The organism is Staphylococcus cohnii subsp. cohnii (assembly GCF_002902365.1).
Taxonomy (GTDB): Bacteria; Bacillota; Bacilli; order Staphylococcales; family Staphylococcaceae; genus Staphylococcus; species Staphylococcus cohnii.
The window spans coordinates 142,926-258,268 of sequence record NZ_PPQC01000046.1 but is presented as its reverse complement, the minus strand read 5'-3'; the positions used below and the strand labels follow the sequence as shown (position 1 = coordinate 258,268).

At 32.4% G+C, this 115,343-nt stretch carries 103 protein-coding genes, 9 pseudogenes and 2 riboswitches (1 of these 114 only partly in view); of the genes and pseudogenes, 69 read left to right on the top strand and 43 right to left on the bottom strand.

What is annotated here, in order from left to right; translation table 11 throughout:
- Nucleotides 1–459: the 5' portion of a nucleoside hydrolase gene (locus tag CD032_RS08945; RefSeq protein WP_103211396.1), read on the bottom strand. Its footprint begins 480 nt before the window's first position; 459 of the gene's 939 nt are visible here — the first part of the coding sequence; its start codon is at nucleotides 457–459; its stop codon lies off the left edge, out of view.
- 217 nt (nucleotides 460–676) lie between these two features.
- Between CD032_RS08945 and CD032_RS08940 the strand changes: the two genes are divergently transcribed.
- From CD032_RS08940 to argB, 9 genes and pseudogenes are all read left to right on the top strand, one after another.
- Nucleotides 677–2,089: an MFS transporter gene (locus CD032_RS08940; protein WP_103211395.1), complete on the top strand. Its 1,413-nt coding sequence runs from the start codon at nucleotides 677–679 to the stop codon at nucleotides 2,087–2,089.
- Nucleotides 2,090–2,435: 346 nt separating this feature from the next.
- The gene (locus CD032_RS08935) at nucleotides 2,436–3,932 is read left to right on the top strand and encodes a DUF6583 family protein (RefSeq protein WP_103211394.1); all 1,497 of its coding nucleotides are present in this window, start codon (nucleotides 2,436–2,438) and stop codon (nucleotides 3,930–3,932) included.
- 19 nt (nucleotides 3,933–3,951) lie between these two features.
- On the top strand, nucleotides 3,952–5,118 hold the full coding sequence (locus CD032_RS08930; RefSeq protein WP_103211393.1) for an ABC transporter permease: 1,167 nt from the start codon (nucleotides 3,952–3,954) through the stop codon (nucleotides 5,116–5,118).
- The gene (locus CD032_RS08925; RefSeq protein WP_103211392.1) at nucleotides 5,115–6,038 is read left to right on the top strand and encodes an ABC transporter; all 924 of its coding nucleotides are present in this window, start codon (nucleotides 5,115–5,117) and stop codon (nucleotides 6,036–6,038) included. The genes CD032_RS08930 and CD032_RS08925 overlap by 4 nt, the downstream gene beginning before the upstream one ends.
- Nucleotides 6,039–6,048: 10 nt before the next feature.
- Entirely contained in the window at nucleotides 6,049–6,714 is a 666-nt protein-coding gene (locus CD032_RS08920; protein ID WP_019469035.1) for an ABC transporter ATP-binding protein, read from the top strand.
- Between the two features lie 202 nt (nucleotides 6,715–6,916).
- A complete protein-coding gene (locus tag CD032_RS08915) occupies nucleotides 6,917–8,254 on the top strand; it encodes a gluconate:H+ symporter (RefSeq protein WP_103211391.1) in 1,338 nt (445 codons plus the stop codon).
- A gap of 372 nt (nucleotides 8,255–8,626) precedes the next feature.
- Nucleotides 8,627–8,845, top strand: a pseudogene (locus tag CD032_RS08910) (aminotransferase class III-fold pyridoxal phosphate-dependent enzyme); the annotation flags it as partial.
- Nucleotides 8,839–9,657: pseudogene (gene argJ / locus CD032_RS08905) on the top strand (bifunctional glutamate N-acetyltransferase/amino-acid acetyltransferase ArgJ); the annotation flags it as partial. The pseudogenes CD032_RS08910 and argJ, both read left to right, overlap by 7 nt.
- 12 nt (nucleotides 9,658–9,669) lie before the next feature.
- Nucleotides 9,670–10,431, top strand: coding sequence for an acetylglutamate kinase (argB, locus tag CD032_RS08900; RefSeq protein ID WP_103211390.1), 762 nt, complete (start codon nucleotides 9,670–9,672; stop codon nucleotides 10,429–10,431).
- 187 nt (nucleotides 10,432–10,618) lie between these two features.
- On the opposite strand, the gene CD032_RS08895 is transcribed toward argB, so the two are convergent.
- Entirely contained in the window at nucleotides 10,619–11,851 is a 1,233-nt protein-coding gene (locus tag CD032_RS08895) for an ArgE/DapE family deacylase (RefSeq protein ID WP_103211389.1), read from the bottom strand.
- Nucleotides 11,852–12,445: 594 nt separating this feature from the next.
- Between CD032_RS08895 and ssuE the strand changes: the two genes are divergently transcribed.
- On the top strand, nucleotides 12,446–12,985 hold the full coding sequence (gene ssuE / locus CD032_RS08890) for an NADPH-dependent FMN reductase (protein ID WP_019469028.1): 540 nt from the start codon (nucleotides 12,446–12,448) through the stop codon (nucleotides 12,983–12,985).
- A gap of 126 nt (nucleotides 12,986–13,111) precedes the next feature.
- On the opposite strand, the gene CD032_RS08885 is transcribed toward ssuE, so the two are convergent.
- The gene (locus tag CD032_RS08885; RefSeq protein WP_103211388.1) at nucleotides 13,112–13,771 is read right to left on the bottom strand and encodes a toxoflavin lyase-like VOC family protein; all 660 of its coding nucleotides are present in this window, start codon (nucleotides 13,769–13,771) and stop codon (nucleotides 13,112–13,114) included.
- Between the two features lie 492 nt (nucleotides 13,772–14,263).
- Nucleotides 14,264–15,853, bottom strand: coding sequence for an L-lactate permease (locus tag CD032_RS08880; RefSeq protein ID WP_103211387.1), 1,590 nt, complete (start codon nucleotides 15,851–15,853; stop codon nucleotides 14,264–14,266).
- Nucleotides 15,854–16,213: 360 nt separating this feature from the next.
- Between CD032_RS08880 and CD032_RS08875 the strand changes: the two are divergent.
- From CD032_RS08875 to nagB, 4 genes and pseudogenes are all read left to right on the top strand, one after another.
- Nucleotides 16,214–17,469, top strand: a pseudogene (locus CD032_RS08875) (MFS transporter).
- Nucleotides 17,470–18,052: 583 nt separating this feature from the next.
- On the top strand, nucleotides 18,053–19,084 hold the full coding sequence (gene argF, locus CD032_RS08870) for an ornithine carbamoyltransferase (protein ID WP_172459307.1): 1,032 nt from the start codon (nucleotides 18,053–18,055) through the stop codon (nucleotides 19,082–19,084).
- Between the two features lie 172 nt (nucleotides 19,085–19,256).
- Nucleotides 19,257–20,795: pseudogene (locus tag CD032_RS08865) on the top strand (PTS transporter subunit EIIC).
- Between the two features lie 62 nt (nucleotides 20,796–20,857).
- Nucleotides 20,858–21,625 carry a glucosamine-6-phosphate deaminase gene (nagB, locus tag CD032_RS08860; RefSeq protein ID WP_103211385.1) on the top strand — a complete coding sequence of 256 codons (768 nt, stop codon included), beginning with the start codon at nucleotides 20,858–20,860 and terminating at the stop codon, nucleotides 21,623–21,625.
- 172 nt (nucleotides 21,626–21,797) lie between these two features.
- Here the strand turns inward: nagB and CD032_RS13620 are convergent, their stop codons facing one another.
- On the bottom strand, nucleotides 21,798–21,914 hold the full coding sequence (locus CD032_RS13620) for an IS3 family transposase (protein ID WP_080760412.1): 117 nt from the start codon (nucleotides 21,912–21,914) through the stop codon (nucleotides 21,798–21,800).
- A gap of 162 nt (nucleotides 21,915–22,076) precedes the next feature.
- Between CD032_RS13620 and CD032_RS08850 the strand changes: the two genes are divergently transcribed.
- Nucleotides 22,077–22,208 carry a beta-class phenol-soluble modulin gene (locus CD032_RS08850; protein ID WP_019469020.1) on the top strand — a complete coding sequence of 44 codons (132 nt, stop codon included), beginning with the start codon at nucleotides 22,077–22,079 and terminating at the stop codon, nucleotides 22,206–22,208.
- Between the two features lie 119 nt (nucleotides 22,209–22,327).
- On the opposite strand, the gene CD032_RS08845 is transcribed toward CD032_RS08850, so the two are convergent.
- The 6 genes from CD032_RS08845 to CD032_RS08820 form a co-directional block, all read right to left on the bottom strand.
- Nucleotides 22,328–23,542, bottom strand: coding sequence for a NupC/NupG family nucleoside CNT transporter (locus CD032_RS08845; protein WP_103211384.1), 1,215 nt, complete (start codon nucleotides 23,540–23,542; stop codon nucleotides 22,328–22,330).
- Nucleotides 23,543–23,551: 9 nt separating this feature from the next.
- Nucleotides 23,552–24,463 carry a pseudouridine-5'-phosphate glycosidase gene (locus CD032_RS08840; RefSeq protein WP_103211383.1) on the bottom strand — a complete coding sequence of 304 codons (912 nt, stop codon included), beginning with the start codon at nucleotides 24,461–24,463 and terminating at the stop codon, nucleotides 23,552–23,554.
- Nucleotides 24,447–25,556 (bottom strand): carbohydrate kinase, encoded by a 1,110-nt coding sequence (locus CD032_RS08835; protein ID WP_103211382.1) that lies wholly within the window; start codon nucleotides 25,554–25,556, stop codon nucleotides 24,447–24,449. Before CD032_RS08835 ends, CD032_RS08840 begins: the two co-directional genes overlap by 17 nt.
- 526 nt (nucleotides 25,557–26,082) lie before the next feature.
- The gene (locus tag CD032_RS08830) at nucleotides 26,083–26,901 is read right to left on the bottom strand and encodes a PilN family protein (protein WP_103211381.1); all 819 of its coding nucleotides are present in this window, start codon (nucleotides 26,899–26,901) and stop codon (nucleotides 26,083–26,085) included.
- 320 nt (nucleotides 26,902–27,221) lie between these two features.
- Nucleotides 27,222–28,517: a DUF2116 family Zn-ribbon domain-containing protein gene (locus CD032_RS08825; RefSeq protein ID WP_103211380.1), complete on the bottom strand. Its 1,296-nt coding sequence runs from the start codon at nucleotides 28,515–28,517 to the stop codon at nucleotides 27,222–27,224.
- A 14-nt stretch (nucleotides 28,518–28,531) separates the two neighbouring features.
- Nucleotides 28,532–29,356, bottom strand: coding sequence for a zinc ribbon domain-containing protein (locus tag CD032_RS08820; protein ID WP_019469014.1), 825 nt, complete (start codon nucleotides 29,354–29,356; stop codon nucleotides 28,532–28,534).
- A gap of 282 nt (nucleotides 29,357–29,638) precedes the next feature.
- On the opposite strand from CD032_RS08820, the gene CD032_RS08815 reads away from it, so the two are divergent.
- From CD032_RS08815 to ulaA, 5 genes are all read left to right on the top strand, one after another.
- Complete coding sequence (locus CD032_RS08815) at nucleotides 29,639–30,535, top strand: DUF7916 family protein (RefSeq protein WP_019469013.1); 897 nt, start codon at nucleotides 29,639–29,641, stop codon at nucleotides 30,533–30,535.
- Between the two features lie 375 nt (nucleotides 30,536–30,910).
- Nucleotides 30,911–32,851 carry a BglG family transcription antiterminator gene (locus CD032_RS08810; RefSeq protein WP_019469012.1) on the top strand — a complete coding sequence of 647 codons (1,941 nt, stop codon included), beginning with the start codon at nucleotides 30,911–30,913 and terminating at the stop codon, nucleotides 32,849–32,851.
- Between the two features lie 11 nt (nucleotides 32,852–32,862).
- Nucleotides 32,863–33,303, top strand: coding sequence for a PTS sugar transporter subunit IIA (locus CD032_RS08805; RefSeq protein WP_019469011.1), 441 nt, complete (start codon nucleotides 32,863–32,865; stop codon nucleotides 33,301–33,303).
- Nucleotides 33,304–33,308: 5 nt separating this feature from the next.
- Nucleotides 33,309–33,593: a PTS sugar transporter subunit IIB gene (locus tag CD032_RS08800; protein ID WP_019469010.1), complete on the top strand. Its 285-nt coding sequence runs from the start codon at nucleotides 33,309–33,311 to the stop codon at nucleotides 33,591–33,593.
- A gap of 22 nt (nucleotides 33,594–33,615) precedes the next feature.
- Nucleotides 33,616–34,974: a PTS ascorbate transporter subunit IIC gene (gene ulaA / locus CD032_RS08795; RefSeq protein ID WP_019469009.1), complete on the top strand. Its 1,359-nt coding sequence runs from the start codon at nucleotides 33,616–33,618 to the stop codon at nucleotides 34,972–34,974.
- A gap of 54 nt (nucleotides 34,975–35,028) precedes the next feature.
- Here ulaA and CD032_RS08790 read toward each other — a convergent pair whose 3' ends face one another.
- Both CD032_RS08790 and panE read right to left on the bottom strand, forming a co-directional pair.
- Complete coding sequence (locus CD032_RS08790; protein ID WP_019469008.1) at nucleotides 35,029–35,847, bottom strand: acyl-CoA thioesterase; 819 nt, start codon at nucleotides 35,845–35,847, stop codon at nucleotides 35,029–35,031.
- A gap of 40 nt (nucleotides 35,848–35,887) precedes the next feature.
- The gene (gene panE, locus CD032_RS08785) at nucleotides 35,888–36,805 is read right to left on the bottom strand and encodes a 2-dehydropantoate 2-reductase (protein ID WP_019469007.1); all 918 of its coding nucleotides are present in this window, start codon (nucleotides 36,803–36,805) and stop codon (nucleotides 35,888–35,890) included.
- A 353-nt stretch (nucleotides 36,806–37,158) separates the two neighbouring features.
- On the opposite strand from panE, the gene CD032_RS08780 reads away from it, so the two are divergent.
- The 3 genes and pseudogenes from CD032_RS08780 to CD032_RS13160 form a co-directional block, all read left to right on the top strand.
- Nucleotides 37,159–37,740 carry a TetR/AcrR family transcriptional regulator gene (locus tag CD032_RS08780; RefSeq protein WP_019469006.1) on the top strand — a complete coding sequence of 194 codons (582 nt, stop codon included), beginning with the start codon at nucleotides 37,159–37,161 and terminating at the stop codon, nucleotides 37,738–37,740.
- Between the two features lie 13 nt (nucleotides 37,741–37,753).
- Nucleotides 37,754–38,305 (top strand): hypothetical protein, encoded by a 552-nt coding sequence (locus tag CD032_RS08775; RefSeq protein WP_019469005.1) that lies wholly within the window; start codon nucleotides 37,754–37,756, stop codon nucleotides 38,303–38,305.
- 38 nt (nucleotides 38,306–38,343) lie between these two features.
- Nucleotides 38,344–38,743 (top strand): annotated as a pseudogene (locus CD032_RS13160) (P-loop NTPase family protein); the annotation flags it as partial.
- A 499-nt stretch (nucleotides 38,744–39,242) separates the two neighbouring features.
- Here the strand turns inward: CD032_RS13160 and CD032_RS13450 are convergent.
- Nucleotides 39,243–39,368: a hypothetical protein gene (locus CD032_RS13450; RefSeq protein WP_019469004.1), complete on the bottom strand. Its 126-nt coding sequence runs from the start codon at nucleotides 39,366–39,368 to the stop codon at nucleotides 39,243–39,245.
- Complete coding sequence (locus tag CD032_RS08770; RefSeq protein ID WP_019469003.1) at nucleotides 39,365–40,060, bottom strand: aspartate/glutamate racemase family protein; 696 nt, start codon at nucleotides 40,058–40,060, stop codon at nucleotides 39,365–39,367. The genes CD032_RS13450 and CD032_RS08770 overlap by 4 nt, the downstream gene beginning before the upstream one ends.
- 227 nt (nucleotides 40,061–40,287) lie before the next feature.
- Here CD032_RS08770 and folE point away from each other — a divergent pair, with 227 nt between their 5' ends.
- From folE to CD032_RS08700, 15 genes and pseudogenes are all read left to right on the top strand, one after another.
- Nucleotides 40,288–40,920 (top strand): GTP cyclohydrolase I FolE, encoded by a 633-nt coding sequence (gene folE, locus CD032_RS08765; RefSeq protein ID WP_019469002.1) that lies wholly within the window; start codon nucleotides 40,288–40,290, stop codon nucleotides 40,918–40,920.
- A 20-nt stretch (nucleotides 40,921–40,940) separates the two neighbouring features.
- Complete coding sequence (locus tag CD032_RS08760; protein WP_019469001.1) at nucleotides 40,941–41,711, top strand: SDR family oxidoreductase; 771 nt, start codon at nucleotides 40,941–40,943, stop codon at nucleotides 41,709–41,711.
- Nucleotides 41,712–41,726: 15 nt separating this feature from the next.
- On the top strand, nucleotides 41,727–42,896 hold the full coding sequence (locus CD032_RS08755) for an NAD(P)/FAD-dependent oxidoreductase (RefSeq protein WP_019469000.1): 1,170 nt from the start codon (nucleotides 41,727–41,729) through the stop codon (nucleotides 42,894–42,896).
- Nucleotides 42,897–42,913: 17 nt separating this feature from the next.
- The gene (locus CD032_RS08750; RefSeq protein ID WP_019468999.1) at nucleotides 42,914–43,426 is read left to right on the top strand and encodes a free L-methionine (R)-S-oxide reductase MsrC; all 513 of its coding nucleotides are present in this window, start codon (nucleotides 42,914–42,916) and stop codon (nucleotides 43,424–43,426) included.
- Nucleotides 43,427–43,438: 12 nt separating this feature from the next.
- Nucleotides 43,439–43,878: pseudogene (locus CD032_RS08745) on the top strand (carboxymuconolactone decarboxylase family protein).
- Nucleotides 43,879–43,896: 18 nt separating this feature from the next.
- The gene (locus tag CD032_RS08740) at nucleotides 43,897–44,643 is read left to right on the top strand and encodes an SDR family NAD(P)-dependent oxidoreductase (RefSeq protein ID WP_019468996.1); all 747 of its coding nucleotides are present in this window, start codon (nucleotides 43,897–43,899) and stop codon (nucleotides 44,641–44,643) included.
- Between the two features lie 119 nt (nucleotides 44,644–44,762).
- Nucleotides 44,763–45,122 carry a 4-fold beta flower protein gene (locus CD032_RS08735; protein WP_040030280.1) on the top strand — a complete coding sequence of 120 codons (360 nt, stop codon included), beginning with the start codon at nucleotides 44,763–44,765 and terminating at the stop codon, nucleotides 45,120–45,122.
- 451 nt (nucleotides 45,123–45,573) lie between these two features.
- Nucleotides 45,574–46,719 (top strand): annotated as a pseudogene (locus CD032_RS08730) (globin domain-containing protein).
- Between the two features lie 333 nt (nucleotides 46,720–47,052).
- Nucleotides 47,053–47,163, top strand: a riboswitch (SAM riboswitch).
- 93 nt (nucleotides 47,164–47,256) lie between these two features.
- Complete coding sequence (locus CD032_RS08725) at nucleotides 47,257–48,072, top strand: MetQ/NlpA family ABC transporter substrate-binding protein (RefSeq protein ID WP_019468992.1); 816 nt, start codon at nucleotides 47,257–47,259, stop codon at nucleotides 48,070–48,072.
- 53 nt (nucleotides 48,073–48,125) lie between these two features.
- Nucleotides 48,126–49,058 (top strand): lactate/malate family dehydrogenase, encoded by a 933-nt coding sequence (locus tag CD032_RS08720; RefSeq protein WP_019468991.1) that lies wholly within the window; start codon nucleotides 48,126–48,128, stop codon nucleotides 49,056–49,058.
- Nucleotides 49,059–49,295: 237 nt separating this feature from the next.
- Nucleotides 49,296–49,976 carry an HTH domain-containing protein gene (locus CD032_RS13445; RefSeq protein WP_231912211.1) on the top strand — a complete coding sequence of 227 codons (681 nt, stop codon included), beginning with the start codon at nucleotides 49,296–49,298 and terminating at the stop codon, nucleotides 49,974–49,976.
- Entirely contained in the window at nucleotides 49,973–51,157 is a 1,185-nt protein-coding gene (locus CD032_RS13440) for a BglG family transcription antiterminator (RefSeq protein ID WP_230621620.1), read from the top strand. Before CD032_RS13445 ends, CD032_RS13440 begins: the two co-directional genes overlap by 4 nt.
- Nucleotides 51,158–51,234: 77 nt before the next feature.
- Nucleotides 51,235–53,184: a PTS fructose transporter subunit IIABC gene (locus CD032_RS08710; RefSeq protein ID WP_046467638.1), complete on the top strand. Its 1,950-nt coding sequence runs from the start codon at nucleotides 51,235–51,237 to the stop codon at nucleotides 53,182–53,184.
- Nucleotides 53,185–53,200: 16 nt separating this feature from the next.
- Complete coding sequence (gene manA / locus CD032_RS08705) at nucleotides 53,201–54,136, top strand: mannose-6-phosphate isomerase, class I (RefSeq protein WP_019468988.1); 936 nt, start codon at nucleotides 53,201–53,203, stop codon at nucleotides 54,134–54,136.
- Nucleotides 54,137–54,242: 106 nt separating this feature from the next.
- Nucleotides 54,243–55,139: an ROK family protein gene (locus CD032_RS08700; protein WP_019468987.1), complete on the top strand. Its 897-nt coding sequence runs from the start codon at nucleotides 54,243–54,245 to the stop codon at nucleotides 55,137–55,139.
- Between the two features lie 98 nt (nucleotides 55,140–55,237).
- Here the strand turns inward: CD032_RS08700 and CD032_RS08695 are convergent, their stop codons facing one another.
- From CD032_RS08695 to CD032_RS08675, 5 genes and pseudogenes are all read right to left on the bottom strand, one after another.
- A complete protein-coding gene (locus tag CD032_RS08695; protein ID WP_019468986.1) occupies nucleotides 55,238–55,696 on the bottom strand; it encodes a threonine/serine exporter family protein in 459 nt (152 codons plus the stop codon).
- Between the two features lie 11 nt (nucleotides 55,697–55,707).
- The gene (locus tag CD032_RS08690) at nucleotides 55,708–56,460 is read right to left on the bottom strand and encodes a threonine/serine exporter family protein (RefSeq protein WP_019468985.1); all 753 of its coding nucleotides are present in this window, start codon (nucleotides 56,458–56,460) and stop codon (nucleotides 55,708–55,710) included.
- A 468-nt stretch (nucleotides 56,461–56,928) separates the two neighbouring features.
- Nucleotides 56,929–58,209, bottom strand: a pseudogene (locus tag CD032_RS08685) (homocysteine synthase).
- 219 nt (nucleotides 58,210–58,428) lie between these two features.
- Nucleotides 58,429–59,673 (bottom strand): MFS transporter, encoded by a 1,245-nt coding sequence (locus tag CD032_RS08680; RefSeq protein ID WP_019468983.1) that lies wholly within the window; start codon nucleotides 59,671–59,673, stop codon nucleotides 58,429–58,431.
- Nucleotides 59,674–59,772: 99 nt separating this feature from the next.
- Nucleotides 59,773–60,330 (bottom strand): TetR/AcrR family transcriptional regulator, encoded by a 558-nt coding sequence (locus CD032_RS08675; protein WP_019468982.1) that lies wholly within the window; start codon nucleotides 60,328–60,330, stop codon nucleotides 59,773–59,775.
- Nucleotides 60,331–60,492: 162 nt separating this feature from the next.
- On the opposite strand from CD032_RS08675, the gene CD032_RS08670 reads away from it, so the two are divergent.
- Genes CD032_RS08670 through CD032_RS08660 form a run of 3 tightly spaced genes read left to right on the top strand, consistent with a single transcriptional unit; the run spans nucleotide 60,493 to nucleotide 63,002 of the window.
- Nucleotides 60,493–61,197 carry an ABC transporter ATP-binding protein gene (locus tag CD032_RS08670; RefSeq protein WP_019468981.1) on the top strand — a complete coding sequence of 235 codons (705 nt, stop codon included), beginning with the start codon at nucleotides 60,493–60,495 and terminating at the stop codon, nucleotides 61,195–61,197.
- Between the two features lie 2 nt (nucleotides 61,198–61,199).
- Entirely contained in the window at nucleotides 61,200–62,333 is a 1,134-nt protein-coding gene (locus CD032_RS08665) for an ABC transporter permease (RefSeq protein WP_019468980.1), read from the top strand.
- A gap of 18 nt (nucleotides 62,334–62,351) precedes the next feature.
- Nucleotides 62,352–63,002: a TetR/AcrR family transcriptional regulator gene (locus CD032_RS08660; protein ID WP_019468979.1), complete on the top strand. Its 651-nt coding sequence runs from the start codon at nucleotides 62,352–62,354 to the stop codon at nucleotides 63,000–63,002.
- A gap of 53 nt (nucleotides 63,003–63,055) precedes the next feature.
- On the opposite strand, the gene CD032_RS08655 is transcribed toward CD032_RS08660, so the two are convergent.
- A complete protein-coding gene (locus tag CD032_RS08655) occupies nucleotides 63,056–63,526 on the bottom strand; it encodes a thioesterase family protein (RefSeq protein ID WP_019469948.1) in 471 nt (156 codons plus the stop codon).
- A gap of 446 nt (nucleotides 63,527–63,972) precedes the next feature.
- On the opposite strand from CD032_RS08655, the gene CD032_RS08650 reads away from it, so the two are divergent.
- Both CD032_RS08650 and CD032_RS08645 read left to right on the top strand, forming a co-directional pair.
- Nucleotides 63,973–65,064, top strand: coding sequence for a YkvI family membrane protein (locus CD032_RS08650; RefSeq protein WP_019469949.1), 1,092 nt, complete (start codon nucleotides 63,973–63,975; stop codon nucleotides 65,062–65,064).
- A gap of 105 nt (nucleotides 65,065–65,169) precedes the next feature.
- Nucleotides 65,170–65,376, top strand: a complete 207-nt coding sequence (locus CD032_RS08645; RefSeq protein ID WP_019469950.1) for a hypothetical protein — start codon at nucleotides 65,170–65,172, stop codon at nucleotides 65,374–65,376.
- 537 nt (nucleotides 65,377–65,913) lie between these two features.
- Here CD032_RS08645 and CD032_RS08640 read toward each other — a convergent pair.
- The 7 genes from CD032_RS08640 to CD032_RS08610 are packed head-to-tail and all read right to left on the bottom strand — an operon-like array spanning nucleotide 65,914 to nucleotide 70,971.
- A complete protein-coding gene (locus CD032_RS08640) occupies nucleotides 65,914–66,756 on the bottom strand; it encodes an urease accessory protein UreD (protein ID WP_019469951.1) in 843 nt (280 codons plus the stop codon).
- Nucleotides 66,756–67,370 carry an urease accessory protein UreG gene (gene ureG, locus CD032_RS08635; protein ID WP_019469952.1) on the bottom strand — a complete coding sequence of 205 codons (615 nt, stop codon included), beginning with the start codon at nucleotides 67,368–67,370 and terminating at the stop codon, nucleotides 66,756–66,758. Before ureG ends, CD032_RS08640 begins: the two co-directional genes overlap by 1 nt.
- A 13-nt stretch (nucleotides 67,371–67,383) precedes the next feature.
- Nucleotides 67,384–68,073: an urease accessory protein UreF gene (locus CD032_RS08630; protein ID WP_019469953.1), complete on the bottom strand. Its 690-nt coding sequence runs from the start codon at nucleotides 68,071–68,073 to the stop codon at nucleotides 67,384–67,386.
- The gene (gene ureE / locus CD032_RS08625) at nucleotides 68,066–68,518 is read right to left on the bottom strand and encodes an urease accessory protein UreE (RefSeq protein WP_064264554.1); all 453 of its coding nucleotides are present in this window, start codon (nucleotides 68,516–68,518) and stop codon (nucleotides 68,066–68,068) included. The genes CD032_RS08630 and ureE overlap by 8 nt, the downstream gene beginning before the upstream one ends.
- Before the next feature lie 11 nt (nucleotides 68,519–68,529).
- A complete protein-coding gene (ureC, locus tag CD032_RS08620) occupies nucleotides 68,530–70,245 on the bottom strand; it encodes an urease subunit alpha (protein WP_103211379.1) in 1,716 nt (571 codons plus the stop codon).
- Nucleotides 70,242–70,655: an urease subunit beta gene (locus tag CD032_RS08615; RefSeq protein ID WP_019469956.1), complete on the bottom strand. Its 414-nt coding sequence runs from the start codon at nucleotides 70,653–70,655 to the stop codon at nucleotides 70,242–70,244. The genes ureC and CD032_RS08615 overlap by 4 nt, the downstream gene beginning before the upstream one ends.
- 13 nt (nucleotides 70,656–70,668) lie before the next feature.
- Nucleotides 70,669–70,971 (bottom strand): urease subunit gamma, encoded by a 303-nt coding sequence (locus CD032_RS08610; protein ID WP_019469957.1) that lies wholly within the window; start codon nucleotides 70,969–70,971, stop codon nucleotides 70,669–70,671.
- Nucleotides 70,972–71,181: 210 nt separating this feature from the next.
- Here CD032_RS08610 and yut point away from each other — a divergent pair, with 210 nt between their 5' ends.
- From yut to CD032_RS08560, 9 genes and pseudogenes are all read left to right on the top strand, one after another.
- Nucleotides 71,182–72,081 (top strand): urea transporter, encoded by a 900-nt coding sequence (gene yut / locus CD032_RS08605; RefSeq protein ID WP_019469958.1) that lies wholly within the window; start codon nucleotides 71,182–71,184, stop codon nucleotides 72,079–72,081.
- Between the two features lie 121 nt (nucleotides 72,082–72,202).
- Complete coding sequence (gene nikA / locus CD032_RS08600; RefSeq protein ID WP_390325927.1) at nucleotides 72,203–73,672, top strand: nickel ABC transporter substrate-binding protein; 1,470 nt, start codon at nucleotides 72,203–72,205, stop codon at nucleotides 73,670–73,672.
- Nucleotides 73,669–74,649, top strand: a pseudogene (nikB, locus tag CD032_RS08595) (nickel ABC transporter permease). Before nikA ends, nikB begins: the two are co-directional and overlap by 4 nt.
- Nucleotides 74,646–75,467: a nickel transporter permease gene (gene nikC, locus CD032_RS08590; RefSeq protein ID WP_019469962.1), complete on the top strand. Its 822-nt coding sequence runs from the start codon at nucleotides 74,646–74,648 to the stop codon at nucleotides 75,465–75,467. The pseudogene nikB and the gene nikC overlap by 4 nt, the downstream one beginning before the upstream one ends.
- The gene (locus CD032_RS08585; RefSeq protein ID WP_019469963.1) at nucleotides 75,460–76,245 is read left to right on the top strand and encodes an ATP-binding cassette domain-containing protein; all 786 of its coding nucleotides are present in this window, start codon (nucleotides 75,460–75,462) and stop codon (nucleotides 76,243–76,245) included. The genes nikC and CD032_RS08585 overlap by 8 nt, the downstream gene beginning before the upstream one ends.
- Nucleotides 76,238–76,930: an ABC transporter ATP-binding protein gene (locus CD032_RS08580; RefSeq protein ID WP_019469964.1), complete on the top strand. Its 693-nt coding sequence runs from the start codon at nucleotides 76,238–76,240 to the stop codon at nucleotides 76,928–76,930. The genes CD032_RS08585 and CD032_RS08580 overlap by 8 nt, the downstream gene beginning before the upstream one ends.
- Nucleotides 76,931–77,049: 119 nt before the next feature.
- Nucleotides 77,050–77,964: an ABC transporter substrate-binding protein gene (locus CD032_RS08575; protein ID WP_019469965.1), complete on the top strand. Its 915-nt coding sequence runs from the start codon at nucleotides 77,050–77,052 to the stop codon at nucleotides 77,962–77,964.
- Between the two features lie 415 nt (nucleotides 77,965–78,379).
- On the top strand, nucleotides 78,380–78,793 hold the full coding sequence (locus CD032_RS08570; RefSeq protein WP_019469966.1) for a MarR family winged helix-turn-helix transcriptional regulator: 414 nt from the start codon (nucleotides 78,380–78,382) through the stop codon (nucleotides 78,791–78,793).
- 580 nt (nucleotides 78,794–79,373) lie between these two features.
- Nucleotides 79,374–80,195 (top strand): Cof-type HAD-IIB family hydrolase, encoded by an 822-nt coding sequence (locus tag CD032_RS08560; RefSeq protein ID WP_064263738.1) that lies wholly within the window; start codon nucleotides 79,374–79,376, stop codon nucleotides 80,193–80,195.
- 60 nt (nucleotides 80,196–80,255) lie between these two features.
- On the opposite strand, the gene CD032_RS08555 is transcribed toward CD032_RS08560, so the two are convergent.
- Nucleotides 80,256–80,678, bottom strand: coding sequence for a universal stress protein (locus CD032_RS08555; protein ID WP_019469969.1), 423 nt, complete (start codon nucleotides 80,676–80,678; stop codon nucleotides 80,256–80,258).
- Nucleotides 80,679–80,784: 106 nt separating this feature from the next.
- Nucleotides 80,785–81,849 carry a quinone-dependent dihydroorotate dehydrogenase gene (locus tag CD032_RS08550; RefSeq protein WP_019469970.1) on the bottom strand — a complete coding sequence of 355 codons (1,065 nt, stop codon included), beginning with the start codon at nucleotides 81,847–81,849 and terminating at the stop codon, nucleotides 80,785–80,787.
- 205 nt (nucleotides 81,850–82,054) lie between these two features.
- Between CD032_RS08550 and CD032_RS08545 the strand changes: the two genes are divergently transcribed.
- Nucleotides 82,055–82,912 carry a fructosamine kinase family protein gene (locus CD032_RS08545; RefSeq protein ID WP_019469971.1) on the top strand — a complete coding sequence of 286 codons (858 nt, stop codon included), beginning with the start codon at nucleotides 82,055–82,057 and terminating at the stop codon, nucleotides 82,910–82,912.
- 208 nt (nucleotides 82,913–83,120) lie between these two features.
- Here the strand turns inward: CD032_RS08545 and CD032_RS08540 are convergent, their stop codons facing one another.
- Together CD032_RS08540 and CD032_RS08535 are read right to left on the bottom strand one after the other, a co-directional pair.
- Nucleotides 83,121–83,354, bottom strand: a complete 234-nt coding sequence (locus tag CD032_RS08540) for a DUF896 domain-containing protein (protein WP_019469972.1) — start codon at nucleotides 83,352–83,354, stop codon at nucleotides 83,121–83,123.
- Nucleotides 83,338–84,309, bottom strand: coding sequence for an LLM class oxidoreductase (locus CD032_RS08535; RefSeq protein WP_019469973.1), 972 nt, complete (start codon nucleotides 84,307–84,309; stop codon nucleotides 83,338–83,340). The genes CD032_RS08540 and CD032_RS08535 overlap by 17 nt, the downstream gene beginning before the upstream one ends.
- Before the next feature lie 245 nt (nucleotides 84,310–84,554).
- Here CD032_RS08535 and CD032_RS08530 point away from each other — a divergent pair, with 245 nt between their 5' ends.
- A complete protein-coding gene (locus tag CD032_RS08530; protein ID WP_019469974.1) occupies nucleotides 84,555–85,322 on the top strand; it encodes a trypsin-like serine peptidase in 768 nt (255 codons plus the stop codon).
- Between the two features lie 124 nt (nucleotides 85,323–85,446).
- Here the strand turns inward: CD032_RS08530 and CD032_RS08525 are convergent, their stop codons facing one another.
- Nucleotides 85,447–86,016, bottom strand: coding sequence for a TetR/AcrR family transcriptional regulator (locus CD032_RS08525; protein WP_019469975.1), 570 nt, complete (start codon nucleotides 86,014–86,016; stop codon nucleotides 85,447–85,449).
- An 88-nt stretch (nucleotides 86,017–86,104) separates the two neighbouring features.
- Nucleotides 86,105–87,064 carry a DMT family transporter gene (locus CD032_RS08520; RefSeq protein WP_046467640.1) on the bottom strand — a complete coding sequence of 320 codons (960 nt, stop codon included), beginning with the start codon at nucleotides 87,062–87,064 and terminating at the stop codon, nucleotides 86,105–86,107.
- A 310-nt stretch (nucleotides 87,065–87,374) separates the two neighbouring features.
- Between CD032_RS08520 and CD032_RS08515 the strand changes: the two genes are divergently transcribed.
- Together CD032_RS08515 and CD032_RS08510 are read left to right on the top strand one after the other, a co-directional pair.
- Nucleotides 87,375–88,313, top strand: a complete 939-nt coding sequence (locus CD032_RS08515; RefSeq protein ID WP_103211378.1) for a nucleoside hydrolase — start codon at nucleotides 87,375–87,377, stop codon at nucleotides 88,311–88,313.
- 373 nt (nucleotides 88,314–88,686) lie between these two features.
- Nucleotides 88,687–89,262 carry a M23 family metallopeptidase gene (locus CD032_RS08510; protein ID WP_019469978.1) on the top strand — a complete coding sequence of 192 codons (576 nt, stop codon included), beginning with the start codon at nucleotides 88,687–88,689 and terminating at the stop codon, nucleotides 89,260–89,262.
- A 120-nt stretch (nucleotides 89,263–89,382) separates the two neighbouring features.
- On the opposite strand, the gene CD032_RS08505 is transcribed toward CD032_RS08510, so the two are convergent.
- Nucleotides 89,383–90,048 (bottom strand): DNA-3-methyladenine glycosylase family protein, encoded by a 666-nt coding sequence (locus CD032_RS08505; RefSeq protein WP_019469979.1) that lies wholly within the window; start codon nucleotides 90,046–90,048, stop codon nucleotides 89,383–89,385.
- 12 nt (nucleotides 90,049–90,060) lie between these two features.
- Entirely contained in the window at nucleotides 90,061–90,414 is a 354-nt protein-coding gene (locus CD032_RS08500; RefSeq protein WP_019469980.1) for a DUF488 domain-containing protein, read from the bottom strand.
- A gap of 132 nt (nucleotides 90,415–90,546) precedes the next feature.
- On the opposite strand from CD032_RS08500, the gene CD032_RS08495 reads away from it, so the two are divergent.
- The 5 genes from CD032_RS08495 (at nucleotide 90,547) to CD032_RS08475 (ending at nucleotide 96,057) form a co-directional block, all read left to right on the top strand.
- Nucleotides 90,547–90,978, top strand: a complete 432-nt coding sequence (locus tag CD032_RS08495) for a 6-carboxytetrahydropterin synthase (protein WP_019469981.1) — start codon at nucleotides 90,547–90,549, stop codon at nucleotides 90,976–90,978.
- 304 nt (nucleotides 90,979–91,282) lie between these two features.
- A complete protein-coding gene (locus CD032_RS08490; RefSeq protein ID WP_019469982.1) occupies nucleotides 91,283–92,326 on the top strand; it encodes a PTS sugar transporter subunit IIC in 1,044 nt (347 codons plus the stop codon).
- Between the two features lie 512 nt (nucleotides 92,327–92,838).
- Nucleotides 92,839–93,579: an aggregation-promoting factor C-terminal-like domain-containing protein gene (locus CD032_RS08485; RefSeq protein WP_103211377.1), complete on the top strand. Its 741-nt coding sequence runs from the start codon at nucleotides 92,839–92,841 to the stop codon at nucleotides 93,577–93,579.
- 126 nt (nucleotides 93,580–93,705) lie between these two features.
- Nucleotides 93,706–93,818: riboswitch (SAM riboswitch) on the top strand.
- A 62-nt stretch (nucleotides 93,819–93,880) separates the two neighbouring features.
- Nucleotides 93,881–95,044 carry an aminotransferase class I/II-fold pyridoxal phosphate-dependent enzyme gene (locus tag CD032_RS08480; RefSeq protein ID WP_019469984.1) on the top strand — a complete coding sequence of 388 codons (1,164 nt, stop codon included), beginning with the start codon at nucleotides 93,881–93,883 and terminating at the stop codon, nucleotides 95,042–95,044.
- A gap of 14 nt (nucleotides 95,045–95,058) precedes the next feature.
- A complete protein-coding gene (locus CD032_RS08475; protein WP_040030254.1) occupies nucleotides 95,059–96,057 on the top strand; it encodes a D-lactate dehydrogenase in 999 nt (332 codons plus the stop codon).
- A 69-nt stretch (nucleotides 96,058–96,126) separates the two neighbouring features.
- Here CD032_RS08475 and copZ read toward each other — a convergent pair whose 3' ends face one another.
- The 3 genes from copZ to CD032_RS08460 form a co-directional block, all read right to left on the bottom strand.
- Nucleotides 96,127–96,333, bottom strand: coding sequence for a copper chaperone CopZ (copZ, locus tag CD032_RS08470; RefSeq protein WP_019469986.1), 207 nt, complete (start codon nucleotides 96,331–96,333; stop codon nucleotides 96,127–96,129).
- Between the two features lie 53 nt (nucleotides 96,334–96,386).
- A complete protein-coding gene (locus CD032_RS08465) occupies nucleotides 96,387–98,771 on the bottom strand; it encodes a heavy metal translocating P-type ATPase (protein WP_019469987.1) in 2,385 nt (794 codons plus the stop codon).
- 176 nt (nucleotides 98,772–98,947) lie between these two features.
- Nucleotides 98,948–100,399 (bottom strand): SulP family inorganic anion transporter, encoded by a 1,452-nt coding sequence (locus CD032_RS08460; RefSeq protein ID WP_103211376.1) that lies wholly within the window; start codon nucleotides 100,397–100,399, stop codon nucleotides 98,948–98,950.
- Nucleotides 100,400–100,633: 234 nt separating this feature from the next.
- On the opposite strand from CD032_RS08460, the gene CD032_RS08455 reads away from it, so the two are divergent.
- The 3 genes from CD032_RS08455 to CD032_RS08445 all read left to right on the top strand — a co-directional run bounded on the left by CD032_RS08455 (nucleotide 100,634) and on the right by CD032_RS08445 (nucleotide 104,293).
- Nucleotides 100,634–101,395 carry an ABC transporter ATP-binding protein gene (locus CD032_RS08455; RefSeq protein ID WP_019469989.1) on the top strand — a complete coding sequence of 254 codons (762 nt, stop codon included), beginning with the start codon at nucleotides 100,634–100,636 and terminating at the stop codon, nucleotides 101,393–101,395.
- Complete coding sequence (locus CD032_RS08450) at nucleotides 101,385–103,271, top strand: FtsX-like permease family protein (RefSeq protein ID WP_019469990.1); 1,887 nt, start codon at nucleotides 101,385–101,387, stop codon at nucleotides 103,269–103,271. The genes CD032_RS08455 and CD032_RS08450 overlap by 11 nt, the downstream gene beginning before the upstream one ends.
- Before the next feature lie 152 nt (nucleotides 103,272–103,423).
- A complete protein-coding gene (locus CD032_RS08445; RefSeq protein WP_019469991.1) occupies nucleotides 103,424–104,293 on the top strand; it encodes an SDR family oxidoreductase in 870 nt (289 codons plus the stop codon).
- 484 nt (nucleotides 104,294–104,777) lie between these two features.
- Here CD032_RS08445 and cwrA read toward each other — a convergent pair whose 3' ends face one another.
- Together cwrA and CD032_RS08435 are read right to left on the bottom strand one after the other, a co-directional pair.
- On the bottom strand, nucleotides 104,778–104,984 hold the full coding sequence (gene cwrA / locus CD032_RS08440) for a cell wall inhibition responsive protein CwrA (protein ID WP_019469992.1): 207 nt from the start codon (nucleotides 104,982–104,984) through the stop codon (nucleotides 104,778–104,780).
- A gap of 151 nt (nucleotides 104,985–105,135) precedes the next feature.
- On the bottom strand, nucleotides 105,136–106,557 hold the full coding sequence (locus tag CD032_RS08435; RefSeq protein ID WP_103211375.1) for an SLC13 family permease: 1,422 nt from the start codon (nucleotides 106,555–106,557) through the stop codon (nucleotides 105,136–105,138).
- Nucleotides 106,558–106,709: 152 nt separating this feature from the next.
- Here CD032_RS08435 and CD032_RS08430 point away from each other — a divergent pair, with 152 nt between their 5' ends.
- The 3 genes from CD032_RS08430 (at nucleotide 106,710) to CD032_RS08420 (ending at nucleotide 109,961) form a co-directional block, all read left to right on the top strand.
- A complete protein-coding gene (locus CD032_RS08430; protein WP_103211374.1) occupies nucleotides 106,710–107,906 on the top strand; it encodes a DUF819 family protein in 1,197 nt (398 codons plus the stop codon).
- An 83-nt stretch (nucleotides 107,907–107,989) separates the two neighbouring features.
- Nucleotides 107,990–108,553 (top strand): sugar O-acetyltransferase, encoded by a 564-nt coding sequence (locus tag CD032_RS08425; RefSeq protein WP_103211373.1) that lies wholly within the window; start codon nucleotides 107,990–107,992, stop codon nucleotides 108,551–108,553.
- Nucleotides 108,554–108,944: 391 nt separating this feature from the next.
- Entirely contained in the window at nucleotides 108,945–109,961 is a 1,017-nt protein-coding gene (locus CD032_RS08420) for a PTS sugar transporter subunit IIC (RefSeq protein WP_019469996.1), read from the top strand.
- A 191-nt stretch (nucleotides 109,962–110,152) separates the two neighbouring features.
- On the opposite strand, the gene CD032_RS08415 is transcribed toward CD032_RS08420, so the two are convergent.
- Together CD032_RS08415 and CD032_RS08410 are read right to left on the bottom strand one after the other, a co-directional pair.
- Nucleotides 110,153–110,938, bottom strand: a complete 786-nt coding sequence (locus CD032_RS08415) for a putative hydro-lyase (protein WP_019469997.1) — start codon at nucleotides 110,936–110,938, stop codon at nucleotides 110,153–110,155.
- Nucleotides 110,939–111,164: 226 nt separating this feature from the next.
- Nucleotides 111,165–112,856 (bottom strand): BCCT family transporter, encoded by a 1,692-nt coding sequence (locus tag CD032_RS08410; RefSeq protein WP_019469998.1) that lies wholly within the window; start codon nucleotides 112,854–112,856, stop codon nucleotides 111,165–111,167.
- A gap of 172 nt (nucleotides 112,857–113,028) precedes the next feature.
- Between CD032_RS08410 and CD032_RS08405 the strand changes: the two genes are divergently transcribed.
- Together CD032_RS08405 and pruA are read left to right on the top strand one after the other, a co-directional pair.
- Nucleotides 113,029–113,466 carry a DUF4064 domain-containing protein gene (locus tag CD032_RS08405; RefSeq protein ID WP_019469999.1) on the top strand — a complete coding sequence of 146 codons (438 nt, stop codon included), beginning with the start codon at nucleotides 113,029–113,031 and terminating at the stop codon, nucleotides 113,464–113,466.
- Nucleotides 113,467–113,801: 335 nt separating this feature from the next.
- The coding region (pruA, locus tag CD032_RS08400; RefSeq protein WP_019470000.1) for an L-glutamate gamma-semialdehyde dehydrogenase at nucleotides 113,802–115,343 on the top strand (1,542 nt) is incomplete at its 3' end.

Below are 115,343 nucleotides of genomic sequence, written 5' to 3'. Positions count from 1 at the left end.
TCCTCCCATCCATACTAAGCGTTCAATGTTATTTACGAGTTTTGGTTCGATAGTGATAGCTTTAGCTAAATCCGTAAGCGGTCCAGTAAATAATAACGTGACTTTTTCATCGCTTGCGCTTACTTTTTCGATAATATCTTCATATGCTGTGTGTTTTAGCAATTTGGAGTGTTGCGAAGTAGGTTCATTCAGTATAGGTAAAGCATCCATAAAGAATGCATGCATACGCCAATCTTTAGGAAATGGGTTTTTGCCGCGTTCTTTCGATGCTGCTACGTGGATAGGCGTTGATGAAAAACGATTTATAATTTTTTGTGAAGCACTCACAGCTGGTTCTACATAGCTATCAGCGCCAATTGCACTGACACCAATCAAATCAACTTCTTCCATTTGAATTAATAAAAAAAGTGAGACTAAATCATCTACACCACCGTCATGGTTAAAATAAACTTTTTTCATAAAATGTAATCCTCCGAATTTAATGATTTTTAATCATTATACCAAACTCAGTTATTAGAAATAGTTCATTCAACAAAAGTTCATAAATCTTAAGAACGCTATATTAATAGTCATTGAGTAGGAAAATTCTGAAAATAGAGAATGAAAGTGTTTATATATACGCGTAAAGGTTATGTTATATTATATCTATGGAAATAAATAAGGGGTGTTTTTATTTGTGAAGTTTAAAAAAGAAAAAGTGAATCATGTAGATTCTAATCAAGCTAAAAAAGGTGTAGTAGCAACGGGGATAGGTAACGCAATCGAATGGTTTGATTTTGGATTGTATGCACAATTGGCAGTAGTTATCAGTGCGAATTTCTTTGGTAATTTACCACAAGAAATGCAAATTGTGTCAACCTTTGCCGTCTTTGCTTTTGCATTTATTGTAAGACCAATTGGAGGAATATTTTTTAGTCATTTGGGAGATAAATATGGTAGAAAAATCGTTTTATCTACAACCATTTTATTGATGGCTGCCTCTACATTAATGCTAGGTTTGTTACCAACGCAAGAACAAATTGGAATATGGGCACCAATACTCTTATTAGTAGTTCGAATGATTCAATCATTCTCTACTGGTGGTGAATATGCAGGAGCAATGACTTATATTGCTGAAACATCTCCAGATAAAACAAGAGGTAAATTAGGTAGCGGACTTGAAGTTGGAACACTTGCAGGGAATATATTAGCTGCAATACTTGCTGGTACAATGTATAGTTTGTTGAATGACCAACAGATGGCTGAATGGGGATGGAGAATTCCATTTATCATAGCAGCACCATTAGGTATTGTAGGTATTATACTTCGTTCAAGTCTTGACGAAAGTCCGGCTTATGAGTCTACACTAGAAGAACAAAAAGAATTAGAATATTCATATTTAGATATCTTTAAATATTACTGGAAAGATGTTGTCGTTTGTTTTACAGGTGTAGCTTTCTTAAATGTAGCTAATTACATGGTGTTGTCATATATGCCTTCGTTCTTGAATACGACGATTAATTTAGGTGGAACGATGGGCTCAATATTAAGTACGATTACCATGTTACTCATGATACCAGCCGTATTTTTCTTCGGATGGTATAGTGATAAAATTGGAAATAAACGGACGATTATATTTGGTTTAGTAGGCTTCAGTTTATTCTCAGTGTTAGCTTTTTGGTTAATGAGTATACCAATGTTGCCTTTAGTAGTCTTAGGTTTATTTATCATTGCACTATTTATGTCAACATTTGAAGGTGTTATGCCTTCAGTGTTACCAAGTATGTTCCATACTAAAGTTAGATTGCGTACACTATCGCTTGTATATAATATAGGTGCTGCTATTTTTGGTGGTCTAACACCATTTATCCTTTCTACACTAGTAGAAACAACCGGCCAACAAATTGCACCTTCCTACTATTTAATGTTTATAAATATAGTTGGACTTATTATCTTTGTAACAATGTTCAAATCAACATCTAATAAATCTTTAAGAGGATCATATCCTAATGTAGAATCACAGGAAGATTATGAAGATGTGATTCAAAATCCAAAAGATGCATTATGGTGGGAAAAAGAAGTTAAACATGAAAAAAATAGCACAACATAGGGTGACTGAAATCACAGTTTTTCAATTATACATTTTAAAATTTAGAGCTTAAGATTGAGCCTCAAAGATTGCTGATGAAAGTAATCTTTGAGGCTCATTTTATTCTCATATTGTAATTCGTTGGTTATGAATATATTACAAATTAAGAGAAGATGTAAAAATATCAATTATATATGTATTGTGTACACAATTGATTGGATGTATTGATATATTACATTTATTAAAAATGTTTAGTAATTAATTTAAAGCGCAAGTAAAAAACAAAAGAAAAATCAAATAAATAAATTATTATTAAGCCTTTTGTGGTATTATTAAAACAATCAAAGTTAATGGGAGGTTGAAGGGTATGTCTAAAACAGTAAAAATTATTATCTCAGTTGTAATTGGTGTGCTTTTAATTGCCGGTATTGGGGGCACCGCTTATTACTTTATTACCAAAAATACACCTAAAAACACATATTTATTGAGCGAAAAGGAAACAGCTAACCAATTTCAAGAATATGCTAAGGATCGATTTGAAAATGAATTTAAATTTCAAGATAAAATGAAAGATGAATCATACTTAATCGATTTAAAAGCAAATGCTGATGTTCCAAAAAGTTTATTAGAATCATCAGGTATTCCTAAATCTGTCGCGGATGCTTCTGAAATAGGATTGACAGTGGGACACGATCCTAAAAAAGAAAAATCAGTTTTAGCTTTAAATCCAACGATAGCTGACAATGAAATTGGGAAGTTTCAATGGGCAGCAGACAAAGATAATCAATATTATGCATCACCATTGTTTAATGATATTTACAAAGCTAAAAATGACGAACTTGTAGACGTTTATGAAAAAATAACTGGAGATACATCAAGCACAACAGGTAAAGAGAGTGTATTGACAAATGATACATTAAACTTAAACTCATTATTATCAGGGTCTCAAATTTCACAAAAAGATATAGAAAAAATAAGTAGTAAATATACAGATGTTGTCATAGATAAATTAGACAAAGATAATTTTGAAAAAGAAAATGCTACGATTGATGTAGATGGTGATGAAAAAGATGTTAAGAAAGTAACATTGAAACTTAGCAAAGGCGAAACAAAAGCAATCGTGAAATCAGTTTTGGAAAAAGCTAAGAAAGATAAAGATATTAAAAAAATTGCAGAAGATCAATTCAAAACAGAAGATTATGAAGATAAAATTGATGAAGCTATACAAGAAGTGAAAGATCAAGATAAAAATGATTTTCCAAGTATTAAATCTGTGATTTGGGAAGAAGATAATCTGATTTTAAAACGTGAATTAACTGCTAAAGATAAAAATGATTCAGAGGTGAAATTAACAGGAACGAATCAAATTGATGATGACAAATTAGCTATGAATTATAAAATTACTGCAGATGATACTGAGCTATCATTGAAAGGTAAATCAACAAAAGACGATGATAAATATAAAGATAATTATACTATTGGAGCTAATGAAAGTTACAAGAAATCTACGATAAAACTATCAAACAATGAAACTCAAGATGGTGACAAACGTACAGATAAAGGTAAAGTGAGCGTCGATGCAAATTATCGCAAAACTGAATTTGAATATAATAATAATTTAGAAACCGACGTGAAAAATAATACGCAAAAACAAGATTTCGAATTAACTACAGACGTTCAATATCAGCCAGTAACATTTAATATCAAAGGTGAGACAAAACTTAAAGACGATATTAAATTTGAAAAATCAGGTGCTAAAGATTTAAATGAATTGTCCGATAGTGATTTGAAAAAATTACAAAAGGAAATTTCTAAAAAAACAGAAGCTATCGTTAAAGATTTAGCAAAAGATTTTAAAAAATAACTAAAAGGAGAGTGGTAAAATGAAAACATTACAATTGTTTCGCATTTACCACTCTTTTTTATTAAAAAAATGGTATTTACAACTATATTTATTAATTATAGTTGTAGGGTTATTTGCTACTTTAATAGTGATTCAACAATTAAATCAAGATAATGAGAAATTTAGAATTGGTGTTGTTGATAAAGATCAGTCTCCAGAAACGCAAATCATATTGAAATCGCTAGGTGACGGTGCCAATTTGGGGAAGGATATTAGTATAAAAAAGTATAATCAAAAAGTAGCTGAAAAAAAGTTAGAAAATAAAACTTTAGAGGGTTATTATGTTTTTGAAAAAGGCATGACACATGATTTTTATAAAAATGGAAGTTTGCCCATTTCAGTACATACATATGATAAGCAATCGACAAAAAGTCTAGTTATTAATCAGTTAACAGATTCAGTATATCAAAGACTCATGCTATCGATGGGTGGCGGTCTAACTTATACAACATTGTCATCACAAAATGATAAAGACCATACATTGATGCTACTCACAGATTTATTGTTTACGGGACTAAACCGTACTGGTGCATTTAATTATGAACCTATACATATATATGACAGTGTAAGTTATTATGTGATTACAACTTATTTAGCGTCTATTTATATTTTCGCTTTGTCATTATTTACCATTTTGAAAATGAACCAAACGACGGCGTTGTGGTCAAGGCTAAGCATGCATCATTTTTCTTTTGAAAAATTAACGCTGATAAGAAGTATATTCACGCTGTTTTATACAGGATTATGGACATTTTTCGGTGCGCTTTGGTTGATTAAATCCATACCTAATCAATTTGAAAGTTATAATTGGTTAACGATTGTAATTCAACTTAGCTACTATGTCTTAATGATTATTATTTGGTTAACCATTATTGATTTAATTGCTTTTAAATGGATGAACTATGTACTAAAAATTATATTGAGTACATTGATTATTGTATTATCGGGGATGACGATACCAACAATTTATTTTAAACATTCTATTTTGGGTATGGTTGATTACTTACCGTTTAGTTTTGTAACAAATCAAATGCTAGAAATTGTATTGAATAATTATATTTTAGATGTACCAATAACTTTTTATAGTAGTCTATTTATATCTATTTTTATCTTAGTTCTGATAGTGATTGGGAGGTATCGCTCATGATTCAACCCTATTTCTTCATAATTGTAAAAAAACAGTGGAAACAACATTTAGCCTTTATCTGTATCTTATTACTCTCTTTAATTGCTATATGGGGTGTGTATAAAACGTTAAATAAATCATTTCAAATTCCTGTGGCAGTACAAGATTTAGATCAATCAGCTGCTTCAAAAAGCTTAATCAAAGGCATCACAAGTAACGAATACATTACTAAAATCGAAGTGCCAATAGAAGAAACATATTTGGATGAATATATAGAAAAAAAAGAAGCAATTGTAAGTTTACAAATACCGGAAAATTACAGTCAACAGTTACATGACAATCGTTTGAAGGAAAGTATTTTATTATATGGAAGAGATGACTTTATTGGTGATATTACTTTAGAAATCATAAGTATGTCATTATATGAACAACAGATACCTAATATCGTTAAAAGTCATCTAGATGATAATGGTGATCGTACATCCTTGACGAGAGTGAATAAAATGTTGGATGACAAGACGCCTCAATCGCAAATTGCACATTATTTTGTGAAGTCACATTCAGAAACTTCTATATCATTGAGCGTTATTTTTGCGATATTGTTGTGTATCAGTAGTGTGCAAATTATTTTACACCAAAGGTTAAAACAGAACGGTCCGTTGATTAGAATTTTTTTAGTACAATTTAGTCAGTTGAAATTGTATGTTACATACATACTTTTACATACGATTTTATTGTTAATGATATTAATTATAAGCGCATTATTGTTTCATCAGTCGCTATCATGGATATTTTATTTAAAATCACTTTTCATCATTGTAATATTTGAAGCAGGTGTTGCGTATCTATTATTTAAAATTAACACACTGAGTCATAGGTTATTTATGACGTTTATATATGCGCTTGTCATGAGTGTGATTTATGTCTTTATACAAATTTAGGAGTGATGGGATGATAGCATTAAAACATGTGCAGAAGAAATATCATAATAATATAATTTTTCAATCTCTAAATATGAAATTTGAAAATCAACAATTAACTGTGCTATTAGGTGAAAATGGTGCTGGCAAATCAACATTATTAAGAATGCTTTCGGGGTTAGAGCAACCCGATCAAGGTGAAATTACGTACTTTGGAAAAAAGTTATCTAAAAAGCAACTACAAGCAATGATTGGATATGTCCCACAAGATATTGCATTATTTGAGCATATGACTGTCGCAGAAAACATCAATTGTTTTAAAGCTTTATGTAAAAACGCAATATCAGACGCGCTAATTACAAAATATATGGAACAATTAAATATCGATGATTTGGACGTTACGGTTTCTCGTCTATCTGGAGGGACAAAACGTAAAGTAAATGTATTAATTGGTTTATTGAACAACCCACAAGTTCTCATATTAGACGAACCTACGGTAGGCATAGATTTGAAATCAAGGTTTGATATTCATAATTTACTGAATCAAATGAAGCGAAACTGTTTGATTATATTAACAACACATCATTTAGATGAGGTAGAGGCATTGGCAGATTGTATTAAAGTTATAGGTGTCGATCCTTTTTATAAAAAAGTATTATCAGATAAACAATGGCAATTTGAAAGTTATCAAAATTAACTTTAGTTTCAAGATAATTCGAGCCTTCACTCCTGAAAAAGCACTCGCAAGGTGAATTTCAACCATTCGCTTTGTAAGTGCTTTTTAATTTTTATAAAGGTCAAACACCTAAAATAACAACGTTGTTATTTTAGAACAAAAGGTGTATAATATGAGTTTATGAATACGTTTTCATAAAATTGGTTTGACTGGGGGACTTAAATTGTCATTTATGAGTGAGCATTTACCGATAATATCACTTATTATTGGCGTAGCATTATTATTATTCTTAAATATTAAATTAAAGATTAACAGTATTTTTTCTTTGATTTTTGCAGCTATTGCTGTTGGCTTGTTGAACGGTATGAAGCCGATGCTAATATTAGATACAATTAAAGAGGGATTAGGTTCAACGTTAGGTAGCCTCGCGCTTATTATTGGTTTTGGTGCAATTTTAGGTAAGTTAATGGTTGACTCTGGTGCGGCGCAGCGAATAGCTACCACGTTAATTAATAAAATTGGTGCAAAGCATGTACATTGGGCATTGATTATTATTGGCGCTGTCTTCGGTATTTCTGTATTTTATGAAGTAGCCTTTATGATTTTAGCTCCTTTAGTGATTAGTATTGCAATTGAAGCTAAAATACCATTTATGAAATTGGCTATTACTATGGTTGCCGCAACGACACTTTCTCATAGTTTATTTCCACCTCAAGCAGGTCCTACTGCATTGGTAGATGCTTATCAAGCTGATATGGGAATGGTATACATTTTAGGAATGGTCGTCTTTATACCTGGTGTAATGATTGCAGGTATTCTTTTACCCAAAATGATGAAAAATTTAAATTATCCTGTGCCACCATTGTTACAGAAAAATAAAGAATTTAGTGAAAGTGAAATGCCTAGTTTTGGAATGAGTTTATTAATACCATTAATTCCTGCTATTTTAATTTCACTTTCAACAATATTAAGTATGTTTATAACTAAAGACACTTTATGGCATGAAATTGTATCATTTTTTGGGAGTGCAGAAATTAGTCTTATAATCGCAATTCTTACATCAATTGTTGTCTTTGGGTTAAGAAAAGGTAAAAAGATGGATGAATTGATGAAATCTTTTGAAAGTGGATTGAAAGGTGTAGCAACAATTATATTTATTGTTGGCGCTGGTGGTGCATTTAAAGAAATCATTTTAAAAGCAAATGTGGGTGATTATATTGCGGGAATTATGCAAAATACAAATATTTCACCACTAATCATGGCGTGGTTAATTACTGCACTTATTCGTATTGCTACAGGACAAGGCGTGGTGTCAGCAATAACTGCAGCTGGAATTGTAGGGCCTTTAATTCCTACTTTTAATGTTAATCCAGTATTGATGGTTTTAGCAACTGCTGCCGGTAGTAACACGATTACGCATGTGAATGACGCATCATTTTGGTTATTTAAAGAGTATTTTAATATAACGATTAAAGATACATTTAAAACTTGGGGACTTTTATTATTTACATCTTCTATTGTTGGTTTGGTCATTGTATTAATCATGGATTTGTTTATGTAAAGTAACAATAGTATGAGCAGAATAAAAAATGGTGATTTGTTCCGCTTTATACCCCTTGTTAGTTATTTGATGTGGCATGTCACTTAAATATATCCTTACCACAGTTGTTAAAATGACTAAATGTATAATTTGAATATTAGTACGAATATTATCTTAAACATTAAATTATGATATGCAAATTGTATACAATGAATTATATGCATCTATTGAAATTTCATAATTTTGATAGATGCCTTTTTGCTTGTTTTAAAGCCTTTTTTAATATTTTTATAAGAAATTATTTAAATAAACCTTTGACTTATTATATTTAAAAGTGTAATATTCATGAATATTAATACAAATATTAGAATAATAATAAGGTTGGTGTATTGAATGAATGCATTATTCGAATTAACAGATCAATATAGTTCAAATAATTATAGTCCTTTGAAATTAGCATTAGCCAAAGGTAAAGGTGCGCAAGTATGGGATGTAGAAGGTAAGCGTTATATTGATTGTATAGCAGGATTTTCAGTAGTAAATCAAGGACATTGTCATCCGAAAATTATTGAAGCATTTCAAGCACAAAGCGAGCAAATAACTATGGCGTCGATCATGTTTTAGAAGATTCATATAATCAGAGTGCTTATTTTAATCAATCGATTTTAACGACAGATACGATCACGAAACATTTGTCTGTAAAAGTAGACATAGATAATCAAACAGTAACAATTGGTGGCACTGCAAAAGGTTCTGGGATGATACATCCTAATATGGCGACTATGCTAGGTTTCATAACGACAGATGCAAAAGTTGATAGTAAGGCATTGAATCAATGTTTACGTCAAACTACAGATCACTCTTTCAACATGATTACTGTTGATGGTGATACTAGCACGAATGACATGGTCTTATGTATGGCAAATGGTCAAGTTAATCATCATTCGTTAGATGAAAATCATCCTGAGTGGCAAAAATTTGTTTATGCTATCAATTATGTTGCACGTTATTTGGCTCAGTCGATTGCAAAAGATGGTGAAGGCGCTACAAAATTGGTGACAGCTAAGGTTAAAGGTGCAATAGATATTCATGAGGCTAGAAAAATAGCGAAAAGCATTGTTTCATCAAACTTAGTTAAAACAGCAATTCATGGTGAAGATGCAAATTTTGGAAGAATTGTAACAGCGATGGGGTACGCATCAAAATATATAGACCCTAATTCAACCAATGTGAAATTATGTCAAGTTTCTGTGTTTAAACAAGGCATGTCAGTAGCATTTGATGAAGCTTATTTAAAACAACAATTGGAAGCAGATAACATCGTTATAGAGGCTACTGTAGGTGAGGGAGAAGGGGACGCTACCGCTTATGGTTGTGACTTATCATATGAATACGTACGCATAAATGCGTCATATAGAACTTAAGAGGTGTTTGATATGGATTACATTGTAATTAAAATAGGTGGAAGCACTTTGACGGATATGCATGATTCTACAATTGAAGATATTATTGCATTAAAAAATCAAGGTTATAATCCGATAATCGTCCATGGAGGTGGTCCTTTTATAAATCAATCTTTAGAATTACAAAAAGTAGACTCAAAATTTAAAGATGGTTTGAGAGTTACTACTGACGATGTACTTTCTGTTACGACCCAAACATTAATTGGTCAAGTGAATCCTAGTTTAGTCAATAAAATCAATCAATTTGGTGTTCAAAGTATTGGTATGAATGGCATAGATGCCCAATTATTTGATATTAAACCATTAGATCTAAAATATGGTTTTGTTGGTGAACCTATTCATATAGATACTAGTGTTATCGCAACTTTAACTCAATCTTTTCTACCAGTCATCGCATCTATAGGTGCTAATAAAACGACGTCTCAAGTATATAATGTTAACGCCGATACACTGGCATACAAACTTGCGCAAGCTTTACATGCACCAATTTATTTATTAAGCGACATCCCAGGCGTTTTAATCAACGAAAAAGTACAACCGTCACTGAATGCGAAAAACATCGAAACATATATTGAACAAAAATTAATATATGGTGGGATGATACCTAAAGTACAAGATGCTGTAAAAGCAATAGAAATGGGGTGCCAAAAAGTGGTTATTGCTGCAGGGAATGAAACACATATTATTCAAAAACTGCAACATGGCCATAATGTAGGCACTACAATCCGTAAATAATATTTACTATGAGTGGCATATACACAATTTTTTAAAAATAATGATATCGTCCTACTCAGATAAGGACGAAATTTTAAAGGTAAATTTACAAGTCGATCATCTCGTGCCCTATATATAAAAAAGCCCAGACATTTACTATGTTCTGAGCTTTTTTATATAGCTAAAGATGATTTAATTAAATCAAAAACTAAAGATTTTTAGAATAAGTTGTTAAAAGTTCACTGTAAAAATCAATGAATTTTAAGTACATATCTTTTTCCACACATTCATCAATTTGATGTGGTTTAATACCAGGGCCAAATACTAAGAATGGGAAATTTTCATCTTTATTTTTTAATAAGTTTGAAGCATCTGTAACGCCACCGATTGGAGAAGCAATAAAGTCCTCATCAAATAGAGATTTAGCTATAGACTGAGCGGTATTAATTAGGCTGTTATCACCAGTAGTAAGAACTGGATCTAGGTCTAAATATAAGTTGCTTGATAAATTTGCACCTTTATCATTATGACTTTTAATTGTGTTTGAGAATAATGCTTTTACTTGTGCGTTATCATATTCTGGAATTGTACGAATATTAAAATCTGCATCAGCCTCTTCAGGGACAGAGTTAACTTGTACCCCACCTTTAATTAATGTATTACTTATAACTAAACCTTGCAGTGCAGATTCTACATCTTCAAGTGCTGTTGTTGCAGGCAATGAAGGTTTAATTCTATCAATAAATTTTGTAAAATCTAATGCTTTTCCCTGAACTTCTTTGGAAATTCTAGCATAAGCGTCATCGATATCTTGTATAAATGAGATCAATGGTTTTATCGCATTTATGCCCATTACAGGCATAGAGCTGTGCGCTGATTTACCATAGGAAGTTATGCGATAATCCATAGAACCTTTATGTGCGTATACCATGATATCTTGGCAAGGTTCTGCTATAAGTAATGCATCAACGTCATCCATATAACCATGTTCATATAAAGTTTGGGAACCAAGTTGTTCCATTTCTTCGCCACTAGTTGCTAAAAATCTAATACGACCCTGTTGCAGTGCTTGAGATTGTTTAATATCAATCAGTGCAATTGCTAACGCAGCAAGTCCTGACTTCATATCTGCTGCGCCACGCCCATATAAAAATCCATCATCCTCAGTAAGCGAAAATGGATCGTATGTCCATTGAGATTTATTGCCTGCAGAAACCACGTCCATATGACCTGAGATACCAATTACTGGATTCCCTTCACCGATTTCAGCAATAAGATTAGCACGTCGTTCATCAATTTTTTGAATTTTTGATTCAATTCCGTAGTTAGAAAATAATTGCTGTAAATAATTACAAACTTCAACCTCATTATCATTTACTGTTTCAATCGCTACAATATCTGATAAGATTTGTACTTTTTCTTCATTAGAAAATGTACTCATTGTGTATCACTCCTTTGTATGTCTAAATTAAGTATACATCTAGAAAAAAAGGTTTTTAAAGCAAAACGATTTTTTTAAAAAGAATATAACAAAATTATTTATATTGTAAAATCTTTAATAATGAAAACAAAATAAACTATATTTGTACTATTACACATTCTGGCGTGTAATGTTGAAAATTAAATATGTGTTACGAATATAGGCAATACATCAATTGGAAAGTTAAATGCCATAACAGTTTGTGAAGTAAAGTTAGAAGCGGTAATTTATAAAGGGATTTAGGTAATGATCAGCATATAGCTTTGAATAGAACATCACTATTTCCAAGGAAATACCATATTCAATATTATAAATTAAATTTATATATTTAAGTGGCATTAATGAATGCATTTTTGAATATGAAAGAAAAGAATGCAAAATAATTATTGTAATATTTCAAATCATTTCCTATGATTTTACCCGTATTTGATGATACGCTAAAGAAGTGGAATTTGGTTCCAAATTATTTTATTTTTTCATATATCTTTTAAATAGTTAAGAGTGAAAATAACAGTGATATATATGGAAATTTTATATAGAAAGGGGATAATCATATTGGCAAAAGTAGCAATTATTGCTGGAGGCAATAAACTTAAATCAAGACTCACAGGTATTATAGATTATGCGGAATCATATTTGAATGCTGAGGGCATCGAAACAAATGTCATCCATGTACATCAATTAGATGCTGAGGCTTTAATTACTGCAGATTTCTCTAATGAATCAATCAATACTACGCATAAAACGATAGAAGATGCAGATGGTATTATTATAGTATCTCCAGTATTTAAAGCAGCTTACTCAGGTATCGTAAAAACATACTTAGACTTATTACCACGTGGAGCATTTACTGGTAAAACAGTACTACCATTAGCTTTAGGTGGCACATTTGCACATGTATTGGCAATCCAATACAGTCTTGATCCAGTGATTAAAGAACTAGGTGCAGATACAATTCATAAAGGCAGATTTATATTAGATAAGCACATCACACAAAATGAAGATGGTAGCTATGGTTATGATCAAGAAGCGAAAGATGGATTAAATAAAACTTTAAAGAAATTTGTCAGCGACAAGTCACAAGTTAAAGAATAAATGTATTTGGAATACGGATTATATCAAAAGTTACGATAAACGTAGTATTAACTATAATATAACTGTAATAAAAAATGAGCACACAGTATCAAAACTTGTAAATTGATATTGTGTGCTCATTATTTTTTATAGCTCATTTAAGTGCCACTGAGCTTGGTTATCTAAGGTTAATTTAAATTCATTTGTCTGAATGCATATGGGATGGGCTTCAGAAAATTGATCAGAGAATAGCCATTTATTATTTTCTCGTGTCAGTAAAATAAAACTGTCATTATAATGATCGCCGATAAAATTTAAATCATCTGGTACAAATGTTTGATTTTCATATGTATTTAAATGATATTTTGATAATGCTTCAAAGACTTCTCTTGTTTCATTACGAACGAACCCAATCTCACTAATTCTTGAAAATTCAGGGTCATCCGTAATATTAGAAATGCGTGCAATGAGTTCAACGACATTCCCTGATGGATCTTGAAAGTAAAATGAATGCGCAACAAAAGATTCGAAATAAGTCGTATGTTTACCATCTTCCATCAATAGAAATAATATATTTTGATAATGTTGTTTCATATCATAAAAATGGTTGTATGGAATATCAATTGCAAAGTGGTAAAATGGTTGGACATCATCGTTTGTTTGTTGAAAACACAAATGAGTCTCTCCAATTTCAACTGTAAAAGCCTCCTGACTAATCATACGAACAGAACATTCTAAAATTTCTTCATAAAATTGGAATGTCTCTTCAAACTCTGAAGTGAATAACTTAATGTTTTCAATTTTCATAAACAAATCCCATCCAATCCTCATGTTTAACATATAAATATAATAAAAAATTTACTTGTACTTTATCAAAATAATAATCAATATGATAATAATAAGAATTTTATATGAAATAATACGCTTTAAGTAACAATAAAGCCTATTTTCAGAAACCATTTAACGCTATTTACTACAACTGAATTTTTTAAAATATATACACAATACATATTTTATTTACAATTGTTTTTGTATTTGTGTACGATAATAAACAGTTTTTATTATTAACACTTTAAGAGCTGCGAAATACATAAAGTTGAACTAGAAATGGTATTTGATCTATGTATATAATAATATGCGGTCGATAAAATTTCATAAAAAAGAAAAGGCTGAGACACTTCAACTTGTCTCAGCCTTTTTTGTCAGAACGAAATGAAAAAATGGTTTTAAATAAATTAGATTCCAATATTTCACTCCGATTTGTTAGTTCAAGAAGTTTGTATATCAGACTTGCTTATACTAAGTGAATAATAATGAGATAATATAAGCACTAATACCAACTAAAATACAATACAGAAGTGCAGGTCCTAATGTTTTTCTTATGACACTACCTTCTTTACCTGGCATATTAACCACTGCACACACTGCTACTACATTGTGCACACAAATCATATTACCAGCAGCTGCACCAATGATTTGTGCAGCTAATACAATAAATGGATCTCCACCAATAGAGTTGGCGATATTTAATTGAATAGGCGAGAAGGTCAACGTTGAAACAGTTGCACTACCTGTAATAAATGAACCTAAAGTACCTAAGAATGGTGCGACAAATAGCCAAATAGGACCTAAAGTGTTGGCCATATTTTTGGCGATGTATTCTGGCATGCTAATTAAATCATGTGCATTTATACCAGAGTTAATAAAAACATGTACCATAGCGAGTGTAGCAATAAGTGTAATACCAGTAATTTTTATTGTGGATAGAGACGTTAAACTTGCATTACCAAAATCCTTAATAGATTTTCTTTGAACTATAATCGCAAAAATTGCAGATAATAATAAAATTGTTCCAGGTGAATAAAGAAATTGCCATTCAGATGATATTTCAGAGAAATTTAAAATATTATTCCAAGAAAAATCAAGGACATGTGTGGTGAAATATTCAATACTTGGCACCGTTCTCGTTAATAGAAGTAAGATAACAACCATTACATAAGGTGCCCAAGCAGTTAGTAAACTCATAGAATGTTCCGTACTATCTGCTTCGTATGTGTCATCTAAGCCATCTCTCCACACTGTTTTAGGCAATAACCACCCCTTACTTGCAGTTAAGACTGCTACTACAAGTCCTGTTAATGATCCTAATATAGCAACAAATTCTGCACCAAATACATGTGCATATACAAAGGCAGACACGGCATATACAATACCTATTAAAGCTAGCCACGGCAAAATTTCAATAATAGATTTTAGTTTCTTGTTTTTTCCAAAGAAAATCACCATTGTAGCGATTACGATAATAGGTATGAAAATACCACTTAATAAATCTAATACAGTTATTTGTTCAGCTGTAGACTGGAAAAACGATTGATTTGCTTCTTTTAAAGTACTCAACCCAACAATAACTGGTGTACCTACAGCTCCGAAAGACACGGCAATACTGTCGGCAATTAATGCTGTAACAACAGCAATCATAGGTCTAAAACCTAAAGCAACCATTAAAGGTGCCGTAACCATTGCTGGTGTACCAAATCCTGAAGCACCTTCAATAAGTGAACCAAATAAGAAAGCGACAATAATTACTTGGACACGCATATCTGGTGAAATTTTTTTAAATCCTGCATTTATACGGTTTACGGCACCTGTCTGACGTAATGTATTAAGTAAAACGAGCGCTCCGAATAAAATGTAAAGTATCGTTAATGTTTTATGTGTACCTTGAAGTATAGAAGCAATAACGACATTACCTTGCATCCCCCATACAAATATCCCTAAAATTGTAACAACGATAGCGCTAATAATCATTCCTTTTAAAGCAGACATACGTAAGAGTACGAGAAATAAAAAAGGTACGATTACTGCACTGAAAGCAACTAATAACATCATTTTATATAAAACTCCCTCATAAAAATTTAATAATCATCTAGTCATATGATGTTTAAATAACTTTCATTGTAAACGTTTACAAATAAATTTTCAATCATGTATAAAAAATATATTTTTAATCTAAAAAAATTAAGTGTTATGCATATATTTTTTCTTTAACTTTAACAGTCTATATTTATTGATTTTATTCATTTGTGTCGTAAAACGAAAATAAATGAAAATAAATTTGCGTTATTAGAAAAAATATAATAATATAATGATAATATTTGAAAGCGTTTACAAAGTAATAGTCGCAAAAATCGGAAGAAAATATTTAAATCAATTCTAATATCAATGATTGATTTATAAGGGGTGCGTAATATGAGTGATAAATTAACTAAAATGGGCATGCCTCCAACGTTATTTTGGGGATATGTTGGTGTATTAATATTTATGATGGGGGATGGTCTGGAGTTAGCATGGATTATTCCTTATTTACATGATCATGGTCTGTCCGTGCAACAAACAGCGATTTTGACAACATGTTATGGTGTGACGATAGCCATTGGGTCTTGGTTATCAGGTGTCTTGGTAGAAATTATTGGTCCAAGAAAAGTAATGCTATTAGGGACTGGGTTATATATCATAGGTCATGCAATATTCGTTGGTTTGGCAATTCCAACGATGAACTACAATATCATGATTCCTTCTTATGCAATAAGAGGTTTTGGCTATCCATTATTTGCTTATTCTTTTTTGGTTTGGGTTGCTTATCGTTCTCCGCAAAAACGTTTAGGCGCTGCAGTAGGATGGTTTTGGTTTGTGTTTACAGGAGGGCTTAGTGTTCTAGGATCATTTTATTCTTCGTTTGCAATTCAGTTATTTGGACATTTCTTTACATTATGGACTGCGATTATTTGGGTGTTAATAGGAACATTTTTAGCAGTTTTTGTAAATAGAGATCAGTTTATTATTGAAGAAAATGTCACGGCTTTAAAGAACACTTTAGTGAAGTGCTTGCAGGTATAACGATACTAAAAAGAGAACCGCGTGTTGCAGTGGCATGTGTTGTTAGAGTCATTAACCAAGCAGCACAGTATGCTTTTCCATTATTCCTGCCGATTTATTTAGCTTCCAAAGGAATTGCGACTACAACTTGGTTAAATATTTGGGGAACAATTTTTATTGCTAATATTATTTTCAATCTAATTTTCGGTGCGTTGAGTGATAAAATTGGCTGGAAAAATACAATTTCCTATATTGGTGGTGTAGGATGTGCAATATTTACGTTAGGGCTGTATTTTGTCCCTGAACTATTTACAGGTAATGTCTTTATTGTCGGTGCTGTAGGATTTTTATGGGGCATGTGTTTAGCAGGCTTTGTCCCTATTTCTGCGCTTGTTCCTTCATTAGTTCATGATGGGGATAAGGGGCCTGCAATGGCAATTTTAAATTTAGGAGCTGGTCTTTGTGTATTTGCAGGACCAGGATTAGTGGCATTGTTTTATGACAGTATTGGTGTGAAAGGTATGATGTACTTAATATTTGGATTATATGTTGCTAGTGCAATCATGACACGCTTTTTAAAAACACCAGAAGAAAGAGCACGAAAGAAAGCTGAAAATTTTGCATCATAGCGTAAAGTATTTATGTAGAAGCTATGAAAAAGTAAGTACTTGGTTTGGTAAATGATATAACTAATAGTATGAGTTTGAGATTAGTAAATAATAAAAAACAGGCATGCAGTTTCAAAATGATAGATTTTGATATTGTATGCCTATTTTTTATTCATTTTTAAAGGATGATTATGCAATGATTTTGAGATGATGTGGGATAAAGAGAGTTATTTTTCTTGGAAACCACCTGAAACAAAATGAGCAGCAATTTGCTTAATAGTGGCAAATAATAAATCTAACATATATTCACCTCCAATGAGCTAGTGACTACATCATTAATTTACTATATATCCTTAAAATATAGTGTGAGAAAGCACAACTTAGTTAAATGATTGCCATGGTGTTTATTGTCAGAAATCTTGCTTGCTTAACCGTTGTAAATGAGGTCGTGATTGTATATAGATATATTTTTAAAGTAGATTACACTTTGTTGATTTTATAAAAATATTTAAAAATATACAAAAAAAGGTATATTTATACTTGAGAATAACTTTATTTAAGTTTAATATGTATATAAATCTTATAAAAATATTGGAGTGATGAAATTGGGGCGTACACAACAGATTTAAAAAAATTAGCATTGTTAAAAGGTAAGAGTTTTTTGAAAACGAGTGACTTTACTGCAGACGAATTAGTAACATTGATCGACTTTACCGGAGAATTAAAAGAAAAGAAAAAGCATGGCATTCCACACCCTTATCTTAAAGGTAAGAATATTGCTTTATTATTTGAAAAACCATCTACAAGAACACGTTCAGCATTTAGTGTAGCAGCTAATGATTTAGGTGCATTTCCAGATTATTTTGGTCAAGGTGAAATTCACTTAGGTGTCAAAGAATCAATAGCGGATACAGCAAAAGTATTAGGTAGTATGTATGATGGTATTGAATTTAGAGGTTTTTATCAAAAAGATGTAGAAAGTATAGCGCAACATGCTAAAGTTCCAGTATGGAATGGTTTAACGAACGAATGGCATCCTACTCAAATGATTGCAGACTTTTATACTTTAAAAGAACATCTAGGTACATTACAAGGTAAGACATTGACTTATGTTGGTGATGCAAGAAATAATGTGGCGCATGATTTATTAGTTACCGGTGCAATATTAGGTATGAATATTCATATTGCAGCCCCCAAATCGCTACAGCCTGATCAAGATATTCAGCAACTCGCTAAAAATTACGCAACACAATCTCATAGTAATATTTTAATTACGGATAATATTCAACAAGCAGTTTATAAAACAGATGCAATATATACAGATGTTTGGTTTTCAATGGGAGAAGATGAATCAGTTCAAACACAGCGTATTGATAAATTACTTCCATATCAAATTAATGAAGCTATGCTTGTCAATACAATGAATCCGGATGTTATTGTATTACATTGTTTGCCAGCTTTTCATGATGTGCATACAAAAGTAGGACAACAAATCTATAAGACCCATGGATTAACTGAAATGGAGATAACAGATGATGTGTTTAAGGGTGAACATGCTGTTATATTTGAACAAGCGGAAAATAGATTACATTCAATCAAAGCAATTATGGCTGGAACATTAGGAGATATTTTTTAGCACCATATCACAATTGAATAATTATAGAACCTCACAAAGTAAAATGACTTTGTGAGGTTTTTTGTATTTAAAAAAGTTATCTATTTTATGAAAAAGTTTTTCATGACGATAATTTATATTGATTAATATTTTCTTTGATTGTATATTTATGGTAATTAGGAGGTTGATGACTATGAGTAAATTGTTTGAAAAGGCGCAACAATTTGGTAAATCATTTATGTTGCCTATCGCTATATTACCGGCAGCTGGATTATTGTTGGGAATTGGTGGCGCATTAAGTAATCCAAATACAATCAAAACTTATCCCGTGTTAGATATTACTTTATTACAAAATATATTTGTCCTTATGTCATCTGCAGGTAATATTGTATTTCAAAATTCACCAGTAATTTTTGCTATAGGTGTTGCTATAGGATTAGCTAGAAGTGATAAAGGTACTGCAGGGTTAGCAGCAATGCTAGGATTCCTGATTATGAACGCTTCGATGAATGGGTTGTTGATCATTACAGATACATTAGCAAAAGGCAATTTGGCAGAAGAAGGATAAAGTATGGTGCTTGGCATTCAAACAGTAGAAACGGGCGTGTTTGGAGGAATTATAACAGGTGTTATGACAGCGCTTTTACATAATAAATATCACAAGATATCACTTCCGTCGTATTTAGGATTCTTTGGAGGATCTCGTTTTGTGCCAATTATCACAGCAATCTCTGCAATCATACTCGGGGTTATCATGTTCTTTATTTGGCCTACAGTGCAAGGATGGATATTTGGCGTTGGCGGTATCGTAGATAAAACTGGTGTCATTGGTACTTTTTTCTTTGGATTTATATTAAGACTGTTGGGACCATTCGGTTTACATCACATTTTCTATTTACCGTTTTGGCAAACTGCATTAGGTGGCTCATTAGAAGTCAAAGGTCATCTTGTTCAAGGTACACAAAATATTTTCTTTGCTCAACTAGGTGATCCAGACGTAACGAAATACTATTCAGGTGTTTCGCGCTATATGTCAGGGCGTTTTATTACAATGATGTTTGGCCTATGTGGTGCAGCTTTAGCAATTTATCATACTGCTAAACCGCAACATAAAAAAGTCGTTGGCGGTTTAATGTTATCGGCTGCTTTAACTTCATTTTTAACAGGTATTACAGAACCGCTAGAGTTCAGCTTTTTATTTGTTGCACCTGTTTTATATGTGATACATGCATTTTTAGATGGTTTAGCTTTTATGATGGCAGACATATTTAATATTACGATAGGTCAAACATTTAGTGGTGGGTTTATAGACTTTTTATTATTCGGCGTTTTGCAAGGTAACGCTAAGACGAATTTTTTATGGGTGATACCGATTGGCATCCTTTGGTTTATTTTATATTATGTTATTTTTAGATTTTTAATTAACAAATTCAATTTTAAAACACCTGGTAGAGAAGCAGAAGCAACTACAGAAACCGATGAAACAACAGAACGTGCTAAAACAATTATCAAGGGATTAGGCGGTAAAGAAAATATAGATATTGTCGATTGTTGTGCTACAAGACTAAGAGTGACGTTAAAGTCGGATGAACCTGTCAATAAACAAGTGCTTAATTCGACCGAGGCTAGAGGCATTATTCAGAAAGGTAATGGTGTACAAATTATTTATGGGCCACATGTCACAACGATAAAAAATGAAGTAGAAGAATTGCTAGAAAGCGAGCAAGTGTAATTAATAAAATAGTCAATTTGTCATTAAACAAAGGTAATATGTAGAAAGTGATTGGTGAGCTTATGTATATTTTAAATTTAGAGAACCGGCAACTTGCAAGTCAATATGTTGCGATTGAACTATTAAAACAAATGAAATTAAAACCAAATTCAGTATTGGGGCTTGCTACAGGAAATACTATGATAGATGTTTATAAGTATTTAAAAACATTAATCAACAATAATCATTTGCAACTAGATCAAATAGTGACATTTAATTTGGATGAATATGTGGGTTTGAGCGCAGACAATGAACAAAGTTATCACGCTTATATGTATCAACAGTTATTTAAACATCATCAAACGTGGCATAAAGAAAATATATTTATACCACAAGGAGATACCGGTAATATAGAACAAGAATGCTTAATGTATGAACAATATTTAAAAGATAAAGGCCCTGCAGATATACAAATTTTAGGTATTGGTGAAAACGGCCATATAGGATTTAATGAGCCTGGTTCGTTGTTTGAAAGTGTCACAAGAGTTGTAGATTTATCTTCTTCAACGATTAATGCAAATAGTCGTTATTTTGATTCAATAGAAGATGTTCCTAAGCAAGCAATTTCTATGGGACTGGCATCTATTATGCGTGCGAAACGTATTATTTTGTTAGCGATGGGTGAAAATAAAAAAGAAGCCATTTCGCAATTAATAGAAGGAGATATATCTGAGGTATTACCAGCATCTATATTACATCAACACCCACATGTTGAAGTGATTGTAGATAATGAAGTATTCGAAGCTTTAGATCAAAATAAAGTTCAGCGCTTAGAAAGGCATTTGTCATAAAGATATTTGAAACCGTTGTGTTTTGGCAAGACGCTTAATGTAACAGGACAAGCTGAAGCCTATAGACTAAAGTCGTCCCTTAAGAAAGCGAGCCAACAATACGAAGTATTAAATAAAAAAGAAGCACTCAGATGAATTGAATTGTACTGAACCCTAAAAGTTGTACTTTGGTTTAGTATAATATTTCGAAGGTTTGTTTCCTAAAATTTTTAGGAGATAGGCCTTTTAATTTTGATTTAATTCTTTCATTATTATAAAAATAATATAAAACTTTATCACTGAATGACAACTAGGAAACATTAATTGTAAAAATTAAGTATTGTAATCACACTTAGGTATAAAAAACGATAAATCAAGAAATATTTACAACAACATTAATAATTTTTATTATAATTTAGTTAAAGGTAATCAACCTTTAATAAATAATATATCGAGGAATGAGGTGTGTTAAATGTCTGATTTCGTAAACGCAATCAGTGAAGCTGTAAAAGCAGGTTTAAGTGCTGACTGGGTAACAATGGGAACTAGCATTGCGGATGCATTAGCTAAAGGCGCTGACTTCATCTTAGGTTTCTTTAACTAATAAATATTGAAAGAGGCTGAGACAAATTGAATTGTCTCAGCCTTTTATTATTTGATTACAGGAATGGACGACGAAATCATTTTAAATAAATTTAATTTCTGTAACACTCTTTTTTAATATTATAATACTAAACCAACTATTGATGCTGAAATAATTGGAGCAAGTGTAGAACCTAGCAACAAGCGTAGGGCAAACGAAGCCACCTTATTACCTTGTGCATCACTAAATCCTTTGATAGCGCCAACGATAATGCCTACAGTACCAAAATTAGCAAAACTAACAAGATAGACAGAAATGATACCTTGTGTACGTTGTGTTAAATCTCCAGCTAATTTTTGGAAGTCTAACATAGCAACAAATTCATTAGTAATTAATTTAGTTGCCATCAATGATCCCGCTTGAACTGCTTCGTTCCAAGGAACACCTATAATAAAAGCAATCGGTGCAAAAATAAAGCCGATTAATTGTTTGAAATCTAAACCAACAAAATTAAATAACACTGTGACTGCTTCCATCAAGGAGATAAATGCAAGTAACATAATAGCGACACTTACGGCAATTTTAAAACCATCTTTAGCACTATCACCAATCATTTGGAAAAATGGAACCTTTTTCGACTTTGTTTCATCACTATTTGAATTGCTTTTAGCTGTGGATGAGTTGGAAAACTCCACATCACTATCATCTGATTGATATGGATTGATGACACTTGCAATAATTAATGCACTGAAAATATTGAGCATAACGGCAGTAACAACATATTTAGGTTCAATCATTTGCATATATGAACCTAACATAGCCATACTGACAGCACTCATACCAGAAGTGGTAATCGTATATAATTTCTCTTTAGATAATTTAGGAATCATTTCTTTAATAGTTAAATAAACTTCTGGCTGTCCTAACATCGACGTTGAGATTGCAAAGTAACTTTCGAGACGGCCCATACGTGTGATTTTATTGATAATAATACCAACATATTTAATGATAAACGGAAGAATTTTAAAATAGTTTAATACACCGATTAGTACTGAAATAAATACTAAAGGTAGTAACACTGTAATAAAGAAAGTTGAAGCACCTTTGTTTTGTAAACCGCCGAAGACAAAATCGATACCAGCTTTACTAATATTGATTAATTCTTCAAAAAATGAACCTAGTGTTGTTAATATCGTTAAACCAATAGTCGTATTCATCATGAATAATACAATGACGATTTGAACGATTAACATAATTACTGGTTTTTTGAAATCAATTGCCTTTCTGTTATAGCTAAATAAAAAAGCGATGAATAACGCAAAAAGTATACCAGTAATGGCAAATATGATTGACATAAGTATCACCTACAATTTATTGAAAGCAACTGCAATTTTAGCTCCAAGTACCGCATTGTTTTCAACTAGTTTGATATTTGTATTTAAACTCTTGCCTTCAGACTTTTCGACAATTTTACTGAGTAAAAATGGCGTAGAATCTTTACCACTAATACCTTGCGTTTCTGCTTCTTTAACTGCTTCTTCAATAATGCCGCCAATATATGATTTTGGTAGTTCATCTTCTTTCGGAACTGGATTAACGATGACAACACCGCCTTCAATATTTAAATCATTTTTAATTTTACAAATACGTGCGATGTCGTCTGGGTTTTCAGAAGAACTGTTTAATTTAATACCGCTTTGTCTTGTGAAGAACGCTGGTAATTCATCTGTTTGGTAACCAATTACTGGTACACCTTTTGTTTCAAGATATTCCATTGTTTTTGGTAAATCTAGAATAGATTTAGCACCTGCACATATTACTGTTACATTTGTTTTACCTAATTCTTCTAAGTCTGCTGAGATATCCATAGTGTTTTCAACGCCCCTATGTACACCACCAATACCACCAGTTACAAAGAATTGAATTTCTGCTAATTCTGCACTCATCATTGTTGATGCAACAGTAGTTGCGCCAATCTGTTTAGTAGCGAGTACTTCTGCAAAATCACGACGTGAAACTTTTGCAACATTATCACTTTTAGCAAGTAATTCTAGTTCATCATTTTCCAGTCCAATTTTAATCTTTCCATCAATTAATGCAATTGTTGCTGGAATAGCGCCATATTCACGTATGATATTTTCAACAGTCGTAGCCATTTCTACATTTTGCGGGTATGGCATACCATGTGAAATAATTGTTGATTCTAAGGCTACGATGGGCTTCTTGTCTGCTTTAGCTTGTGCTACTTCTGTGGAAAATTCAATATATTGCTTCATTTTTATAGTCCTCCAAATCTCTAAATAATTGTTTTTTATCTAAGTTTTGCCTCACTGTATATTCTGTTTCAATTGTTTTACGAGAATTAATCATGCCTGCTGTCAGTATGCTTTCGGTATCTAGATCATTTAACCAACTGAAAATGACTGCACTAGAGAAAGCGTCACCAGCACCTGTTACGTCAACGACATGCTTAGAAGGTATGACAGGTTTAATTACTTCTTCGTCATTATTTCTAAAAATAAGTTCTTTTACACCGTTTGTAATAACGATATTTGAAACACCCAACTGATTCCATTTCTGTGCAGCTTTACGCAAATCATCAGTGTCTTGTATGTTCATATTTAAATAAGTTTCTGTTTCACCTCTATTGATAATGAGCCAATCGATAGCATGTAACGAATCAGGCATGTTTTTCATTTTTGGGGATGAAACTGGAATCACTATTAATTTAATACTATGTTTTTCTGAATAGGCACATAAAAAATCCATTGCACTTTTTGAAATATTGAGGTCTGCGATGATACATTTTGCTTTTATTAATAAGTGTGTACGCTTAATTAAAAATTCTGGAGTGATATAATCATAGACCTCCATATCTGCTAAGCCATATTCCATATTACCGTCGCTATTGATTAATGCAGTATAGGAACCAGTGTTTGCATTTTCAATTTGTTGAACGTGGTCTAAATTCATGAATGGGGTTGATAATTTGTGAATCATATCCCACTCACTATCATTGCCACTCACAGATAAAAATGCGACTGTTTCTCCCATACGGCCTAGATTCTCAGCAATGTTGCGCGCAACACCACCTATAGATCTCGTTGAGGTAACAGGATTAGACGTTTCTAATTGTAAGTCGCTATGAACATAAAATTTTCTGTCTAAGTTCGCAGCGCCAATGCACACAATTGGATAATCTTCATTTAAAACATATGCTTTTCCTAAAACATATTCTTTACGAATAAGTCCGGATATAATATTTGCAACTGCTGGCCTAGATAATCCAATGGACTGTGCTAATTCTTGTTGTGAAATGAATGGATTTTCCTGAATACGATTTAAAACTGCTTGTTCATTTTTATTCATATGGCAACCTCCTTTATGCAAAATTAAACTTAAGTTTACAAATTAAACATTTGTTTAAGTTGATAAGATAAGAGCATGAATATTCTTAATTGTATACGCTTACATATAATAGTTCGTAAAATTGTAATATCTATATAACTGCGAAATATCAATTTGAATATGCTACATATTGCTGGAAATCAGGAGTTTTATGGCTTTTTATAATTCGTGTAATTTATTAAATTAGTTTGAATGAAAATTTTTTTCAATTAATAACAATAATTTTATGTTTGAATTGTGGAAAGTATATTTTAAACGTTAATGAAATTAAATAGAAAGGAGGGGGGGTTATAAAAAGATATATATTTAATAGTTTTTATAACTAATAAAAAGCTAGGGAAACGAGAGATTAAGGTAACAGATAGACATGTCAGACAGCAGGTGAAAATAAAAACTGTCGACAAGGCGAGCCCTTAGTCGACAGTTTTTATTTTGAGAGTATCATCTATATTTTATATTTTTTGAAAACATATATTAATTTTACATGCTAACTTTCAGCGTTATCATTATTTGCTTCTTCATCTTTATTAAACAAAGAAGAAAATTTAGATTTTATATCATCTAGCTTACTATTTACTTTATCCAATTCTTCTTGCATTTTATCAGTATTACCATTATCTTTTTGGGTTTTTGCCTGTTTTAAATCATCTATCGTAGTTTGATATTTATCAGCTAAATGATTTGTTTTATTAGAATCAGCTTCTTGTTTTAAACTATCAATCTTATCTTGTAATGCTTGTAATTTAGAATCTGTTACTTCATTAGAGTTTGAAATATCTGTTTTTAATGATTGTATATCATCTTTAACTTGATTGTTCTGACGTTCGAAATTGACATTATCGCCTTGAGTATCATGCGATTGATTTTGATTGGCGGTGGATTGTTCACTTGATTCATTTGCAGTTTGTTGATCATCGTTGCCACCATTCATAAAAGTACTAACTGCAAAGATGACAATGATAACTAATAAAACCACCATACCTAAACCTAGCCAAAATTGTTTGCGTTTTGATTTTTTATTTTCTTCTAATAACTGCAACTCACGTTCGCGATCTCGCTGATTGTAGCTTGTTTCTGACTTGTAATCATTGTACTTATTGTCATTATAAGATTCGCTATTTTTTTCAGTACGACGATAGGGATTGTATAAAATCGTTCCGAAGGTATCTTGTTGTTGCTGGTCATTCACAGTATGAATATTTAAATCCGTATTAGCGTTCCCATATTTGTCTAACGCAATAATTTTTCCATCATCTTCAATTTTTAAAATTTTAGGATAATCATTGAAAGAGTTATTATTAGCCATTTTTTCACCTTCAAATATATTTAGATATTAATTGCTTACTTTTAAATTACCCAACTCTAGTAGTATAAACATTGCTTGTTTTAATAGTCTTTCATATATATTACTTAATTTTTTTAAATATAACATCATCATTTAGACTGAGGTGATGCATTTGGTGATATTTTGTTTTACTTTAACAAAGATATAAATTAAGGAGTGGGACAGAAATCTTTTTAATAAAATTAGATTTCAATCCCACTCCTTTAAATAGTGTGTTTAAGTAATTATGCAATGTAATGGCCACGTTTCAAGTAACAAGTTGGATTACTATTTGTGGTTTGTTAATATCCTGAATCGACTTCTTCACCGTCTTCGTCATATTCAGTAACGTAACCATCCTCATCAATTTTATAAGAACCTGCTAACTCTCCGTCTTTATCTGTGAAGGAGAATCCCCAACCGTCTCCAGTTTTTTCGGGTTCTTTATAAGTATAATTATCTGTATCCAAAGTACTCCCTTCATAAGATTCAACTTTATCAATAACATTATCACGTGTTACTTTTTCATCAGAATTGGAAGTACTATCATCGTCGTCATCAGAATCTGCTTCTTTTTCAATCATTTTATCTTCATAATCGCTTATTGCATCATCGTCAAATGTTAAAGCTACGTCAATTTCATCTTCATCATCATTTGGACTTGAAACATTTTCTACACTAGATTTGAATTGTTTACCCTCAACTTCAGTGGTAGCATAAACTTCGACTTTTTCATCAGGTGCATAAGGGCCGTAAGTGACAGATTCATATTCATCAAAATCTGATTGTTCATTACCATTTATATAAAGTTTAAGTGAATCGGAATCTGCAAAAGATGAATCGATACTAACTGTAAAACGTTTTTGTTTGAATTGCAGATCTGCACTATTACTTTCTGACATATCGATATGAATGACACCATCGAATTTTTTGTTATCAACCTTTTGCGTTGCTTTTAAGTCATATATGCCGATTGGAAAATCATCAAGTGTTTTCGTCTTACCTTGTTTTAACTTAACTTGCGTTGTTTTGTCATTAAGTTTGTAAGATAGTGTCGTGTCTTCTTCTGAAGTAATAGAAACAGGTTCCTCATTAACATTAAAAATGTAATTTTTAAATATACCCCATTTTTTCCCATCTTCGGTGATATTGATTAGAGAAGTATCGCCAACAGTGACAGTTTGTTCGTTTAATTTGTTTTCTTTGATATTTTTTGCACTACTTTGTAGTTCGTCAGCAACACGATCTACGCTATCAGTTTCGTCAATATATTTATAAATAGCCTTAGCTTCATCTTTAGAAATAGCTTCACCATTTGATTTTAAATGGCTAGCTAGACGATCTGTATCTTTGTTTTTTAAATCTTTAGCAATGGTTTCTGCTTGTTTTGTAGGTGATAGTTGCGCGTCTATTATTTTATAAGCCACAAACAAAGCGATAATAATGACTAATATCACTGCAATAATAATAAATAGAAGCCATTTTGATTTATGGTTAGGTGATTGATTATTTGCTCTTTGTTGAATAGGCGTCCCACATTGGGTACAGACGCGTTGACCAGGTTTAATTTCAGCACCACAATTACTACAATACTTCATTTGAAACATCCTCCTTAATAACCTGTATTAAAAAATGAACTTAAATCACTTAATGTATTAGAAACAGTACTTTCCACTATAATAAGTAAAATGATTCCTAAAATGATGATATAGATGAATATAGAATAAATGACAGGCATACGTATAAGTTGGTTGTGGCTGTATTTCGTAATTAAATATATTGGTGCAATTAAAGTGAATAATATAGCAATAATGATAAGGAATATTGCAAAACTTGGTACATGAATTGTTAAAAATAGTAAACCAAGCAAAAGGGTAATGACAGATAAGGTGTTGACTAAAACGAAATCTGAAAATATTTTATGTAACGTCGAATGAATATTCAATATTTTGATAAGTGCATAAGTGATTCCAAATAGTACTGCAATTGTAATTAATAAGAAAAGTGAAATGTTAAACACAACACTTGCTTTACTCGACATGAAATATGCTACTTCTGCAGGTATCAGTATCATTAATAATATGATGGATAAAAGGAACCCCGCTACAATAATACTGAAAAGTGTTTTGTAAGAAAAAAAGTGAGGACTCACAAGTTCTTTATCCGGATGTCTAAAAGCAGTTAAAAAGAACGTTTTAGCTTCATTGAATATGTCTGAAGAATGTTTTGAAAACTGCTCGCTTTTAGGATTAGACTGTGTTGAGTATTGTGTTGATGTTTGTGTTGTATTAGATTGCGTTGGATCTTGTTCAGATTCATATTTCGATTTGTTTTTAGTTTCATTCGTTGTATTCGTTTGATGAGATAATTTTGTACCACACTCTCCACAAAATAAATCTGATGCTTCAATAGGATTTCCACATTTTGGACACTGCATAAGGCTTCCCCCTTGTAATATGTATATTAAAATATAATATCACATTTATATTTGCGATACACTACTGTTTTGAAAATTAACTAAATTTAAATTCAAAAAATTATAAATGTAAATAGAAGTAGTTTTTTATTTAAAAAAGAATAATAATAAATAGAGGGTGTGTATAATGAAATGAAGAGAAATACAGTGCAGTTATTACGAAGAAAAAAACATTATTATTATATAATGTAGTTATAATAAATAAAATGGCAACTAAAGTATATATTAAGGAGTGGAATCCGAATGGTTAAGCGATTATTGAGTAACAATGCTTCAGAACTACTAGCAATGACAGGTGAAGAATTAAAACAGAGTATTAAAGCTAGTGCTGGACGCGTGGTTTTATCTGAAAATATAGTAACAGAAACACCTGTCGTGCCAGATATTACCAATGCTGAAATAGCGCGTGCGTTTGGTGCCGATTTGATTTTGTTAAATGGCTTCGATGCATTTCATCCAAAAGTGAAAAATATAGAAGAACATGAACAGGTTATAGAAACATTAAAACAATTCGTTGGTAGACCCATTGGCGTGAACTTAGAACCTGTTGATGACGGAACAAATATGTATGATCAACACTTAGAAATTGCAGAAGGACGTCAAGCAAGTCCTGAAACGGTTCAAGTACTTGAAACATTAGGGGTCAACTTTATATGTATGACAGGAAACCCGGCAACTGGTGTATCTAATAAGAAAATAGTTGAAGCAATCCAAAATACAAGAAATCATTTTTCTGGTTTGATTATCGCTGGAAAAATGCATAGTTCAGGTGTGGATGAACCTGTGATTACAAGAGAATATGTAAGGAAATTTATTGAAGCGGGTGCTGATATTATACTGGTACCCGCTGTGGGGACAGTGCCAGGTTTCGATGAAGCGCAACTTAAAGACATTGTCAAAGAAGTTCATCGTAAAGAGGGGCTTGTCATGTCAGCAATTGGTACGAGTCAAGAAAGCGCTGATCCAAGTACTATTAGAGATTTTGCCATTCGAAATAAAATATGTGGTGTGGATATTCAACATATTGGTGATGGAAGTTTCTGTGGTTTAGCACCTGTGGAAAATATATTTGAATTAAGTAAGGCATTGCGTGGAGAAAGACACACGTTGTCAATGATTGCCCGTTCTATTAATCGCTAACAAAAGTGGAATATATAAATTCCTGTTTTCAAATATTAATTGATTTATTTTAGATTAATTAAATATATCAAAAAGTATTTTTTTTGTGTTTAGAAAAGTTTAGCAATAATAACTCAATTGAAATAAATACTTATAAGTTATAGGACATCAAAAAAATGAAGATATAGAGGAGAGAATGCAACACATTAATGTTGAATTCTCTTTTTTTATATTTAATCGATATTTTTTATATAAAATGATTATTCAATAAATTATAATTTGAAAAAGTGATCGTTTATGTTAGATGTGCAACTTTTCGGATTATGAGACGAAAGAGATTACACATCCAAAATTTAAAGTAAGCGGTTACAATAAATATGTAAGGAGGTTGCTCATGTGTTAAGCAAGAGACAGCATCATATATTAACATTCTTACTTGAACGTGAAACGTTTATAACTATTCATCATTTAGCTATTCAATTCAATGTTTCAGAAAGGACGATACAGTACGATTTAGAATATATAGAAAGTATGGCACAAAGCTTAGATTTAACAATTTTTAGAAATAAAAATGAAGGTATAATGATTAAATCTAAAAGTCCCTTGAATGATAACGTTCCGAAATATATGGCGACTTCAATACATTACTCTAAAGAAGAAAGAATACGTTACATCATATTAAAGTTATTTGAATCTAATACACCAACATCTTCTAAGACGTTGGCCGATATGGTATCCGTTACACGTAGAACGATCGTTGAGGATTTAAAAAATGTACAAACTTGGTTATCTTCTTATGATTTAAAGTTAGAATATATTAAAAATAAAGGATTTATCATACAAGGTGAGGAAACAAATTATCGCAAAGCATATGCGACACGTGTCCATGAATATTTTCAAAATCATACACATCAAATAGGACATAAGTTATTTTCGAACAAAGCATTAGAAACGATTCGATTGACGGTAGTGTCGGTATTATTTGAAGCGGATTATCAGTTAGTCCAAAGTGCGATTGATGGTCTAATTTATCATATTTTAATTGCAATACATCGAACTAAAGAAAAATTTGTTTTTGAGATACCTGAATTGGAATATAACAAATTAGCAGAAACGGACCATTTTCGAGTGGCATTACTCATAAAAGCATCTTTGGAAGAAAAACTCGATATACAATTCCCTAAAAGTGAAGCAGGTTTTATTACCTTACATTTGTTAGGTGCTAAAACTTCAGAGATGAATCAAAAACGCGAAACAGTCGATGACTTAGAAATTCTAACCGAACAATTGATAGAACGTATGAGTGGTGACTTAGGTATAGATTTAATTAACGATACTAAATTATTAAATGGTTTAATTGTTCATCTGAGACCAGCTATTCACCGATTGAAATTTGATATGACGCATAATAATCCTCTAACAGATGAAATATTTCAACAGTATCATCACATCGTAGAAAGACTACGCAATCATATTTGGGGCGTTGAAGAGAATTATCGTATTTGTTTCAACAAAGATGAGCTTGCATACATTACGTTACACTTTGCGTCAGCGATTGAACGTATTTCTGCAATTACTACAAATGCTATAAAAGTAGTGCTATTTTGCGGTTCTGGCATCGGTACTTCACAATTATTGAGAAGTAGATTGCGCCATATTTATCCTGAACTTGAAATTGTAGATGCTTATTCAATCTACGAAATTGACGAAACATTATTAAAACATGAAGGCGTTGACTATATCATATCAACAGTACCGTTTGAACATGCGTCGATACCTATACTTAATGTTTCTCCATTTTTAGATAAAGATGATCGACAACAAATTAACACAATCATTAACAATTCAAGAGAACAGTATGTGCATGATATCAAAGGGTTGGGGCCTACCTTGAAAGAAGTCTTACCAGAAAACAGAATTTTAACACAACAACCTTCACTTTATAGAAATGATGCAATAAGGCAAAGTATTGAAGCTTTGGTAGACGCTCAAATTGTTGATTGTATTTATGCCGATGAAATTATTGAACAATTAGATGCATTTGGACCTTATATGGTTATAAGTCCACATATTGCTTTAATTCATGCGCAACCAACGCACGTTAAAGGGACAGTAGGTTTTAGTATTACACATTATCAAAATGGTATTTATTTTGGGCATGAACAATATGATCCTGTTAATATCATCGTTACATTAGCAACCGCTCAACCACAAATTCATTTAAATGCTCTGAGACAACTTAGTGAGCTTATTATGGATGACAAAACTAGAAAGGTATTACTTTCAGGAAATATTGAAGCAATTATGCGCTGTATAAATGACGTGAGTCAACATTAAGGAGGGAAAAAATGACTTTAGAAATTTTATCATCAGATAAAGTGCAAGTACTTGAACAAGTTGAAAGTTGGCGTGAGGCAATTAATATAGCTGCAAGTCCTTTACGAGAACAAGGCTATTTTCAACAAGCGTATATTGATGACATGATTCATAGTGTAGAAAAATTAGGACCTTATATCGTTATTGCTCCAGAAATAGCAATTGCCCATGCTCGACCGAATAATAACGTTAGAAAGATAGGTTTGAGTTTGTTAAAGCTAAATCAACATATTAACTTTTCAGAAGAGGGACACTATGCTTCATTGGTTTTTGTATTAAGTGCTATAGATAATGAAGGACACTTAGAAGTATTGAGAAGTTTAGCTACGACTCTAGGCAATCAGCAGACAGTGAATAATTTATTAAAGGCACAAACATCAAGTGAAATTATAAATATATTTAAAGGAGAATGATGACAATGAAAATTTTAGTAGTATGTGGGCACGGATTAGGAAGTAGTTTTATGGTTGAAATGAATGCACAAGAAGCATTGAAAAATTTAAATGCACCATCAGATATAAAAGTTGAACATAGTGATGTTATGAGTGCAAGTCCTGATATGGCAGACTTATTTATTTGTGGAAGAGATTTAGAAGAAAATACCAAAAAATTAGGTGATGTCATTGTATTAGACAATATATTAGATAAAGAAGAATTACAGCAAAAACTAGATGAAAAATTAAAAGATTTAAATATACTTTAATCATTAATAAGGAGGTAAGATTATGAAGCCAATTCTTGATTTTATCGTCGATATTTTAAGTCAACCTGCGATATTAGTTGCCTTAATTGCATTTATTGGATTAATTGTCCAGAAAAAGTCGGCAACTGATATCACATCAGGTACGATAAAGACGATTCTAGGATTTTTAGTTTTAAGTGCGGGTGCTAATGTAGTAACGCAATCATTAGAACCATTTGGCAAGATTTTCCAGCATGCATTTGGGGTGCAGGGTGTTGTGCCTAATAATGAAGCAATCATATCAATCGCTTTGGAACAATATGGTACGACTGCAGCATTAATCATGGTGTTTGGGATGATTGTGAATATCATTATTGCGCGCATTACGAACTTGAAATATATTTTCTTAACTGGTCACCATACATTTTATATGTCCGCATTTTTAGCAATATTATTGTCCGTTGGTCATGTGACAGGTACATTTACAGTGATTATTGGAGCGATTATTTTAGGTTTGATTATGGCAATACTACCTGCACTAGCACAGCCTACAATGAAAAAAATAACGGGAAATGACCAAGTCGCTTTGGGTCATTTTGGTACATTGAGTTATTGGGCTGCTGGAGAAATAGGTAAATTATTTAAAAGTAAATCAAAATCGACTGAAGATATCAATTTTCCAAAAGGGTTAAGCTTTTTAAGAGAAAGTACGATCAGTATTTCTTTAACAATGACATTGCTTTACTTTGTAGCATCATTGTTTGCTACACCTACTTTCGTGCACTCAGAAATCAGTGATGGACAAAACTTTATTGTGTTTTCACTTATTCAGGGTGTTACATTTGCAGCTGGTGTGTTCATTATCTTAACGGGTGTTCGCTTAATTCTTGCAGAAATAGTACCTGCATTTAAAGGTATATCTGAAAAGTTAGTTCCAAATACAAAACCTGCGTTAGACTGTCCGATAGTCTTCCCTTATGCACAAAATGCAGTGTTAATTGGCTTCTTTGTCAGCTTTATTGTAGGTGTGATTGGGATGTTCATCTTATTCTTATTTGGTGGTGTCGTGATACTTCCAGGTGTGGTGGCACACTTCTTCTTAGGTGCTACAGCAGGGGTCTTTGGTAATGCACGTGGAGGCATTAGAGGTGCGATTGCTGGATCTGCATTAAATGGATTATTAATCACGTTTTTACCATTATTATTCTTGCCATTCTTAGGGGAATTAGGTGGTGCTGCTACTACATTCTCAGACACAGATTTCTTAGTAGTGGGTGTCGTGCTTGGTAATGTAGCGAAATATTTGGGCATCATTGGCATTGTTGGTTTAATTGTTGTTGTCGGTGTGGTGTCAATTTTACTACAAAAACGTTCGAATCAAAAAGCGATGAAAGAACAATAATCATAAAAAACCTAGGCTATGCAAAATCATAGGCCTAGGATTTTTTGTGTTATCTTATTCTTTATAATAAACAAGTTGAGTTGTTGTAGCTAATAATTCTCCATCAGAACTCCAAATTTCGCCAGTTTGGTCATAAAAACCATCATTAAAATTATGTGCTCGCGTGTGTCCTAATACGTGATTAATGCTGTGCTGTGCTAATGTTGCTGTGTCTGAATGAAAGTACACAGTAAGAGAAACTGTACCTATTGGGACAACTTTTTCACGACGGACATATATTCTTGGAAAAAAAGCATCACACATTGAGGCAAGAGATAAATAATCTAAAGTTCTATTTGGTTTGTCTTTCATCCATTGTAATGTAACTGAATCTGCATGATTTGATTTAGTGTAAGCTCTAGGTGCACCTTTTATTATTTTAATATCATATTGATTTACCCAGGGCGGAACTTCTGTTAATGATAAACTGTCTACATTTTCTGCGTTTGGTATTTTTGGCATGTTTAATTCGGTTGAAGACCATGTATCTCTTTTCTTTGCTGTAACTGCAGTCGCTGTAATGACTATCTTATTATGTTGGTGCAGTTCAATATACCAATGTTGTGTAGAGCGATTGGTTCTAACTGGATTGGCATTTATAGTGAATGATCCATCTTTGACAGGTGCTGTGTAATTAACAGTAAATGAAACTGGGTTACCAAGACAATCTGTATGCTCTATAATTGCTCGTAATAATGTTGATGCAATCACACCACCAAAAGGGCCAACCATATTGGCATAATCAGAAGAAGTATGTCCATGATAAACGCCAACTTCTTGTGGTTTTAAGTTTGTTGCGATATCAAAAGGATGTGCGTACGTATTTAATGTCATTTGTATGCCTCCATATAATTTTTAGCTTACGTTTAAGATTTTATTGAAGCATTTCTTTATAAACTTTATGATTTTGATATGAAGTATAAAGTAGTGGTGCATCTAATTGATGTTCTTCGGCTAAATTCAGCAAATAGCCTTGTAAGTGATCGGCTTCAATATTTAAGCCTTTTTCCATATCACGTTGCATGGATGTTTTGAAATGGTAAGATAGCTTAGTAAGTCCTTTCATATATTTATCGACGATTGTTTTATCAATCGGGACTTGGTGACTTCTCATAATGGACGAAACTTCTTCATATAATGATTTGATAAAATCAGTACCACCTTCACTATCACGTATTGGTCCGATTGGCGCATGCATCATTGTAGTTACACTTGATAATACTGTAATCATTAGATATTTTTGCCACATACCACGCTCGATATCTGAAGTTAAAATAAATTCAGATTTTGTATTAGCGAAAGTATCCTCTATCAATTTAGCTCTTTCACTATTTGTGCCATCTAATTCTCCAAAGAAAAGTTTATCGAAATCACTTGTTTGTACGACTTCACCAGTTGCATTTAATGAAGTTTCAATGATGCAATAACCACCCATAATTTTATTTTTACCAAAAACAGCTTGTAATTTTGGAATATGTGCAACACCGTTTAACAGCGGAATAATCACAGTATGATCTCCCACAAACGGTTTCAAGTCATCGATTGCTTGCTCAAGATGATATGATTTTGAAGATAGTAAAATCACATCAAATGGTTCAGTATGATCTTCTCTAGTAACCAATTGTGGGGTGAAACTATAGTCACCATTGTCGCTATGGATGACTAAGCCATTCCTTTCTAAATAAGATTTTCTTTTCGGCCTTACTAAAAAAGTGACATTTTTATGATTCTCTGCTAAACGACCACCAAAGTAGCCTCCAATTCCACCTGCTCCTAGGACTAAAATGCGCATCTCAAACACTCCTTAATCTATGTAATGATTCATATTGCTATTTATATACCACTAAAAGTTCAAAGTTACGCATCAGAAATGAATGAAAAATTAAGGGGGTGTGTTAATCGTATAATGTAATATACAATAAATTTCTAATACCTAAGAACATCTATTCATATTTGAGAAAGAGGGTTAACAATCTATATCAAATTATAAGAGCATTAAATTTTTGCTAATCATATAATGAATTGTCTGGGGAGTTGCAAAATTAAGCGAGGTTTAACGTAGTCCGTTATTTATTGTTAAGCGCTCTGTTTTGATGGTGTTAGTTTATTTAACACACCTGTATTAAAATGTGTTAGACTGAGAACATGCCAAAAATAATTAATCATGAAAAGAAAAAAGAACAAATCATTCAATATGCTTTCGACTCAATTGTAGAAAATGGAGTTAAAGGATCTACTGTAAGACAAATTGCGAAATTAGCTGAAATGACACCTGGACAGATTAGATATTATTTTCCCAATCATTCAGAGTTATTAAATGCTGTAATGTCTACTGTGGAATTAAAAGTAAGAAGGAGAATCGAAGTAATATTTACGTCCGAAAACCTTAATACAATAGACAAAGCAAAAGCAAGTTTACTATCGGTATTACCATTAGATCAAGAAAGGTTAGCTGATATGGAAGTATGGATGGCATTTCGATATGACATACATGAATATGGTCAAAGTACACTTGATGATGGGATAGATCAATTATGTAATAGTGTTTTGACATTATTAAGAAACGAGCATTTGTTGAAAGATAATTTGAATATGCACCTTAATTCTATGAAATTACACGCATTAATTGACGGTTTGGCTTTGCATAAACTACTCAACCCAAACGGGATTTCAAACGATGATATTCAAACAATTGTAGACGAAGAAATAGTTAGATTAACGCAATGAAGGAGGACAGCCCATGAATTTTATCGTATGGCTTATAATTTTTTGTGAAATAGCCTTTTGGGTTGTCATATTACTTGGTTTGGTAACAAGATATATCTTAAAACAACAAAAACTGGGTTTTTTCTTCCTAGCACTTACACCGGTTATAGATTTAATATTGCTTATAACAACAGTTGTAGATCTCATGAATGGTGCAACAGCTGAAACACCGCATGCTATAGCTGCAGTTTATATTTCAGTATCTCTTATATTTGGAAAGAGTATGATAAATTGGGCCGATGATAGATTTAGATATTATGTAATGAAACAAGGTCCCAAACCTTATAAACTCGATGGTTTAGCTTATTCTAAAAAATATTTCAAAAGTTGGTTGAAACATTTACTTTCTTATATTATAGGTACAGGAATTTTACATTTACTTGTCTATTTAATTAATGATAAAAGTCGTACAGAAGCTATGGATGTTGTTATTCATATTTGGACAATTGTCATTATTATAGACTTAATTATTAGTATTTCATATTTTGTGTGGCCGCCTAGAAAAGAAAAAAATCATAATAAATAAGAAAAGAAAAAACGGTATCACAATAATGTCCTTATAATATTTATCGTCCAATAGAGGTCATCGATTGTTCTCCTAAAGTGCAAATGCCATACTATCGTCAGCTTGCTTATGAAGACATGCGTGACGTTTCATTATTGCAATATTTAATGGATGAAACGTATTCATCAGAATCATGCAGTAGAGCTATTTTAAATAACTTGGGTTTAAATGAATAACTTGGGCGTTCTTGTAACGTTTTGAGTGGTGAGGAAAGAACGAAATAATTTTAGCAGTATATTTTTCAGCGAATGCGAATGTGTTAACTTTAGACGAACCAACTAATTTTTTAGATATTAATACGCTAGAACATTAGAAGTGTTTATGAATAAATACCCAGGGATCATCTTATTCACATCACACGATAGAAGATTTGTTGAACATGTGGCAGATAAAAAATAGGAACTAACAGAACAATTTATTTATGATATAACTTAAAAACTAAAGTTTAAAAAATGATATGGATTTAATTTTGTCTTAACAGCATTGTATATAAAATCAATAACTCAACGAACTAAAGAATGCATAGCAGTAAAGTAAACGTTATGATGACAATAGAAATTACGGTTCTAGAAAAATTCATAAGGTTATCATGCGACATGTTAAAAGCGACTTCTTATTATTCAGAAGTCGCTTAATAATTTTAAAGTCTAATATAATACTAGTTGTACAGATTTAATGCTATTTCTTAATTATCGAGATTTCAACTTATGATTGATAGTAAGACTGAAATATTAACGCTAAGAGTCTTTAGGTATCATACTTTTAAGATTTCTCAAGAAATTAGCAATTTTATGTTTTAATTTGTCGAATTGATGAGATGAATATACTTTATTATGGACCACAGCTATTCATGTTTTAGTAATGTGACGAGTATTTGAAAAAGTGTTCAATTAAATAATTATTTGACAGTATCAATACATTCAAAACAATACAAATGATTATTTTTATGCACGCCATTTAAAAAGCTATTTAAACAAAAAATATCTCTATGGCAATTCTCACATTGACCAATTAATTCTCTCATTTAAATGCCTCCTCGACCATTTTATTTACATGAATGTCCATAGTTTCTAAAATTGGAATATTAAAATCACTATTATCAAAAAGCATTTGTAATTCTGTACATCCTAAAATTACGCTATCAATATTGTCTTCTTTTGTCATTCGACTAATGATTTTTAGAAAATCTTCTTTAGTTTCTTGTTTTACAATACCATTTTCCAACTCATCAACAATTTTTTGGTGTATTAGTTGTTGTTCATTCTCATTAGGTACAACAACATGCTTATTATTTTTAGTGAATTGCTTTTTGAAAAAATCATGTTCCATTGTAAATTTAGTTCCTAAAAGACCTAATGATTGTAAGTTTTCTTCATTTGCCCGTTCATAAGTTGCATCTACAATACTGATCATTGGTACACTTACCATTTTTTTAATGTCATTAAATACTATATGTGGTGTATTTGCAGCTATAATTATAAAATCTGCACCAATATCTTCTAATTTTTTTGCTGCATTTCCTACATAGTTTGCCAAATCTTCCAATTGATTGTTGTTAATATATTCAAAAATATTATACATATTAATGCTATTAATAAATAATTCGGGCAGTGTTTTTTTACTATTTTTTCTGTCTTGATATTTATGAATAAAAGATTGGTAATAGTCCACTGTTGATTCAGGTCCGAGACCTCCAATTATACCTACATTTCTCATCTTAATTCCTCCAATAACCGTCAAAAATTAAATTCAAACGATATTATATATTTAATCAGTTATTAAATTGTTACCCGAATAATTTAATTTCAATGATATTTAAATATTTGAAAGTTTATATTTTATTAAGCAGAACGTTTGTTTTTGCTATTATTTAGATAAATAATAAAGACAAGCTTAAGCAAGCAATTTGTGATCATAAATAATAATTAAAAAGTGGTGTAGATATGGAAGATAAAGGTTTAGAAGAAAAAGTAAATGATCTCATCTCAAATAATTTTGTCAATAATGTTGAGGAGAAAAAAAGACAGATGAATCTTGCAATGGAAAGTGTGAGAAACATCATAGAATTATGTGGAGATGATCCTGAAAGAGATGGTCTCATCGATACCCCTTATCGTTTTATTAAAGCTTTTTTAGAATATACAGAAGGGTATAACGAAGATCCTAAAACACATTTAACAAAAACGTTTGATGTTAAACAAGACGACATGGTTTTGGTCAAGGATATAGAATTCTATTCAATGTGTGAACATCACTTTGCACCTTTTTACGGTGTTGTTCATGTTGGTTATATACCTAATGAAAAGGTAACTGGATTATCAAAAATTGCTAGAGTAGTCGAAGGATATGCGAGAAGATTTCAAGTACAAGAAAGATTAACAACTCAAATTGCACAAGCAATCAATGAGGTGTTAGAACCTAGAGGTGTCATGGTAGTGATTGAAGCCAAACATATGTGTATGTGTAGTCGAGGTATCAAAAAAGAACAATCTTCTACAATCACTTCAGCTGTACACGGGTTATTTCATAAAAATTATAATACAAGAAATGAATTTTTAACTTTAATCAATAAATAATTAGAATAAGGTGTGTAATTATGTGTAGAAAAGTAGCCTTAATTACTGGTAGTGCAAAAGGTTTAGGTAAGAAAACAGCGCTTGATTTAGCTGCTAATGAAATTGATATAGTTATTAATTATCGGAAAAGTAAGGCAGAAGCACAAAAATTAGTTGACGAAATTAAGCAAAAATTTGGTGTGAATGTTATTGCCATCCAAGCAGACGTATCAAAAATAAAGGATGTAAAAAATATGATTGAATCAATTATGTCTACTATGGGGCGCTTAGATATTTTAATTCATAATGCAGGACCATTTATTAAAGATAAGCAAACCATTATTGATACTTCTTATGAAGAATGGAATGCCATGGTTGATGGTAATTTAAAAAGTTTTTTCATTTTAGTTAAAGAAGTTGTCCCTATTATGAGGAAAAATAATTGGGGGAGAGTTATAACAATTGGTTTTGATCAAAGTCAAAATATACCAGGTTGGATATATCGAGGTGCTTATGCGGCAGCAAAAACAGGCGTCTTATCATTAACACAAACTTTATCAAAAGAAGAAGCCCGTTTCGGAATAACATTTAATACGGTTTGCCCAGGCGATATTTTAGGTGATGATAAAGAAAGAAATATAGCTGAGCATAAAAGAAATGACTTATCTCATTTTGAGATTCCAAGAAAAGAATATGGTGAGGATATTTCTCGTGTTATTAATTTTCTTTGTGAAGAAAAATCAAGTTATATAACAGGTGCAACAATCTCTGTCACAGGTAATCATGATGTTATCAATAAGTATAATTTATAAAGAGGTGCTTTAATTATGGATGATAATGTTGTAATTGTAGGTGGATCTATAGCAGGTATATTTGCAGCAAAAGAATTAAGAAAAAAAGGGTATCAAGGTGGCATTAAAATTGTTGAAAGCGAGGAACGATTGCCATATGATAAACCTCCTTTGACGAAAGAGTGGATGCAAGACAATGAAAATACTGCTATACCTTTATTAGAAAAAGAAAATTTTTATGATGACAATAATATAGAAATTGTCTTAAATACTAAAATTATAAATATAGACACAGATAAAAAACAGTTACTTACAGAAAGAAATAAAATTATAAATTATGACAAACTCGTATTAGCTACTGGTGTAAAAAATAAGAAATTAAATTATTCAAATCAAAACTTGAACATTCATTATTTATCTAACTTTTTAGATGCATTGAGCATTAAAGAGGAAGCAAGCAAAGAAAAACAAGATATTGTTATTCTGGGTGGAGGATTTATTGGATTAGAACTAGCAGCGAGTTTAAAAAATTTAAACCATAATGTAACTTTAATTTCAAGATCTGAATATCCATTGAGTAAAATTATTGGTAATCAAGCTGCTAAATATATTAAACAACTTCATGAAAAAAATGGTATTAATTTTATGACAAACGACACTATTAAAGAAATTGAAGGAAAAGATACCGTTAAAAAGATTACAACTGCTAATAATTTAGAAATTCAATGCAATATCTTGATAGCAGGTATCGGCACATTCTTTGAAGAAATAAGAAATCAAGGTGTGGAAAAATTAAATACAAATAATCAAGGCTATATTGTAAATGAATATGGTCAAACGAACATTAAAGATGTTTATGCGATTGGAGATTGTGCGGTTTGGCCTTATGACAATCAATTAATCAATGTTAAACATTGGGAGAATGCATTTAACCAAGGCAAGAATTTAGCTAAGAATATAATTAATAATAACACTTCACCATTTAAAATAATTCCTTATTTTTGGTCTGATCAATATAATGACTCTTTTGAATATTTGGGTCATATAAAAAATTGGAATAGAAGTGAAATTGAAGGAAACATTGAAAATGGAACATTTTCAATCACATATTATGATCAATTAGATAAACCACAAGCTGTGTTTTTCACTAATGGTTATAAAAATAAAAAGGAAGTACAAGATTATCTTATAAAAAATAAAGCATAAAATTAGGAGTAATCATAATGACTAATAATTTCACAAACTATGGTAGTTTAGCTAAGCAATTAGTAGCTTTAATAGAAGATGAAGTAGAACCTATTACCATTTTTTCTAATATCTCATCTTTACTTTATTCAAATTTACCAAATGTAAATTGGCTAGGTTTTTATTTTATAAAAAATGAAGAATTATTATTAGGTCCTTTTCAAGGGCAACCAGCTTGTTCACATTTGAAATTAGAATCTGGTGTATGCGGAGATGCTGTAACACAGCGTAATTTAATAAACGTAGAAGATGTTTACGAATATCCGAATCATATATTTTGTGATTCAAACAGTAAATCAGAAATCGTATTACCTATATTTGTGAATAATACGATAATTGGAGTATTAGACATAGATGCACCAACGATTAATCGTTTTAATAAAAATGATGAAGTAAATTTACAAAATATAGTAGAACTTATAGAGAAAAAATTAGCAAAAATAGATTTAAGTATCATGACAGACGTATCTACCAATTTTATTAAAAAATAAGGAGTATATAAAATGAGTTTACGAATGAATTATGAGGAAATTGCCTCAGATAATATTGAATTAATGTATGAAATGGAAAAATTATTGAAAAAAATACAATTGATAACAAGTTGCAAGAATTAATAAAAATAAGAGTTTCTCAAATAAATGGCTGTGCATTTTGTTTAAACATGCACACTACAGATGCTAGAAAACGAGGTATAGACGAAAAGAAAATTTATTTATTAAATGCTTGGGAAGATACTAATATATACAACGATGCTGAAAAATTAGCACTAGAATTAGCTGAACACGTTACGTTAATTTCTAATCATAAAGTTCCGAAAGAGCTCTATAATCGCGTTCGTGAAAAATACAGTGAAAAGGAATATGCTGATTTAATATTTACAATTGCACAAATTAATACATGGAATAGAATATCTATATCTATGGGAAATGAATACAATGTTTAAATCAAAGGAGTGCACAATATGTCTATAAATAATCAAGTTGCGATTGTTACAGGATCCGGTAGAGGCCTAGGTGCTGCTATTGCAATAAATTTAGCAGAAAAAGGTGTCAATATTGTTTTGAATTATTTAAATGATGAAAAAAGTGTTGAAAATGTTCAAGAAAAAATTAAAGATTTAGGTTCCAACGCTATTATTGTACAAGCTGACGTTACAACCATTGATGGCTCGCAGCGTATAGTTAATGAAGCATTAAAATCATTTGGTACTGTTGATATTTTGGTGAACAATGCTGGTCCATTATTTAGACCAATGTCAATTGAAGACATGACTTGGGAAGATATGTCTAAAAATTTAAATGAAGATATGGGCGCAGCCTTTAATATGACAAAAGCTGTTTTAGGTACTATGAAACAAAATCATTATGGTCGTATTATTTATATAGGATCATTATCTAGTGAAAAACCGTCAAATAACGTAGCACATCATGGTAGTTCTAGAGCTGCAATAAGTACTTTTTCAAAGTATGTAGCACTTGAAATGAGTGAATATGGTATCACTTCGAATGTTGTTGGTCCCGGTATGATAGAAACAGATCGAACTAAATCACAAACCAAGATTATTAAACGTATTGCCGAAATAACACCTGCTAAAAGAATTGCTAAACCAGAAGATGTTGTGCGTGCAGTTAACTTTTTTGTGAATGACGATGATGGCTTTTACACAGGACATTACTTCCCTGTGAGTGGTGGATTACACTTAAAATAAAAATGGTTTTAAATTTAACATTCAAATACTCACAGCCTTATTATAGCTTTAGCTGTAATGAGTTTTTCAATTGTAAAATATATTTTTAACTATAAAAAAAGTTTTAAAGAAGGTTTAAAATGAACTTTTACGACAGAAATGGTAATGCTACAGCTTATACAGAAGATAATACACATGTTTATCTATTTAATGGTAAAGCAGTCGTTTATTTTCAATGTAATAAAGTGTATGGCTTTAATGGGAGTCATTTAGGTTGGTTTGAAAATGGATGGATAAGAGATTTAAAAGGTAAATGTGTAATGTTTAGCTCGAAAGCATCTGGTGGTCCAATAAAACCTATTAAAAACAAGGCTCCTGGAAAAAATATAAAAGAAGATATGCCAATTAAAAAGAATAGAAAGCAAGTTAAAATTAAAAATATATATCATATAGCTTGGTCACGCTTAAGTGGCATAGATTTTTTATTACAAGGTGTTTGAAGAATGACTTTTTTTAGTCATTCTTTTAAAACAACTGCTTGCATATGTTGTTCATTTTTAGCACAAAATAACTAGATTATATTACTGTTATTTTGTGTTATTTTTTAATATCTTTTTGCACCTTTATTATCATGATTTTTTGAAGGCAACTTTATAAATATTACAATCTAAATTAACTACTTCTATAGAAATACCACTAGCTCCGATGCTATCTATTAATATACGAATACTAGAATCATTTTTAGAAGCGCAAATTCGCACTAATTTTATACGTATAACATTTCTACCAAACACTTGATTTTACAAAAATAATTTAAATAGTATGCTAAAGATAGGTTTTCAATAATATATTAAAACGATAATAAATATGTTAGTAATTTATTTGAATAAGGTGATTTAATATAATGATTTTGTCTTAATCTATCTTAAATTACTATTAAGGAGAGATTATATGTTAACAAATGAAGAAATCAAAATAATTAAAGAAACAGTGCCACTTCTAAAAGATGAGGGACAAAATATTACCTCTATTTTTTATAATATGTTATTTGAAGAGCATCCAGAATTAAAAAACGTATTTAACCAAACGAACCAGAAGAAAGGTTTACAATCTTCAGCACTAGCTATGGCTGTTTTAGCTGCAGCTGATAATATTGATGATTTATCTCCAATTGTTCCGGTTATCATGCCAGTGGTCTACAAACATTGTGCGTTACAAGTTCAACCCGAACATTATCCGATTGTAGGTGAAAATTTAATTTGAGCGATTCAAGAAGTAACTGGATTGACGGATGATAGTGAAATTATTCAAACATGGATTAAAGCTTATCAAGCAATCGCAGACGCATTTATTGGCTTAGAAAAAGAAGTTTATAGCCAAATGGCTTGGGAAGGATTTAAACCGTTTGAAGTCACTGATATTAATAAAGAAACAGAAATCATTAAATCATTTACGATTCAATCAGAGGATATTGATTTAAGTCAATTCACGCCAGGTCAGTATATTACTGTAAATATTTCAAATAAGAAATTACCTTATCAGGCTAAAAGACATTATTCCATTGTAGATGGAAATCGTGATTATTTAACATTTGGCGTGAGAAAAGATTTTACCGAAGAACATGAGGGTGAAGTTTCAACGATTTTACATGACGAAGTTAACATTGGAGATACATTAGAATTATCTGCGCCGGTAGGTGGTTTTGGTTTAGTAAATAAAGATAAAAAGCAATTACTCTTAGGTTCTGGCGTAGGTGTAACACCACTTGTTTCAATGTATAGAGAAGCTGTTGAATCTAATGCGGCTGCTACATTTATTCAGGTAACTTCAGATAGCGATAATATTGCTTTTGAAGATACACTTAAATCAATTAACGCAAAATCAGAAGAAAGTGTATTTCATGTTCATTTACGTGACGAGGATGGTTATATAGAAAAGAAAGATTTAGAGGCATATCTTGATGATGAGACTGAAATTTATATTTGTGGTGGAAGTTCATTCTTAAATTCAATGATGTTAAATTTACAAGCACTTGAAATTCCAGAAGAGCGTATTCATTTTGAAGCATTTGTTCCAAGATTAAGTTTTTCTGTATAAAAATAATACTTTTTGAACATCATATGCGATGATGATTAGAAAAGTTTATGAAAAAATGAAAAAGTGTATGCAAACAGCGTCAGCTAGTAAAAGGCGTCAATTTCTATTGAAATTGACGTTTTTTTATTATGAATAATAATTTTAAAAATTCTACATAACTTAAGGAACTGAGTTACTAAATGATCGCTATATTTAGTGTAAATGTATTCGTTTCACATGGAACAATTTTATTAATATTAGATTAATCATTAATAAATTAGAATTTTCTAAAATTTCATTGACTAAACACGAGTGTAATGCTAGGATTAATACAACTCAAATACATATGATTAACTCTTATTTAGAGAGGCGGAGGGACGTGCCCGATGAAGCCCAGCAACCATCGTTTAACGAAATGGTGCTAATTCACAGAAAGTAACAAATGATTACTTTCGAAGATAAGAGAAGGTGCGTACTTTCTCTTTATTTTATTAAGAGAAAGTATTTTTTTACATAATGAGTGAATTTTATTTTTAGATAAAGCTAAGGAGAGATGTTATGAAAAAGGTCATTAGTTTAACAGTTTTAGTATTTTTTGCTGTAATACTCGTAGCATGTGGTTCGTCCAAAGATAAAGAGAATAAAAAGATCACAATTGCTACATCACCAGCACCTCATGGTGAAGTTCTGAAACATGCGAAAGATGAAATGAAGAAAAAAGGGTATGATTTAGAAATTAAAGTTGTTAATGATTATAAAGTACCCAATAAACTTTTAGATAAAGGTGACGTAGATGCAAACTTCTTTCAACATGTACCTTATTTAAAGGCTGAAAGAGATGACCATAATTATAATATTGAAGAAGTAGGGAAAGTTTTTACAACGCCAATGGGTGTATACAGTAAAAAATATAAAGATATCAAAGATATTCCGAATGGTTCTACAATTTATGTTTCTAATAATCCGGCAGAAGAAGGACGTTTCTTATCATTTTTCGTAGATAAAGGGTTAATAAAAATTAAAAAAGGTGTCAAAATTGAAGATGCCAAATTTGAAGATATTGTAGAAAACAAAAAGAATCTCAAGTTTAACAATAAGCAAGGGGCAGAATTTTTACCTAAAACTTATAAAAGTAAAGAAGGCGCAGCTGTAATCATGAATTCTAATTACGCGATTGATAATGGCTTAACGCCACACAAAGAGGCTATTGCAATAGAAGGTAAATCATCACCATTTGCCAATATTGTTGCAGTTCAAAAAGGGCATAAAGATGATAAAAAGTATCAAACATTACTAAAAGTTTTACAATCTGAAGATATGAAAAAGTTTATTAAAAAAGAATATAATGAAGATGTTATACCGTATGAAAAATAAAAACATTGATTTATGAATATAAGTTTTAACAAACAGAGGAGGTATGGTTACACATGTCTAAGTTAGGAATTGTCGGACTTGGTAGAGTAGGCAGTCAAGTATTGACAGACGTTCAGTATTTGAATTTATTTTCAGAAATTGTATTGATTGATAGTAAAGAAGAAATTGCAAGTGGTGAAGCGCTTGATCATAATCATTCACAAGGGTTGTTTAATACAAGTCATGTAAGAATTAAAGCCGGCGCGTACCAAGATTTAGCTGACGCAGATTTTATAGTTATTGCTGCAAGTATACAAACAGATAAAAATGATGGTGACCGAACATTATTGGCACAAGATAACCATGACATTATAAAAAATGTGATGAAGCAAATTGCTGAAGTTACGCAAGAAGCAATTATTATTTTAATTTCTAATCCTGTAGATTCGATGGTATATTTTGCCAATCAAGTCAATTATCCATCGCATAAAATAATTGGAACGGGTACAGCATTAGAAAGTTCAAGGTTTAAAACTATTGTTGGTCAGCATTACCAAATTGATCCTAAAAATGTTGAAGCGTTTGTTATTGGTGAACATGGTCAGTATGCAGTGCCTGTATGGAGCAAAGTACGTATTCACGGTATGGAATTATCAGAGTATGAAGCTTTAAGTCAATCACCAGCGATTGATAAGGCACATATAACGTCTATTATAAATGAAGTTTCAATGGATGTTTTTTATCAAAAAGGGTGGACCAATGCAGCTATTTCCAAGGTGACGACTGCTTTGATCCAAGCGATTGCTTTAAACCAGCGTACAATTATGCCATTGACATCAATCAGTCAGGAATATGGGTTAGATGATGGTGCGTATAGTTTACCGACATTAGTTGCCCAGTATGGCATTGTCCAAAGGTATCCTATAGCATTGGATGAGCAGGAAGAACAACAGCTCATTGAAGCATATCAATATATCAGACAAACAATTAATATAGCACAAAAATAAGATCATTTAATATAGAGTGAGGAACATCAGTGTCTCATAGTATAAAAAATGGCAATTTCTAGATTTTATATAGAAATTGTCATTTTTTTATTTTGTACTCACATTTTTGTTTTATCATTTCATCAAAGATATCTTAGTGTGACTTCTTGCTTTAATGTGAGGGTATGGCTACAATGTATTTAAATATTAATATTGAATTTAATAAAAATTCAAACGATTAGAAAGCGCGGTGCAATCATGTTGGTAAGACATGCTAAACTTATTAGGTTATTGTTAAATAACAGTAATCATTATCTAAGCGCAGATGAAATAGCAAGTTATTTAAATGTTTCAAATAGAACAGTGAGAAATGATATTAAATACATTAATAGCGAAATTATAAATCACTTGATTACAAGTGTTAAAGGTAAAGGGTATAAACTCAACCATGACCATTACGATGAGACTGAATTAGAGACATTGGTACATTCGTTTTTAACGAAAGAAAATGAAAAATTAATGAAACTCGGTTACGAATTATTAATGTATCAAAAACCAAATACAATTGATCAAATAGAATCAGAATTTATGATTACAAAAACGGAAGCTTATGATTATCTAAATAGAATAAAGGCTTGGTGTGCGTCCTTTGATATTAATGTAGATGTCATTAAGAAAAAAGGTGTTACTGTAGTAGGTAATGAAATGAATATCAGAAATACGATATTACATTTAAATCAATTATCTAATAAGGAAAAGACAGTAGAAGCTTTTATACTTAATGAAATACCTCAAGCGCACATTAAATCTATCTGTTATATTATAAAAAACAGATTAGAGCAACATCATTTGTTTACTTCTGATATGCGTATTCAACAATTACTTATTCATTTGATTATTATTATAAAAAGAAAAAAACAAGTGAAGATTCATGGGTGATAAATAAAGAGTCTGAAGAAATAGCAATGCAATGTATAGAGGATATCAATCAAAAATTAGCTTATGGTTTATCTAAAGATACAGCTAAATTATTTTCTTTTTTTATTAGCTATTACTTTAATAAATATGATTTGGGAATAGAAACGCTCTTTGTCGAAAGCTATGTAGTGCGCATGATTAAGCACATGGAAAAAATAGTTGGTATCAATTTTACCCAAGATAATATTTTACGTGAAAATATTCAAGCACACTTTAGTAGAGCGTATTTGCGTATTGCTAAAAATGTATATATCAATAATCCATTAACTGATGAGATAAAAAAATACTATCCCTTTGTTTTTAATGCATTATATGAAACTGTAAAATATCTGGAGAAAGATTCAAAACTAAACTTAGTAGAAGATGAGATTGCCTTTTTAGCATTACATTTTCAATCGTCCATTGACCGTAATAAAAAAGATGAAGTTAACGTTGTGATCACTTGTTATTATGGTTTAGGAATATCTAGTTTGTTGGAAGTGAAAATTGCGAATTTAGATAATCATATAAATATTGTTGATACTTTAAAATTAGAGCGGGTGTCTCATTACAACTTTTCAAATATTGATATGTTGATTACCACGCACCCCATTAATACAAAGGATTTACCAGATACATTACACGTGATAGAGGTATCTCCTTTGCTTTCAGATAATGACATAAATCAAATTAAATCATTTATTAATAGTAAAAGAAATCCTGTGTTAAAGCAGGATGAAATATCTGCAATTCAATTTGATGTTCAAAAGATGACAGATGACATAACTGTAACCCATGTTTTTGAAAAAGCACAATCACTTTTAATGAAACAACATGCTATTACGGAAAGTTATATGAAGAGTGCATTGGAACGTGAAAAATATGCTTCAACATATATAGGGAATGGTATTAGTATGCCACATGGTGACCCTGACAAAGTGTTGCGTTCACAGGTTATTATATTTAAATGTCCTCATGGCTTACTATGGAAACAAAATAAAGTAAAATTAGTATTCTTTTTAGCAATTGCTAATTCTGAAATTTCAGCAATGAAAAAAATAATACATGTGATCGCTGATTTAAATGACTATGATGTCGATTATCTTATGACTATGGAAACGCAGCATCTAAAACAATACATTATAAATTTAATCAAAGAATAATTGCCACTAGCAACGGCAATTATTCTTTTTAACTATTTTAGAAAGCGTTTACAATTAAAAGTGAGGAGGATGAAATGATGAAAATATTAGCGATTACATCGTGTCCAAACGGTATAGCGCATACTTATATGGCACAAGAAAAGTTGGAACAAGCTGCTCAAGAAATGGGCGTAGATATAAAAGTAGAAACTCAAGGTGGCGTTGGGGCAGAAAATGTTTTAACATCAAAAGAAATTAAAGAAGCGGATGGCATTATCATTGCAGCAGATAGACAAGTAGATTTGTCACGTTTTGATGGGAAATTAATCATAAATGAAAGTGTTCGTGAAGGTATTCATAAACCGAAAGAATTAATTCAACGTATTATTGATAAAGATGGACATATTCATCATGATCGTAACGGGGATACGAATCAAAAAGATGATGAACAAGATCAAAAAAGTGGGATGCAAATGGTCTATCAACATTTAATGAATGGGGTATCATTTATGGTGCCTTTCATTGTAGTTGGTGGTTTATTGATGGCCATTGCCTTAACTTTAGGTGGGGAGGCTTCATCGAAAGGTTTAGTTATACCAGATGATTCTTTTTGGAAATCTATTGAAAATATTGGTTCTCTAGCATTTAGTTTTATGGTTCCAATATTAGCTGGGTATATCGCAGTTAGTATTGCAGACAAACCTGGTTTAGTACCTGGTATGATTGGTGGCGCAATCGCAGCTGACGGTAGCTTTTATGGCAGTGATGCAGGAGCAGGCTTTTTAGGTGGTATTGTTGCAGGATTTATCGCAGGCTATATTGCAAAATGGATAAAAAATATTAAAGTACCTAAAGCGATGGCACCTATTATGCCAATTATTATTATTCCAATCATCTCTTCATTGATTGTCGGATTAATTTTTATATTCTTGATTGGCGCACCAATTGCGAGCATTTTCGAAGGTTTAACAACTTGGTTAAAGAGTATGCAAGGGACAAACATTGTTATTTTAGCATTAATTGTTGGGGCAATGATTGCTTTTGATATGGGTGGTCCAGTAAATAAAGTAGCATTTTTATTTGGTTCAGCTTTAATCGCAGAAGGCAACTATGCTGTTATGGGAATGGTTGCAGTTGCGGTATGTACACCCCCTATTGGTTTAGGATTGGCTACATTTATTAATAAGCGTAAGTTTAATAAAGGCGAAATTGAAATGGGTAAGGCATCATTTACCATGGGATTGTTCGGTATTACGGAAGGTGCTATACCATTTGCCGCACAAGATCCGTTTAGAATTATACCATCCAATATGATTGGTGCGATGGTAGCTGCTGTAATTGCTGCAATTGGTGGTGTAGGTGACAGAGTTGCGCACGGTGGTCCAATTGTTGCAGTGCTGGGCGGTATTGATCAAATATTGTGGTTCTTTATAGCAGTAATCATTGGCAGTATCGTTACAATGAGTGTAGTTTTAATCTTAAGAAGACAAACACCATCACTTGCAGTTGATACGAACAATATTGAAATGGGTATGGATCAATCAGAAAATGAAGATGAAACAGCAAAAAATAATGCATCTATGACGGATAATCAAGCATTAGAAGAACAAAGTGTATTTAGTGAAGAAGTCATTCATATTTCAGAACAAACTTTATCCAGAGATGAAGCGATAGATCAATTAATAGAATATTTAAATGAACAAGGTTATATTACAGATCAATCACAATTAAAATCTGATGTCTTAAAGAGAGAGATGGAATCAACGACAGCTATTGGGATGAACGTAGCCATTCCGCATGCAAAATCAGATGCGGTTAAAGCGCCAATTGTTGCAGTTATGAATAATAAGCAAGGCGTGAAATGGGAAAGTTTAGATGGAACATTACCTCAATTGATATTCTTAATTACTGTACCAAGTGATAGTAGTGACACACATCTTAAATTATTACAAAGATTATCGAGAACTTTGATGGATGATGAGACTAGACAAAATTTAATAAATGCAACAAATAGTAAACAGATTTATAATATATTAAAAGATATTTAAGTGGAGGTATCATGCAATGCCATTATTTTTAAAACCCGTATTTCAAGAACGTATATGGGGTGGAACTGCTCTAAAAAGATTTGATTATCAAATTCCAAGTGAGTATATAGGAGAATGTTGGGCAATTTCGGCACATCCAAATGGTACAAATATAATAGAAAACGGAAGGTATCAAGGTAAGACGCTAGAAGAAGTGTGGAATGAAGATAAAGCACTCTTTGGTGTCTCAGGTAACGCTAAATTTCCATTGTTAACTAAAATATTAGATGCAAATGATAAATTATCAGTACAAGTTCATCCAGATAATGCCTATGCTCAAAAGTATGAAGGTGAATATGGTAAAACAGAATGTTGGTATATTTTAGATGCTCAAGAAGATGCTGAAATTATTTATGGTGTTAACGCTAAAAACCAAACTGAACTAAATGATATGATAGACCAACAACAATTTGATGAGTTATTTCATAAAGTTAAAGTGAAAGCTGGAGATTTTTTCTATGTGCCTGCAGGTACGGTACATGCTATCGGTGAAGGTATTTTAATACTAGAAACACAACAATCTTCTGATACAACATACAGAATTTATGATTATGAGCGCACAGACACCAATGGTAACCAACGAGAGTTACACTTAGAACAAAGTAAAGCAGTGATCAACCTTGCTGCTACTTCACCAAATACAACACCCAAACAAGAAGTAGTGCAAGGGCAAACGTATACGCAATTTGTTTCAAATGATTTCTTCACGGTTGAACGTTGGATGATCGATGGTATGTTAAATTATGAAAAACCAAGTGCGTATTGTCTTGTATCCATTGTTGAAGGTACTGGTAATGTAGAAACGAATGATGAAGTGTATAAACTAGAAAAAGGAACGCATTTTATATTAACAACAGAAGATCATGACATAGCATTTAACGGAGATATGACAATGATCATAAGTTATGTATAATGTTTAAGAGGTGAGATGAATTGATTTGTGTTAAGACAAATTAATTTATTCTACACCTCTTTTATCTATAATCGAAGCAATAATATGAATGATGGAGTGTATGGATATGTTGAAAATATGTGCAGATATAGGTGGTACGAAAACCATTGTAGGGCTTATAAATCAAGATTTATCAGTGATAGATAGTCAAAAATTCGAGACAGAAGTCAATCATCCAGAGGTAGAATTTACAAAAATTATTAATATAGCGAATGAATTCAGCAAAAAATATAATGATGTAGCACAAAACACGTTAAACATTGCGATGCCAGGACCTTGTGATTATACAGAAGGATTGTTTTTGAATCCGCCTAATCTACAGAAGTATATTGGTTTTAACGCCGGTGATTATATAAAGCAGCAAAGTGCATTTCAACCACATTTCGTAAATGATACTGATGCAGCAATCTTAGCGGAATATCAATATTTAAAATCAGAAGTAGAAGATGTCATATACTTAACAATTAGCACAGGTATAGGGATGGCTTATGTAAGAAATGGTCAACTCGTTACAGGCGTCGATGGTAATTTTGGAGAAATTGGTCATACTATCATTAAAAATAATAGCGATTATCAATGTCCAGTGTGCCATCAGTTTGGATGTGTTGAAAATGAACTATCAGGCTTAGCAATCAGTCGTAAAGCGAGCGATATTTTACAAAGAACTGTAAGTACTAGAGAAGCAATCGACATCTATATGAATAAAGAAAATGAAAATATCAGTTGTATGATGGAAGAAGTAGTGTTACTAACACAACAACTGTGTACGAATTTATTTAATATATTTAATGTATATCATATTATTCTTGGTGGCGGTGTTACACAAAGTGCATTACCGTATAAAGAAAACATTGAAGCATATGCACAAAAGCATCATTTGATCCAAAACAAACCATTTCATATTAAGGTGAGTGATTTAGCATCAAATGTGCTAACAGGTCTTTATTATGTAAATGAACAATAAAAAAGTTTGCTGATTCATAAAAATAGCGAGTACCTGAAGTGATTTAATGGCAGTTTCAGATGCTCGCTATTTTTGATGACTAAAATAATGAAGTGGATTTATAGTCTGTTGCGCTTAATTAAAATATATTTTCGTATGTTTAATGATTTAGATAATTGATCAGAAAGTAATAGTCCTAATGCAATAGAACCTGCAATTAAAATTGCTCGTATAAAGGTATTGGTAGCATCTGTGAAATTTAAAGTAACCAATTGTTGTGTCGCTCTAAAAGCGATGCTTCCTGGGACAAGTGGAATGATGCCAGGAATCATAAAAAGTACAACGGGCGCTTTGAAAATACGGCTCATGATATGTGCAAGTAAACCTAAAGTTAAGCTGCCAAGCAAACTGGAATATATACTATCCATTTCAAAGGATTGTTCTAAAATGTAGCTGACAAAATAGCCCATTGAACCAGCAAATCCAGCTGGAAAAAATAATTTTTTAGGGGCATCATATATCACATTAAAAAAGTATGATGCGCTAAAGCTACATAAAAAAGTAAATAAAATTGTCATCATGTGACCTCCTAAAAAATTAAGTAAGCGATCGCAATACCTGAACCAATTGCAAAGGCAATAACGAGTGCTTCTAAAAATTTTGCTGTGAACATTAACATGTGCCTACTAAACAAGTCTTGTATCGCAGTCGTTATCAGTACACCTGGCACAATCGGCATAACGGATGCAATCATAGCTGGTCCAAAAGATTTATTGACTTGAAACAATTCTGAACCAAATATAACGATAGTACCTAAAATAAATGAACCTACAAATTCAGGTATAAACATGGTTAGTGATTTACTTTGCATATATTCAACGATTAGAAAACCTATGGCACCAGCAATAATCGTAGTAATTGCATCAGACCAAGTCCCACCTTGTAAGTATAAAAAACTTAACGAAATAATGCCTGCAGCAATCACTTTTTTCCATAGTGGAATACTTAAATTGGATCTATCAATATTTTTCAACGCTTCAAAAGCTTCTTCTATAGAAAGTTGATTCCCTGTGAGTTTACGTGAAATGTTGTTTACTTGGAATATTTTAAGTAAATTAGTACTGTTTTTATCAATGCGCAAAATTCGAGTATCGTGTTCTTCACTTAATGAAAAATTGATAAATACATTAATGACATACCCTTGGCTATTATAATAGCCCATACAGATGGCTATTCGTCTCATTGTATCTTCAACCCGAGAAACTTCTGCGCCAGATGATAATAAAATTTTACCAGCAAGCAATATTACATTCATCGTTACTTTATCTTTGTAGTTATCCAAAAGTGTACCTCCGACTTGATAAATAATTATTATTATTATCCCAATATTAATATGTAATTTCAAAGAGAATTTATTAAATTTACAGAAGAAAGAACAGTGTGTATAGACAACGTTAGTCTTCGGGTTGTCTGAGGTCACCCTCGCGAAGTGTCTAAAATATGGATGCTTAGCAAACTGAAGTTCAAAGATTTACAAGAGTTAAATAAGAGAAGTATTTACATGAAAAATGTTGTATTTGTATGCTTTACAAATAGACATTATGCTGTTGAAGAAAACCAACTGTCCCAATTTCTTTTAACATTTAATTGGCAATTAAAGTCCCACTTCTCATATTATTTGAGGCAGTGGGACTTTGCATAAGCTTTAGTTCAAAAAATATTTGTTAATCACCTTTATTCAAGGAGATGATATAGTTGTTTGGAATGATTTAGATTTCTGTTTTCTGTTCTAAAAGCAACGTATTTATTTTTATAATACTTGTAATCCTTGATCTAAATCTGAAATGATATCATCAATGTTTTCAGTACCAATTGATAATCTTACTAATTCTGGTAAGACTCCAGATGCTTTTTGTTCTTCAGGTGACAGTTGCAAGTGAGTCGTACTAGCAGGATGAATAATTAACGATTTTGAATCCCCCACGTTTGCTAAATGTGAGAATAAATTTAAAGATTCAACAAATTTTGCAATATCTTCAACCGAACCATCTACACCAAAGGTTAAAATTGCACCTTGACCATTAGGTAAATATTTTTCGGCTAGTTTATGATATGCATTACTTTCTAAGCCAGGGTAATTTACCCAGGAAATTTTAGGATGTGCTTCTAGATATTGGGCAACTTTAAGTGCATTTTCTGAATGTCGTTCTAAGCGTAGATGCAATGTTTCTAAACCAATTAAAAATTCATGTACATTAAACGGTGATACAGCAGAACCAAGATCGCGTAATAATTGCACGCGTGCTTTTGTAATATAAGCAGCTTCACCTACATCATTTGCATATGAAACACCATGATAACTTGGATCCGGTTCGACTAAACCAGGGAATTTTCCATTATCTCAATTAAATTTACCACTATCAACAATGACACCACCGATGGAAGTACCATGGCCACCAATAAATTTTGTAGCTGAGTGTATTACAATATCAGCACCATATTCAAATGGACGCAATAAATAAGGAGTTGGGAAAGTGTTATCAACAATTAAAGGTATTTTATGTTCATGCGCAATATGAGCAACTTTTTCAATATCCAAGACATCTATTCTAGGATTACCAATCGTTTCGGCATATACTGCTTTGGTTTTATCTGTTAAGGCAACTTTGAAATTTTCCGGATCACTTGGATCAACAAAGTGTACTTTAATACCTAATTTTTTGAAAGTGACATTAAATAAGTTATAGGTACCACCATAAAGGTTTGATGATGCTACAATCTCATCGCCACTTTCAACAATATTTAACAAAGCCAAGTGAATCGCAGCTTGTCCAGAAGCTGTGGCTAAGGCACCTACACCACCTTCAAGCGCAGCAACGCGTTCTTCAAAAACATTTTGTGTAGGATTCATAATTCTGGTATATATGTTTCCTGGTTCCTCTAAAGAAAAAAGTTTTCTTGCATGTTCAGTATCATCGAATACGTAACTTGAAGTCTGATAAATCGGTACTGCTCGTGATTTTGAGAATTCATCTACTTCTTGACCGGCATGGATTGATAGAGTATCTAAATGCCAATTATTTTGAGACATACATTGTCCTCCTATATATTTGAATTTTCTGATAATTAATACTATACAAGAGCAATTTTTTATTTTCAAGTATTCTTACTAAAAAAGTAAGGATTGAGTTTAGAGTTATAACAATAAGCTATCCCCACGAGTGTTAACAAATAACAAAACCAGTGGGGAAGTTTATAAGCGAAGTTCTTTTTCTAGTTTGCGATCATTATTTCCTAGCAATTTCATCCATTAGTAATGTTGATGATGTGCATATTGATCGTGTGTATCGTTCATGCTTTCATGATTCAAAATTTCAGCATTTTGTTGTTGTAGTTGACTGTAATCTCCATCTGGTAGTTTGCTTTCTAGAACTTCGACTTTAGGATAAATGAGTAGAGGGATGAAACCAATTAAACCGTAAATAATAAATGTATACATAAAATTGAACATATCAATGAATAACCCTGCTAATGAAGACCCAATAACTTGTCCAATAGCTAACATTAAAAAGGGTATGCCGATGCCTAAAGAGGCATTTTTAACAAATATTTTAATTCCCCAAACTAAAAGTACACCAGTTAAGAATATATAGCTTAATCCAAATAATGAAGCTGATATAAATGGTATGATCCAAATTTTTGGCGTGAAAGCAAGGGCAATTGTTGCGATGGCAAGTGCAATAACACCTAAATTAAATGCATAGCGAAGTCCTCGCTTATCAATGATTGCACCAGATATACCACCTATCATGCCGAATAGCCCTATCAAAATCCAAAATAATGAAAGTCCAAAATCAGAATAATTACCAGTATTTTGAACAAACGATTTAGAAAACGTCCAAAAAGTGGCAGTTGACACACCTAATAAAATAGAGGCAGTCATGATACGTGTGCTGGCTGAAATATCACGAATGTTAAATGAACCTGTATGAATAGTAATGTTTTGTTTTAATGATGGAATGATTAGATAGTTCCAAAGCAAAACGACAAGTGCCAATATGGCATATATAAAATAAGTTTGTCGCCAATCTATAAAAGTGAACATTGCTGTTATACCAGTAAACATAAGGCCAATACTCGTACCAGAATTGATCCAAGTATTTGCTTTTCCTTGTTCATGCACTTTAATCCATAAAGAAATGGTATAGCCATAGGGTGGTGAAATGAGCCCAGTACTGGCACCTGCAAAAATGACACCAATGGATAAAATGATTGCATTTGTTGAAATACCTATCCCCAATAAACCTATGAGTACTGAGATTCCTGCTAAAATAATCATGCGTTTAGGTCCGATTTTATCAGTTTGTAATGTTGAAAAGATAATTGTAAAACAATAGGATAAATAAAATAATGAGGAAATAATACCAGACTGTGATGCAGACAAATGCAAATCATTGGTCACTTCAGGTAAAAACAAACCAAAACTAAAACGTCCTAAACCATAGGTTGTTGCGATCATGGCTACGCCAGGAAATACAAGTTTAGAAAATTTCACTATAAACGTCTCCTTTTTAGATAGAATGTTCATTCTATTTTTGTTTTAAAAAAATACGAGATGAGTATACAAAATAAGATGCTCATGCTCGTTTAAAATTTAAATTTCTTTATGTGCTTCGTTAAGTAACAAATCAGCCATAGTTATAGCATGTGATGTCGCTTTTTTAGAACCTAATAATGCTGTCATTGAAGTTGTACCTTCAAGTAATAATGTAAATTGAATTGCTAAATCTAAACCATTGACGATACCAGCATTATTTGCCAGTTGTTCTAAGTAATTTAATAATTTTTGTTTATGTCCTCTAGCAATATTTTCAATTTCGTTATCTGTATTCGCATAATCTTCGATAGCCCTCATAAACATATCACCCTTATAAGAATGATCATTAAGCCACTGGCAGTGCGCTTTGACAGCAGAAATAAAAGGTTGGTGTGGTTGTTTTTCTACATAAGTGTCTAAGTAATGCCAATATCTAGATTCACGCTGCTTTAGCACCGCCTCAACTAAATTATCTTTGGACTCAAAATGATTATATAAAGTCATAGTTGCTACATTGGCTTCTTGAATAATTTGCTTTAAGCCTATACCACGAAACCCATATTCATAAAATAATCGTTCAGCAGTTGATAATATATCTTGTCGCTTTTGTGACAATCGTCTCACACTTTCTAAATAGAATGACCGTTCTACTTCAAACTAACAGTTACATAGCAAAATGTCAAAAAGCTAAAATTATGATTTTACATTTGTTATATTAAAGTATAATATAACAATAAAGTGAGTGTTCACTCACTATTAGTGAGATGAGGTGTGAAGATGATCGAAGTGAATAATTTAAGTAAATCTTTTGGTGATAAACAAGTATTAAAAGATATAAATGTTGCTTTTGAAAAGGGTGAAATCGTCGGTTTAATTGGTCCATCTGGAACTGGTAAAACAACATTAATTCAATGTATGTTAGGTATGGAACGCATCGATGTAGGTTGGGTAACGATAGATGACGTTGAAATGCCCGATAGAAAAATTTTAGGTGACGTTGGATATATGGCTCAAAGTGATGCACTTTATACTGATTTGACGGGGAGAGAAAACTTAGAATTTTTTGGCAGTATATACATTAAAAAAAGAAAAGACATCAAGAAACGTGTGGAAATATGTAGTGATATGGTGAAACTACAAGAGGCCTTAGATAAAAAGGTATCGACCTATTCTGGCGGCATGAAACGTAGGTTATCTTTGGCTATTAGTTTTCTACAAGATCCACAAATATTGATACTAGATGAACCAACTGTTGGAATTGATCCTAAACTTAGACAAGCGGTATGGAAAGATTTGGATGCAGCAAAAAAAGAAGGGAAAAGTATTCTAGTCACAACTCATGTTTTAGATGAAGCAACACGTTGTGACAGACTATTACTTATGAATCATGGTGAAATTATTGCAATAGGATCACCACAAGATATTAAAACGCAATATCAAGCTGTATCAATTGAAGAAGTGTTTTTGAAAATGGAGGACTAAATATGAATGCATTTTATATTACTAAACGAATTTTCAAACAAACAATCAGAGATATACGTACGTTGATGTTATTGCTAGTAGCGCCGTTGTTAACATTAACGCTATTCTATTATATATTTACAGTTTCAGATAACTCAAATGGTGTGAAAGTTGGTGTTCATGATATTCCTGAATCACTAAAACAACAATTACAATCACAAGACATCACGATTGAAAATTTTAAGGACCATAAAAATATAGATGATAAAATAAAAGAAGATCAATTAACTGGGTTTATACTCATGCAAAATCATGAGTTAGAAGTCACTTTTGCTAATGATAATCCAACAGATAAGGGAGTCATGGCTTCTACAAACCAAAAGTGGTTAACCAATCATAATATGAGTCAATTGAAAGAAAATACGAAATCATTAAAAAAAGCATTAGCGCAAGTTCAATCGCAAATACCTGACAATGCTAATACAGGTCAAAGTATGACCGAGAATCGTGAACCGATAAAAATTAATACACATTATTTATATGGGGATAAAGATGCTACATATTTTGATACGATTAATCCAATTTTAATAGGATTTTTCGTTTTCTTCTTCACATTTTTAATTTCTGGCATTGGTTTATTAAAAGAGAGAACATCAGGAACACTAGAACGATTATTGTCTTCTCCTATTAAGCGAAGCCATATTATTTATGGCTATATTATGGGATATGGTATTTTTAGTGTTATTCAAACGTTTGTAGTGGTTATTTATGCCATTTATGTATTAAATATAGCTGTTGAGGGATCGATTTGGTTAGTTCTAGCTACAACGGTATTAACAGCACTCGTAGCTTTAACGTTTGGTATACTGTTGTCTACATTTGCATCTTCAGAATTTCAAATGATCCAATTTATACCACTTGTAATCGTACCGCAAGTATTATTTGCAGGTTTAATTCCAATATCATCGATGAATATAGGCTTACAATACTTTGCACATTTGATGCCATTATTTTATACCGGAGAAGCTATGCAAGATGTGATGATAAAAGGATTTGGCGTGCAAGATATTTATATCAACTTGTGTGTATTATTTGGTATTTTTGTAGTATTACTAATATTGAATATTTTAGGAATGAAACGTTATAGAAAAGTTTAAGTATAGGTGGTATCATACATGAATCGAAATATTAAAGATATCATGGAAGAAATTGTACCTAAATTAGAGCATTTAACTGAAAAACAACGTTTAGTGATTGAAAGTGCCCTTATACTTTTTAGTGAAAAAGGCTATAAACAAACAAGTACAAGTGATATTGCTAAGCGGGCAGGTGTTGCTGAAGGTACAGTATATAAACAGTTTAAAAATAAAGAAGCATTACTCTATGCAGGTCTGGTGCCTATCATAAAAGATAACATAGCGCCTACTGTAGCAGAGGAGTTCTTAAGTGAATTGAATCGCGCAAGCAACTTGGAATCATTTATAAACATATTTGTAGACAATCGTTCTAAGTTTATTTATGAGAATAGAATGTTGTTAAAGGTATTCTTTAACGAAGCGATGACAAGTAAAATGTTTCAGTCGGTTTTGTTAGAAGTATTTAATAAGCGTTTAGTCTCTCATTTAAAGCCAATAATCAATAAGATGATACGTTGTGGCGAAATGCGAGATGTAGAAGCGGAATTTTTTGTACGCAGTTTAATTGCTCAAACAATCAATTTAAATATTAGTTGTTTAATTGGTTTGAATTATCAACATGACGATGTATATGAAAAACATTTATTATTTACAAAGGAAAGTCTTTACTACATGTTTACAGCAAAATAACATAAAAGTAGAACGGAAAAGAAAGCTGAGTTTCCGTTCTACTTTTATGTTTGTTATTTTCTAGGTATGCCAATAACATGACCTAGTTGTGATGGCGCATTAAATGGCTTTTGCATATTAAAAGCTGCTTGTATTTTCTCTAGAATAGGCTGTGGAAATGCCATGCTACGACGTGTAACTTTACTAACGCCTATCATGATCACTTCATATGTAGCAATACGCTCATCATTATCATTGTACATTGTCAGGAATAAATGTACTCTTTTCGCATCATAATCATAAATATGTACTTTAACGTAAAAGTCATCATCTAAGACGAGTTCTTTTAAAAAGGAAATGTGTGCCTCCAAACTAAAAATAGTAATTTCATGTGTTTGTCGATATGAAACATATAAGTCGACTGATTCGAAAAATCCAACGACGACATCACTGAAAATGGAATAATATTGTGCATCATGCATATGGTTATTATTATCTATCCAAGATGGTTGCACGGTGTTTTTATAAATGTATTCCTCTGCCACAAAATCACTCCTAAAGTATAAATTTAATAGTAGCCTATATTATTGTAACAATATTAAACAGTTTAAGTTAGTAATTTGATTGTATTTGTACATAATTCAATATTACTTATTGAATATGTGTAATTGATAATCAAATTCAAGTAAGTTATCATAAAAATGTAAACGCTTGCATTTTGAATATTTTGAGTTTATATCATTATTTATAAATTTAAAATAAAAGGTACAGAAATTTTGAATTCAAACAAAATTCAGTATCGTACTAAGGTTTGGCTGGTAAGGATAAAAGGGTACAGAATTAGGGTTCTGTGAAAATCGTATGTTATATTCACAAACATATTTGAAACTTGTGCATCCTTGCCAATATCAAAGGTGCATGCGAGTGAAGTGACATTATAGGCTTTTACGAATGCTTATAAATGAAATTCAATGTAACGAAGGGGATTTATATGAAAAGGATATTTTTAATTGGTAGTGCATTCATCGGTATTATCGTGGGTGCAGGATTTGCTTCAGGACAAGAAATACTACAGTATTTTACTAGCTTTGGAACGGTGGGCATACTCGCGGGCATTGTTTCTACCGTGTTATTTGCCTACGTAGGTATGATGCTAGTATGGTTAGGCAGTATATTTAAGGCTGAAGGACATAACGACGTGATACATAAATTGACTGGTGGTACAATGTTTGGCAAGGTCATTGCCTGGTTAGTAGACATTGTGCTCATTATTGCATTATTTGGATTTGGTGTTGTTATGCTTGCAGGCGGAGGCTCAAATTTTGAACAACAATTTGGCATACCTGCTGTGTACGGTACTGCACTTATGGTTATATTAGTACTCGTATTTGGTATGTTACGTGTGGATAATGTTGTAAAAGTAATTGGTAACATTACACCTTTATTGATTATCTGTATTGTTATCGTTGCTATATATTGTTTGTTTACGATGTCAGGTTCGTTTAGCGAATTGGATACATTGGCTAAAAGTCATACATCTGCTGTTCCACATTGGTTTATCGCAGGTGTAAATTATGTCTCGCTTAATGTAGGCTTAGGTGCATCAATGTCAATTGTTATGGGAGGTAATGAGAAAAATAGTAAAGTTGCTGCATGGGGTGGTTTGGCCGGTGGTATTGTTTTAGGTTTAATGATTATGATTAGTCATTTGGCAATTTTTTCAAAGATTGAAACAGTTGGCCACTTACCGTTACCAATGTTAGGACTAGTTAATGATATTTCACCTATTTTAGGCGTGTTTATGTCAATTGTTATTTATTTAATGATTTTTAATACATGTTTAGGTATGTTTTATTCATTAGCTACACGCTTCACTGAAATTGAAACGAAACAATTTAAAATATTTTATACGATATTTACTTTAATCGGTTTTGCAATCAGTTTTGCAGGGTTTACAGATTTAATGACATTTTTCTATCCGGTAATAGGTTATATGGGTATCATTATTATAATCGTGTTAATTTATGCACCATTTAAGGTGAGAAGAATAAAAAAACAAGGTAAATCATTACAAGATTTGTAAAATATCATATAGAACTAGCTATATATTTTTTATAGCGTAAATATTAAGATAAAATGTACGTATGAAAAATAATAACTATTGAAATTCGAAAGGAGTCAATCGCAAATGGTTTATGTTGCATTAATCGTATTAATTATAGCGATTATACTACTGATTTATTCTATTGCTCTGCTTATGGGTAAAGATGGATCATTATTTAGCTTGTTTACGCATGAAGAAAAATCATTAAAAAAAGGGCAAAAGCTAGCGATTTATATTGCAACAATTTTATTGTTAGTCATTAGTATCGTATGGTTGCTAAATATTATTTAAAGTAAATGGTATGAAAGTTTTAATAACATTATAAGCTATTACAGTATAAATAGATGTCTGGATATGAATATTTTGGACTAAGTGATAGAAGTTGAGCACAATTTATTGTCAGTAGTAGACTGCCTTGAATTATGTAAATCATATCTTTAATCAAGCGTGATCAAAATATGATATAAAAAAAGAATTTATCCCTATGCAAATAGATAAGTTCTTTCAGACTGTCGACAACTTTGTTGGCGGTTTTTTTTGTGCATGCTTTCCGCGGACACTGCCTTAGCCTATAGTTTTTGGCTAGTGCGCTTACCGAAGGAGTCAGCCCAAATCACTGCCAATATGATAATATATATAAATTAAATAGTGACAATAATGGCCTGAAAGACAACTGCTATTTGAAAGATATCTATATAAATAAAAATAAACAAACCCTACGCATTAATTTGCACAGGGTTTGTCTAAGTTCTTTTTATTGAGTATAAACTGTATGTTTCATGCTCCGAGGTTGGAATTGCTATTTCATAATATACGACATGATTAAGGTTAATATTTTCTTAAGAAATTGACTTCTCTGTCAAAGATATGCTGTGCAACGTACGTTTGTACAGCATTTAAAATGCGCTCGATAATCTGTGTTTTATTTGATAGAATTCTAATGCTGAAACCATGCGTTGGTAATTGAGTAATACCGAAACGACAATGATATGTTTTGTGATAATGCTTGATATAATCATAAATATCATCTATAAAAGTTTGATTGACTTCAGGATGTATGAAATAGCATGAACCTAAATGTGTATAGTCTTCCATATACCCTAGGCCATCAACTTTATTTTTAGTTGGATCAAGTAACAAATTATCAAATGTTACGAGTTCATTTTCAACATAAATTTCATTAAGTAGATGCATATACGTATATGTGAAGGCTTTATCTTCTTTTGAATAACCGGGTGTCAGTATATCTGTATAGAATAGTGAACCGTTGGTACTCAAATTAAATGTATTATGTTGGAAAAACTTAGCGTTTTCAAAGGCGATAATAGGATCGCCAACATATTCGATATAAGCATTGTCCTTAATGTTAAAATTTTGATATTGCTCGACATGATCATTTAATGTTTTATAGATTTTTGTCGCACCTTGTGAAGTTAAAGTCACATTTGCATTTTCTTCTGCTGTGAAATCCATTTTGTAACGGTCACCATCTAAATAACCACCGCCTACATTTACAATATAAAATGTAGGTATATCTGAGCCGTTTAAGTAAACTGGGCGTATGACTTTTAATGCCTTCTCAAAAAAGATATCACGCGCAACAGATTTACTACCATTATTAAAAACAGTTAAATCTAATATGCCAGTCCATTTTTGCTGTGCATTTGCCATTAAGCTAAACCTTTAAGAAAGACATCTTGATCTATCCATTCGATAACCTTATTTAAGCCTTCATCTGTTTTAAGATTAGTAAATGCAAATGGTCTTTTGCCTCGGAATGTTTCGGTATCTTCAGCCATACGTTCTAATGAAGCACCGACGTACGGAGCCAAATCAGTCTTGTTAATTACAAAGAAATCAGATTTAATCATGCCTTGTCCGCCTTTGCGAGGGATTTTTTCCCCTTGAGCAACGTCGATAATATATATAGAAAAATCGACTAACTCTGGACTGAAGGTCGCAGCAAGGTTGTCGCCACCAGATTCGATAAATATCAAATCGATATCTTCATTACGTTCTTTTAATTCATCGATGGCAGCAAAATTCATTGAAGCATCTTCACGAATTGCTGTATGTGGGCAGCCACCTGTTTCAACACCGATGATGCGCTCTGCAGGTAACACACCTGAATTAACTAAAATCTTTTCATCTTCTTTTGTATAAATATCGTTGGTAATGACACCTATGCTAAATTCTTTAGATAATTGTTTTACTAATTTTTCAATAAGTTGTGTTTTCCCTGCACCTACAGGGCCACCGACACCTATTTTAACTGTCTCTGTCATTGGAAATGCCCTCCTAAGATATAAAAATTCTTACATTTACGTTCTCGTGTTCCATCTGGTTGATCTCTAATCCGGGTGCAGTGATACCTAATTGTGACTCCTCTAATGTCATAATATGATTTCTTGTTTCTTTCATAAAGGGAATCATTTCATAGACGATTCTTTGACCTGCAGTTTGTCCTAAAGGAATTGCACGAACTGCGTTTTGTGTTAAACTCGATACATTTTGATATAAATAGTAATCGATAATCATTTCAATATCGACGCCTAAATAATGACCGAGCATTGTAAAACAAATCGCCGGATGCAATTTTGCTTTTTTATTTTTGTTTTGCGTTTGATACCACTGTATCCATTCACTATCGTAAAGTTCTGCTGCTAGTTTGACCATGCGATTACCCATTTGTTTTGATCCTTGTCTGGTTTCTTTAGGTAGGTTTTGTACAAAAAGTATACGATCTAAATACAATATTTTTTCAGTATTATGATGATTTAGTGCATCGTAGACTAAGCGCATTGTTAAGCCGTCAGCAAACGAAAGTTGTTCATTTAAGAATAATTCAAGCCATTGTTTAAAAGATGCTTCATCATGGACAATATCTCTTTGGATATATGTTTCAAGTCCAAATGAGTGACTGAAAGCGCCAGTCGGAAATTGAGAATCACAAAATTGAAATAAGCGCAAATGTGCATGATCAATCATGTGAATGACCTATATGTCTAAATGCTTGGTTTACTTTTCTATCTTCGTGGCTGTAGGGTATACCTAAGTCTTTCAATAAATCCTCTACGAGATAGTCATATTGTACAAGCATCTCTGTTTCTGTGAATTGTGCTGGCAAATGTCGATTACCCAATTGATGAGCAATGTCACCCATTTCTTGTAATGTACGTGGCTTGATTACTAATAAATCTTCTGAATTGACGTCTATAATAATCATATTTGTATCGTCTTGATATAGAATATCACCGTATTGCAAATCGATAGGCTGTTTTAAACGAATGCCAATTTCATTACCATGGTCTGTTGTAACACGTTGAATACGTTTCACTAAGTCAGAATTTTCAAGATAAACTTTTTCAACGTGTTTGTTTTTTTCATTTTGTGCTAGATTTGCAATATTACCTTTAATTTCTTCGATGATCATATTTTATCCTCCTAGAATAAGAAATAACGTTGCGTTAGTGGCAACTCAGTAGCTGGTTCACTTGTTATTTTCTTACCATCGACAAATACTTCATAAGTTTGTGGATCTACATCTAGTTTAGGTGTAGCGTTATTATTTTTCATATCTGCTTTAGTTAATTTACGAATATTTTTAACTGGTCTTAATTTACGTTTTAACCCTAAACTTCTACCTATATCATTTTCATAAGCAGTGGATGAAACAAAAGTAATGGCAGTACTTTGCATATTACCACCTAATTGTCCATACATATTGCGGTATTTGAGTGGTTCAGAAATTGGAATAGAACCGTTAGCATCACCGTTAATTGCCGTATTGATCATTCCACCTTTAAGCACTAACTCAGGCTTAACACCAAAGAACGCTGGGTCCCACATTATGATGTCTGCAAGTTTGCCCTCATCAATAGATCCAACATACTCTGAAATACCATGTGTAATTGCAGGATTGATTGTGTACTTCGCAATATAACGTTTGATACGATTATTATCGTTATATTCACCGTCTCCTTCAAGCGCACCACGTTGTTCTTTCATGCGATGAGCCACTTGCCATGTACGTGTGATTACCTCGCCAACACGACCCATAGCTTGAGAGTCGGAACTTACCATACTAAATACACCTAAATCTTGTAATACGTCTTCTGCAGCAATTGTTTCTTTACGAATACGAGAGTCAGCAAAAGCAACATCTTCAGGGATAGAAGCGTTAAGGTGATGTGTGATCATAACCATATCTAAATGTTCATCTATTGTATTGTGTGTGTACGGCAAAGTAGGGTTAGTGGATGATGGCAAGATGTTTGAGTAAGAAGCTGACTTAATTAAGTCAGGCGCGTGCCCGCCACCAGCACCTTCAGTATGGTACATGTGTAATACACGGTCTTTAACTGCTGCCATTGTTTCTTCCATAAATCCAGCTTCGTTTAAAGTATCTGCGTGTAAGGCCACTTGAATATCGTAGTCATCTGCGACTTGTAAAGCGTGATCTAAAGCAGATGGTGTTGCACCCCAGTCTTCATGTACTTTAAGACCAATGACACCTGCATGAATTTGTTCGACGAGGGCAGTGTGGTTAACAGCTTGTCCTTTCCCAGTAAAACCAATGTTTAATGGAATTTGTTCTGCTGCTTCCAACATGCGATGTATGTACCAAGGTCCAGGTGTAACAGTTGTTGCTTTTGAGCCTTCAGAAGCTCCTGTACCACCGCCGATTAATGTAGTTGAGCCGCTTTCTAAAGCAACGAGTGATTGCTCTGGATTGATAAAGTGGACATGTGTATCAATGGCACCAGCAGTTATGATTTTACCTTCTGCAGCAATAACATCAGTCGTTGCACCAATAACGATATCAACATTATCCATTATGTCTGGATTGCCCGCTTTACCAATTTTCATAATATAGCCATTTTTGACACCGATATCTGCTTTGATTACTTTGTCATAATCAAGGATTAGCGCGTTAGTAATAACTAAATCTGCAACTTTTTTGTCGTCTCTTGTTACGTTAGGGTTTTGAGCCATACCGTCTCGGATGGATTTGCCGCCGCCGAAAGTAGCTTCGTCACCATATGTAGCGAAATCTTTTTCGACCTTAGCGAATAGGTTTGTATCACCGAGTCTTACTGAATCACCAATGGTTGGTCCATAAAGACTCGTGTATTGAGATTGCGTCATTTTGAAACTCATCTTTTATACCCACTTTCTTTATTAGCATTATCTTCTGATAAAGTAGCTTTATCGATAATATCAGATTCTTTAGTATAATCATCTGGTTTAAATACACGTGTGTCGTCTATAGGACCATTTACTTTTCCGTGGAAGCCAAAAATATTACGACTCCCTTTATATTCTACTAATTGAATTTCTTTTTCATCACCTGGTTCAAAACGAACGGCAGCACCTGCGGGTATATCTAAACGTTTGCCATAGGCATGTTCACGATTAAAATCTAATGCAGGATTCACTTCAAAAAAGTGATAGTGAGAACCAACTTGTATAGGACGATCGCCTGTGTTTTTTACAGTGATGACTGTGGCATGAAGCCCCTTGTTAACATCGATTTCTGTACGTTTAACAATAATTTCACCTGGTTTCATCATGTATCCTCCTTTAGACTATCGGATGATGGACAGTAATTAATTTTGTACCATCAGGGAATGTTGCTTCAATTTCTAAATCAGTTAACATATCTGCAACACCTTCCATGACATCATCTGCACTTAATATTTGTTTTCCATAACTCATAAGTTCTGCTACTGATTTTCCATCGCGTGCGCCTTCTAACAATTCAAAACTGATGATAGCGGCTGCTTCAGGATAGTTTAATTTTAATCCTCTTTGTTGACGTCTACGTGCTAAATCGGATGCAATGACTAACATTAACTTATCTTGCTCACGTTGTGTAAAATGCACGTTGTTCACTCCCTTTCCAAATCTGTTAAAATCAATATCGATGTGTATGTGGCTACATTTTAATAATAAGGGTTGCTAGGCTAACTACAAGAATTACACATTAAGGAAAAGTGTGAAAATAGCGAATTTAGTAAAATTTGAAAGACTTTTAATTATAGGTTGTATGATATAAGATGAATAACGTAAATTTTATAGAAATCAGGTGACATTTTGAATGCGATTCAAATATTATTAAAAAATATCACACAGGTTTTGTTGTTGAACAATGCATGGACAGGTTTATTTATCTTAATAGGTCTATTTGTAGGTAGTTGGAAAGTTGGTTTAATGGCGCTCATTGCTAGTTTAATATCACTATTATTAGCTCAATATACAAATTACTCAGATGAAGAGATTAATAGTGGTTTAGCAGGTTTTAATCCAGTATTGACTGCAATTGCATTAACGTTATTTTTAGTACCTGAATGGTATAGCTTATTGATAGTCATTGTTGCAATAATTATAACAATGCCATTAGGATCAGCATTTAGAGAGTTTTTTAAACCTTTTGGTGTACCCATGTTAACGATGCCGTATGTATTTGTAAGCTGGGTTGTTTTATTAATGTCTTTTCAATTCAAGTTTGTAAATGCAGATGTAAAAATATTGCCTAATACTGTCAAAGAAATTACATATTCGGGACATCATATCGATTTTATTAGTGCCTTTTTATCAGGTTTTAGTGAAGTTTTTTTATTGAAAAGTGTTTTAGCAGGTGCTTTCATTTTAATCGGGATATTTATTGCTTCAAGAAAAGCAGGACTTTACGCAATGGTTGCTAATGTCATTGGTTTTGCAGCTGTTACGGTGCTCGGTGCAAATCATGATCAGATTAATGATGGTTTATTTGGTTATAATGTCATTCTTACAGTTTTAGCATTAGGCGTAGCATTTAAAACTAGAATCCCAAGATATATGAGTATTGTACTTGGTGTCTTACTCACGGTAGTTATACATGCAGGTATGATTACATTGCTAACACCATTTGGCTTACCTGTCTTTACCTTACCGTTTATTATTGCTACATGGATAATGTTATTCGCAGGAAATCGTATGCGTGTACAAAAATAAGTGACCATTGAAGCATGAAGTTTAATTAAATGTACAAACTAAGTATAATAAAAGAGGGTGTACTTTGTGGATAGATTATTATTCAATAAAAATTGTTGGAAAGAGGTATGTTTATGAAAAAATCATCACAGTATTAGCTTCTACAACAGTGATTTTGGCTGGTTGTAGTGGCTCTGGCAGCCAATCTAAAGGCAAAACTTTAGATATAGAATTACCTTTGAAAACGACATCTATCGCACCATATGAAACAGATGTACCTGTGAAGGTAGGTGCTGCAGAATCATTATTTAAAGCGACAGCAGATGGTAAAGTTCAAAAGTTGCTAGTTAAATCTTACGGACAAACATCACCGACTCAATTAGATTTAACATTAAAAGATGATATTAAATTCCAAAATGGAAAAAAAGTGACAGGTGAAGCAGTTAAAGCCAGCTTGGAGAAAAGTATTCAAAAAAGTGATTTAGTCAAAGGTTCACTGCCAATCAAAGATATCAAAGTGGATGGACAAAAATTGCAAATCACAACAAAAACTGCATATCCTGAACTCATTTCAGAATTAGCTAGCCCATTCTCAGCTATTTATGATACTGAAGCTAAAGGAGATATCAATAAAACACCTGTAGGCACGGGTCCGTATCAAATTAAAGATTATAAGCAATCACAGAAAATTCAATTGGACCGAAATAAAGATTATTGGCAAGGCAAACCAAAACTAGACCGCATCAATGTTACATATCAAGAAGACGGCAATGCCCGCACGAGTGATTTAGATTCTGGAAAAGCAGATGTCATTACGGATGTACCTGTTGAAAAAGTTAAATCATTAAAAGAGAGTGATAAGACGAAAATTTCATCAATCTCTGGTTTCAGAACTGGATTATTATTATATAATCATACGAGTGATAAAATGACAAAGCAAGTGCGTGAAGCATTAGATAAAGTTATTGATCGTAAGCGTATTGTAGATCATGTTTCAAAAGGCTATGCAACACCAGCAACTGGACCATTCAACAATAAGCTCGACTTTATAGAAAATAAAGATGTGCAAAAACAAGATATTGCACAAGCTAAAAAATTAATGGAAGATGCAGGTTACAGTGAAGCACATCCATTAAAACTGACGATATCTACGTATAATGGACGTCCAGAATTACCTAAAATTGCACAAGTCATTCAGTCAGATGCTAAAAAAGCTAATATTGATATCCAATTACGTAATGTGGATGACATACAGGGTTATTTAAAAGATAAAGATCAGTGGGATGCCTCACTTTACAGTTTTGGTACAATTCCTAGAGGGGATACGGGTTATTTCTTTAACCAAGCTTACAAACCAAAAGGCGCAATTAATACAGGTGGTTATGATAATCATAAGGTCACAGCATTAATAGATGAGCTAAATAAAACAGTGAACAAAGAAGAACGTAATAACATTACGAATCAAATCATTAATATTACAAGTGATGACATCGCAAACAGTTATATTTCTTATAATGATAATATCGTTGGAATGAATAAGAATGTAGAGCATTTAACTTCAACACCAGAAGGTATTTATCTTATTGACTATAAGGTTGATAAAAAAGAATGATATTAAAACATATACTTTCTAAAATTGGACAAATGATCATTGTATTGTTTGTCCTTTCTACTATCACTTTTATATTAATGGAACTTACGCCTGGAGACCCTGTTGATAAAGTTTTGCACTTAGATGTAGCGAATGTTTCAAGCGAACAAATTGAAGCTACGAAAGAACGATTAGGACTCAATCAATCACCAGTAATGCAATATTTTCAATGGTTAGGTCAGATAATACAATTAAACTTCGGTACAAGTTATCAAACTGGAGAACCTGTGACTAAAGCATTGATTTTTTATACACCTCCAACGTTAATCATTGCAGTATTAACGATTGTTATCGTATTTCTAGTTGCTATTCCTTTAGGTATATTAGCAGCAAAACGATATCATACATGGATAGATACTTAGATAAGAATATTGACTTCATTTACTGTGAGTGTGCCTTCCTTTTTTTTAGGAACGATATTAATTTATATATTTGCACAACAATTAAATATACTTCCTTCATCAGGTTTAGATTCCATCGCTGGTTATATATTGCCTGTAATCGCATTAAGTATTGGCATGAGTGCATATTATGTAAGGTTAATGCGTTCGACTTTAGTTGAACTATATCAATCTAAAGAAGTAGAAGCGGCTAGACTAAGAGGAATGTCGGAGCACTACATCTTATGGAAAGACTTATTTAAGCCAGCTATTGTCCCTGTGATTACAGTATTAGGTATGTCTGTTGGTAGTTTGATTGGTGGTACGGTAGTGATTGAAAATTTATTTGGTATACCAGGTCTTGGTCACTTTCTTGTAGATAGTATTAGAGCGAGGGACTATCCAGTAGTACAAGGTGCTGTTATCATGATTGGATTCTTTGTGGTGTTAGCCAATACGATTAGTGATTTGTTACTTTTATGGCTCGATCCTAAACGTCGTTTTAACAAAATCAATGATACATTAAAACGTCAGGGCCAGGATGGTGATATTGAATGAGACATAAAAATAAAGGCAGTTTTATTTTTTATGTGTTTGGTATTTATGTATTGTTACTCATCGTAGCTCAATTTCTTATTTCAGCAGATAGTGCATTGGAGGTACATTTGAGTCATACACTAGAGCTTCCTAGTAGCACACATTGGCTAGGTACAGATGACTATGGTCGAGATTTACTAGCAAGGGTGATTGTCGGTGCAAGATATACATTAATCATCAGTTTAATCACTTTGTTGATTACCGTGATCATTGGTGTGCCATTGGGACTTTTAGCAGGTTATAAAAAAGGTTTCGTTGATACGATTATTATGCGTGTTATCGACATAGGATTAAGTATTCCAGAATTTGTGTTAATGATTGCTATGGCAAGCTTCTTTAAACCGAGTATATGGAATTTAGTGATAGCGATTACGATTATCAAATGGATGACTTACACACGACTCACACGTTCAATTGTCAGTAGTGAAATAAGCAAACCGTATATTCAAATGGCTAAGCTATTTAATGTACCGACCCATCGCATTATTTTAAAACATTTTTTTCCACAAGTGATGCCTTCTGTGATCGTTTTAATGACCGTAGATTTTGGGAAAATTATACTTTATATTTCTTCGCTATCATTCTTAGGTTTAGGTGCACAGCCACCTTCTCCAGAGTGGGGAGCAATGTTAAATGCAGGTAGAGATTATATCAGTTCATACCCATTGTTAATAATTGTACCCGCATTTTTAATCACAGTAACTATTTTATTATTTAATTTAACTGGTGATGCATTGAGAGATAGACTTTTAAAAAGAAAGCGTGATGCTGATGGCTAATAATAACCTTTTAGAAATTACAAACTTAACCATCACAGATACCGATGGCCAAAGGCTCGTAGACCACCTTGATTTAACTTTACGACAAAGTAAAGTGAATGTTTTGGTAGGTGAAAGTGGCTCTGGCAAGAGTTTAACTGCAAAAGCACTCGTACAACAAGTTCCTAGTATGTTGACGACACATTTTGATTCGTTAGTTTACAAAGGGCAATCAATTACTGGTGTAAGCAATTTACTAGGAAAAGAAATTGGATTTATATCTCAGGATTACACACATAGCTTTAATGATCACACAAAATTAGGCAAGCAATTAATTGCGATTTACAAAATGCATTATAAGGTAGATAAAACTACAGCTAAAAAGTTTGTGAAACAAGCACTTAGATGGGTGGATTTAGATTCAGAAGCAGTGATGACGCGTTATAGATTTAATTTATCAGGTGGTCAACTTGCTAGGGTTCAAATCGCCAGTGTATTAATGTTAAATCCAAGTGTTATTATTGCCGATGAACCTACAGCATCATTAGATGCAATTACTGGTTATAATGTGATGCATTTAATCAAGTACTTAGCGGAAGTCCATAAAGTGACCTTACTGATGATTACGCATAATTTGTCTCATGTGCTTGATTTTAGTGATTGGATTAGCATCATTCAACATGGCAAAGTCATAGATTTTAATCATGTTCAAGCATTTAAGGATGGCAATGTAAAACCATACAGTCTTAAATTGTTTGATGCGCGTAGTCAGTTAAGGAAGGATGACATAAATGATTAAGTTGCAACATATAAACTTTGCTTATAAAAATGCTCCTATTTTAAAAAATATTAATTTGACGATAGCTTCAAATGAAAAAGTTGGCATTGTTGGTGAAAGTGGTTCTGGTAAAACGACATTGGCTCATGTAATGTTAGGATTATTAACCAATTATCAAGGTCATTATTCAACACAAGGACTAAGTATGCTTCCGATATTTCAACATGCATACGATAGTTTTAATCCCAAATTCAAAATACAAACCGCATTAGAAGAACCATTACGATATTATAAAGGTTCACAATCAACAGCAGATATTCGCACAAATCTTAAATATTTAATGTCATATATGCATTTAGAAGAATCATTATTACAAAAGTTTCCAGACGAGTTAAGTGGTGGGCAGTTACAACGATTTAACACAATACGTACATTAATGTTAGCACCGGATATGTTAATCTGCGATGAAATAACTGCTAGTTTAGATGTGATAGCTGAACAGAGAATGATAAAAGTTTTGAAAGACTACCATGATCAAACAAACAAAGGCATTATTATGATTTCTCATGATATTGCATTTTTAAATCAATTTGTTGAGCGAATTGTTGTTATGAAAGATGGAGAAATTGTCGATGATTTTCCGATTGCGTATTTATTTTCTGAAGAACGCGCCCATTATACGAAAGCGCTACTTTCTATATATTAAGTTGAGTAATTATTCATGCACAATCAACAATTATTTGTGGTTCGTTCAATATAAATGAAGTATAATATATAATTAAGCTCAGTTTAAATTGTAAACAAATGAAAAGGGGATATTTAGGAATGAAAAAATTATTATTACCATTACTTGCACTTATTTTGGTATTAGCAGCATGTGGTAATCAATCTGATAATGAGTCATCAAAAAGTAAGAAAGAGACAAAGACGTATGTTCAAGATTCAGGGGACAAAGTAAAAATACCTAAAAAGCCAAAACGTATTGTCGTACTTGGTGCAACTTATGCAGGTGGTTTAAAACAACTTGATGGGAACATAGTAGGTGTAGCTAACATCGTGGATGATAGCAAAGTATTAAAGGATAAATTTAAAGACGTTAAAAAAGTAGACGCAGAGAATGTAGAAAGTGTCGCAAAATTAAAACCAGATTTAATTATTACTTATAATACTGATAAAAATTTAAAAAAATTAAATAAAATTGCGCCCACAATTGCTTTTGATTATTTGAAACATGACTACAAAGAGCAACATCAAGAACTAGGAAAAATAATAGGTAAAGAAAAACAAGCAAACGCATGGATTGATGAATGGGAGAAAAAGACAAAAAATGATGGTAAAACAATAAAAGAAGCTATTGGTGAAGATACAACTGTTTCAATTATAAAAGATTTTGATAAAAAAGTGTATGCGCTCGGTAAGACATACGGCCATGGTAGTGAAGTATTGTATGATGCATTTGGCTTAAAAATGCCAGAAAATGTTGAAAAAGCTACTGAGAAAAATGATTTAGCTGATATATCTGAAGAAGAAATTCCAGATATGGCAGGTGATTATGTCGTTACACCAGTCGCTAAAGGAACTCAATTATCTTTTGAAAATAAAGATTTATGGAAAAGTACTGAGGCTGTCAAAAATGGACACACAATTAAAGTGGATGAGGGCATTTATTGGTTAAATGATCCTTACTCATTAGAATATGAACGTAAAGATTTGAAAGAGCAATTATTGAAAAAGCAATAAACATAAATCGTGTTAACTTAACAAAATAAAACCATTTTAGTCACTATTAACAATTAAAACACTAATAAAATTGAATTTATTTTATTAGTATTAGTTGTTAGTACACTAAAATGGTTTTTTGTATTATGCTCAAGAAAAACATATTCTAATTATATGTTGTTGATGTATAAAAAAAGCAGGAATTGGAAGTATCTCGTCTTTAGTTCGACATTTTTATCCTTTAAACTATAAAGTACATACCGAAACTTATAGAATATTGAATAATATAACTTATAAAAGCAAAGTATTTATATAGGTAGTCGTATGAAAAAGTGCAACACTTGGAAATAATGTTTTTTACAACGTTATTTCAGAATTAATCAATAAAAATAACTTAAAGAAGTTTTCAAACGTATGATTAGTGGGGAGATATACAATGAAAAAAGAACAAAAAGTGGATAACTGGATTAAAATGACTAAATATATACATTATATTGAAGCGATGATTGAAAGAAAATTGAAAGAACAATATTTTCTAAGTATTAAAGAATTTTATGTATTATATGAAATTTATAAGTCAGAGCATAAAAAATACAAAATTAATGATTTGATTAAAGTGGTTGACTTAAGTCAAAGTGCAATGTCTAGACTTATTGTAAGAATGGAAAATACAGAGACGCCACTTGTATATAGACAAGAGTGTGTAGAAGATCAACGCGCTATGTACATTTACCTAACTGGTTATGGAGAAAACGTAACTCAAAAAGCACTAAATACTTACGAACAATTATTAAAGCAAGTTAATTTTAAGAGTATCAGCGCTTTGGCAAACATGGATGATAATGGCTAAAGTCTACTGTGATTGAAAACTAAAATAAGAATTTTAAAGCTTTATGCATTGCAATAGAAAATGATAAGTCATGTTTTTAAAAGTGATTTATGTTTTACTATAAGTGTGCAATACGTTGAAAAATTTGAAAAGGGAGCGGATGGCTAATGGAAATTAATGCAGCATGGCTCAATTTGCCAGTACAAGATTTGGAAGCTAGTGAAAAATTTTTGATACTATAGGGTTTGCAATCAAAAAACATAAAGACATGATGAATAAAATGCGAGGTATTCAAACGAAAGGTGGCCAAATCATTATGCTGATAGAAAAAAAAACAATTTGAAAAAGTTTCTAGACTTTCGTCTATAGGTAACAATGAAACATTAGTATCACTTTCGGTTTCAACAAAACCAGAAGTTGATACGTTAGTTTCGTTGGTTGAACAAGCAGGCGGAAAAGTACTAGAAACAGGCACGGAACATGAGGGATATTACGGGGCTTTATTTAGTGATATAGATGGCCATTTATTCAATGTCATTGTGATGTAATGACTTATAACCCCATCTTTTAATGATTTGTACAGGAATGGAAGGTGTAACATTTGATAAAAGCAATAGCAGTAGATAAAGACGGTACTTTTTTTAAATCTGATAATACATTTGATGAAGCTTATTTCAATAAAATTTTTGAAAGCATGATGGAAAGAGATATAAAATTTATCATTGCAAGTGGTAATCAATATGCGCAATTACGTTCATTTTTTTCAGGTAAGGATCATCAGATAACGTATATCGCTGAAAATGGTGCAGTGACGTATCAAAATAACAAGTTAGAAGCAGCTGAATATTTTGATCAACAATTGGTATTTGACGTTTTAAATTTGATTATTAATCATTATCATATTGAAGATATTGTGTTAAGCGGAGTTAAAAGTGCCTATGTATTAGAAGATGTGAGTAATGACTTTTTATCATTTTTAAATAAATATTATTTTAATATAACGAAAGTCTCTGACTTTAAAAACATTGAGCAAGATGAATTTGTTAAGATTGCGCTCAGAATTAAAGATACATTACTTTTAGATGAAGTAATGAAAGGTTTGAAAGCACAATATGGTGAAGAAATAAAGCCAGTTACAAGTGGGAATGATAGTTTGGATTTAATTTTACCTAAAGTGAATAAAGGTGTGGCGATTAAAACACTTTTAGATAAATGGGAGATACAACCACAAGAATTGCTAGCTTTTGGAGATGCAAATAATGATATAGAAATGTTAGCTTTGACTCCATATAGTTATGCAATGGCTGAATGTAGTCCTGGAGTGGCTGATGTCGCAAATTACAGAGCGCCTTCCAATGATGAATCAGGTGTGCTACAAGTCATCGAGCGCTATTTAAAACAAGATAACGATACTACAAACTAAAATAACGACAAAAAACTCATTATTCCTTAATAGAATAATGAGTTTTTCAATGATGTTCAATTATTTTATAATAAGTACGGGAATATTTGCGCTATTAGCGATTTTATGAGTAACATTTCCCAGTACATTTTTTATGTCTGGTTTGGCCCGTTTATTACTCATAACGATGATATCATAGCTGTTTTCTTCGATTTCACTTAATATTTCTTGTTTAATATAGCCAGAACGAAACTTCACTTGAATTTTTAAGCCGAGTGATTCTAATTTTTCTACAAAAGGTGTTATCTCATTACCTTTTTCTTCAGCTAATTCTTCAAAATGTTTGCCATCATAGCGAACCGAAGTTTGTAAATCACCTTCAGGTATAACGTTGAAAATAGTAATTTTTGCATTGTCAACGCCGGTAGTTAAATTTTGTAATTCTTTAGGAACGTTATTAAAAGAATTATCAAAATCATATGCTAATAATATATTTTTATACATTGTAGCGCCCCCTTCGATAATTGTTTACCCTATATAATAAAAAATCATCATAATTTCACAATTAATATTTTACAATAAATAATTCGACTAGAAAAACTAAAATATTTTACGCATCTAATCCTATGATATCACCGATATGTTTGTATCCATTGCTTAGTAAATATTGTGCCAGCTGTTTGTTCATGGTTTTAGTTAATCCAGGGCCTTCAAATACGAGTGAACTATAAATTTGAACCAGCGATGCGCCATGACGTAACATTTTGATGACGTCATTCGCTTCGAAAATGCCACCAGTACCAATGATTAAAAACTGACCTTGCGTTTCTTTATAGGTATGTGCAATCAGTTTTAAATTTCGTTTAAATAAAGGTTTGCCACTTAACCCACCAGATTCTTTTTGATTAATGGAATGTAATTGTTCACGCTTTTGCGTAGTATTTGCTAAAATGATGCCATCAAACGTTTGTGTTATAGGTTTAAGCATTCGAGACAAATTTTCTGTACTAAGGTCAGATGTTAATTTTATAAAAAGAGGTACGTTAAGCTCATGTTGTGCTTTATAATTTTGTATAGCAGTACATAATTGAGAAAATTCATTTTTATCATGAAAACTTTGTAGGTTTTCCGTGTTAGGAGAACTGATGTTAACGGTAAAAAATGTAACGTCATTTTTAAATGTGTCTATGACTTTTATATAATCTTGGTAACGTGCTTCATATGGCGTTGCTTTATTTACTCCAACATTTAAGCCTATAGGCGTATGGTAACTATATTTTCTTAGATTACTCAACGCTTTATTCATACCTAAATTATTAAACCCCATACGATTGATTAGCGCGTGGTCTTCTACTAATCGATACATGCGTGGTTTAGGATTGCCAGGCTGTGGTTTAGGTGTTACGCCCCCTAATTCTAACGATCCAAGTCCAACTTTATCTAGTGCTTTAGGAACTTCACAAGATTTATCAAATCCCGCAGCTAATCCGATTGGATTTTCAAAATGTATACCTTTGATGCTTTGAGATAATATAGGATGTCTATAATGAAATATTTTTTCGAGTATTGGCAGCAATATAGTGTGCTTTTGAGGGATTTTAAGGGCATTAATAGTCATGCCGTGTGCTTTTTCAGGGTCTAATTGAAATAAAATAGGTTTAATTAACTTATACATGTTGTAATCGCTCCATTTGTTTAAATTAGTAGTAGATGAAAATATATGTCTTTAATAGACTAGCATTTTAGTATTCATATGCCTAGTATAAATAAGAAATATTAATATAACCTTCAAATTATTAGAGAAGAAACTGATTTTGATTAAATTTTAAATAAAACGGTAATAGTACAATGATGTGATGGAATAATGGAGGGATATTTTTATGAAAAAACAATGGCAATCACAATTACCATTAGACAATATACAGTCTATTGCACCAGTAAGCGGTGGAGACGTTAACGAAGCCTATCGCGTAGAAACATCTCAAAAGCCATATTTTTTATTAATACAACGTCAGAGAAGTAAAGCCTTTTTTGATGCCGAAGTTGCTGGCCTTAATTTATTTGAAAAAGCTGGAATTACTGCGCCAATAGTCATAGATAGTGGTGAAATCGATGGAGATGCCTATCTTTTGCTAAGTTTTTTAAATGAAGGAAACCAAGGTAGCCAAGCTGAACTTGGAGAATTGGTAGCTAAAATGCATCAACAACAGCAGCCAGATGGCAAGTTTGGTTTTGATTTACCTTATGAGGGTGGTGATGTATCATTCGACAATGATTGGTCTGATAGTTGGACGACCATATTTGTTGAACGTCGTTTAGATCATTTAAAAGATAGATTGGTAGATCAAGGTTTATGGATAGAGGAAGATGTACAAACTTATCATAGAGTGCGGGAAGTCATTGTAAGTGCATTGAGTGACCATACAAGTAAACCCTCATTATTGCACGGTGATTTGTGGGGTGGTAATTATATGTTTTTAGAAAATGGTCAACCTGCATTGTTTGATCCGGCACCACTATATGGTGATAGAGAATTTGATTTAGGTATAACTACTGTGTTTGGTGGCTTTACTCAAACTTTTTATGATTCCTATAATAAGCATTATCCTTTAAGTAAAGGTGCCAATGAAAGACTAGAATTTTATCGTTTGTATTTATTAATGGTGCATTTACTGAAATTTGGCAGTATGTATGCAGGCAGTGTAGATCGATCCATGGAAAAGATATTAAATAGTTAAACGTAGAAAAGATGCTTCTATGTTGTTATATAGTTATGTTACACATTGCTTTCATTACTAATATTTCAGCTTAAAAGTGTGTTAGAAAGCATCAACTCTTTAAAATGAAAAGATAAGTATAAAATATAATGAACAGAGTTATTAACACGTTTCAATTTAATAGTTATAGAGAAACCCGTCAAGTATCAGTTGCTTGACGGGTTTCTTATTAATCTAAATTTAGTGTGCCCATTTCTTCACGCAATTTATAAACTTTATCAGGTGTAACATCTTCACCTAAAGGATCTACAACTTTCAAAGTAGAAAATGTGTTAACGACTTGGCCGCGAATCATTTGAAGATATTCTTGTCTTAACACGTGTTGCTCTTGTTTTTCTTCTACAGTCAAAGTTTGCACTTTTTCTTTGTTTGCTAATTGGTTAATTCTATCTAGTAGTTTCATAAATTTTGTCCTCCTGTAAATGTCGAGGTGGAAAGTGTGGAATAATTTCATTACCTACCTCTGTTAATATTTCTTTATAAGTTCTGTCGTTGGTTATAAACTGTAACATGATATGATTGGTTCCGATACGTTCATATGCTTTTAGGATGTTTAACAAAGTGTTTCTTCCTAGGCGATAACCACCTTTAATCGGCTTTACAAGTTCATTCGGATTAACTGATAAATCAATTACCAAAGGATGCATAAAGGGTTTGAATGTATCATTTTGATGCCATTGCTGTAATAAAGCTTTTTGTTGTTGGAAAGGTTGAGGATAAAATAACCAACCATCCACATGTGTTTTTAACCAATCAATATGTTGTTTGGCGTATCCTGTTGCGAACATAGGAATATGCTTATGCTTTGGTAATACTTGTAAGCCAGAATCTTCGTACAGTTCAAATAAAGTATTTGACGTTTGTGGTGATGATGATTGCCATAATTCTTTTAAAGATGACACAGCTGATCGAAAATGTTGACTTAGATCATTTGGATTGATTTTAAAAGTTGGAAATTCAAATTGACGATCTCCAGTAGAAATCCCTAATAATAATCGCTCGTTTGATATTAAATCAAGAGAGGTAGATGCTTTAGCTATATGCACAGGATGACGTAATGTCGCAACAATACTAGATGTTCCGAGAGCGATTTTTGATGTGTTAGCAGCGATGAAAGTTAAAAACACAAACGGATCGTAGTTTGTCGTTACATTACCAAGGTGCGGACTATATAAAGGATTATCTCGCGCAAATAAGCTTGTGAATCCAAGTTTTTCAGCATATTGAACTAATGCTATTTGTTGATCAATTGGCAATGCGATATTTTCAGAATCATCAAAGGGTGACATTAATCCTAAGGTTAAATGTTCCTGTTGAAAAGTTCTTTGAAAACCACTGTGTGTCTGAATTGTTGTCACGTCTATCCCTCCTCTTCAATTAAATTAAACAACGACTGTAAACTAAGTAACACTTGTTGTTTAGATAGATTATATGGCATGAGTTATTATAATGCAAACAACATGTTTATAAATTCATTGCATAAGCGACAAAGTGAGCAATATGTTGTTTAAATCACATAATTAATATACTAAGTAATAATTGATTAAAATCTTAAAATTCTGTAAATTTAAAAAGTAATATTTTTAATAGGAGGTAGGTTTTGTTGAAAAACATATTAGTCAGCATCATTATTGGCACACTATTATTTTTATCAAGCGCTATCAATGCTGAGGTACAAGCACAAAATCAAAATGATACTATGAAAAGTTCGCAACAGGCTAATGAGAGCAATCAAGTAGGTACTGCCACACCAAGAGTCATGTTACCAGGTGAAAATAGACATCAAATTGAAAATACTCAATCTAGTCATTACCAATCCATCGGCTACATAGAAAAAGGAGAAACAATCGCTACTGGTGTGGTTGTTGGTAAAAATACAGTATTGACGAATAAGCATGTAGTAAATAACGGTGATGGAAAGCTATCATTTGCGCCTGCTGCTGAAAACGAAAAGAGTTTTCCGTATGGTACATTTACAGAAAAAGAAGTGGTAGCCTATCCTGGAGATGCTGACTTAGTACTAGTTCATTTTAATAAAAACAATGAAGGGCAATCAGTTGGAGATGTTGTGACACCTGCCACAATTGGTGAAACTAGTACTGTGTCTAGTAATGATCCAATAACAGTTACAGGTTATCCAGGTGACAAACCTTTAGCAACGATGTGGGAAAGCTCGGGTAAAGTCATAAGTAACAATGACAGTATATTAACATATAGTGCCAGCACATTTGGCGGAAATTCAGGCTCACCTGTCTTTAATGCAAATAATGAATTAATCGGTCTACATTATGGTGGTATAGAAGGAGAAAGCAATAATGCAGTAGCGATTACAGGCGAAGTATTACAATTTATCAATGAACACAATGTTTAAGCATGTATTTTACTTAAATAGATCAATCCCCTCGTTAAAAAAGTTTCGATAACTTAAGCTTTAACGAGGGGTAATGTGAATGATTATAGAATAACTATTTTCATCGTCAAACTCACTGTGCAAATTACTTTTGATTTGAAAGTTGGGATGTAATGAAAGGTAATGACTTGTTGATGTATGATTCAGCAGGTAAATTACTCGAATGGAACCAATGTTTAGCAATGCCGTATAATCCCCATGATAGAAATCGTGCACTTGTAGCAAGAGTCTCTCTATCTATATCTTTGTGTTCATCAGACATTAATTTTAAGAAAATATCTTCTAATTCTTCTTTAACTCTTTTCTCGACAATTTCCCCATATGCTTCACTATTTAGACGGCACTCCTCATGAGTATCTTGGATATAACTAGTAATTGTAATAAAACATTGGCACAGTGCTTTTTCATTTAATTCTGCAACCATATTGAGCGATTGATTTAAATTTTTTAAGATTGTTTCGGACAATGTATAATCCATGATGTCATATTTATCGTAAAAATGAGCATAAAAGGTAGCACGATTGACAGTGGCACGTTCGGTAATATCTTTAACCGTAATTGACACTAACTTTTTTTCTTTTGCAATTTCACGAAAAGCGTTCATTAATAATTTTTTAGTTCTTATAATACGGGGATCTATATGAGTATGAGTCAATTAATTACACCTCTATATTTGTTATTATCATTAGACAAATTATCTTGCTTTACGAACAAGTTGTCAATAAACATAACTGGATTTGATTTTATTTCAATTCTATTTTACTGTCATTTATTTTACTATTTAAAAAACAATAAATGATGATACCTAAAATAATGATCATAATACCAACAATACTTAAAAAATTTGGTAACGCTAAGCCTAAAAGTAACATTTCGCCAATTAGTGTAAAAACGATTTCCATCGCTTGTGTCGCTTCAACAGCAGCTAACTTAGTTTGGTTATGTTTCACTATATTCGTTGCATAGAAGAATAATGTTGTTGCTATGATACCAGAGAAAATCGCAACTAAAAAGGTTTGCGTGATTTGATCTGAAGAGGGTAGCCCCTGAGTAGCTACTCCAATCAGAAAAATGATCAACCATAATGGTAAGGTAACTAAGGTCATGCCATATATCCGTTCGATCGTATTTAAATCGTTGCCAACAAGCACCATCATTTTACGATTACCTAAGGGGTAACAAAATGCTGCAATCATCAACGGTATGACAGATAATAGGAAAATATGTAATTCTATATTCGAAATGTGTGGAATTTGTACAATGATAACCCCTAATATCATAATGCTAGATGTAGTTAGTGAACGCCATGGTATACGTTCTCTCATTGATTGTCCTAGTTGTATATATGTGTAGAAAAATGGAGCTGTAAAAAGGCCGCAAATAATGGTTAATTGCCATGTCGCAGAAATAAGCCAACCTGGGCTATAATTTGATACAAAAGTTATGGGTACATAAAAAAAGACAAAACCAAGTGAACTCCACAATAACCACCTGGAAAAATTTTGCTTAATATGCAATAAAATAATATGATGACGACCTTTACGGTTCCAAATAACCATCATTAACAAAAAAGGGAACATAAAGATAAAGCGTAGTGACGCACTAAAAAGCCAACTGCCACCTTCGCTAGACATCGCATGATTTAGTATGAATGTAATAGAAAAAAAGAAAGCAGCTAATATACCAATTAAAATTGCTCGCATTTAAGACCACCTCAAGTTGTGTAATGATACTAACTTACCAGTATTTTTAATTGGAGCAAACACAATTCATGCAAAAAATGTGATATTTCTATAAAAATATGTGAATTTTCGGAAAATAAAAAGCGGAACTAGTAGAAAAGTAGTATGATTGTTTTAACAGTAGTATAAAAAATAAATCTTAATAAATGAAGCAATGCCGTTGTAATTAGGGTAGTGATGCTGAATGATAAAATATTTACTACAAAACAATACTCATATTAAATTGATTTAATTCATATTTAATATACATAAGATGATTGGAGTGTGTTAAATGACTAAAAAGATAATCATGGATTGTGATCCAGGTCATGATGATGCGATAGCTTTAATTCTAGCAGGTGCGAAATATAGTACACTTGATATATTAGCCGTGACCACTGTAGCAGGAAACCAAGCAGTTGAAAAAAACACCAAAAATGCACTTAATGTATTAGAAGTTATGGGAAGACGAGATATCGAAGTATCTGTAGGTGCTTCGCGACCACTAATAAAACCTGCTTCTTTCGCTTCGGAAATTCACGGGGATTCGGGATTAGATGGACCTAAATTACCTGAAGTGCCATCGTTGAAACCAACTCAATATCACGCTGCAGATGTAATTATTAAGACATTAAAACAAAGCGCTGATCCTGTAACAATTGTTGCAACAGGTCCACTTACAAATGTTGCGACTGCATTAATCAAAGACCCTAGTATTGCTCAATCAATTGATTCTATTACAATTATGGGAGGCGGTACTTTCGGGAATTGGACGCCTACCGCTGAATTTAATATTTGGGTGGATGCAGAAGCTGCTAAACGAGTATTTGAAAGTGGGATAAACATAAATGTTTTTGGGTTAGATGTGACTCATCAGGTCTTAGCAACAGATGAAGTAATTCAAAGATTTAGTAGCATTGATAATAAAATATCTCAATTTGTTATTGAACTACTAGAATTTTTCAAATCTACTTATAAAACACATTTTAATATGGATGGGGGTCCTATTCATGATGCGTGTACAATTTTATACTTATTGCAACCTGACTTATTTACTATGCAGCAGACACACATCGACATAGAACATCAAAGTTCGCTCACTTACGGTACAATGTCAGTCGACTTAAATAATGTCACAAACAAAGAAAAAAATGCATATTTTGCTACGGCTGTAGATGTTGAACGTGTTTGGACATTGATGGAACATATGTTGAAAAGTTATAACGTGTAAGCTAAATTATGGATAGCCATTGTTCTCTAAATTTTGAAAATATTGATTTGTAACATTTGTAAGAGTTTAGGGATGAATTTTTTGAATTCTGTTAATACGATTAAAGAAAAGTATGGAATATAAGTATCTGTCACTAATAATAAACGTCAATTTCTAGCGCAGCAATATAGAAATTGGCGTTTTTTGTGTGTGAATGATATCAAATTTTCGTGTTTGAATTGAGTAAGTATGTATTGCTAAAGTTGTTTTAATATTTTCATTACAGTTATTTAATACGAAAGTATGAGATGATTTTAAGTTGAATAATTAGCAAAATACAGATAAAAGCATTTATTATGATATTAATATCATAATTTAAAAGGTGAATCGGATAGTGAAAAATACATTTAAAACGATATTATTATTAGTTATTATATTAGTACCGTTAATACTATTATTAACAAATATAGATACTGTACAACGATATGTAAGAGAAAATTTAGTACAACAAAATGATGGAAATAAAGATAGTGGAAAGACAGATAGAAGCATTTTTAATATAAGTAGAGAGACTGAATCTTTTGGTGATTATAAATATAATGACTTCGACGGTAAACACTATGGCATTGATTATGGCATAGCTAAAAACACGCCAGTAACTGCAGCGACAGATGGTAAAGTAACCAGAACTTTTGAAAATGAATTAGGTGGCAAAGTAGTGCAGATTGTGGAAGAAGATGGTGTACATCATCAATGGTATATGCATTTAAATGAATTTAAGGTGGAACCTGGTGAAAAAGTTAAAGCTGGAAAAATCATTGCACTTTCTGGTAATACTGGTTCTCAAACTTCAGGGCCGCATTTACATTTCCAAAGAATGAAGGGTGGCGTTGGAAATGAATATGCGGAAAACCCTAGAAAATTTATAGAATCGTTACCTAATGGTGAAGAGAGTCTGTATAAGAAATAATTGTTGAGAAAATGTATTATTCTATCCGCGCTTTATCCTAATAATACGATGTTACCGTAGTGATAGCGTAGCGTAATATAGAATGATTTGAGTTATAATTAAAATATTAAGCTCAACGTATTACGAAGATGATTCGTCTAAAAGTGAATCAATAGAGTCGTAATTTAATAAATTTTGATGAATTGCTTCCCATAAATAAAACGCCCCATATGAGGCATATGGATGCCATCGTTGTGCACATAGAGTGAGCTGTTTTTTTCTTTCAGCTTTTGAAGTTTGATAAAGCCATTGAGCAGCTCTCTGTAAACCTACATCAAAAATAGGCAGTATATTGTCACGTTTTAAGGTAAATATTAAAAATATTTCTGATGTCCAACGACCAATACCTTTGACCTGTGTTAAAACTTGCTTTACAGATTCATCATCTAATTCATGTAAATGAGTAAAATCAAGTTTGTTTTGCTCTATATGCGCTAGCAAATTTTGAATATAGTTTATTTTAGTTTTAGAAAGACCTATGTGTTTCATTTGTGCTTCAGATAAATTTACCACCGATGCAACAGTCCATTGATTGTGGATTGCTTCCGAAAATCTTTGGAAAATTGCTGAAGCAGCAGTATTTGTAATTTGCTGACCAATGATAGAACGAATTAATGACTTTAGCAGATTAGCGCGCAGTGTTATTTCTACATTGCCGATTTGTCTTATAAGTTTTGCAAGGGTCTCGTCTTGGTGCATGAGTGTCTGCACAGGTGAATCATTTATGTCGATATGCCATTGAGCCATCATATTCACACCTTATTGTAATAATTGTTGTAGCACAACTGCTTGATTATGTTTTTCATCTTTTGCACCATAAAGCAAAATGACATCTTGTTTACTGTTAGCAACAATATCTTTCAATTCATTAAAAGCTTCTTTTTGATCGTTATTTTCACGCAATTCTTTCTCGTATTTTTCTTTAAATGCAGCGTAAAGTTGAGGATCGTGATTAAACCATTTTCTTAATTCAGATGTTGGTGCAATGTTTTTTAGCCAATGATCCAAGTTAGCTTGGTCTTTTGAGATGCCTCGTGGCCAAACGCGGTCTACAAGTACACGTACGCCTTCTTTAAGTGGTTTTTCATAAATGCGTTGTATTTGAATAGTCATAAAAAGCTCCTTTACTCTTAATACTTCCAATTATTTTTCTATAGCCTAAAATGTAATATTAAAAACATTAGAAATCATATATTTTAACTTAAAGGGTATAAATAAATATAATGTTGAAAAGGAGATTTTAATATGACAAATTTTAATCAAGTTCAACCACCTGAACAATTTAAATATCGTAGTAATGCAGTACTTATTAAAAATTATTATGAATTTACTTGTGATAATCGCATATATTTTAGTCAAAAAGCACACAAAGATTTAGCCAATCAACACTATAAGTTCAATATTGAAATTTTATCTAAAATAAACGATGCTGGATTGGCATTAGATTTTAATGAAGTCGATAAAATATATAATAAACAAATCGCAACTTATTTGGATGGTCAACTGGTTAATGAAACATTACCATCTATGAATACAACAGCCGAAAACATTGCCTTTTGGATATGGGAACAATTTGAGCAACACTTACCAGAAAAAAACACACTTCAAAAGTTAGAATTTTTTGAGAATGCAACGCAAGGTCTCGTATTGACGCGTGAATTAATGGAAGCAAAATAAAGTAGTTTTAACAATAATATTTAGCAAACAAGCGGTACGTATAGAACATAACAATTACTTTCGACGTTATTGTTAAATATTATTTTAAAAAGCAACGAAAGTATATGGATAGATAAGTTCATTAAAAAGAAATGGACGTCTATCCGTTTTTTGTGCAATTTTTGCGTTTAGTAGACATAAAGAATGAATTGGAAATTGTAATGATATGATTAACTGTATTTTTATAGAGAGTGTACAAAAATAAATATTCTGAAAATTGCGATAATATGGTATATTTTATTTATTACAACATAGGAGGCACACAATGATCAAAGTAAGTCCGAAACAATTTATTAATAATGTATTATCTGGCGTAGCAATTGCAATTGTTGCTGGGCTCATACCTAATGCTATTTTAGGGGAGGTATTTAAACTTTTAGCGCCGAAATATGCCGTTTTTGAATCTTTACTACAGGTTGTTTTAGGTATTCAATTTACAGTTCCACTATTGGTAGGAGCTTTGATTGCAATGCGCTTTAGCTTAACACCATTAGCGACTGCTGTAGTTGCTAGTGCGGCTTTTGTCGGAAGTGGTATTGCACAATTTAAAGATGGTGTATGGGTACTTGCCGGCGTGGGAGATTTGATTAATACAATGATAACAGCAGCAGTTGCGGTATTTTTAATATTGCTAATCGGTGAACGTTTTGGTAGTCTGACATTGATTATTTTACCGACAATTGTTGGTGTTATTTCAGGATTGATTGGTTTGACGTTATTGCCATACATACAATTAATTACGACTGGTATTGGTAACTTAGTTAATACGTTTACAGAATTACAACCCATAATTATGTCAATGCTTATTGCACTTGTCTTTAGTTTTATAATCATTTCACCAATTTCTACAGTGGCGACAGCACTTGCCATTGGTATTAGTGGTTTAGCAGCAGGTTCAGCCTCATTAGGCATTGTAGCATGTGAAGGTGTTCTCGTCGCAGGTACGATGAAAATCAATAGATCAGGCGTACCTATTACAATATTTTTAGGTGGTGTTAAAATGATGATTCCCAATATGGTTCGACACCCTATCATTTTATTACCCATCTTCACCAATGCGATTATCACTGGATTTTTTGGTGCTTTATTAGGTATTGCTGGTACCAAGGAATCTGCTGGTTTTGGTATTATTGGGTTGGTAGGCCCCATCAGCGCATTTAAACACATGGAAGCACCATTACTAATTAATCTATTATATGTATTTATTGCATTTTTTGTCGTGCCGTTTATGATAGGTTTCTTAATTCATATATTCTATATGAAAGTTTTGAAATTATATGATAAAGAAGTGTTTAAGTTCCTAGCATAAAATAAGCAAAGATATAGATTTGCTTATTGTAATATATTAAAAAATGCACATTATCAATATATAAGTAAAAAGATTAAAAAGGCCTCAAATCAAAGGCCTTTTTAATTTTGTACAAAATAATTTGCAAGTATGACCCCAATATATAAATAATATATCGAAATATATTATTACAGTTATGTAACAATAAGATTGTTTGTAATTTTTCAGATTATATAAAAAATAAAGCAATTCAAGAGATATCATTCTTTAATATCAACAATTATAAATCATAAAAGTGAAATTGATTATTTGAGAATGTTGTATAAAGCAATTACAAAAGATTGCAATGTTACAAATCAGAATGCTTTTTGTAAAGTTTTGTTATGTAAGTGTAATATAATTGATAAAAATATATGGTATATTAACTATGGTCAAAAAACAAAACATAAAATTTAAAGAATTTTAGCAAATACGACAAAAAAATTATCGAAAATATATTTTATTAAAATTAAATTTGGAGGATTTATTTTATTATGAAAAAATCAATTTTAGCTTCATCATTAGCAGTAGCATTAGGCGTAACAGGATATGCAGCAGCATCTGACAACAATCAAGCTCACGCTTCAGAACAAAACATCGACAAAGCACATTTAGCAGAATTAGCATTAAATGGTTCAGCTGAATTAGATCAAAAACCATTACATGCTGGTGCATATAACTACAATTTTGTACTAGGTGGTAACCAGTTTACTTTTACATCTGACGGTAACACATGGTCATGGGAATACCATGCAGTTGGTGCGCAAGCTTCAACACCTAATACTACACAAGATGTAAGCTCAGAAGTAAGTGTCAATACAAATGAAAAATCAGCAAGTGACGTACGTTCACAACAATCATATACTGCTCCAGCAGCAGTAGAAGCACCAAAAGCTTCAGCAACTACAAATGTTAAAACAGCACAAACAAGTGCAGCTACACAAACATTTAAAGCAGCTCAAGCATCTGCAGCTTCAACTGGTGGATCAGTTAAAGCACAATTCTTAGCTGCTGGTGGATCAGAAGCTATGTGGAATTCAATTGTAATGCCTGAATCAAGTGGTAATCCAAATGCGGTTAACCCAGCAGGGTATAGAGGCTTAGGTCAAACTAAGGAATCATGGGGTACTGGTTCAGTAGCTGATCAAACTAAAGGTATGTTAAACTACGCTAAACAACGTTACGGTTCTGAAGCAGCAGCGTTAGAATTCCGTAAAAACCACGGTTGGTGGTAAAATCTATAGCACTGAACGAATTATGTTTGGTGATATAGATAAGGAGTGACTCAAGCGAGTCACTCTTTTTTTATATTGACATGTTAGAATATTCTGATAAAATTAATATTAATTTTATTATAAAGTGACTTATCCAGAGAAGTGGAGGGACTTGACCCGTTGAAACTTCAGCAACAGACTTATCTATTATCATAAGTACTGTGCTACATTCAACAAGTGAAATACTTGGTAGATAAGTGTCATGTGAGAGCTATATGTCACTTATGAGGCATATAGTTTTTTATTTTAAGGAGGACTTTTAATGGTAATATCAGATCGGTTATCACAAATTCCGGATAGTTACTTTGGTAAAACGATGGGACGAAAAATAGAGCCTGGGCCATTACCGTTGATTAATATGGCTGTCGGTATACCTGATGGCGCAACGCCTAAAGGTATCCTTGATTGCTACGCAGAAGCCATCTATAAACCTGAAAATCAAAAATATGTCGCTTTTCATGGGAAAGAAACATTTAAACAAGCAATCGTCGATTTTTATAAAAGACAATATGATGTTGAATTAGATAAGGATGAAGAAGTTTGTATTCTATATGGTACGAAAAACGGCTTAGTCGCTTTGCCTACATGCATCGTTAATCCGGGTGAAAATGTGCTACTTCCCGATCCAGGTTATACAGATTATTTAGCAGGTGTATTGTTAGCAGATGCTAAGCCACAACCACTTGTGTTAAAGCCACCTTATTATTTACCACAATGGCATATGATAGATAAAGACGTCTTATTGAATACACGCTTAGTTTATCTAACTTATCCAAATAACCCTACAGGTTCAGTTGCTACAAAAGATGTATTTGATAAAGCAATTGCACAATTTCAAGGCACAAAAACTAAAATTGTTCATGATTTTGCTTACAGTGCATTTGGCTTTGATTATAAAAATCCAAGTATTTTACAATCAAAGGGTGCTAGAGACCTAGCAATAGAAGTATTTTCATTGTCAAAAGGATATAATATGTCAGGTTTTAGAGTTGGTTTTGCTGTAGGGAATAAAGACATGATACAAGCATTGAAAAAATATCAAACACATACGCATGCTGGCATGTTTGGTGCACTGCAAGACGCGGCTACATTTGCTTTAAATCATTATGATGATTTCCTTGTGAGTCAAAATGAAATATTTAAAGTCCGCAGAGATAAGTTCACAGCTAAATTGAAAGAAGCAAGTATTCCTTTTGAACCGATGAATGGTGGCATATTTTTATGGTTAAAAACACCTAAATATTATGATGGTGAAACATTTGAAACATATTTATTAAAAGAAAAGTCCATTTTGGTTGCGCCAGGTATTCCATTTGGTGAACATGGGCAGGACTATGTACGTATTTCATTAGCAGTGGATGAAGATAGCTTAATGGAAGCGGCAGAACGCATTCAATCATTAAAACATTTATATGAAGCAGAATAGGAGTGAAATGATCAATGAAAAGCATTAAACTTTTTGGTGTCAGAGAAGAAGATATCCCTTTTATTAATGAATGGTCAGAAAAAAATCAAGTGAAAGTAGATTTAGATAGTGACATATTATCTTCGGAAACAGTAGATCGTGTTAAAGGTTTTGATGGAGTATCATTGTCACAACAAATTGAATTAGATGAAGTAGTGTATCAGAAATTACATGATTATGGAATTAAGCAAATTGCTCAGAGAAGTGCTGGTTTTGATAGTTATAATCTTGATTTAGCTAAGCAATATGAACTAGTTATAACCAATGTACCTTCTTATTCTCCGAATTCTATCGCTGAATATACTGTGTCTCAAGCATTAAATTTAATTAGAAATTTTAATGATATACAAAATAAAACTGCAGCATATGATTTTAGATGGCAACCAAGTAATTTGTCACGTTCTATAAAAGATTTAAAAGTTGCAGTTATTGGTACAGGTCGTATTGGCTCTATTGTAGGTAAAATTTTTGCAGAAGGTTTTGGTTCAGAAGTAGTAGCATATGATATTGAACCTCAAGTCTCATGTGAAGCATATTTAACATATAAAGAAAGTATGAGTGAGGCAATTAAAGATGCAGATATTGTAACTGTACATATTCCAGCGACAAAGGAAAATACATATTTGTTTAATGAGGCAGTATTTACAGAAATGAAAACAGGTGCCGTGTTTATTAATTGTGCGCGCGGTACGATTGTTGATACAAAAGCCCTTATAGATGCATTAAATAGTGGAAAATTATTAGGTGCGGCATTAGATACTTATGAAGGTGAGAAAGGGCTATTCCCAAGTGATCAACGCAATACACAATTAGATGATGCAATATTAGTTGAATTAATAGAACGACAAGATGTCATTCTATCTCCACATATTGCTTTTTATACAGATGCAGCTGTGAAAAATCTTATTGTAGATGCGCTAGATGCAACATTAGAGGTAATATATACTGGTGATAGTAAGCTTCGTGTTAATTAAATATGTAATATAAAAATAGGGCTAAGACGTTTGAATGCGTCTCAGCCCTCATTTTTTTGAATGTGTAGGTTATTTAGCATCATAGCCTTGATCTTCGATAGCATCTTTCATGCTTGTCATTGTAACTTTATTATCGTCAAAATCAACTTCAACATTACCAGCATCAAGGTTCACGTCAGCCGTTGATACGCCATCTAGATTTGTAAGTGCAGATTCTACTGCATGTTTACAATGATCACAGCTCATGCCATCAACTTTAATTGTTTCTGTTGCCATAGGAATCACCTCCTTAAATCAACGATGTTTATTATTATTATTACAAAGTTGCATTATAATTTCATTCGTTTCAATCTGAGTGAATTTGTTACCACACTTACAGAGCTTAATGCCATAGCTGCACCAGCTACCCAAGGTGCAAGTAAACCTAAAGCTGCGATAGGAATACCAGCTACGTTATAGCCGAATGCCCAAAATAAATTTTGTCTGATATTACTTATCGTTGAATTACTAGCTTTAATTGCTTTAGGAATTAATAATAATTCTCCGCCTAAAATTGTAACATCAGCTGCCTCTATTGCTACTTCTGTACCTGTTCCAATAGCAATACCGATATCAGCTTGAACAAGCGCTGGTGCGTCGTTAACGCCATCTCCAACCATAGCAACAATTTTATCATTATCCTGAAGTTCTTTGATTTTTGAAGCTTTTTCTTCTGGTAATACTTCTGCAATTACAGCGTCTATACCTACTTGTCTAGCAATTGCTTGTGCTGTTCGCGCGTTATCTCCTGTAAGCATTGTTACGGAAATGCCTAAATCGTGTAATTGTTGAATCGCTTCATTGGCAGAATCTTTGACTGTATCAGCGACGGCAATCACACCTTGTAGTGTTTGATTAATAGCAATGAGCATTGCTGTTTTACCTTCGTATTCATATTTGACTAAATTATCTTCATACTTTGAAACATCAATATGAGCATCTTTCATGAATTTACGTGTGCCGACCAATATGTCTTGGTTATGAACCATTGCATGAATACCGTGTCCTGGCACTGCTTCAAAAGATGTTGTTTCTAATAAATCACTACCTTTATTATTTGCATAACTAACGATTGCTTCAGCGAGTGGATGTTCAGAATCTTTTTCTGAACTCGCTAAAAGTTGTAGTGTTTCATCATTACCATCAAAGTCCGTCACAATTGGTTTGCCGTTTGTGATAGTTCCTGTTTTATCAAGAACGACTGTTTCAATTTGGTGTGTACGTTCTATGTGTTCGCCACCTTTAAATAAAATACCATTTTCAGCAGCCTTACCAGTACCTACCATAATTGAAGTAGGTGTTGCGAGACCTAATGCACATGGACAAGCTATCACTAATACAGCGATTGCTGCTACAAGTGCAGGTTCGAATTGACCAGTTTGGACAAAAGTAATCCAAATGATAAATGTGAGTATAGCAATACCTACGACAATAGGGACGAAGTAGCCAGAAATCGTATCAGCTAAACGCTGTATAGGTGCTTTTGAACCTTGAGCATCTTCAACTACTTTAATAATAGAAGATAAAGCAGTGTCTTTTCCTACTTTCGTTGCTTCTATTGTAATGGTACCATTTTTATTCATCGTTGATCCTATCACATTATCGTTTAATGTTTTTTCAACAGGGATAGATTCACCCGTTAACATAGATTCGTCTATTGCAGTCATACCTTTGATGATATGTCCATCTACTGGTATTTTTTCTCCTGGTTTTACTTGTATATAATCTCCAACAACAACTTCACTTAGTGGCACCATTTGTTCTTTACCATTTTTAATTATACGTGCTTCTTTTGCTTGTAAACTTAACAATTCACTTAATGCATTTGTAGTTTGCGTTTTGGCACGACTTTCTAAATATTTACCGAATAAGATAAGTGTTATTAATACAGCACTCGTTTCAAAATACAAATGAGGTGTATAGTTTGTATCATTCAACCATTTTATCATTTCATAAATACTATAAAAGAATGCGGCACTCGTACCTAACGCGACTAATACATCCATATTGGCTGAACCATTTCGTAGATTTTTATATGCGCCTACATAGAACTGCCAACCAATAATAAATTGAACAGGTGTAGCTAATATGAATTGAAACCATGGATTCATTAAGAAACTAGGTAATGGTAGTCCGAATAAATGGATAAACATCGTCAATAATAAAGGTAAAGAAAGTATGGCTGAAACAATTAATTTGTTTCGCTTTCCTTTTAACTCTTGTGCTTTTCGTGAATTTTTTTCTGAAGGGGCTGCTTTGGTTTTTGCATCATAGCCGATGTTTTGTATTTTTTTAATCAATTCATCTATAGATGTCACTTCTGGATTATAATTAATCGTTGCATTTTCGGTTGTGAGGTTGACGTTTGCTTGTTCAACACCGTCAGTGCGGTTAAGTACTTTTTCAATACGATTTGAACATGCGGCGCAAGTCATACCAATGACATCTAAATCAGCTTTTTCAGTGACAACATCATAACCTGTATCTTTAATTTTTTGAGTTAAAGCATCTAGTGAAATATTATCTGAATTATATTCAATCGTTGCTTTCTCAGTTGTGACATTGACATTTGCTTTGACATCTTCCATTTTATTTAAATTCTTTTCGATGCGATTTGCACATGCAGCACAAGTCATGCCTGTAATGCCTAATGTCGTTTTTTTGTTGTTTCCCATCTCAGTGAATGCCTCCTTTTGCTTCATAGATTTATAATAAATCATTATTTGTATGTCATCTGTTAAATTTAATATACCCCCTGTAGGTATAAAAGTCAATGTGTTTGTTTGGAATAAAATAAGCTAACATCAGTATGTATGTAACAAGTGATGTTAGCTTATAATTTGAATCAAAGTTATATTAGATGCTGCTGATTAACTTTGCTGAGCTCAGAAACAATTTTACGGCTGTCTTTATTAAGATGTTGTATATAAATCATATTGTTTTTCTTTTTATAATTTTCTATTAAGGTATCTACTGCATTGACAGCTGAATCATCCCATAAATGTGCTTGGCTAAAATCGAGATAAATTGTTTTATCTCTTATTTCTAAATCTAATTGGTTCATTAAGGAATCGATAGATACAAAGAAAATTTGACCTTCAATTTTATAATAGACGTGATGATCACTTTCCTCATATTGAACAGAGACGTTGGATATCTTTGTAGCAAAACATAATGCACTGACAATAACGCCAACGATGACGCCGAGCGCCAGATTACTTGTGAACAATACGATAACTACCGTTAGCATCATCACAAATGCATCAGAACGTGGAGCTTTTTGTATAAATTTAAATGATTGCCAATTAAATGTACCTACAGAAACCATCACCATGATGCCAGCCAAAATTGGCATTGGAATTTCAACAACCCAGTCGCCAAAAACCATAATCAAGATGATTAAAAACACACCTGCTGTGAATGTGGAAAGTCGTGTGGTTGCACCTGAACGCACATTAATAACTGACTGCCCAATCATAGCACAACCACCCATTGCACCGAAAAAGCCTGTGATAAAGTTTGCAATACCTTGTCCGCGAGCTTCTTGGTTTTTGTTACTATAACTATCAGTTGCTTGATCGACGATGCGTGACGTTAATAAACTTTCTACAAGACCTACAATTGCCATTGATATGGAATAAGGAAATATAATTTTAAATGTTTCCATGTTAAATGGTACATCGGGGATTAATAAATGCGGTAAACTTTTTTTGATTTCGCCTAAATCTCCAACTGTTTTAACATCTACACCAGTAACTAAATATACGACCGTTAATACGACGATAGCAATTAATGGTGCAGGTATACGATTGAACACACGAGGTAATAAATAAATAATTAATAATGTGATGATTACAAATAAATATGTAGGTAATGAAATACCAAAGATATGTTTAAGTTGTGTCATAAATATCATTATAGCCAATGCATTCACAAACCCAATCATCACAGAATTTGGAATGAATTTCATCAGTCTGCCTATTTTTAATAGACCAAAGATGATTTGAATGATGCCCATTAAAATGGTTGCAGCAAGTAAATATTGTATACCATGATCGCGTACTAATGGCACAATGACTAAAGCGACAGCGCCTGTAGCAGCGGATATCATTGCGGGTCTACCTCCAACAAATGAAATGACGACAGCGATGATAAATGACGCATATAAACCGACCATTGGATCTACTCCGGCAATAATAGAGAACGAAATTGCTTCAGGAATTAATGCAAGTGCTACAACAATGCCTGCTAATATATTTGTTCCCGGTGCAGTGAGCCATTCTCTCTTTAATTTATTTAGCATAATTTGTGCTCCTTTATTAAAAGTCAATTTTAATAGTATAGCACATAGCATAAAAAAAGTTTATAGTACTTTATGACAAAAAAATTCAAAAATTATAATTTATTACGAAATAAAAATGTGACAGTTTTGTTATTTGAAATTATGTATTTGTTAGTAAAATCAAACGAGAAAATTAAATAAATTCGCTATGATAAAAATATAAATAAAAGTAAAGTGATTGAAGGAGTGTAATACATGTCTATTCTAAAAGTTGAAGGATTAACGAAAAATTATGGCAATAAACATAGAAAGCAAGAAGTACTAAAAGGTATAGATTTTACGATTGAAAAAGGTGAATTTGTAACAATCATGGGACCATCAGGTTCTGGTAAAACAACGTTACTTAATGTGATCAGTTCCATTGATTATATAACGAGTGGTACAGTGGAAATTAATGGTCATCAAATTAATAAAATGAGTAATAAAGCATTAGCAGACTTTCGTAAAAAAGAAATAGGTTTTATTTTCCAAAATTATAGTGTGCTAAATACATTAACGGTTAAAGAAAATATTATGTTGCCACTATCTATTCAAAAATTATCTAAACAAGAAAAAGAACAAAATTATGAAGAAGTCACTCAAGCATTAGGTATTAGTCAATTGGGTCATAAGTATCCAGATGAAATATCTGGGGGACAACAACAACGTACTGCTGCAGCAAGAGCTTCAGTACATAAACCAGCTATTATTTTTGCAGATGAACCAACAGGTGCATTAGATTCAAAAAGTGCACAAGATCTATTGAACCGTTTGGAAGAGTTAAACCAAAAGACAAATGCTACTATCGTCATGGTCACGCACGATCCCGTTGCAGCTAGTTATTCAAATCGTGTCATTATGCTGAAAGATGGGGATATACATTCTGAAATATACCAAGGTGAGGATAGCAATCAAGCATTTTATAAAAATATCATTCACATGCAAACGGCCTTAGGTGGTGTGACAAATGAATTTTAATCAAATCGTCATCAAGAATTTAAGGAAAAATATTAGACATTATGCTATGTATTTATTTTCCCTAATTGTCAGTATTGTTTTATATTTTAGTTTTGTAACTTTAAAATACACTGACAGTATTAATAATGAGCAATCATTAAAGACAATTCAAAAAGGTTCAGAAATTGGCGCAGTATTTTTATTCTTTATTATTGTTATATTCTTAATGTATGCGAATCAACTTTTTATTAAACGTAGAACAAGTGAATTTGCACTGTATCAATTGATTGGTTTAACAAGAAATAACATCATGAGAATGTTAGTCATTGAGCAAGCGATGATGCTGTTATTAACGAGTGTGATTGGCATGCTTATAGGTATATTTGGTTCGAAATTACTATTGATGATTGTGCTCAAAGTATTAGACATTAATATGAGCGTATCATTATCGTTTCAATTGCCAGCTGTAATGCAAACATTGATGCTTATTGTTGTGTCATTTGTACTCATACTAATACAAAGTTTTATATTTTTACGTAAACGCAGTATTTTAATGATGATGAATGATAACGCACGCACGGAAGCAACCAAGTCTCAAATTACTGTGATGGAAGTTATTTCCGGTGTGTTAGGTATTGTGATGATTGGTGTTGGCTATTATATCTCTACAGAAATGTTTGGTAAGTTCATCAATATGATCATCTATTCGCCATTTATCATTTTATTGTTAACGGTATTAGGTGCATATTTATTTTTCCGCAGTTCCGTGTCACTTATATTTAAAACGTTGAAACGTTCAAAAAGAGGTAACGTGTCAATCACTGATGTAGTGTTTACATCATCAATCATGCATAGAATGAAGAAAAATGCATTATCATTAACTATTATTGCAACTATTTCAGCAGTAACTGTAACAGTATTATGCTTTGGTGCGATTAGTAAATCAACGATGGATGAAAATACAGAGTTAATGGCACCCCATGATTTAAACTTTACAAATAGTAAACAAGCCAAACAATTTGAAAGTAAATTAAAACAAGCAGATATAGATGTGACAAAAGATTATAAAGAAGTAGTGCGTGGTGACATATTAAAAGATCAAGTATTTCAAAAATCCAATATGGGGCGCATGGATAGTTTATTTGTAACGAGTAACAAATACTTTAACGATAAAGCAGTGACTGGAAATAAAGCGAAATTGATTAATTTAGCAGCCGGTAATGGAATCGTAAAATATGACTTAAATAAAGAGATTCAGTTGAAGAATAGTGATAAGGAAACATTTAAGGTAATTGGTGATAGTAGCAGAGCGACATTTATGAGTGAAATAAGTTATGGCGGTCCCGTATTACTCGTGAGCTCTGACAAATATGAGGAAATCAAACAGGGGAGTAAGGAGACGAATAAACAATATGGTTATGATTTGAAACATCATACGGATTTGACTAAAGCAACGAAAATTGCACAATCGATTGATCCCAGCATCCAATCTCAAGGAATGATAAAACAAGAAATGAACGAGAGTGTCGGTATTTTATTATTTGTAACTTCGTTTTTAGGTTTAGCATTTTTAGTGGCAGCAGGATGTATCATCTATATTAAACAAATGGATGAAACTGAAGATGAAATACCGAGTTTTCGTATTCTAAGAAAAATTGGTTATACGCATCAAGATATGTTGAAAGGACTAGGGTTAAAAGTTGTTTTCAACTTTGGTTTACCTTTAGTTGTGTCACTGTTGCATGCATATTTTGCAGCAAAAGCTTTTATGGGGCTCTATAATGCAACGAGTATGACACCTGTTTATATTGTCATGATTGTATATTCAATTGTGTATTGTATATTTGCAATTATGTCCTTTATACATTCAAGCCGAATTGTAAAACACTCAATTTAAACAATATAAAATTTAATAAATCATTTTAACTAAAATGCTGTGGATTAAGTTATGGACATATGACGTTATTCACAGCATTTTTTAATATGTTTGTTGCTGCTTATTTGTGGTATGTAGTACACGATAGAATTATTACACATGGGGGTATAATGATGAATTTATTAGAATTTCATAAGCAAATTAAAGGGTATACACAAAATAAACAACCAGGTATCCAAAAAGATATGGATCCACAACCTATAACGGAAATGGAAGGATATAAAAGTGGCGGCAAATTAACAGGTAAAGTTGCTCTAATTACTGGTGGTGATTCTGGTATTGGACGTTCTGTAGCGATGTTATTTGCAAAAGAAGGGGCGAACGTTGCCATTGGTTACTATGATGAACATGAGGATGCTCAAAAAGTAGTGGATGATTTGAGAGAGGTAGGCGTGAAAGCTAAAGCTTATGCACATGATTTAAAGGTAGTATCAGAATCTCAAAAATTAATTGATCAAGTGGTTAAAGATTTTGATGGTTTAAATATTTTAGTGAATAATGGTGGTGTTCAATTTCCACAAGATAGTTTTCAAGAAATTACGCCAGAGCAAGTGAAAGAAACGTTTGAAACTAATATTTTTGGCATGATGTTTTTATCTCAAGCAGCAGCACCTCATTTAAAAAATGGCGATGCCATTATCAATACTACTAGTGTTACCGCATATAGAGGATCAGCGCATCTCATAGATTATTCAGCAACTAAAGGGGCAATCGTTGCATTTACGAGATCATTAGCGACAAGTCTGATAGAACAAGGCGTACGCGTCAATGCTGTTGCACCTGGCCCTATATATACACCTTTAATACCTGCTACATTTTCAGATGAAAAAGTAGCAAATCAAGGTGGGGAAACACCTATGGGTCGTCGTGGACAACCTGCAGAACTTGCACCGTCATATGTATTTTTAGCGTCTTATGCAGATAGTTCTTATATTACAGGACAGGTCATTCATGTAAATGGTGGTGATTATATTACTTCTTAAGCATAATGGGCATCTTGACGATGATGGTTTAACGAAATAATATATGTTTATATAACAATGATTGCAAGACTTACATTATTAAATTAGTGATGTATGTATGACGTTTGGTCTTTTAACAATCGTGGGAATATGTAATTAGGTATTATCATTTGATATTTTATAAAGATATACACTTTGATAGTGTCTTCTAGTTATTTTATTAAAAAACACTTTCATATAAATTCATTTAATAACATGAATTTAATGAAAGTGTTTCATTATATTTTATAGTAATTGTAAAACAATATGAAATATGAAAGTAGTTTTGCAATATGTGTAAAGTCTTTTAAAATTAAGCGCGTATTGTTCGTATGATATTTAATATAAAATGTTTTGATCTAGTCATGTTTTGAAAATTGAGAGACTACACGAGCAGTTAAATCTAAAAGGCATTCCTATATTTTTATAACTAAGGCTTCAAGTTTGATGCATACGCTCTAAATTGCTAAAAGAAATCTGAAGGAATGAAATCATCGACATTTATATTTTTCAAAGAGTCAAAGTTAACATTTTCAATATTTTGTAGTATTTCTCCTTCTTTAAATTGTTGATAATAATTTGTAGTTTCTGCGACGATATCGTGATCTTGAAATGTTTTTACAACACCTAAGATCAAGAGGACAGCTATTGCACCTTTGATGATTGTTTTCATAAGTAATGACTCCTTTTAATGATAATACATATATTATAAATGAAAATTGAGACTGTGACATGCGTCCATAGTATTTATATATCATCGTACCTTAGTTGTATACGACGTGCTTATGAAAATATATAGTCATCGACTGTAATTAAATGTGTCATTAGAGACCGAAAGCAATCGGTAACCAGAAATAAACAAATAATGATATGACAATAATAGTGAATATGTTTAATATAAATCCAGCTTTTACCATATCTTTCATTTCTAATTCATCAGAACTGAATACTGCTGCATTTGGTGGTGTTGAAATGGGTAACATGAAAGCACAAGTCGAAGATACTGCAACGATACCCATAATTATGAAAGGGTCTTGGCTGATAGCTGCAGCAAACCCAATACTGATTGGCATTAACATATTTGATACAGCCGTATTAGACATCACTTCAGTAAGGAACAAGATGCCAGTTGTAAGCACGATAACAATTAAAATGAGTGGTAAAGGTTTTACAACACCTAGCATGCCTCCAAACCATTTTGTTAGACCAGAGTCTTCAAAAGCAGCAGCTAACGAAAGGCCTCCACCAAACAATAGTAAAATACCCCAAGGGAGTTTGCTCATATCATCCCAAATAAGTAATCCACCTTTGTGAGATTTAGCAGGAATTAAAAATAAGAGCACTGCGCCTGTCATTGAAATAATGGTGTCAGATAAATGGAGGCTAGCTGGAAGAAGACTACCACTGATCCATAAGACACTGACAAATAGGAATACAACACCGGTTAATTTTTCTTCTAAACTCATGGGGCCTAAATCACGTAATGATTTTTTGGCAAAGTCAGAAGAAATTTTATCTGCATCTTCAATTTTAAAGAGCCATTTTGTCATTAACAAGTATAATATGATAAGCGATATAATTGTTAAAGGTAAAGCGAAAATCATCCATTGTGCAAAAGAAACGGTTCTATTTAAGCTTGAAGCAGCGATTGCGGCAAACACTGCATTTGGTACTGAACCAATTAAAGTTGCGAGACCACCAATAGAAGCGGAATAAGCGACTGTAAGTAATAATGCTTTACTGAATTTATGTGCTGACTCTGGTTTTAAAAATTGTGCGCTTTGAATTTCATGTATTAAAGCTAATGCAATAGGTAGCATCATTAAAGCTGTTGCAGCATTTGAAATCCACATCGATATAAATGCTGTTGCAATCATGGTACCTAAAATTATACGATTGCTATTAGATCCCATCATAGCGATAATCGTCATTGCGATACGTTTATGTAAGTTCCATTTTTCAATTGCCAAGGCAATGATGAAGCCCCCCATATACATAAAGACTATCGGATCAGCATAAGCGCTTGCAGCCACTTGCTCATCTGTTCCACCACTTAAAGGTAATAGAATGAGTGGAATGAACGACGTTGCTGGAATAGGAATCGCTTCCGTAATCCACCATGTGGCAACAAATAGTGTTACAGCAAGTACAGCCCTAGGAGCGTCATCTAGACCAGTAAATCCAGGAATAAAATAAAAGATAAAGAAAAGTAACGGTCCTAGGATCAAACCAATTTTTTGTTTCATAAAAAATCCCCCTTGTTTTACCCTTGCATTAGTTAGAATATCAATTTGAAAAAGTAATGACAATTTATTTTTCAGAAAATTGTAAAAAAAGCGTGGTTTATTGTTAGAATAAGTTTAAACTTGTGCATTTGAGAAATAAAGGGAGTGATTTCATGATATTGGGTACACTGGTAGGTAAAGATGATACATGGGTATTATGGGCAATTATTATAGTGTGGGCTACAGTAAGTATCTTTTTAGAACAACGCTATCAATGGGCAAGTACGATTTCAGGAGCGATTATTGCATTGGTAGGTGCGATGATACTTTCTAACTTTAAAGTTATACCGACGAGTGCACCAGTTTATGATACCGTGTGGGATTATATTGTTCCTTTATCTATACCATTACTACTTTTTAGTTCGAATATATTAAAAATTTGGAAAGAAAGTCGACGATTGTTGTTTATTTTTTTAATTGCATCTGTAGGAACTATGATTGGAACAACTGTAGCTTTTATCATATTAAATCATTCAGTGCCTTATTTATCTAAAATAGGCGCAATGATGACTGGAAGTTACATTGGTGGTGGCGTAAACTTTGCTGCCTTGAGTTCCAAATTAAAAACACCTAGAGAAATGGTTTCATCCACAGTTGTCGCAGATAATAGTGTAATGGCATTATATTTTCTGCTATTAATTGCGATTCCATCGATGCCGTTTATTAAAAAACACTTTAATACACATTATAAAAATGACCATTCACCAGCATCTCAAGAATCATTTTGGCAACCTAAAAAAATTCAATTATTAGATATTGTATTTTCAATCGCTGCAGCGATCGCAATCGTTGCAATCAGTTTTAAACTTTCTGAATTCATACAACATGTCGTACCTCAAAGTAATTTGCTCTTAACCATACTTGTATCATTTTTTGGAGATTTCTATCTCTTACTTACAACTTTAACGCTTATCATTGTTGCCATTTGGGGAGACTTCTTTGAAAAATTAGCAGGTGCTTCTGAAATAGGAACATTCTTAATTTATATTTTCTTTGTTGTCATAGGTACACCGGCCTCATTTGTTACGATTATTAAAACGGCACCGCTGTTATTTATCTTTGTAATGATTATTTTAATATTTAATTTAGGACTGAGCTTGTTGTTAGGCAAATTGTTAAAATTCAATATAGAAGAGATATTACTAGCAAGTAATGCTACCGCTGGAGGACCCACTACTGCAGCTGCATTAGCGATAGGTAAAGGTTGGACTGATCTAGTCGGACCTATATTAATTGTGGGTACATTAGGTTATGTGATTGGTAATTATGCTGGTACGTTAATGTATCAATGGCTTTCTTATATTGCTTAGTGAAAAGGCATTTACTTAGAAATGTCACGACGAGATGATATAGTTAATCTGATAAATTAGTGAAGAGGAATGAGGGATGAAATTTGAGTGAAAAAGAAAAAATGTTAGCTGGGCAATGGTATGATGCAAACTACGATGCAAATTTGGACAAAGAAAGAAATATAGCAAAAGACTTATGTTTTGAATTAAACCAAACTAAGCCCAGTAATAAAGAGAGACGTCAAACAATTTTGAAAGCATTGTTACATGCTGAACCAAATCATTTAGAATTATTAAGTCCGTTTTATGTTGATTATGGTTATAACCTTTTTTTAGGTGAGCAGGTGTTTATTAATCATGACTGTTATTTCATGGATGGTGGTAAAATCTTCGTGGGCAATCATGTGTTTATTGGACCAAAATGTGGTTTTTACACTGCAATACATCCATTAAACTATCAAGATAGAAACCAAGGATTAGAACAAGCGCTACCAATACATATAGGAGATAATGTTTGGATTGGCGCAAATGTTATAGTTTTACCTGGAGTTACAATTGGTAATGGTACAGTTATTGGCGCTGGAAGTATTGTATCTAAAGATGTTCCAGAGAATGTAGTTGCAATAAGTTCACCGGCAAAACCAATAAAAACGATTGATAACAACTAAGCGACTTTATGCGCTTAAATTGTAAAATGAACTTTTTAATAGGAGTTAGTAACATGAATCAACGTTTGCAACGGATGATGTTACTGCTCCTTTTTTGTTTTGCTGCAAGATAAATAAAATACTATTGTGTGAAATTTTAAAACAAATTAAATTTGTTTTAAAAAATGTTCCGCGGAGCTTAAATAGAAAATAATAAAATTGTTCGGAATATAATAAAAATTTGTGTTAGAATATATAAATGTGGAAATTGAAAAGTTTATATTTTGTTAATTACAAATAATTTAATATTTATTTGTTACAAGTAGCTTTGGCATCCATATATAGAAAGGATTGAACTATTTATTTCACAAGTTTAAAAAGTGAGTAGTTCAAAGAAAGAGGAGAATTATTCATGGACATTTTAATAGGAACCTTGTTTTTAATCGTTGTCTTAGTGTTATTTACATTATTTACATATCGTGCTCCTAATGGCATGCGTGCGATGGGAGCATTAGCCAATGCAGCGATAGCAACATTTTTAGTAGAAGCTTTTCATAAATATGTTGGCGGAGATCTATTTGGCATTAAATTTTTAGGAGATCTTGGTGATGCCGCTGGTGGACTAGGTGGCGTGGCAGCTGCTGGTTTGGTTGCTTTAGCAATCGGTGTTTCACCTGTTTATGCTTTGGTTATTGCAGCAGCATGTGGTGGTTTAGATTTAATACCAGGGTTTGTTGCTGGTTATGCAATTGGTTATTTAATGAAGTTTGCAGAACATAAAGTGCCAGACGGCATAGATTTAATAGTAGGCATTTTGATTATAGCGCCACTAGCAAGGTTAGTAGCTACTGTAATCACGCCATTAGTAAATAATTCATTATTGAAAATTGGAGACATTATCCAAAGTTCCACAGAAATTAACCCGATTATTATGGGGCTTATACTTGGTGGCGTCATTACAGTAGTTGGGACAGCACCATTAAGTTCCATGGCGTTGACTGCATTATTAGGTTTAACCGGAATGCCAATGGCAATTGCGGCAATGGTTTCATTTGCGTCATCTTTCATTAATGGTACGATGTTTAATAAACTAAAACTTGGAGATCGCAAATCTAGAATTGCGGTTTGTATTGAACCATTATCACAAGCAGATGTTGTATCTGCAAATCCAGTGCCCGTCTATACTGCCAATTTTATTGGTGGAGCTTTAGCAGGTGCGGTTATAGCAACATCTGGTATGATTAATGATGCTACAGGTACAGCTACACCGCTCGCAGGTTTCCTTGTTATGTTCGGTTTCAACAACCCGATAAAAATAATTATTTATGGTGCCATTGTAGGTATTATAGGTTTAATCGTAGGTTATGTTTGTTCTGTTTGGTTTAAAAATTATCCAGTCGTTTCAAAAGAAGAGATAGAAGCGCGATAATACTGAGTAATAGATAAACGATATGAAAGATCGATTTAAAATAATCATATGTATTATACACTTAACATATAGTCAATTATATAAATTAAAAATCAGCAAATGGCATCCATCAATATTAAATGGATGCCATTTTGCTGCGCTTTTATTTTTATAACATTAAAAATATGTGTTTAAACAAGTTCAAGTTTAAATTAATTACTTAGCTGACTATCTGGAACATCAGTGATAAACATATGTCCAGGTGCATGTGTAATCATCAATTCTGGCTTAGCATCTAACGCAACAGATTGTGGAGTAACACCACAGCCCCAAAATACAGGGACTTCATTTTCTTTAATCGTGACAGGCTCACCAAAATCAGGGTTTGTTATATTTTCGATGCCAATTTCTGATGGATTTCCTATATGAATTGGCGTACCGTGAACATTTTTAAAATGAGTTGTAATTTCTGTTGCTTTTATCGCTTGTTGCATGGTCATCGGCCGCATACTTACAGTGATATTTCCTGAGAAATGACCGCTTGATGCGGCTGGAATATTTGTTATATACATTGGCACATTATGCTCTTCTTCAATGTGACGAATTGGTAAACCAGCATCCAACAAAGCATGCTCAAAAGTAAAACTGCAGCCAATCAAAAAACCCACCATGTCATCATTAAATATATGAGCTATGTCAGTTGGAGACTCCACTAATTCTCCATAACGGTATACATTATATTGTGCGACTTCATTTGTGATGTTAGCCTCTTTACCATAAGTAGGAAAAGAAGTTGATCCTATTTCTGATACATCTAAAAGTGGACATGTTTTAGGGTTTCTAAAACAGAATTTTAAAAAATCATATGCATAGGCAGAAGGTAATATGACTACATTGGCTTGGACATAACCTTTAGCCATGCCACTTGTATGACCAGTGAGGTCACCTTTACTTATCATTTTTCTTAATATACTCGGGTGTTGGTTTTGTAAATTCATTATGTGTTCATCCCCTTAAATTAGCTTCTTAGATATATTTTAGCAAAAATCAACATATAAGTAGTGCAAAATGTTCGGAATATTTAGAAAAAATAAAAAGCAGATGTAGTATTGAAATCGAAATATCGTTAATTTCAATACTACGTCCGCTGTCCAGTTGAGTTTTTTAAACACGTATAAACATTGATGATTGAGCTATTTTGATAATTTCGAGCAACATGGTCGATTAATCATCTTTGTCTTTGGTGTCTGCATCATGATTTTTATTTGTCGCAGCATTGTGATTTGATTCATTTTCTTCTACTGAAGCATCAGCATCAGTTTCTAAATCATTTGTTTCACGTTCTTCTAACGGTATAGAATAATCTTTATCATCATTGATGTAAGTCATTTTAAAGTGTTCAGTTGGTTCTCTTCTTAATGCGCGCATTAAAGAAAAGATCATGAGTAATAAAATAATTGAGAATGGTAGACCTGTAACAACAGATGCAGTTTGTAAACTGGTCAAACCACCTGCAATTGTCATAGCAACAGATATAGCACCAATTAATATCCCCCAAATAATTTTATGTTTGATTTTAGGGTTAGCGATTCCACCAGTTGCCATACCCGCAACAATATGTGTAGTAGAATCAGCGCTCGTGATGATAAATATAAAGATGAGTGCAATTGCTAATGCACTTGTGATGTCAGCGATAGGAAACTTGGATAATAATTCAAAAAGTGCAACAGTATAATCTTTGTCGACAATGTTTGCGATGTTGTCGTTACCACTTAATGCTATTTTCACTGCTGTACCACCAAATCCAGCTATCCAAGTAAACGAAATTAAAGGTGGAATAATTAGTACACCAACGACGAACTCTCTAATCGTTCTTCCACGGGATACACGAGCTACGAAACCTCCTATAAATGGCGACCATGAAATAACCCATGCCCAATAGAAAACAGTCCATTGTTGTATCCAGCTGTTATCGCCAGTATAAGGGCTGATACGTAAACTATATTCAATAAAATGACGTAAATAATCACCTATTGCTAATGTATAAGATTCTAAAATAAATTTAAAATCGCCAAAAATAAACATGAAGATAAGTAATATTGCACCTAAGCCAATATTGATATTACTTAACCATTTTACCCCTCTATTTAAGCCGGTAATTGCTGACGTTAAAAAGATACCCACCATTAAAATAGTGATTGATATTTTAGTGACATTATTGTTGGGGACATTAAAGACATGTTGAAGCCCTCCACTAATTTGCATAATACCTAAGCCAATAGATGTGGCTATCCCCATTACTGTAGCTATGATTGCTAATACATCTATTATATTTCTATATGGTCGTTTATAAGATTCACCAAATACAGGTTCCATTGCCGTTGAAATAAGACCATCACGTTTTTTTCTAAATTGGAAGTACGCCACTGTTAAACCGGCAATGGCGAAGATAGACCATTGAGAAATACCCCAATGAAAAAAAGTATAGCCCATAGCAACACGAGCAGATTCTGCAGAGGCGTCAGGTATTTTACCAGGAAATGGAGAATGTAAATAATGGGTTAATGGTTCTGCTACACCCCAAAATACAATTCCAACGCCCAATCCTGCAGAAAAAAGCATTCCAATCCAAGACATCATAGAAAATTCAGGATCTTCGTTATCATCACCCAATTTAAAACGACCATAACGTGAAATGGCTAAAGCAATTAAAAAGATATCTAAAATAAAAATAATTACTAAAAATAACCACCCAAAACTATTTGCTATATAGTCGTAGACTTGTTGTGCATGACTCCCAAAATTTTTAGGGAAAATACCCGCTATTAATGTGATAAGTACAATAATTGCAACAGATATCATATAAACAAGATTTCTATGTTTTTTCTTTCTGGCGTGTGCATTCTTGTCATTCATTATAGTATTAAATCATCCCTTTGTTTTAATTTATATTAAGAAATTACCCTAATGTAATGACACTATTCATTGAATATTCTGATAAAAATTTTTATATTGATTAAGTTGCATGATTCATATTTTTATGGGTATAGAAAATATGAAAATTTATAAATTGCTAAGGAGGTTGCATATGAAACGTACTTTGGAAAAAGTACTAGTTTGGCTAGGAATTTTCATACAATTTGTACTAATTTTTTTAATGGCTATTGCTGCGCCGTTTTTAAATGATCGAAGTTTTAAGGGTTCATTAATGGACTCTTTTGAAAATCAAGAAGCTATTACCAATAATTTAACTCAAACAGAAACATCACAATTATTAGATAATATAAGTCAATTATTTATTGTTGCTTTAGGTTTAGTTATTGTAACGACAATCTTAGCATTAATATTTGTATTACTTATCAATAAAATACCAAAAACAGTAGGTGTGATATTTATATTACTTGCTATTGTCAGTGTGTTCACATTAAATATTATTTCGGCATTGTTATGGTTAATTGCAGGTATTTTACTGTTAGTTAAAAAAGCACATAAGCATAATAAAAGTAAAAAAGTACATAAAAATTAACTATTGTTCGTTGACATGATAAAAATAAGCATTCAACAATGAATTAGATGAACATAGAAACAATTATAAATCGTCATCATATGAATCATACACTTTCTTTAAGTTCATAATTATATGTATAAAGAGGTTAAAGAGAGTGTTCTTTTAAAGTAATTTGGCCAATATTGAAAAAAGAGAAGTAAAATCGTTAAAAAGAAAGGTGTAAAATGCGATTTATTTTTACAAAAGTATTTGTAAGCGATTGCATTTGTTGTGTGATACCTATACAATAAAAATAAGAATGGAAGTTTTCCATTTTAGTTTTCTATTTACAAACTTACATGGGGGTAGAAAAAATGGTTGTCAACTATACAAATGAACCAGGCATTGACTTTACTGATAATAGCAATGTCGAATCATTCAAAGAAGCATTAAAAAAAGTTAAAGGTGAATTAAATCAAAAACTTCCGTTAGTGATTAATGGGGAGAAAATTTTTACTAAGGATACATTTCAATCTATTAATCCTGCAAACACTTCTGAAGTTATTGCTGAAGTATCAAAAGCCACAACAAAAGAAGTAGATAAAGCTTTTGATGCGGCTAATGAAGCTTATAAATCTTGGAAACGATGGACACACAGAGATCGTGCTGAATTTTTAATTAGAGTTGCAGCAATCATTAGACGACGCAAAGAAGAAATATCGGCAGTGATGGTGTATGAAGCTGGTAAACCATGGGACGAAGCAGTTGGTGACGCAGCTGAAGGTATTGATTTCATCGAATATTATGCTAGATCAATGATGGAACTCGCAGATGGTAAACCAGTATTAGATAGAGAAGGAGAACACAATCAATATTTTTATAAACCAATTGGTACTGGGGTAACAATCCCACCATGGAACTTCCCATTTGCAATTATGGCGGGTACTACTTTAGCACCAGTTGTTGCTGGTAATACAGTTCTTTTAAAACCTGCAGAAGATACGCCGTTAACAGCATATAAATTAATGGAAGTATTAGAAGAAGCAGGTTTGCCAAAAGGTGTTGTGAACTTTGTTCCTGGTGATCCAAAAGAAATTGGCGACTATCTTGTTGATAGTGTGCACACGCACTTTGTGACGTTTACAGGTTCACGTGCAACAGGTACACGCATCTTTGAAAGAGCTGCAAAAGTTCAAGAAGGACAACAATTTTTAAAACGTGTTATCGCTGAGATGGGCGGTAAAGATGCGATTGTTGTTGATAAAGATATAGATACAGACTTGGCAGCTGAATCGATTGTTTCATCAGCGTTTGGTTTCTCAGGTCAAAAATGTTCTGCTTGTTCGCGCGCAATCGTCCATAAAGATGTATATGATGAAGTATTAGAAAAAGCGGTTAAACTTACACAAGATTTAACTTTAGGAAATACAGAAAACAACACATATATGGGACCAGTTATAAATCAAAAACAATTTGATAAAATTAAAAATTATATCGAAATTGGTAAAAAAGAAGGTAAGTTAGAACAAGGTGGTGGTACTGATGGTGCTACAGGTTACTTTGTTGAACCTACAATTTTCTCTGGTCTTAAATCAAGCGATCAAATCATGCAAGAAGAAATATTTGGACCTGTTGTTGGTTTTGTAAAAGGAAAAGATTTTAATGAGTTATTAGAAATTGCTAATGACACAGATTATGGATTAACAGGTGCAGTTATTACGAATAACCGTGAAAACTGGATTGAAGCTGTTAAAGAATATGATGTTGGTAACTTATATCTAAATCGTGGTTGTACTGCAGCAGTCGTTGGCTACCATCCTTTCGGTGGCTTTAAAATGTCTGGTACAGATGCAAAAACAGGTAGCCCAGATTATCTATTGCACTTCTTAGAACAAAAAGTTGTTTCAGAAATGTTT

Excerpts from the sequence above, each read along its gene's own strand:
- CD032_RS08710 (WP_046467638.1), top strand. The coding sequence starts at position 51,235 with ATGAAAATATTAGCGATTACATCGTGTCCAAACGGTATAGCGCATACT.
- CD032_RS08700 (WP_019468987.1), top strand. The coding sequence starts at position 54,243 with ATGTTGAAAATATGTGCAGATATAGGTGGTACGAAAACCATTGTAGGG.
- CD032_RS08415 (WP_019469997.1), bottom strand. The coding sequence starts at position 110,938 with ATGAATTTACAAAACCAACACCCGAGTATATTAAGAAAAATGATAAGT.
- CD032_RS08880 (WP_103211387.1), bottom strand. The coding sequence starts at position 15,853 with ATGATGTTATTAGTTGCTTTCAGTGCAGTAATCGTACCTTTTTTATTT.
- CD032_RS08790 (WP_019469008.1), bottom strand. The coding sequence starts at position 35,847 with ATGACATTAAATACGTACGCACATCCTTTTGATATCGCAACAAACTTA.
- CD032_RS08660 (WP_019468979.1), top strand. The coding sequence starts at position 62,352 with ATGAATCGAAATATTAAAGATATCATGGAAGAAATTGTACCTAAATTA.
- CD032_RS08895 (WP_103211389.1), bottom strand. The coding sequence starts at position 11,851 with ATGAGTACATTTTCTAATGAAGAAAAAGTACAAATCTTATCAGATATT.
- CD032_RS08800 (WP_019469010.1), top strand. The coding sequence starts at position 33,309 with ATGAAAATTTTAGTAGTATGTGGGCACGGATTAGGAAGTAGTTTTATG.
- CD032_RS08465 (WP_019469987.1), bottom strand. The coding sequence starts at position 98,771 with ATGGGAAACAACAAAAAAACGACATTAGGCATTACAGGCATGACTTGT.
- CD032_RS08930 (WP_103211393.1), top strand. The coding sequence starts at position 3,952 with ATGAAAACATTACAATTGTTTCGCATTTACCACTCTTTTTTATTAAAA.
- CD032_RS08750 (WP_019468999.1), top strand. The coding sequence starts at position 42,914 with ATGACTAATAATTTCACAAACTATGGTAGTTTAGCTAAGCAATTAGTA.
- CD032_RS08885 (WP_103211388.1), bottom strand. The coding sequence starts at position 13,771 with ATGAAAATTGAAAACATTAAGTTATTCACTTCAGAGTTTGAAGAGACA.
- nikC (WP_019469962.1), top strand. The coding sequence starts at position 74,646 with ATGAGACATAAAAATAAAGGCAGTTTTATTTTTTATGTGTTTGGTATT.
- CD032_RS08740 (WP_019468996.1), top strand. The coding sequence starts at position 43,897 with ATGTCTATAAATAATCAAGTTGCGATTGTTACAGGATCCGGTAGAGGC.
- CD032_RS08735 (WP_040030280.1), top strand. The coding sequence starts at position 44,763 with ATGAACTTTTACGACAGAAATGGTAATGCTACAGCTTATACAGAAGAT.
- ureG (WP_019469952.1), bottom strand. The coding sequence starts at position 67,370 with ATGACAGAGACAGTTAAAATAGGTGTCGGTGGCCCTGTAGGTGCAGGG.
- CD032_RS08490 (WP_019469982.1), top strand. The coding sequence starts at position 91,283 with ATGATCAAAGTAAGTCCGAAACAATTTATTAATAATGTATTATCTGGC.
- CD032_RS08410 (WP_019469998.1), bottom strand. The coding sequence starts at position 112,856 with ATGAATGACAAGAATGCACACGCCAGAAAGAAAAAACATAGAAATCTT.
- CD032_RS08720 (WP_019468991.1), top strand. The coding sequence starts at position 48,126 with ATGTCTAAGTTAGGAATTGTCGGACTTGGTAGAGTAGGCAGTCAAGTA.
- CD032_RS08755 (WP_019469000.1), top strand. The coding sequence starts at position 41,727 with ATGGATGATAATGTTGTAATTGTAGGTGGATCTATAGCAGGTATATTT.
- CD032_RS08475 (WP_040030254.1), top strand. The coding sequence starts at position 95,059 with ATGAAAAGCATTAAACTTTTTGGTGTCAGAGAAGAAGATATCCCTTTT.
- CD032_RS08775 (WP_019469005.1), top strand. The coding sequence starts at position 37,754 with ATGAATTTTATCGTATGGCTTATAATTTTTTGTGAAATAGCCTTTTGG.
- CD032_RS08780 (WP_019469006.1), top strand. The coding sequence starts at position 37,159 with ATGCCAAAAATAATTAATCATGAAAAGAAAAAAGAACAAATCATTCAA.
- CD032_RS08770 (WP_019469003.1), bottom strand. The coding sequence starts at position 40,060 with ATGAGAAATGTAGGTATAATTGGAGGTCTCGGACCTGAATCAACAGTG.
- CD032_RS08455 (WP_019469989.1), top strand. The coding sequence starts at position 100,634 with ATGTCTATTCTAAAAGTTGAAGGATTAACGAAAAATTATGGCAATAAA.
- CD032_RS08615 (WP_019469956.1), bottom strand. The coding sequence starts at position 70,655 with ATGAAACCAGGTGAAATTATTGTTAAACGTACAGAAATCGATGTTAAC.
- ureE (WP_064264554.1), bottom strand. The coding sequence starts at position 68,518 with ATGATCATCGAAGAAATTAAAGGTAATATTGCAAATCTAGCACAAAAT.
- CD032_RS08815 (WP_019469013.1), top strand. The coding sequence starts at position 29,639 with ATGGTTAAGCGATTATTGAGTAACAATGCTTCAGAACTACTAGCAATG.
- CD032_RS08840 (WP_103211383.1), bottom strand. The coding sequence starts at position 24,463 with ATGAAGCAATATATTGAATTTTCCACAGAAGTAGCACAAGCTAAAGCA.
- copZ (WP_019469986.1), bottom strand. The coding sequence starts at position 96,333 with ATGGCAACAGAAACAATTAAAGTTGATGGCATGAGCTGTGATCATTGT.
- CD032_RS13445 (WP_231912211.1), top strand. The coding sequence starts at position 49,296 with ATGTTGGTAAGACATGCTAAACTTATTAGGTTATTGTTAAATAACAGT.
- CD032_RS08670 (WP_019468981.1), top strand. The coding sequence starts at position 60,493 with ATGATCGAAGTGAATAATTTAAGTAAATCTTTTGGTGATAAACAAGTA.
- CD032_RS08405 (WP_019469999.1), top strand. The coding sequence starts at position 113,029 with ATGAAACGTACTTTGGAAAAAGTACTAGTTTGGCTAGGAATTTTCATA.
- CD032_RS08580 (WP_019469964.1), top strand. The coding sequence starts at position 76,238 with ATGATTAAGTTGCAACATATAAACTTTGCTTATAAAAATGCTCCTATT.
- CD032_RS08420 (WP_019469996.1), top strand. The coding sequence starts at position 108,945 with ATGGACATTTTAATAGGAACCTTGTTTTTAATCGTTGTCTTAGTGTTA.
- CD032_RS08630 (WP_019469953.1), bottom strand. The coding sequence starts at position 68,073 with ATGATTGATCATGCACATTTGCGCTTATTTCAATTTTGTGATTCTCAA.
- CD032_RS08545 (WP_019469971.1), top strand. The coding sequence starts at position 82,055 with ATGAAAAAACAATGGCAATCACAATTACCATTAGACAATATACAGTCT.
- CD032_RS08695 (WP_019468986.1), bottom strand. The coding sequence starts at position 55,696 with ATGACAATTTTATTTACTTTTTTATGTAGCTTTAGCGCATCATACTTT.
- CD032_RS08835 (WP_103211382.1), bottom strand. The coding sequence starts at position 25,556 with ATGAATAAAAATGAACAAGCAGTTTTAAATCGTATTCAGGAAAATCCA.
- CD032_RS08520 (WP_046467640.1), bottom strand. The coding sequence starts at position 87,064 with ATGCGAGCAATTTTAATTGGTATATTAGCTGCTTTCTTTTTTTCTATT.
- CD032_RS08825 (WP_103211380.1), bottom strand. The coding sequence starts at position 28,517 with ATGAAGTATTGTAGTAATTGTGGTGCTGAAATTAAACCTGGTCAACGC.
- manA (WP_019468988.1), top strand. The coding sequence starts at position 53,201 with ATGCCATTATTTTTAAAACCCGTATTTCAAGAACGTATATGGGGTGGA.
- CD032_RS08575 (WP_019469965.1), top strand. The coding sequence starts at position 77,050 with ATGAAAAAATTATTATTACCATTACTTGCACTTATTTTGGTATTAGCA.
- CD032_RS08665 (WP_019468980.1), top strand. The coding sequence starts at position 61,200 with ATGAATGCATTTTATATTACTAAACGAATTTTCAAACAAACAATCAGA.
- CD032_RS08830 (WP_103211381.1), bottom strand. The coding sequence starts at position 26,901 with ATGGCTAATAATAACTCTTTCAATGATTATCCTAAAATTTTAAAAATT.
- CD032_RS08435 (WP_103211375.1), bottom strand. The coding sequence starts at position 106,557 with ATGAAACAAAAAATTGGTTTGATCCTAGGACCGTTACTTTTCTTTATC.
- CD032_RS08585 (WP_019469963.1), top strand. The coding sequence starts at position 75,460 with ATGGCTAATAATAACCTTTTAGAAATTACAAACTTAACCATCACAGAT.
- CD032_RS08445 (WP_019469991.1), top strand. The coding sequence starts at position 103,424 with ATGAATTTATTAGAATTTCATAAGCAAATTAAAGGGTATACACAAAAT.
- CD032_RS08450 (WP_019469990.1), top strand. The coding sequence starts at position 101,385 with ATGAATTTTAATCAAATCGTCATCAAGAATTTAAGGAAAAATATTAGA.
- CD032_RS08570 (WP_019469966.1), top strand. The coding sequence starts at position 78,380 with ATGAAAAAAGAACAAAAAGTGGATAACTGGATTAAAATGACTAAATAT.
- CD032_RS08925 (WP_103211392.1), top strand. The coding sequence starts at position 5,115 with ATGATTCAACCCTATTTCTTCATAATTGTAAAAAAACAGTGGAAACAA.
- CD032_RS08515 (WP_103211378.1), top strand. The coding sequence starts at position 87,375 with ATGACTAAAAAGATAATCATGGATTGTGATCCAGGTCATGATGATGCG.
- CD032_RS08650 (WP_019469949.1), top strand. The coding sequence starts at position 63,973 with ATGAAAAGGATATTTTTAATTGGTAGTGCATTCATCGGTATTATCGTG.
- nagB (WP_103211385.1), top strand. The coding sequence starts at position 20,858 with ATGTATATTTTAAATTTAGAGAACCGGCAACTTGCAAGTCAATATGTT.
- CD032_RS08845 (WP_103211384.1), bottom strand. The coding sequence starts at position 23,542 with ATGTCAATCATATTTGCCATTACTGGTATACTTTTTGCGTTATTCATC.
- CD032_RS08555 (WP_019469969.1), bottom strand. The coding sequence starts at position 80,678 with ATGTATAAAAATATATTATTAGCATATGATTTTGATAATTCTTTTAAT.
- CD032_RS08935 (WP_103211394.1), top strand. The coding sequence starts at position 2,436 with ATGTCTAAAACAGTAAAAATTATTATCTCAGTTGTAATTGGTGTGCTT.
- CD032_RS08460 (WP_103211376.1), bottom strand. The coding sequence starts at position 100,399 with ATGCTAAATAAATTAAAGAGAGAATGGCTCACTGCACCGGGAACAAAT.
- CD032_RS08500 (WP_019469980.1), bottom strand. The coding sequence starts at position 90,414 with ATGACTATTCAAATACAACGCATTTATGAAAAACCACTTAAAGAAGGC.
- CD032_RS08495 (WP_019469981.1), top strand. The coding sequence starts at position 90,547 with ATGACAAATTTTAATCAAGTTCAACCACCTGAACAATTTAAATATCGT.
- folE (WP_019469002.1), top strand. The coding sequence starts at position 40,288 with ATGGAAGATAAAGGTTTAGAAGAAAAAGTAAATGATCTCATCTCAAAT.
- CD032_RS08485 (WP_103211377.1), top strand. The coding sequence starts at position 92,839 with ATGAAAAAATCAATTTTAGCTTCATCATTAGCAGTAGCATTAGGCGTA.
- CD032_RS08645 (WP_019469950.1), top strand. The coding sequence starts at position 65,170 with ATGGTTTATGTTGCATTAATCGTATTAATTATAGCGATTATACTACTG.
- ureC (WP_103211379.1), bottom strand. The coding sequence starts at position 70,245 with ATGAGTTTCAAAATGACGCAATCTCAATACACGAGTCTTTATGGACCA.
- CD032_RS08805 (WP_019469011.1), top strand. The coding sequence starts at position 32,863 with ATGACTTTAGAAATTTTATCATCAGATAAAGTGCAAGTACTTGAACAA.
- CD032_RS08820 (WP_019469014.1), bottom strand. The coding sequence starts at position 29,356 with ATGCAGTGTCCAAAATGTGGAAATCCTATTGAAGCATCAGATTTATTT.
- CD032_RS08505 (WP_019469979.1), bottom strand. The coding sequence starts at position 90,048 with ATGGCTCAATGGCATATCGACATAAATGATTCACCTGTGCAGACACTC.
- CD032_RS08550 (WP_019469970.1), bottom strand. The coding sequence starts at position 81,849 with ATGTATAAGTTAATTAAACCTATTTTATTTCAATTAGACCCTGAAAAA.
- CD032_RS08725 (WP_019468992.1), top strand. The coding sequence starts at position 47,257 with ATGAAAAAGGTCATTAGTTTAACAGTTTTAGTATTTTTTGCTGTAATA.
- CD032_RS08850 (WP_019469020.1), top strand. The coding sequence starts at position 22,077 with ATGTCTGATTTCGTAAACGCAATCAGTGAAGCTGTAAAAGCAGGTTTA.
- CD032_RS08480 (WP_019469984.1), top strand. The coding sequence starts at position 93,881 with ATGGTAATATCAGATCGGTTATCACAAATTCCGGATAGTTACTTTGGT.
- CD032_RS08920 (WP_019469035.1), top strand. The coding sequence starts at position 6,049 with ATGATAGCATTAAAACATGTGCAGAAGAAATATCATAATAATATAATT.
- CD032_RS08760 (WP_019469001.1), top strand. The coding sequence starts at position 40,941 with ATGTGTAGAAAAGTAGCCTTAATTACTGGTAGTGCAAAAGGTTTAGGT.
- CD032_RS08540 (WP_019469972.1), bottom strand. The coding sequence starts at position 83,354 with ATGAAACTACTAGATAGAATTAACCAATTAGCAAACAAAGAAAAAGTG.
- CD032_RS08640 (WP_019469951.1), bottom strand. The coding sequence starts at position 66,756 with ATGGCAAATGCACAGCAAAAATGGACTGGCATATTAGATTTAACTGTT.
- argB (WP_103211390.1), top strand. The coding sequence starts at position 9,670 with ATGGATTACATTGTAATTAAAATAGGTGGAAGCACTTTGACGGATATG.
- panE (WP_019469007.1), bottom strand. The coding sequence starts at position 36,805 with ATGCGCATTTTAGTCCTAGGAGCAGGTGGAATTGGAGGCTACTTTGGT.
- ulaA (WP_019469009.1), top strand. The coding sequence starts at position 33,616 with ATGAAGCCAATTCTTGATTTTATCGTCGATATTTTAAGTCAACCTGCG.
- CD032_RS08430 (WP_103211374.1), top strand. The coding sequence starts at position 106,710 with ATGATATTGGGTACACTGGTAGGTAAAGATGATACATGGGTATTATGG.
- CD032_RS13450 (WP_019469004.1), bottom strand. The coding sequence starts at position 39,368 with ATGAGAGAATTAATTGGTCAATGTGAGAATTGCCATAGAGATATTTTT.
- cwrA (WP_019469992.1), bottom strand. The coding sequence starts at position 104,984 with ATGAAAACAATCATCAAAGGTGCAATAGCTGTCCTCTTGATCTTAGGT.